The following is a 114,857-nucleotide window of genomic DNA, read 5'->3' as shown; positions in this document are numbered from 1 at the left end:
TGTGGGGCACCACGCTGGATAACCTGGTCTCCTGGCGCATGGTGACGCCGGATGCCAAATGGATGGAAGTGCAGCGGCTGAACTTCAACCTGGGCAAGATTCACGAGCAGGAGGAGGTGGCCTTTCGCATCAGTCGCCTGGAGAGCGACGGCGAGACGCCCTGTGGCGAGCCGGAGATCCTGCGCATTCCCGGCGCCCACCTGCGCAAGCTGGGCCTGGGCAAGGATGTGACCAACAAGTTTCTAAGCGGCCTGCCGGGCATTCAAAAAGAAGGCTGCGACGGTATTATCACCTCGGCCGTCTTTACCCTGCATCGCATGCCGTCGTTCATTCGCACCGTCTGCCTGGAGTTTTTCGGTAACGACCTGCGCAAGGCTGTGCCGGCGATTGTCGAGACCAAGGATTATCTCGACGGTCTGGACGATGTCGATCTGGCCGGGATGGAGCATCTGGACGAGCGCTATGTGCGCGCGGTCAAGTACACCACCAAGGCGCCGCGCCAGGACCTGCCGAAGATGGTATTGCTGATTGATGTCGCCGGCGATGATGAGGATACCGTGGCCCAGGCCGCGTCACACATCGTCTCGCTGGCCAATGCGCGCGAGGCGGAAGGGTTTGTTGCCGTCAGCGCCGAGGCGCGACGTCGCTTCTGGGCGGATCGGGCGCGCACCGCGGCCATCGCCTCGCACACCAATGCGTTCAAGATTAACGAGGACGTGGTGATCCCGCTGGCCAAACTGGCCGAGTACAATGACGGCATCGAGCGGATCAACATCGAGTTGTCGACGCGTAACAAGATCCGCATGATCGATGCGGTGCTCGACTATCTGGACGGCGAGATGCCCCAGCTGCATCCGATTCGTGCCGGGGAAGTACCCGATGCGGAGGAGAGCGAGGAGAGCGAGGCGATCATCGCGGCCAAGAAGCATGCCGCGCGCGAGCTGCTGCAGGCGGTCAAGGATCGCTGGCAGGCGATATTGACCCATCTGGATCGCCCCGCAGCGAAGCATCGTGAACTGTGGCAGACCCCCAACGACAGGATCGAAACCGAAGAGAAAGAGAGTCTGTTCAACCTGCTGCAACGCCGCCAGGTGCGAATCTCTTATCGCAAGCAGGTGGAGGCGCCGCTCAAGGATATCTTTGCCGGCCATGAACTCAAGGGCGTGCGGGACAAACTCGACGAGATCCATCAGCAAATCCGCTCCAGCCGACTGTTTGTCGCCACCCACATGCATGCCGGCGACGGCAACGTGCATACCAATATCCCGGTCAACTCCAATGATTATGTGATGCTGCGCGAGGCGGACGAAGTGGTCGAGCGGATCATGCAACTGGCCGGCGAGCTGGGCGGTGTCATCTCCGGTGAACACGGCATCGGGATCACCAAGATGCAGTTTCTGGATCGCGACACGATCGAAGCTTTCGCCGGTTACAAGCAGAAAGTCGACCCCGAACAGCTCTTCAATCCCGGCAAGTTGATGGCCGGCTCGGGCCTGTCCAATGCCTATACGCCGTCATTGCGCCTGGTGGAACAGGAAGCGTTGATCCTGGAAGCCAGCGACCTGGGCGATCTCAACCATATGGTCAAGGACTGCCTGCGTTGCGGCAAGTGCAAGCCGGTCTGCAACACCCATATCCCGCGCGCCAACATGCTCTATTCGCCGCGCAACAAGATCCTGGCCTCGGGGCTGATCATTGAAGCCTTTCTGTACGAGGAGCAGACCCGGCGCGGGATCTCGACCCGCCATTTTGCCGAGATGAATGATGTGGCCGATCACTGCACCGTGTGCCATAAATGCCTTAACCCCTGTCCGGTGGACATCGACTTCGGCGATGTGTCGGTGTCGATGCGCAACATTCTGCGCAAGCAGGGCGAGAAGCACTTCAATCCCGGCACCTGGTTCTCGATGATCTTTTTGAACATCACCGATCCCACGGCCATCAAGATCTTCCGCAAGCTGTTTATCCAGTGGGGTTACAGAGCCCAGTCGCTGGCCTCAAAGCTGGCGCGCAGGTTCAGTATCGACAGCAGTAAAAAACGTCCGGCATCGACCACCGGCCAGACCGGCGCCATCGAACAGGTGGTGCACTTTATGAAAAAACCCATGCCAGGCAACCTGCCGGCGCGCACCACCCGCGCGATGCTCGGGATCGAGGACGACAAGGTAGTGCCGATCCTGCGCGATCCGCAAAAAGTCGACGACAACAGCGAGGCGGTGTTCTACTTCCCCGGTTGCGGCTCCGAGCGGCTGTTCAGCCAGGTCGGGCTGGCAACGCTGGCGATGCTTTACGACACCGGCGTGCAGACCGTGCTGCCGCCCGGTTATCTGTGTTGCGGTTATCCGCAGACCTCCGGCGGCGACGAGGTGAAGGGGCACCAGATCTCCGTCGACAACCAGGTGCTGTTTCACCGCGTGGCCAACACGCTCAACTACCTGGATATCAAGACGGTGATCGTCTCCTGCGGCACCTGCATGGATCAGCTGCTCAAGTACCAGTTCGAGAAGATCTTCCCCGGCTGTCGCCTGCTGGATATTCACGAGTTTCTGATGGAACAGGGCGTGAAGCTGGAGAACCTGACCGGCAAGCAGTACATGTACCACGATCCCTGCCACACGCCGATGAAACGCTATAATCCGGTCAAGGTGGCCTCCAACCTGATGGGACAGGACGTCAGCCTGTCTGATCGCTGCTGCGGCGAGGCCGGCACCATGGCCATGGCGCGCCCCGACATCTCTACTCAGGTACGTTATCGCAAGCAGGAAGAGCTGCAAAATGGCCTGGAGCAGCTGATTGGCAAGCGTTACAACGATCAAAGCGAGGTCAAGATGCTCACCTCCTGCCCCGCCTGCCAGCAAGGCCTGTCCCGCTACACCGAGGATACCGGCATCCAGACTGATTATATCGTGGTCGAAATGGCCAACCACCTGCTCGGCGATGGCTGGCAGGACAAGTTCGTCAAGCGCGCCTCGGATCGGGGGATCGAGCGGGTTCTTCTTTAGTGCTGAGTGCTGACTGCCGAGTGGGCAGTTAGCAGTCGGCAGTGAAATAGTGAGGCAGGAGCGGCTTCGCCGCGACAGGCCTTGCCAGTCCGCAGTTCCGTCGCCGATGGAGCCGCCTCCCACAACAAGCAACAATCTGTTTAGTTTCTGTGGGAGGGGCTTTCAGCCGCGACGGCCTATCGGACCGCACGATCTGTCACGCCGAAGCCGCTCCTGCCGCATCATTTCCCGACTCCCGACTCCCGACTCCCGACTCCCGACTCCCGACTTAGTACTCAGAACTCAGAACTCAGAACTCAGCACTCAGCACTCAGCACTCAGCACTCGCCCCTATCGTCTATACTTTACTGATAAACCATCAAAGCAGGAGTCAGGACGTATGTATCTCAAAGATATGAGTAACGGCGATCTGGTAGAGATTACCGATCTGGGAGCCCTGTTTGATCCGTTCGAAGCCAGTGTCACTGGCCGTTACCACGCCGGTGAAGAGATGCAGGATGCGCAGTCCTTTGCCAAGCAGGGATTGCTCTTCCCTTCCGGCGAGGCGCTGCCCCGATGCTGGGTGGATGCCAACTATAAGCAGTGACGAGGGCCGAGTTACGAGGGACGAGGAAAAGCATCTCATCATCTGAAGTTGCAGGAGCGCCTTTGGCGCGACAAAAAAATCAATGGGCAGATAGATAGTAGTCGCAGTTGGCAGCGTTAGACCGCGTACAGCGTCTCCCGGCGTCCTGGGCACGCAGGCCGAGTCACGACGAACGAGAGTGGCGAAGGTTTGCAGGAGGGGCTTTCAGCCGCGATAGACTTGCCAGGTAGACAGGGTTATCGCGGCGCAGCCGCGTTCCTGTGGTCTGTCGGACAAGGTCTTCCTCGTTACTCGGCCCTCGTCACTCGGCCCTGTTTTTTAGATTCTGAGATAAGTCCACCCTTCCCGCTGACGCAACAGGGCTTCCTGCATGGCGGAGGGCACCACGTCGACGTTGGGCAGCAGTTCGAGGCTGATGCCGTTTTCTTCCCGGTACCGATTCAGTGCGATACGACAGGCCATGAAGCGGACGTTCTGGTAGCTGCTGCTCAGGGTCTGAACTTTTCTGGTGTAGGCGGTATTGCCCTGTTGCAGCAGCTTGAGGCCCTGGCCATTGGCCATGATCTCGATACGCAACGGGCGTTGTTTGCTGCGCGAAGTGCGCAGCAGGTATTCGGCTTCTTCCAGCACGGTTTTGAGGCGCGAAGGATCATCGGAGTTGACGTGCAGCATCAGCTTCAGTTCGTCATCCGGTTGCGGTTCGGCGGCCACCTGGGCGGACTGGGCCATTTCAAACAGGGAGGCAGGGCGCTTGAAGGTGTCGTGGCTGAACCAGCCGATACTCAGCCCCAGGCCCAGGATCAGCAGGGCCGAGGCGGCCTGGGCAAAGTAAAGCTGCCAGCGTCGACGACGGGGTTGACCGGTGTTCTGTTCGATGGCCGCATTGTGGTAGGCCAGCTGAACCATGTCCTGAACTTTTTGCAGCTTGCAGACCCGTTCGGCCAGGGCCTGATCACGACGCAGTTCCTCGAGCAGCATGCTCCGTTCCTCGGCATCGAGCTGGTTATCCAGATACGCATTCAGATGCTCATCGGAAAAATTCGAGTTCATACGACTCTCCTGATAGAAGCCACGTTATTGGCGCTTTCGGGCTGGAACTCAAGCAGTTTTCCCGCCAGGCATTTGCGTGCCCGACACAGCCGGCTCATGACGGTGCCAATGGGGATATCGAGGATATCGGCGACCTCGGCGTAGCTGCAGCCTTCCAGGTCGATCAGGGTCAGCACCTGGCGCTGGCCCTCTGGCAGTTCGGAAACCGCGCTGCGAACCTTGTCGACAATGTTTTGTTGTTCGTGATGTTTTTCCGGTGTCTGATTATCGGCCAGCACCTGGTTGTCCACGTCGTCCATGTCGCGGCTGCTGCGATAATGATCGCGCCAGCAGTTGCGTAGAATACCAAAAGACCAGCTTTTCAGTGCTTCGGGTTTCTTCAATTGCGCGACATTTTTCAGGGCCTTGGCCAGAGTCTCCTGGGTCAGGTCGTCGGCCAGCGCCGGGTTGTTGGTCCAGGAATAAGCCAGGCGATAAAGCTGCGGGCGCAGTTCTTCCAGCCGTTCCTTAATATGATGATGACGAGAGAACAAATTCAATGGATTCATAACTGCATAACTTCAGGTTAAGCAAAGTTCGGCGATTCTAGCATGACCGTCAGGAGCGGCAAATCATGTCAGGCAGGTATTCCTCATGCTATTAATAAATTAGAAAAAACTAATATGTTGATGTGAAATTTATATGAAAAATTTTTTCGAGTCGTGGGAATAAAAACGGATAAGGATCGTCTCCTGTATGTGCGTCAACCTGATCAAGTGGAGGAGGACGCCAAATCTCCCATGTGAAGCAGGAAGCACTAAAAACAACATGGATGACAATAAAAATAAATGGCAAGGCAGAGTAACGGGGTAGGCAAGGCCCCGTCACTCGAATTTTGGAGGCAACCACTGACAGCCTGAAGAATCTTCTCCGATTGATCAGGCTGTCAGTGTCCAATTTCCTGTCCCCTTTCCTATCCCCGGCGGTTTCTTCCGGACTAACGTCAAACTTTTTTCTGATATCTCGTGTACGCGCTATGGTTCCAGTGCCGAGTTACGAGGGACGAGTGACGAGGAAAACCTTCTCAAGACCAAAACACGTCGGCCGGACAAAGCGCAGCGGTGTCCGGCACCCCGAAAAATGCCCGATACCGCTTCGCTATATCGGGCCTACCTGATCGGCGTCCTTCGGGCGCAGGGACGAGGTGCCAGGAACGAGTGACGAGGAAAAATATCATTTGATCTGAAGTTGCAGAAGCGCCTTCGGCGCGATAGATCGTGCGGCTAGCCAGGCTGTCGCGGCTGAAAGCCCCTCCCACAGTGACAAAACAGGCCCTTGCTTGTTTGTGGGAGGCGATTTTATCGGCGATAGATCGTGCGGTTGGCAAGATCTATCGCGGCGAAGCCGCTCCTACGCACTATCTGATAACGCAGTTATACTTGCCACTTAGCACTCAGCACTCAGCACTCAGCACTCAGCACTCAGCACTATTTTTTAAAAAACCACAGAATCACACTGATCACGATGCTGATGATGATCGCGCTGGTGATGGGGAAATAGAAGTGGACGTTTTCCTTCTCGACATGAATATCCCCCGGCAACCGGAACAGGCCGAGCTTGCTCAGCCAGGGCCAGAGCAGGCCGGCCAGAATCAGGATAACGCCGAGGGTGATCAGGATTCGTGGCATGTATAGCTACCAGATTCTAGCGGCTAGTCGCTAGCTGCTAGTCACTGACGATGGAATTTATTCCATCGTCTTGACGCCGTCCTTGGTGCCGAGCAGCAGCACGTCGGCGGGACGCATGGCAAACAGGCCGTTGGTGACGACACCGGTGAGGTTGTTGAGAGTCTGCTCCAGTTTGACGGCTTCCATGATCTCGAGGTTGTGGACGTCAAGGATGATATTACCGTTGTCGGTGGTGAAGTCCTGGCGCAGCTCCGGCTCGCCGCCGAGTTTGACGATCTCGCGCGCGACCAGGCTGCGGGCCATGGGGATGACTTCCACCGGCAGCGGAAAGGCGCCGAGTACGCCGACCAGCTTGGATTCGTCGGCGATGCAGACGAATTTCTTGCTCGCGGCGGCGACGATTTTCTCGCGGGTCAGCGCGCCGCCACCGCCTTTGATTAGCTGCAGGTGCTCGTTGGCCTCGTCGGCGCCATCCACATAGACGGAGATTCCGTCCACGGCATTGAGATCGTAAACCGGGATACCATGTTCCTTCAGTCGTTCGGCGCTGGCCACGGAGCTGGCGACGGTGCCGTCGATTTTGCCCTTGATTTTAGCCAGCTCATCGATGAAGAAATTGGCGGTGGAGCCGGTTCCCACGCCGATGATGGTGCCTGGCACCACATGTTCGATGGCGGCCTGGGCAACCAGCTGCTTCAGTTCGTCCTGTGTCATCTCTTTTACTCCTGCCAGGCCGTGTTTTCGGGCCGGTATCATTGTTGATCGGGTCACAGGTCATTATATTAGGCATACCGGTCTGGTATCCACAAGTGACGGCCAGAAAGTCACCATTCCGGCAGGCCCCCATAAGCAGCAGACTATGACTCAGCAATATGTCGACATGATTAACGCCGCCCCGGTTTACGATGTGGCGATCCATTCCCCGCTGGATCCGGCACCGCGTCTGAGCGAGCGGCTGGACAATACTGTCCTGCTCAAGCGCGAGGATTTGCAGCAGGTCTTCTCCTTCAAGCTGCGTGGCGCCTACAATCGGATTATTCATCTCTCCGAAGAGCAACGCCAGCGTGGGGTGATTGCCTCCTCGGCCGGTAATCACGCCCAGGGCGTGGCGCTGGCGGCCAAACGCCTGCAGATCAATGCGACCATTGTGATGCCGCGAACCACTCCCGAGATCAAGCAGTCCGCGGTCAGGGCCCTGGGCGCGAATACCGTATTGCATGGCAATGCCTATGACGATGCTTATCGTCACGCCATGGAACGGGCCGAAGAACAGGATCTGATATTCATTCATCCCTATGATGACCCGCTGGTGATCGCCGGGCAGGGGACTATCGGCAAGGAGCTGCTGACCCAGTGCGAATCGATCGATGCGATCTTCGTGCCGGTTGGTGGCGGTGGCCTGATCGCCGGGATTGCCGCCTATGTGAAAACTCTGCGTCCGGAGATCAGGATCATCGGGGTCGAACCGGAAGAGGCGCCAGGTATGTATACCGCTTTGCGGGAGGGTGAACGGGTTCGCCTCGATCAGGTCGGGATATTTGCCGACGGCGTTGCCGTGCGTCAGGTGGGCGAGGAGCCGTTTCGCCTGGCACAGAAGTATGTGGACGAGGTTATCCTGGTCACCACCGATGAGATCTGTGCCGCTATCAAGGATATCTTTGATGATACCCGTTCGATCACCGAGCCGGCCGGGGCGCTGGCTGTCGCCGGCGTAAAAAAATACGCGACAGAGAAGGGCGTACGGGGCCAGACCCTGATTGCTATCGATAGCGGCGCAAATATGAACTTCGATCGCCTGCGCCACGTGGCCGAGCGGGCCGAACTGGGTGAGCGTCGCGAGTTGCTGTTCGCGGCAACCATTCCCGAACAACCCGGCAGTTTTCGCAAATTCTGCGAAGCCATTGGCTCGCGGGGCATTACCGAATTCAATTACCGCTACGCCGATCCCGCCCAGGCACATATTTTTGTCGGCGTGCAGATGCTCCATGGCGAGCAGGAAAAGCATGAACTGTTTGCTCAGCTGGAGGCGGGCGGCTATCCCTACAGGGACATGACCGACAATGAGATGGCCAAGTTGCATATTCGCTACATGGTCGGCGGTCGGGTCGACGGGGTGAAACACGAGTGCCTGTACCGTTTCGAATTCCCCGAACGTCCGGGTGCCCTGCTGCGTTTTCTCAACCACATGGGCGAACACTGGAACATCAGCCTGTTTCACTACCGCAATCACGGCGCCGACTACGGCCGTGTCCTGGTCGGCATGCAGGTCCCTCCCGACGAAGAGCCTATGCTGCAACGCTTCCTTGATGAAATCGGGTATCGCTACTGGGATGAGACCGACAATCCCGCGAACGCTCTGTTCCTGTCAGGAACGGAGCAGTGACGAGGAAAATCGGCACACAGGCTCGTTGATCGTAGGAGCGGCTACGCCGCGAGAGACTTTGCCGACCGCATGGCCTGTCGCGCCAAAGGCGCTCCTACAACCCCCCGGTCCAGCTGGATTTTGGTTCTCCTCGTCACTCGTCCCTCGTACCTCGGCCCTTTTTTGGCCTGCGGCCAAAAAAAAGGGGCTACCGTCGCCGGTAACCCCAATTTCGCGGGATTTCTCCCGTTTTACAGCCGGTATCGCCTATTTTTTCTTGCGACGGGCTGTTTTCTTCTTGGTTTTCTTTTTGGCTACTTTCTTTTTAGCCTTTTTCTTGGCGACCTTTTTCTTCGCCTTCTTCTTGGCTACTTTCTTTTTGGCCTTTTTCTTGGCGACCTTTTTCTTCGCCTTCTTTTTGGCTACTTTCTTTTTGGCCTTTTTCTTGGCCTTTTTCTTGGCGACTTTTTTCTTCGCCTTCTTCTTGGCTACTTTCTTCTTGGCTTTTTTCTTGGTTTTCTTTTTGGCAGCGGTCTTTTTCTTGGCTACCCGTTTCTTGGCGACTTTTTTCTTCGCTACTTTTTTGCGAGAAGCGGTTTTCTTCTTCGTGACTTTCTTTTTGGCTTTTTTCTTCGTTGCCATGGTTAATAACCCTCCGAGTTGAGCACTGAGTTTAGCAGAGTATAGCCAACTAGAATAAAAATGCTAGTAATGCAAATTAATTTTTTACTGTTAGCGCTTGTATTGTATAAATTTCGGCTTCGATACGCCAGATTTCCGGTTTTATAACGACCCCGGGGAAAAATTTTTTAATTTTTTTGAATTGAAGAAGAAAAATTTTGCCGATGAAGGGAAGTGGAAGCAAATATTCGGGTTTGGTTGCGCCTGATTGGTTCATCGCGGCAATGGTCGGCATGCGTCCCGACTTTTGATGTCTGTTGTATTGCCTTTTGAGTGCCATGATTGGCACTGTTGCGGGCGATTATGACTTCGATGTTGCAAGATCGCCAGAAGAGGACGTTGTAAACGTCTCTGAAAGGCTGTGCGAGATAGATTTTCAAAGAGCAACAGCCTATCGCATCGTTTTAACCACCCGTGAGTGAAGCCGACATGGCTTCTGAACAAGGAAATTGCGCTTCGTGAGTTTATTTTCTCGTTATGGAAAGAAATAGAAGACTCTTTCGCGGTAAACGAAGACAGTTCGCCCTCGTTATTGGCTGCTAATCGTTTCTTATGACATCAAAAGAGGGGGACTACTCGCGATAGGCAACCCGATAACGCATAAAATTATTGCATGATGCAATTTTTATCGCCTTGATCTGGTATATCGACCTGGATCGGTTCGAACACGGCTGATCGGGCCGGTCGCTCACGTTGTTTGGCTGCTCTATAACAAAAAAGCGGCCCGGGGACCGCTTGATTGTCGAATGACCCGGGTGAGGGATCAGCGTTTTTCCATTTTCAGGATATGTTGCCAGTGTTTTTTGTCGACCGGCATGACGGAGAGGCGGTTACCGCGCTGTAACAGTTTCATCCCTTCCAGGGCTTTCTCCTGTTTCATCTCCTGCAGGGTGACGGTACGCTGGAATTTGCGCACGAACTTGATGTTGACCATGTACCAGCGCGGATTTTCCGGGTCGCTCTTGGGGTCGTAGTACTTGGATTTGGGATCCCAGGCGGTGTGATCGGGGTAGCCTTCCTTGACGACCTCCGCGATACCGACGACTCCGGGTTCCTTGCAGTTGGAATGGTAAAAGAAGACCTGATCGCCCTTTTTCATCTCGTCGCGCATCATGTTGCGGGCCTGATAGTTGCGCACGCCGTCCCAGTGGTCGGTCTTGCGTGGCATCGCGGCCAGATCATCGATGCCGAAAACATCGGGTTCGGATTTCATCAGCCAGTAATTCATGCGCATCTCCTCTTGGAACGTGGCCGGGATTATTTCATAAATCTTGTCGCCGGGGTGCCCGCTGCAGTATTTGCCCCGGCAGATCAGTCGCTGTTATCGGACTGAAACCGGAGCAGGCCCTGTTCGGTGACGATGCCGTCCAGTGGCACGTCCCAGATGGCTGATTCGATCTGTGCGACCTGTTGAAATGCGTAAGCGGTTCCCACCAGCCTGGGTCGTTGCCAGTGACGCCGGTAACGGCGAAAACCGAACGTGCGATCGTAAAACCCGCCGCCCATACCGACGCGGTTGCCGTGATGATCGAACGCCACCAGCGGCATCAGGACCAGATCCAGCGACATCGGACTGAACAGCCGATCACGGCGGCTGTGTGCCGGTTCAGGAATACCAAAGCGGTTGGGAATCAGTCGGGTGTCGGGGCGATAGGGCAAAAACCACATGCGCCGGCCATTGCGCGGACCCAGTACCGGCAGATAGCACTGCTTGTTGTGTTGCCAGGCGTATTCCAGCAGCCAGGTGAGATCGATTTCCCCGTCGTTGGGCAGATAAAAGGCGATGCGCTGCGCCAGATGAAACATCCGATGTGCGGCCAGGTGTTCGGACAGTGTCAGTGATGCCGCATGCTGTTCCTCTATCGATAGCGCGCGGCGCCTGTCGCGCATGTTAAAGCGCAGGGATTTTCGGTCGGTCATGATGTGATAGTAATATTTTCAACGATTTATGTCATCCGAGGGTGGGGGGACCCGTGGATTGGGAAATTTAACCACCGAAGATATTGAAAGTTCTGAGTTCTGAGTTCTGAGTTCTGAGTTCTGAGTTCTGAGTTCTGAGTTCTGAGTTCTGAGTGCTGAGTGCTGAGTGCTGAGTGCTGAGTCGGAAGTCATGAAGATGCTTTGGAGCGGATCATTTGGACCGGGTTTTGATCTTCCTCGTCACTCGTACCTCGTAACTGCGTCCGAAGGACGCCGGGAGAGAGTTTGCTGACCGTATGACCTGTCGCGCCGAAGGCGCTCCTACAGATATTCGGATCAGGGTGCTTTTACTCGTCACTCGTCCCTGGTACCTCGTCCCTCGCTCCTGCGTCCTTCGGACGCAGGACGCGGTTTGTTGATAGGGTGGGCGCGCCCCCACCTGTACCGTGGTGATTTTCGTCTTGAACCAGGGGTTCAAGGTGGGAGCGTCTTCCGGTGTATCAGGCTTTCCGGTCGGGCCGGACTTGCACACAACACCGAATTTCGGCTCCCGGGGATGTGTTTATCGGCTCAAGAATATCCCAATCGACTCACGCATACCGCAGGGGGCGCCCATTGACTCGGTTACCGGCGTCAGATTTCCATCTGCCGGGTTTTGAACAGGGCATCCTCGATCTTGTCCTGAATGCCCTTGATGCGGCCACTGACATCACTGTCCATTTTGCTGTCGGGCCCGGACTGTGTCAGTAGCTCATGAGAGATATTCAACGCGGCCATTACGGCAATGCGATCGGTGCCAATGATCTTGCCGCTGTCGCGGATCTCGCGCATCTTCATATCCAGATAATCGGCCGAGCGCATCAGATCGTGCTTTTCCTCTTCGGGACAGGCGATCAGGTACTCCTTGTCCAGAATATGCACCGTTACCGTGTTGGCCGGCTTTTCACTCATTTTCCATTGCCTTGAGTTTTTCGATCATCGTTTCGACCCGGCTGCGCGCCAGCTCGGTTTTCTCCACCAGCTGGTTGCGCTCCGACATCAGGTTTGTCTGGCTGTCGCGCAGGGTTTTATTTTCCTGCTGCAACCGGTCTACAGCCTTGATAAGGTCATCGACGCGGGTTTCAAGCTTTTTCAGGTCCAGTTCGTCCATCAAATATCACTTATAAGTCGTTGTTATCGCTGATTCGGGACGCAAATTCAGTCTAGGACTCAATATAGAGCGGCGGCCGGGCAGGGTCAACGGGCCGTTCAGCCAAAAAGCGTCATTTGGCGCCTGTGACTGTTGCTCATGAAGCAAATGGCTTATCCTCTCAATTTCAGCTGCCATATACCTTATATAGATGACCGAATCCCTTCCCGATTTTGACCTGGTTGCCGATGCACTGCATATCCAGGGTGCCGACACCGAAGCGGCGGAAAGCCACGGCCTGTTGTGCGCCATGTTCTGCACCATCCAGGGACTGGATGTCGACAGCTGGCTGGCCATGGTACTCACCGGCCCGAGCCGGGATGCCCTGGCGCCGACGCCCGAACCGCTGTTGACCCTGTTCGAGGAGACTCGCAAACAGTTCGACAGTGAACAGTTCGAGTTCCATTTACTGTTACCCCACGACGAGGCTGCTCTGCCGGTACGAGTGGAAGCGCTGGGGCACTGGTGCCAGGGCTTTTTGACCGGCCTGGCCGCCGGCGGAATCCAGCAACCGGAAAACCTGCCCGGTGAACTGCCCGAAATCATCCAGGACATGCTGGAAATCTCCCGCGCCGAAGGCTATGAGCTCGAGGAGGACGGCGAGGATGAAGCCGCTTATGCCGAACTGGTCGAATATCTGCGCATGGGTGTTTTGCTGTTTCGCGAAGAGTTCCGTAGCCAGTATGCCAAGGCCGGCGAGGGGCCGATACATTAAAACACAGGGCCGAGGGACGAGGTACGAGTGACGAGGAAGGCGAACCCCAAAGGTTCGCAGGGGCGGCTGTGCCGCGATAGATATTGCTAACCGCACGATCTGTCGCGGCTAAAAGCCCCTCCTACAGCCTCCGACTGAGAAGTTTTTCCTCGTCACTCGTACCTCGGCCCTCGTCACTGAACCTGGATTCTGGTAACTGACAACTTGTAACTATTTTATGAATACACAGGAATTTACCAAACGCCGCAAGCACCTGATGGAGCTGATGGGGCCCGATTCGGTGGCGATTCTGCCGGCGGCGCCGCAGCGTATGCGCAATCGCGATACGGAGTTTCAGTATCGTCAGGACAGTGACTTCTATTATCTGACCGGTTTTCCCGAACCGGAGGCGGTAGTGGTGCTGGTGCCGGGGCGCGAGCACGGCGAGTATATTCTGTTCTGTCGCGAGAACGACCCCGATATGGAGGTCTGGAACGGGCCGCGCGCCGGTCAGGAAGGGGCGGTGGAACGTTACAAGGCGGATGATTCGTTTCCCATCGATGATATCGATGACATTCTGCCCGGGTTGCTGGAGAACAAAGAGCGGGTGTTTTATACCATGGGCGCGAGCCCGGATTTCGATCAGCGGTTGATCGGCTGGGTCAATCGTCTGCGCAAACAGTCCCGCGCCGGGATTCATACACCGGGTGAATTTGTCTCGCTGGAACATCACCTGCACGATATGCGCCTGTACAAGAGCAGCCAGGAGATCAAGGCGATGCGCAAGGCGGCCAGGATCTCCGCGCAGGCCCATATTCGTGCCATGCAAAACTGCAAGCCGGGGTTGTATGAATATCAGATCGAGGCCGAGCTGTTGCATACCTTCATGCAACAGGGGGCCCGGTTTCCGGCTTACCCGTCCATCGTCGGCGGGGGCGCCAACGGTTGTATCCTGCATTACATCGAAAATCAGTCGTCCCTGAATGACGGCGATTTATTGTTGATAGACGCCGGTGCCGAGTACGATTATTACGCTGCGGATATCTCGCGCACTTTTCCCGTTAACGGTAAATACAGCAAGGCGCAACGCACATTGTACGATATTGTCCTTGAGGCCCAGTACGCGGCCATCGAACAGGTCAAACCGGGCAATCACTGGAACGACCCGCATGAAGCGGCGCTCAAAGTGCTTACCCGGGGACTCAAGGATGTGGGAATTTTGAAGGGCAGCCTGAAAAAACTGCTTGAGGAGCAGGCCTACAAACCGTATTACATGCACCGGACCGGCCACTGGCTGGGTATGGATGTGCATGATGTGGGTGACTACAAGGTGGATACCGAATGGCGCGTGCTGGAACCGGGGATGACACTGACCATCGAACCGGGGTTGTATATCTCGGCGCGCCACAGTGAGGTTGCCCGAAAATGGCATAACATTGGCATTCGTATTGAGGATGATGTGCTGGTGACCCGGGAGGGTTGTGAAGTGTTGACCCGTGATGCGCCCAAGGATCCCGACGAGATCGAGGCATTGATGGCTGAATGAGCCCCGTTATTGACTTTGTCCATCAAGCAGGGGCTTGTCGGACCCGGAACACGGGCCCGGGAATATCAGGAGTGAATGTGGATGCGTAATAAAAGTCCGGTGAGGGTTTTCTCGTATTATTTCCCTTCGAAGAGGCAATAACGGGGTGAGCACGCCAAAACCGAATGAATTTGATCTGATCATTGTTGGCGGTGGGCTGGTCGGTGCCAGTCTGGCGTGTGCGCTGGCTGGCAGCAGCGACCTGCGGATTGCCGTGGTCGAGGCACATTCTTTTAATGTCGAACAGCATCCCGGTTTCGATGCGCGCACCGTGGCGCTGGCCGCCGGTTCGCAACAGATCTTCGCCGCTATGGGGTTGTGGGCCGCGATCGAAGCGCAGGGCGTGACCCCGATTCAGGAAATTCATGTATCCGATCGGGGTCATGCCGGCAGTGCACACCTGGATGCCGCCGAACAGGGACTGGCGGCGATGGGCTATGTGGCCGAGATTCGGATCCTGGGTGCGGCACTCTCCCGGCAACTCGAACAGCAGAGTAATGTGACGCTGCTCTGCCCGGCCAGTGTCAAGGCCGTCCAGTTTGCTCCGACGCATGCCAAAGTGGTGTTAAGACAGGACGGCGAGTTGCGCGAGATCACCTCGGCACTGGTGGTGGCCGCCGATGGCGGGGATTCGTTTATTCGTAACGACAGCGGGATTGCCACCTTCATGCTGGATTACCATCAGTCGGCGCTGATCAGCAATGTGGCCGTCGATCGTCCGCATCGTAATATTGCCTATGAACGATTCACCGACAGCGGGCCGATGGCCCTGTTGCCCATGCGCGATGAGCAGGGCAACGACAACGCCTTCGCCCTGGTCTGGACGCTCAAACCGGATCAGGTCGAGACGGTACAGGAGTGGGACGAGACCATCTTTTTGTCGCAACTGCAGGAACGCTTTGGCGAGCGGGCCGGGTATTTTACCCGCGCCAGTCAGCGGCATCTGTATCCGCTCAAGTTTTTGCAAACCCGCGAGCATGTGCGTCCGCGTCTGGCGGTGATCGGTAATGCTGCCCATACCCTGCACCCGGTGGCTGGACAGGGCTTCAACCTGGGCTTGCGTGATGTGGCGGTGTTATCCCAGGTATTGTCCGAGGCGCTGACACAAAACGAAGACATCGGCGAGCTGAATGTACTGCGGCGTTACGCGCAATGGCGCCGACGGGATCATCTGCAGACCTCGCTGGCAACGGATGGTCTGGTGCGTCTGTTTTCCAATAACTTCCTGCCACTGGCAGTGGCGCGCAATCTGGGGCTGACGCTGCTGGATATTCTGCCGCCGCTGAAAAAACAGCTGGTGCGTCATGCCATGGGGTATGTGGGCAAACTGCCGCGCCTGGGCCGGGGATTGAAACTGTGAGCCGCGATTATGATCTGATCATTGTCGGCGGCAGCATGGTCGGCGCCAGCCTGGCCTGTGCCCTGGCCGATACCCCGTTGCGTATCGCGCTGCTCGATGCGCAACGTGTCGAGGCCGACTGGCCGGCCGTGGGATTTGATCTGCGGGTCAGTGCTATCACTCGTGCCAGCGAAGCATTTTTACACCAGCTGAATGCCTGGCCCGGCGATTATGGCGAGCGGGTCAGTCCGTTTCGCGAGATGCATGTCTGGGATGCGACGGGCGACGGCGTGATTCACTTCGACAGCGCCGAACTGGGCGCGGCAACGCTCGGGCACATTGTCGAGAATCGGGTGCTGATCAAAACCCTGCATCGGCAAATCGCCGCAGCGAAGAATATCGACTATCTGGCCCCGCTGAGTCCGACGGCGATTGAGTTTGGGGACAAGCAGGTTCGCCTGCTGCTGGAGGAAGATGAAGCGTTGACGGCGAAACTGCTGGTCGGTGCCGATGGCGGCAATTCGTGGGTTCGTCGCCAGGCCGGAATCAGTGTGCGCGGCTGGGATTATGATCAGGCCGCGCTGGTGACGTATGTAAAGACCGAACAGTTTCATCGCGAAACGGCCTGGCAACGTTTTATGCCCGACGGGCCGCTGGCGTTTTTGCCGCTGAACGACGGTTACAGTTCGATTGTCTGGTCCACTTCACCGGAGCAGGCATTGCAACTGAAAGAGATGGACGAGCCCGCTTTTTGCAAAACCCTGGCGACCAGTTTCGATTATGCCCTCGGAGCCATCGACACCTGTGGTCCGCGCGCCGTGTTCCCCCTGCGCTTTTTTGAAACCGAACACTACATCCGGCCGCGTCTGGCGCTGGTGGGGGACGCAGCCCACACCATTCATCCTCTGGCCGGACAGGGGGTTAACCTCGGTTTTGGCGATGCCGAATCCCTCGCGCAGGTGATCCGGGAGGCACATGAGCAACACCGGGACTTCGGTGCCCGGACGGTACTGCGTCGTTACGAGCGCTGGCGTCGGGCCGATAACCGGGCCATGTTAATTAGTATGGACGGTTTCAATCGCCTGTTCGGCAGTCAGTGGCGGCCATTGCGCTGGTTACGCAATAGCGGACTGAATCTCACCAACCGCCTCGCACCCATCAAAAAGATAATCATGCAGCAGGCGATGGGAGAAAGAAAATTTTGAATTCTGAATGTTGAATGCGGGTTTGTCAGGTTTTAATACGATGATCTGACTTATTCATAATTCAACATTCAAAATTTATCATTGCAGTTATAGTGGCCGCTTATGGATCCCCTTGATATTGCCGCAGTGTTGCTGGTGCTGATGGCCGGATTTGCGTTTTTGAATGAACGCTATCTGCACCTGCCGCTCATGCTGGGACTGGTGCTGATGGCCCTGTTATGGTCATTGATTCTGGCGCTGGGGGTCTGGATTGAACCGGCCGGGCCTGCAGTGCAGGCGCAGGTCTGGTTGCAGGGACAGGCGATGTACGAACCTCTGGTGTCGGGGTTGCTGGGTCTGTTGTTGTTCGCCGGTGCGTTGCGTTTGAACCTGGCCGATCTGACCCGGCAGATTTGGATCGTTCTGGCGCTGGTCATCCCGGGAGTGGGGATAGCGGTATTATTGATCGGATCACTCAGCTGGATCATCCTCGCCGGTCTTGGCATCACTTTACCCTGGATATATGGATTGTTGTTCGGTGCCTTGATCGCGCCGACCGATCCGGTGATGGTGCGCGGCCTGCTGACACGGGCCCGGATTTCCTCTGAATTGCAGCATCGCATGGCGGGCGAGTCGGTGCTTGCAGGTGGCCTGGCGGTTGCGCTGGTTCTGGTGCTTATGACAATGGTGAACGCCCCCGGGGGAATTGCGATAACCGAACAGATAATCTGGCAGGTGGGAGGGAGTCTGTTATTCGGTCTGCTTATCGGGCTGGCCGCTTATCGCCTGTTACGACATGTGGATCATTATCAGGTGGAAGTTCTCATTCTGCTGGCGCTGGTGGTTGGCGCGCTGGTGCTGGCGGGACATGGGGCCTTGTCCGGGCCCCTGACATTGCTGGCAGCCGGGCTGGTGCTGGGTAACCATGGCACTCTACTGGCGATGAGTGAGAAGTCGCGCCGGCATCTGCACGACTTCTGGGAATTGATCGGCGGGCTGGTTAATGCGGTCCTGTTTGTGCTGCTGGCCCTGGAAGTCATGTTGCCCGGTTTTCGCATGGAATATCTGCTGGCCGCGCTAACGATATTGCCGCTGGTGTTGCTGGGCCGTTTTATCGCCATGGGATTGCCGGTGACCGTTTTACGCCGGTTTCGTGCCCAGACGCCGGGTTCGGTTCAGATCATGACCTGGGGCGGATTACGCGGCGGGATCAGTATCGCGCTGGTGTTGTCCCTGCCGGCCGGCGAAGCGCGTGAGGTGCTGGTGCTGGTCACCGCGGTGGTCGTGCTGTTTGCTGTTGTGGTGCAGGGTCTGACCTTTCGCTCCCTGGTTCGTCATATCGGGGACTAAAAGGGGGCCGGCCGCGCATCTCGTTATCGGTGTAAAACACAGGAGTTTTTGCTGTATGGAACGATCATTCTGGGAAACCCGTTATGCCGAAGAGGGTTTGCTTACGGCACGGAACCGAACGCGTTTCTGGTTTCCCGGCAGGCCCGTTTTCAACCGGGACAGACCGTCCTGCTGATCGGGGAGGGAGAAGGGCGTAATGGCGTCTGGCTGGCCCGCCAGGGGTTACAGGTGAGTGCAGGGGATCAGTCTGAAACCGGGCTGGCCAAGGCCCGTGCGATGGCGCGCGAGGCCGGTGTAACCCTGCACACGATTTCTGCCGATCTGACGCAATGGCAATGGCCGGTCGACGAATACGATTTTGTGGTGAGTATCTTTGTCCATTTTAAACCCGGGGGTCGGCGATTTATTCATCGAGCCTGTCTGGCGGCGTTGAAACCCGGTGGCACGATCCTTCTCGAAGGATTTAATCCCGAACAGATCGAGTACCCGTCCGGCGGTCCGCCCTTCCCGGAGATGCTGTTTACCCGGGCGATGTTGCGGGCTGACTTCGCCGGGGCAAAGATCGAGCGGCTCGAGTCGCTCGAAACCCGGCTGGCCGAGGGAAAATACCACCAGGGATCCGCGGCCGTGATACGCCTGATTGCCACCCGGCCCTGAGATAGGCTGGAGCGGAAGGAGAAATTTTTCTCAATTACAGAGTCAATGCCTGTTGCTTTTGCTAATGATAATAATTATCATTCAATAAAACAGGCATTCTATATATATGTAGGTAGGCGACTTATGAAATCACGTATTTTACTTGTATTTTTAGCAGGGCTTTTCTCCCTGCAAGCACTGGCTGCCGATCCGCTGGTGATCTACTCCGGCCGATCGGACAAATTCGTCAAACCGGTTGTCGAGGCGTTTGAGAAAGAGACCGGCATCAAGGTTCTGCTGCATGCCGGAGGTTCCACCGCCTTGCTGAACAAGCTCAATCTGGAAGGCAAGCGAACCGATGCCGATCTGTATATCAGTAATGATGCCGGCAATCTGCACAAAGGGAGCGAGATGGGGCTGTTTCGCCCGGTTTCTGCCGAGATTGCCGGGGTGATTCCGGCCAATTATCGGGCACCGGATAATACCTGGCTGGGGCTCTCGGCCCGGGCCCGCATGCTGGTGGCCAACAGCGAACAGTCGGCAACCGATTTCGTCAAATCGGTATTTGATCTGGCCGATCCGCGCCTGGAAGGCAAACTGGCCATCACCCATAGCGGTAACGAAAGCTTTATTGCCGGGGTGACCGTCTATATGCTGACTGCCGGCGAGACGGCGACCGGTGACTGGCTGCAGGGCATGAAAGAAAATGTAGGCGGCAGCGTGTTTAATAAACACAGCAAGATTGTTAAGGCGGTTGCGGATGGCAAAAAAGCGATTGGACTGGTCAATCACTATTACATCTATCGCCATCTGGAACAGCATCCTGATGCGCCTTTGAAGGTGATTATTCCGGATCAGGGGGAGAACGGCATGGGTGTGGCCTGGAACGTGGCCGGCGTTGCAATCAGTCGCCATAGCCAGAAAGTTGAAGCGGCGGAAAAATTCCTGGCCTTTGCCGTATCCGAACAGGGCCAGAAGCTGTTTGCCGAGGTGAACCGGGAATATCCGACGCGCCCGGGTGTCCCGGCCGCCGATCAAGTGCCGCCGCTCGACTCCTACAAGGTAGCCGATGTACCGATGGTTCGTTTGGGTGACATGCGCGACGCCACGCTGGATCTGATCGAAGAAGTGGGTATGCCGTAACCCCCGTAGCTTATGCCGGTAACGGTGCGCCGTTACCGGTTCAAAAGATTTTACCTGACCGCCCGGGTACCGGGCGGTCACGCGTTTAACCCGCAAGTATGTGTTGAAGATTGCCGATTTGAGTGTCACACAAACCGTTACTCTGCCGCTGTTCAATAGTCGCATGACCCTGCGTGGCGCCCTGTCGCTCCTGGTGGTATTACTGGCGGCGATTCCCCTGGTGTTTGTGATTTACAGCAGCCTGCAACTGGACAGCGAAGGCTGGGCCGGTCTGTGGAGCAGTCGGCTGCCGGGACTCTTATGGAATACCTTGTCCCTGTCAGTACTGGTGGGGCTTGGCAGCATGGTACTCGGCGTGTCCGCCGCCTGGTGGATTACCCGGCGGGAGTTTCCGGGCCGGCGGCTGGCCATCTGGTTGATGGTCTTGCCATTGACCATTCCCACCTATGTGTTTGCGCATATCTATACCACGATGTTCGATGATAGTGGCTGGATCGGCCAGGCCTGGCAATGGTTGTTTGGCCAGGCGCTGGCAATACCGGATCTCTTTAACGTGGTGGGGGTCAGTTTTATTCTGACGCTGGCCGGTTTTTCCTATGTCTTTTTGCTGGTGCAGGATTCCCTGTCCCGTTCCCAGCAAAACCTGGAAGAGGCGGCCCGCATTCAGGGGGCGCGTCCGGCCCAGGTCTTCTGGCGGGTCAATCTGCCGCTGATGCGTCCGGCGATTGCAGCAGGGCTGGCGCTGGTCGTGCTGCATGTCTTGTCGGATTTTGGCGCAGTCAGCATGCTGCGCTACCAGACCTTCACTTTGAGTATTTATTTGCAGATGACCGGTCGCTTTGACTATAACGCGGCGGCCGGGTTATCGCTGGTGCTGGTTTCCCTGAGCCTGACCTTTTTAATTCTGGAGCGCTTTTTTCGGAATCGCCAGCGTTATTACGGTACGGCACAGGCCAAAAGGTATACCGCCCGTCGCGCCACGCGCATGGAGATTGTTGCCATCTGGTTCTGGCTTGGTCTGATTGCCCTGTTTGCCTTTATTCTGCCCATTCTCTGGATGTTGATCTGGAGCTGGGAAGCGTGGATGCAGGATCTCATCAGCGATCGGTTCTGGGGTTACGTGGGGAATTCCCTGCTGGTCAGCGTGCTGGCCGCGAGCCTGACCGTGGTTGTGGCGTTGCCTGTGGCGCTCTACCACGCACGGGAACGTAGCTGGCTGAGCCAGGCCTATCTGCATGTCTCCAGCGTTGGCTTTGTACTGCCCGGACCGGTGATCGCGCTGGGGATTCTGGCCTTTGTGTTAAGCCAGGTGGATATTCTCTATGGCAGTCTGGCAGTGCTGGTGATCGCCATGCTGATCCGCTTCTTACCGCTGGCTATCCAGGCCCAGGAGGCGGCGGCACAACAACTCACGCCCTCGATGGAAGAGGCCGCCCGCAGCCTCGGCGCCAGCACCTGGGAAAACCTGCGCCGCATCATCCTGCCGATGATCCGCGGCGGTATGATCAGTGCCTGGGTGCTGGTATTCATTGACACCCTCAAGGAACTGCCGGCCACCCTGATCCTGCGTCCCACCGGCTTCGATACCCTGCCGGTACGCATCTGGATCGAAGCCAGCGAAGAGATGCTCGAACTGGCTGCCCCCGCCGCCCTGATGCTGGTTATAGGCACCCTGCCGGTCCTCTGGTTCCTCATGCGCCCGGTCAAACATCGCTGACCATTGGAGAAAATTTTTAATGCAGAGGCGCAAAGGCGCAGAGGAGCGCAAAGAAAATAATTTTATCTGTCGAGAACAACGAACACGCCTCTGACTACGACATTCGGGATTGTCCAAATATCTCAACAATGATCAGCATGATGAACAGCAGCACAAACAAATATAACTTTGCGTTCTCTGCGCCTCTGCGTTGGGTTTTAATCTCTGATTTCTGGCAAAGACCCAATAAATATCACCAGTATTTCCCCAGATTCACCTTGGAATCTCTTTCCCAACCCGTTAAGATGATCCTATAAGCCACTACCCTGTGGGAGAGTGCAGGCTTGACCTGCCGCCGAAGGCGCAACCGCCCGGAATCGCTCAGGCACCAGGACCGCAGGGAACAAGGCTGACTCTGGAGAGACCTCGATAATGCGAGGCACCGAAGGGGCTGAAGCTCTCAGGTGAAAGGACAGAGGGGCGAAACAAGGCAGCTAAACTGCTCTGTTTCGCCCTTTTTTATTTTCACCACTTAAAGGTTGACCGGGCACCATGAGCGATAAAGTCATTCCAGTTTTCGATTTCTCCCACGAGCCAAATGCCGGGCGCATGCCCCGGTGGATTCGCCAGCCGCTCGGGAATCACGTCAATTATTCTCACACTGCGCGTAACGTACATAGCAATACGCTGCACACCGTATGCGAGGAAGCCCGTTGTCCCAATCGCGGCGAGTGCTGGAGCCAGGGCACGGCCACCTTTATGCTGCTGGGCGACACCTGTACCCGGGCCTGCGGTTTTTGCGCGGTCAAGACCGGCCGTCCCGGCTGGTTCGATGATCAGGAGCCGGAACGCATTGCCACGGCGGTGCGTGATATGGGACTCGCTTATGTGGTTCTGACCTCGGTCAATCGCGACGACATGGCCGACGGCGGGGCCACCATCTATGCTGAGACCGTCAAGGCCCTGCGCCGCGACAAGCCGGAAATTGGGGTCGAGCTGCTGACTCCCGATTTTCATCGTTGTCAGGCGCAGTCCATCGAGATTATGAACGCCGCGCTGCGCCAGGCAGTGCATCCGACCAGCGAACTGCAGATGGTCTGGGGGCATAATGTGGAGACGGTGCCGTCACTCTATAAACAGGTGCGCAAGGGGTCCAGCTATGAGCGCTCGCTGGAGATGTTACGCCTGGCCGCTCTGCAACCGGGCGTCGAAGCCAAATCTGCCGTCATGCTGGGCCTGGGCGAAAGCCGCGAAGAAGTGCTCCAGGTCTTGCGCGATCTGCGCGAGGTTGGCGTCAGCCGCATCGCTATCGGCCAGTATCTGCGCCCCAGTCGCTATCATTTGGCGGTCAAACGCTATCTGTCACCGGCCGAGTTTGATGATTATGGCAAGCAGGCCAGGGCGCTGGGCTTTGGCTGGGTCAAGTCCGGCCCGATGGTGCGTTCTTCCTATCATGCTGAAGAACAGCAAAACTGATTGTCTGTTCCGTCTTTCCACCTGATTTTAGAGTAACCAGGCTTATGGGTAATCGCACACCACTGTATGAGGAACACCTTCGCGCCAGCGCCAAAATGGTCGATTTTGGCGGCTGGGACATGCCGATCAATTACGGTTCGCAGATCGAGGAACACCATCAGGTGCGCCAGGATGCGGGCATGTTCGATGTCTCGCACATGACCATCGTCGATTTGAGCGGTGAGAAGGTCAAACCGTTTTTGCAATATCTGCTGGCCAACAATGTCGACAAGCTCAAGACTGCCGGCAAGGCCCTGTATACCTGCATGCTCAACGAGCAGGGCGGGGTGATTGATGATCTGATCGTCTATTATCTGGATGATACGTTTTACCGGATGGTGGTTAATGCCGCGACCCGCGACAAGGATCTGGCCTGGATCGAAAAACAGGCCGCTCCCTTCGATGTCGACGTCAAGGTGCGCGACGACATGGCGATGATTGCGGTTCAGGGCCCCAATGCGCGAGACAAGGCGCATCAGGTACTGGGCAGCGGCGCCGCTGACAAACTGGCGGACATGAAACCGTTTTTCATGCGCGAGCTGGGGGAGTTCAAGGTGGCGCGTACCGGTTATACCGGTGAGGACGGTTATGAGATTTTACTGCCGGCGGATGAGGCCGCGGGTTTCTGGCAACAACTGGTCGAGGCCGGTGTCAAACCAACGGGCCTGGGCGCGCGCGATACGCTGCGCCTGGAAGCCGGGATGAATCTGTACGGCCATGACATGGATGAGAACACCACGCCGCTGGAATCCGGCCTGAGCTGGACCGTAGCCTGGGAACCCGAAGATCGGAACTTTATCGGCCGTACCGCCATCGCCAGACAGAAGGCCGACGGCGTCAAACAGAAACTGGTCGGGCTGGTGCTCGAAGATCGCGGCGTATTGCGCGATCATCAGAAGGTGATGGTCGACGGCCAGGAGGCCGGCGAGATCACCAGCGGCAGTTTTTCTCCGACCCTGGGCAAGTCGATTGCCTTTGCCCGGGTTCCGGCCTCGGTCGACACGCATTGCCAGGTGGATGTGCGCGGCAAGCCGTTGACCGCCCGGGTTGTCAAACCGCCGTTTGTGCGCAACGGCAAAGCCTGTATCGACGTTTAAGTATTCAGAACATTTCAGAGGATAAAAATCATGAGCAATATTCCCCAGGAACTGCGGTTCACCAAGTCCCACGAATGGGTCAAACGCGAAGAAGACGGAACGCTGGTCGTCGGTATTACCGATCATGCCCAGCAACTGCTGGGTGATCTGGTGTTTGTCGAAGTTCCCGAAGTCGGCAGTAGCTTTAAAGACAGTGATGACTGCGCGGTGATCGAATCGGTCAAGGCCGCTTCCGATGTTTATTGCCCGATCGCCGGCGAAGTGGTCGAAAGCAACGAATCCCTGGCCGATGCGCCGGAAACCATCAACAACGATCCCTATGGCGACGGCTGGATCTTCAAGCTCAAGCCTGAAGATGAAGGCGCCTATGATGCGCTGATGGATGCCGACGCGTATGCCGAGGTCGTCGCGGAAGACGAACACTGAAACGCCGTCTTCAAACTGAACTTTGACGTAACCAGGTAAACAGAATGCCGTTTATACCCCATACCGAAGAAGATATTGCTGAAATGCTCAAGGCCATCGGGGCCGACAGTATCGACCAGCTGTTTGACGAAATCCCGGATAACCTGCGCAGTGCCGGTCTGCAAGAGGTGCCGACCAGTACCAATGAAATGGAAGTCACCCGGGTGATGCACGAGCGCGCCGATCAGGATGCTCGGACACTGTGTTTTCTGGGCGCCGGTGCCTATGAGCATCATATTCCGGCGGCGGTATGGGAGCTGACCACCCGTGGCGAGTTCTATTCGGCCTATACGCCATATCAGGCGGAAGCCAGCCAGGGAACGTTGCAGTTGCTGTACGAGTATCAGACCATGATGGCCAGTCTGACCGGCATGGATGTCTCCAATGCTTCGCTGTACGACGGTGCCTCATCGCTGGCCGAAGCCGTACTGATGGCCGTTCGCGCCAATCGCAAATCGAAAGCCAAACGCATCCTGATGCCGCGTACTGTGCACCCGTCCTATCGCAAGGTGGCACACACCATCGTACACAATCAGGGCATGGTCCTCGAAGACCTCGACTATGATCGCAACAGCGGTATTATCGACCCCGAGTCACTACCCGGAGATCCCGGCGACTTCACTGCGCTGGTGATTCCTCAGCCTAACTTCTTCGGCAACCTGGAAGAGGTCAACACGTTGACCGACTGGGCACATCAGCACAATGCCCTGGTGATTGCGGTGGTTAACCCGACCTCGCTGGCATTGATCGCACCGCCCGGTGAATGGGGCGAGATCGGCGCTGATATTGCCTGCGGCGATGGCCAGCCGCTGGGCGCGCCGCTCTCTTCCGGCGGCCCCTATTTCGGTTTCATGTGTTGTCGCCAGACCTATGTGCGCCAGATGCCGGGCCGGATTATCGGCCGCACCGTAGATCTGGACGGCAAGGAAGGGTTTGCCCTGACCTTGCAGGCCCGCGAGCAACATATTCGTCGCTCCAAGGCCACTTCCAATATCTGTACCAACCAGGGCCTGCTGGTGACTGCGGCCACCATTTATATGTCATTGCTCGGTCCCCAGGGGTTACAACGGGTCGCCAGCCACAGCCATGTCAACACGGTGACACTGGCGGACAAGCTGGTCGATAAACTCGACGGGGCCGAAAAAGTGTTCGACCGCCCGGTGTTTCATGAGGTCGTCGTACGACTGAAGCAGCCGGTGCAGGAAGTCCTGCACGGCCTGTCAGAAGAGGGCATCGTGGGCGGTTACCCGCTGGCAGAAGAGTATCCCGAACTGGATAACTGTTTGCTGTTGTGTGCGACCGAAACCAAGACCGAGGCTGATCTCGATGCCTTTGTCGAAGCGCTTGAGCGTATCGCCAGCCACCTTTAACCGGGGGACTGGTCGCGAAACCAAAAACGGCACAAGCCAAACCCATCCTGTAAGGAGGAGCGTCATGGCACAGATTACATTACAAGGTGACACTATCAATACCAACGGCGACCTGCCAGCTGTCGGCAGCACTGCCCCGGCGTTTCAACTGACCACTGCTGAGCTGGAAGATGTCGGTCTGGAAAACTACCAGGGCAAGAAAAAGCTGTTAAACATCGTGCCCAGTCTGGATACCCCGGTCTGCGCGACCTCGACCCATAAATTTAACGAAGCCGCCAGGGGGCGGGATGACGTGGTGATGTTAATCATCGCCGCCGATCTGCCGTTTGCCATGGGCCGTTTCTGTACCGGCGAGAAGCTGGATAACGTGATTCCGCTGTCCATGATGCGCGACAAGAACTTTGCCAAGGACTACGGTGTACTGATCCAGGACGGGCCGCTGGCCGGTATCACCGCCCGCGCCGTGGTTGTACTGGATGAAAACGATAAGGTGGTCTATACCGAAATGGTCCCGGAAATTGCCCAGGAGCCGGATTACGACAAGGCCCTGGCGGCACTGTAAAGAAAACCCAACGCAGAGGCGCAAAGGCTTTGATAAATGTTGAGTTTTGAATGTTAAATTTTGAATTACAGCCGTTACCAAAATTCAAAATTCAAAACTTAAAATTCAACATTACATGGCGCCTCTGCGTTGAAACGCTTTTGCTGTATTGATCGTCGATGAGACGTTGTTTGATGAACCTGAGATGAGATTATGTTGATTTTTGAACAATCGAGAAGTGGCCGGACCAATCCGCCGCAGGCCCCGTTGCAGGATGTCGCGATCGATGACATTCCGGATCAGTTTCGACGCCAGTCGAAGCCGAGCCTCCCGGAGGTGTCCGAGATGCAGGCGGTGCGTCATTACACCCGGCTGTCGCAGAAGAACTTCTCCATTGATACGCACTTTTATCCGCTGGGTTCCTGCACTATGAAATATAACCCGCGTGGTTGTAATACCCTGGCGATGTTGCCTGGTTTCCTGCGTCGTCATCCCATGAGCCCGGACAGTATGAGCCAGGGTTTCATGGCCTGCATGTACGAGCTGCAGGAGATGCTCAAGGATGTCACTGGTATGAAAGCTGTCTCGCTGGCGCCGATGGCCGGCGCCCAGGGTGAGTTCACCGGCGTGGCGATGATTCGCAAGTATCATGAATCCCGTAATGACGATGGCCGCACCGAGATACTGGTCCCTGATGCGGCGCACGGGACCAACCCGGCGACCGCAGTGATGTGTAATTACAAGGTGCGCGAGATCCCGACCAATGATGAGGGCGATGTGGATCTGGACGCCTTGAAAGCCGCAGTCGGCCCGCAGACCGCCGGCATCATGCTGACCAATCCATCAACTCTGGGCGTGTTCGAACGCAAGATCAAGGAGATCGCCGACATCGTGCACGAGGCTGGCGGCCTGCTGTATTACGATGGCGCCAACCTTAACGCGATCCTGGGCAAGGTCAAGCCGGGCGATATGGGCTTTGACGTGATTCACATGAATCTGCACAAGACCTTTTCCACCCCGCATGGCGGCGGCGGTCCCGGTGCCGGTCCGGTGGGTGTCAGCCAGCGGCTGGAGCCGTATCTGCCGGTACCGTTACTGAGCAGGGAAGGCGACCAGTATCACTGGCTGACTGATAACGAGCGGCCCGAATCGATCGGCAAGCTGTCCACCTTTATGGGTAATGCCGGGGTACTGTTACGTGCCTATATCTATGCCCGCCTGCTGGGCAAGGAAGGTATGCACCGGGTCAGTGAGTTTGCCACATTGAATGCCAACTATATGCAGGCCCGCTTGCGTGAGGCCGGTTTCGAGCTGGCCTATCCGCAACGTCGCGCCACACATGAATTCATCGTTACCATGCGCAAGCAGGCCAAAGAGCTGGGCGTTAATGCCATGGACTTTGCCAAACGGCTGCTCGATTACGGCTTTCATGCACCGACCACCTATTTTCCGTTGCTGGTGCCCGAGTGTCTGTTAATCGAACCGACGGAAACGGAATCGAAAGAAGAGATCGATGCCTTTATCGAGGCAATGATCGCTATTCAGGATGAGGCGCAGAATTCACCTGAGACGGTGAAGCAGGCGCCACATACCATGCCGGTGCGACGTCTGGATGATGTCAAGGCGGCCAAGGAGCTGGATCTTGCCTGGAAACCCGAATGAATTCGGGTAAACTGGCCGAATGATTAAGGAAATCAAGCGTATCTGGCGAGCCGGTGGTTATAGCTGGTTGGGTTTGCGCGCCGCTGTTACCACGGAGCCGGCAGTGCGTACCGAACTGGTTCTGTTTGTCATTCTGGCGCCCTGTGTATTCTGGCTCGGTCGTAATGCCATCGAATACGCGTTGTTGTTCAGTACCCTGTTTCTGGTACTGCTGGCCGAGCTGCTCAATTCCGCGATTGAAGTTATCGTGGATCGTATCAGCAGCGAATGGCATGAACTTTCCGGTCGTGCCAAGGATATCGGATCGGCGGCGGTGTTTATCGCGCTGATCAATTTTCTGGTTGTCTGGGGCCTGCTGCTCTTTGACCGGATCACTAATTAAATGAAAAATCAGGAGTAATCTATGTCTGCATTGATCTGTGGCTCATTTGCCTACGATACCATCATGGTCTTCCCCGACCAGTTCAAAAATCACATTCTTCCCGACAAGGTTCATATTCTGAACGTTTCTTTTCTGGTGCCCGAAATGCGTCGTGAATTCGGTGGTTGTGCCGGAAATATAGCTTATAACCTGAAACTCCTGGGGGGAGACCCCTTGCCCATGGGGACTGTAGGTAGTGATTTTTCTCCTTACGCCGAGTGGATGGACAAAAACGGCATCAGTCGCAAGCATATCAAGGAAGTTAACAGTTATACCGGTCAGGCTTTTATTACGACCGACAAGGATGATAACCAGATTACCGCTTTTCATCCCGGGGCCATGGGCTTCTCCCATGAAAACCGGGTCCAGGATGCCGATGGCGTCAAAGTGGGACTGGTTGCCCCGGATGGCCGCGACGGCATGATTCAGCATGCCGAGCAGTTTGCCGAGCAGGGGATTCCGTTTATTTTCGATCCCGGTCAGGGCTTGCCGATGTTCGGTGGCGATGAACTGATGGATTTCGCTGAAAAAGCCAGCTATATCGCGCTGAATGACTATGAGGCGCAACTGTTCGAGGAACGTACCGGAAAGTCCCCGCATGAACTGGCGGAAATGGTCGATGCGCTGATCATTACCCGTGGTGGCGAAGGTTCGCACATCTATACCCGGAAGCACCGTCACGAAATTCCGACTGCCAGGGTCCGGGGTATTAATGATCCGACCGGGTGCGGCGATGCATATCGGGCCGGGATTCTGTATGGTCTGCTCAATGATATGGACTGGGAAACCACTGGCCGCGTTGCCTCGTTAATGGGAGCCATCAAAGTCGAATCAACCGGTCCGCAGAATCACAGCTTTACTATGGACGAGTTCAAAAAACGATATAAAGAAAGCTTTGATATGAGTTTCTGAAAGTAAAAAAGCCCGCTCTTGCGGGCTTTTTTATGTGAACATGAGCGGCTATGATTAGCAGACCAAGTTACGGACAAATCAACCTGCCATGAAGACTTCCATTTGCCAATGTGGCAACACTCTGTATTTTGAAAACAGCCAATGCATTGTTTGTGGCCGTAAACTGGGCTTCATTCGCGAGGACATGCAACTCAGCGCGCTGGAACCCGGCGGCGAAGGCGTGTGGCAGTCCCTGGCCAATGGTCGCAACTACCGGTTATGTGCCAACTACGCTCAGTACGATATCTGTAACTGGCTGGTCCCTGAGGACGAGGGGAAAAAATATTGTTCATCCTGCCGCCTGAACCGGATCATTCCCAACCTGTCACAGGATCAGAATCTCAAACTCTGGCACCGGATTGAAGTAGCCAAACGGCGTTTGCTGTATACCCTGTACAGCCTGGGACTACCGGTTGTTGGACGTCAGGGAGACCCGCAACAGGGGCTCGCCTTCAAGTTTATGCAGGACCAGAATCGACGTGACGAGTTCAGCAATACCCTGACCGGGGTGAATCAGGTTATGACCGGTCATCATAAGGGAATCATCACCATTAATATCCGGGAGGCGGAGGATAGCGCCCGTGAGCAGATGCGCGAGCAGATGAACGAAGGTTATCGCACCTTGCTCGGCCATTTTCGTCACGAGATCGGTCATTATTACTGGGAGCGATTGATTCGCAATGGCGGGCGTCTGGAGGCCTTCCGGGAATTGTTCGGCGACGAACGCGAAAATTATCAGTCGGCACTGGACAACTACTATGCCCAGGAACCCACATCAAGCTGGCAGGACGGGTTTATCAGCGGCTATGCCAGTGCGCATCCCTGGGAAGACTGGGCTGAAACCTGGGCACATTATCTGCACATGGTGGATACGCTGGAAACCGCTAACGATATCGGTTTTCGTATCCAGAACGATCCCCGCGCTGCCTGGGATAACTGCGGCGAAAGCGATCTCTCCTCGGTTAAAGGCGCCAACTTCGATGCCCTGATGGATGACTGGACCAGTCTCACCATCGGCCTTAACGCCCTCAACCGCAGCATGGGCCTGCCGGACGCCTACCCCTTCGTCCTGTCAGCCCCGGTACTGAAAAAACTCCGCTTCGTCCATCATCTCATCACGGGAAGAAGCAATTTTGAATTTTAAATTTTGAATTCTAAGCCGTGGGCGATCTGCAGGGTATAGAACTTCTCCCTGATTACCTCAGTCCGCCAATTCAGCCTTCAACATTAAAAATTCAAAATTGTTTTTACTTCTCGTCCTCCCAGTCGAAGCGGGGCAGGCGGTTGAAGGAGCGTTTGAGGCCTTCGTTCCAGCGTTTTTGCAGGGATTTGTAGATCGGGGAGTTGAGGGTCAGGGTAATGTGACGGGGCGCTTCGAGGCTGTTTTTTTCGTAGACTGCCAGTTCCAGCGGCGGACCGACGGAAATGTTGCTGCGCATAGTGGAGTCGAGGGAGACCAGGGCACAGCGGGCAGCATCTTCCAGTGAGGTGGAGGGGCTGATGATACGATCCAGAATAGGTTTGCCGTATTTGTTTTCCCCGATCTGTAAAAACGGGGTTTCCGGGGAAGCGCTGATGTAATTGCCCTGGGGATAGATCAGGTAAATTTCCGGCTCCTTGCCGGTAATTTGCCCGCCGAGGATAAAACTTGCCTCGGCAGTGCTTTTCGAGCTTTCCATGGCAGGGGCGTGCTGTTGTTGCTCGCGTTGACTGAGCTTGCCGACGTAATGGGCCACCTCGTAAAGATGGCCGGTTCTGGCGATGTTCATCCCGGCTTCCGGGTCTTCCAGATCCTTGTGAATATGATTGATGACCGCCTGGGAGGTGGCCAGATTACCGGCGGTGAGGATAACAACGGTCCGCTCACCAGGCCAGCTGAAACGGTGCATCTTGCTGTAGGTGGTGACGTAATCCACCCCTGCATTGGTTCGGGAGTCAGAGGCGAAGATCACGCCCTTGTTGACTCGAATAGCGAGACAATAAGTCATGTTATTTATCGGATACCCGTCGAAAAGAAACGTACAAAGTGATGGTAACTGCCTGACTTATAGTCGTATATTTGCCTGAGTTTGTCCATCACGTTATGCTGGAAGTTACATAATCAGGGGGCTATCAACACCATGGCAATACGCTGGGGCAGTTACAGGGTCAAGGGAATTTATGACGAATTGATACGGGTCAGCGGGCGACCGCGTCCTGCGGCACAGGAGCTGTGTGACTATCTGCGTGCCCTCAAGGACCGGGATATCGATGAATATAAGGCAGCGGCCGAGACCGCTATTCATGTCATGGGTATAACCTTCACGGTCTATACCGAAGAGGAGGGAACCATCGACCGGGCCTGGCCGTTCGATATTATCCCCCGCATTATTGATCGAAGTGAATGGCAGCAAGTGGAGACCGGGCTCAAGCAGCGAGTCAAGGCGCTGAACCTGTTCATTGATGATCTCTATCACAAGCAGCAAATCGTCAAGGACGGAGTCTTCCCCGAGGAGTTGCTGAAAGATTCAAAAAACTTTCGCCCCCAGTGTATCGGTATCGACCCCCCGCATGGCATCTGGGCGCATATCTGCGGCTCGGATCTCGTGCGTGACAGTGATGGGACGATCTATGTTCTGGAAGATAATCTGCGTGTGCCGTCAGGGGTTTCCTATATGCTGGAAAACCGCCAGATTATGAAACGGGTCTTCCCCGAGTTGTTCGAGAATTACAATATCCTGCCGGTGGATGACTATTCCTCGCAGCTTTATGACATGCTGGCTTCACTGGCGCCGCGCGGCGTTGAGCAGCCGGAAATCGTGGTACTCACGCCTGGCATCTATAACTCGGCCTACTTTGAGCATGCCTACCTGGCACAGCAGATGGGCGCAGAACTGGTCGAAGGTACGGATCTGGTCGTCGGTAAGGATAATATGGTTTACATGCGCACCATCGAGGGGTTGTCGCAGGTGGATGTTATCTACCGACGCATCGATGACATGTTCCTGGATCCGGAAGCCTTTGATCCAGAATCGATGTTGGGTGTTCCGGGTTTAATGCGGGCCTGGAAAGCAGGTAATGTAGCGCTGGCGAATGCGCCGGGTGCCGGGGTGGCAGATGACAAGGTTGTCTACTCCTATGTACCCGAGATAATTCAGTATTATCTGGATGAAGATCCCTTGATCGGTAATGTTCCCACCTACCGTTGTTTTAACAAGAGCGAAAGGGATTTCGTTATCGAAAATATCGGTAAACTGGTGGTCAAGCCGGCGAATGAGTCGGGGGGTTATGGAATGCTGATTGGACCTCAGGCTACCCAGGAAGAACGTGACAAGTTCGTTAATCTTATCAGACGTGATCCGCGTAACTATATCGCCCAACCCATGCTGACGCTGTCTACCGCGCCGACATTGGTCGGGAATCGGGTCGAGCCCCGACATATGGATTTACGTCCGTTTATTCTCAGCGGCGAGAAAACCTATGTCACCACCGGTGGTCTGACCCGGGTGGCATTGCGCAAGGGTTCTACAGTGGTGAACTCTTCGCAGGGCGGTGGCAGCAAAGATACCTGGATCGTCGACATGGAGTCAGGGACATGATGCTTTCACGTGTCGCTAACAACATTTACTGGGCTGCCCGTTATATTGAACGAGCTGAAGATATTGCGCGGCTGATCAATGTAAATAGCCACCTTTTACTGGATTTGCCCAAACGGGTGCGTCTCGGCTGGGAACCGATCATCGATATTCTGGGTAATCATGAACTCTTCTATCAGCGCCACGATGCGGCGGATGAGCGCCAGGTAGTCCGCTTTATGGTCAGCGAACAGGCTAACCCCGGTTCGATTATCAATTCCCTGCGTCAGGCGCGTGAAAATGCCAGAACTATCCGCGATATCATCCCTCGCGAAGCCTGGGAACAAATCAACCACAACTATATTCAGGCCCGTGAACTGGCCAGTAGTAGCCTGGGAAGGCGCAAGCGCGATGATTTTCTGCGGCAAATTATACTCGGTGCCCAGACCGTGACCGGCATGCTGGCCGGGACTATGACCCATGATGAAGGTTATGATTTTCTGCGCATGGGCCGCAATCTGGAACGAGCCGACATGACTACGCGTATCGTTGATGTGCGTTCTGCCTCTCTGTTGCCGGAAATGAGCGAGGACCTCAGCCCGTTCGAGAATATTCAGTGGGTGAGCGTACTCAAATCCCTGACCGCCTATCAGATGTACCGGCGTGAAATGCGCATCCGGGTACGTCGGCCGGATGTGTTGCGCTTTTTATTACAGGAACGTCGTTTCCCGCGGGCGTTTTATCATACGCTCTGCGAGGTAGAAAGCTGTCTGCAGCATCTGCCACATAACGACAAGCCACTCAAGACCCTGAACGGCCTGCAGAAAAAAGTCCTTTCCGTCAAGCCTGAAAAGCTGTTACAGCAAGAGTTGCATGGTTTTGTCGATACTCTTCAGCTGGGGCTGGCAAAGCTGCATCAGGACATCAGTGCCAGTTATTTCTAAGTTATCTGATCCGGCTCAATGTCTGACAGAGCTTATTCTGTTATTATAAATTATTATTTATGGTTGTATATATTATGCTGTCGGCTATCCCTGTTGCGAATAACTCTCGATCCGGGCCGGCCTGTTCATCACTATTTTATAAAGGAGAATCCTATGCTGGGTGAAAAACATGATTTAATCCATGAGTTTCCTGAACATAAGGAGCGTATTCACGAACTGAAGATGAATGACCGCCATTTTGCAAAATTGTTCGATGAGTATCATGAAATCGAACATGAGGTCCGTCGGATTGAAGAGGGTAATGAAACGCCGTCCGATGAATATACCGAAGAACTGAAGATGCGTCGTCTCCAGCTTAAAGACGAGCTCTTTAAAATGATCAAGGGCTGAGCCTGGGCTTTTCGCCGGATGTATTGCTGAAAAGCAGGCATTCTGGATACCCGGGAATTTGCTGTTTATCGGTCTTGTCGCCCTTCCGGGGTAGTCGTGAATACGTTATCGGTTCGGTGGAGATGGATGGGGCGGCAACACCTCATGCTTCCCTGAGTGCTTGAAATATTGTTTGCTCAGGCGGCCTATTGTCTGGCATAAACAATCCGCATCGGAATGCCGTAGCGATCTAGCGGTGCTGACTGTGGCAGGTAGCTGTGATCGGTTTCCCTGCAGCTGGCCATTACCGCCAGGACCATCGCATCAAGAATATCATCCGTCTGCAACTGTGTTCGAGGATACTGGTGAACTGCCTGATCGTACAGCCGGGGCGCGTTGCCCATGGCTTGTGTGAGTAATGTCAGGCGTTGCTCCCGCCCTTCGGGAGATTTTTTGCGCGTTTCCAGCGGACGCGCCCTGTTCAGGGCATAAAACGCCACTTCCGGGTGGGATTCATAAACGCGGGACTGTGCTTCAGGGGTTTGGTGCAACCAGCTATCCACCTCGCGGATTTTGGGACAGATATTCCAGGTCTGGCGCGTGATCCTGCGAGCCGTCTGTTGCGCGTTGATCTGGCAGGCCTGGGCGTAATTCCCGGCATAGACTGCCTCGCGAACCGGCGTGGAAAACACGCTGCTATGGCGATAGGGGCTGAGCAGACGCCGGGCCAGCTGGTCGCACTCGCGCGTCTGATCATCGGCCAGGCCGAGGGGAATATCGATGAAAATCCGTTCGGCTTCAGCGTGATCGCCCAGCAGGATGTCGATTGACGGGGCAAGGGTATACGACCAGTGTCCGTCCTGATTGACGATGGCGAACCAGCCGGCGCGGCAGCCATCGATGCCCAGTACCTGTGTCACTATCCTGATTCTTGAAGTGTAACAACGCGCCGCTTGTGGCAGGCCGGCTTCAAAGCAACTTACACGGCCTGTGACGGGTGAATGTGACCATTGACTTTTTTCTGCCACTGGTAAATCCGCGTCGGTGGAATATTGAAGAATTCCATTTCAGCCTGCTCCGAGCCCATGATCGGTCGGCATAATGTCGCCACCCTGTCGCGGGTCTGATACGCCACGAAGCGTCCCCGGGGAGCCAGCACGGACGAGACCGACTCGATAATCCGGGTACCCATATCGCGACTCATAGTGGAAAAGGGAATACCTGAGATGACCGCATCGGGTGCACCAAGATCGTATTCGGCCAGGATGGCATGGATATCACAGGCGCTGCCCAGGTGGGGAATAAGTCGATCATCATTAATCTGGCTGATCACATTGTGAAAGAAGTTATTCAGTTCGATGCTGAGCAGACGGGCATCGGAGGGCATGGCATTCAACAAGGCATGTGTCGTACCCCCGGTGCCGGGCCCCAGTTCAACGATGACCCTGGCCGAATCGGCTCCGGCGGCCTCGATAATGCGGCGCTCCAGAAAACGGGAGCTGGGAATGATGGAACCCACCTGCAGGGGATGCTTGAGAAATTGCTGCAGAAAAATCTGTCGGCCATTGGCCCGGACATGGTTTTTTGTGTTGTTAGCCATATCGCTCCTTCCCATCCATATCATGTCGTTAGTATCACTATCGACTTTATCATTCCGGCAAAATAGAGGGAATCTATTTACCGGAATTTACACACAACAGGAGCAGGCATTTACTGTTCTGGTGGGTTATACCGGCCCGGAAAGCGCCTGTTCTTGCAGTAATGGCGTCAGCTCGTCCAGGCGGGTAACCGGCGACTGGCAACGCATACCGGAGCAGGGGTAGGCGATGACACCGGTCTTCCCGACGGGACGTTCGGCCAGCAGGCCCGGCAGTTCGCGGGCATCGGCGGGGATGGCGTAGCAGAGCCGTGCCGGGCTATAGGTCTGGTTACAGCGTTCAATCCAGGGTTGCATCGATGTGGGATTGCCGCGCAGAACAATCTGCTGCGGCGGGTTGAGATACTCCTCCAGCGCCAGTAGCAGCGCGCAATGGGCATAGGGGATCTGATTGATGCCGGACCAGCTCATCCTGAGTGTGCGTTCAGCCGCCTCGAGATAACGGGGCTCGCCAATCAGGTGCCCCAGACGCTGCAACGCTCTGGCGGCGACACCGTTGCCGGCGGGTGTCGACTCATCCAGGGTCGGCTTGGGTCGGTGGAATAGTGGCTCATGATCGTCGGCGGTGAAATAGAAGCCGCCCTGTTCCCGGTCTTCAAAATGGTCGAGCAGGGTATCGGCCAGCTGGCGGGCGAAGGCCAGATCCTGATCGCGCCAGCTGGCCTGCAGCAGTTCCAGCAAACCATCGATCATAAAGGCATAGTCATCCAGATACGCCATCAGGCGGGCCTTGCCATCCTTGTAGGTCGCCAGCAAGTGCTGATCGCGATACAGCGTGGTATGGATAAAATCGACGGCGCGTTGCGCCGATTCGATAAAGTCCTGACGAGCCAGATGCCGGCCGGCACTGGCCATGCCCTTGATCATCAGGCCGTTCCAGCCACCAAGGATCTTTTTATCGCGAGCGGGTCGCACACGCTGTTCCCGCGCGGCGAACAGTTTGAGGCGGGCTGATTGCAAATGCTGTTGTGCCGCCTCGATGGAAATGGACAAACGTTCGGCGATGGTTTCCAGATCGCTGAATACATGCAGATGCCAGTGGCCTTCGAAATTGGCGCTGCGATCCAGACCATAATGGGGGGCGGCAACCGCGTATTCGTCTTCACTGAGCAAGGCCTGGAGCTGTGCCGGCGTCCAGACATAAAACCTGCCTTCCTGGCCCTCGCTGTCGGCATCCAGGGTTGAATAGTAGCCGCCTTCGGGCGACTGCATTTCACGCATGACCCACTCGCCGGTTTCCAGCGCAATGCGTCGGAAGGCGGAATCGCCCAGCGTCCGCCAGGCCTCGCTATACAGTTGTAGCAACGGGCCGTTGTCATAAAGCATTTTCTCGAAGTGGGGAATCATCCATTTCTCGTCCACCGAATAACGGTAGAAGCCGCCCCCGAGTTGATCGTACAGTCCGCCGCTGCCCATGCCGTGCAGGGTCAGGCGTAACATGTCGCGCGCCGGTTGATCGGGCCTGCCGTTGCACCTGGTGGAGAACCAGTGATGCAGCAGTCGCTCCAGATTGGAGGGGTGCGGAAACTTGGGTGCCTGACCAAAACCGCCACAGATACTGTCGTAGTTTTGCGCCAGCTGATGACGGGCGGCATCCAGCGGAGCGCTGTCGAGTTGCCCGCTGCCGGTGCCGCCACTTGTCTGCAGCTGTTGCATTGCATCCTGCAGGGCCTGGTTTTGCTGGCGGATCTCGGTTTCATGTTCGCGAAAAAACGCTTCGACTTTCTGCAGCACCTCGGTGAACGGTGGCAGACCGTGTCTGGCCTGTTTGGGGAAATAGGTGCCGGCAAAAAAAGGTGTGTGATCGTCGGGTGTCAGCACCACGTTCAATGGCCAGCCGCCGCCGCGCTGATTGAGCAGCTGGAAAGCCATCTGGTAGATCTTGTCCAGGTCCGGGCGTTCCTCGCGATCCACCTTGATGTTCACATACAGCTCATTCATCACCCGGGCGACCTCCGGATCTTCGAACGATTCATGTGCCATGACATGGCACCAGTGACAGGCGGAGTAGCCGATGGACAGCAGGATCGGCTTGTTCTGTTTGCGCGCAATGTCCAGGGCTTCGGGGCCCCACGGATACCATTCAACCGGATTATGGGCATGTTGCTGTAGATAGGGGCTGGTTGCGTCGGCCAGTCGATTGGTGCGACTCATGAAACTCCTCGCGGCGCGGTTAATTCCTGACCACAAAACTCGACTATACCGTAAAGCGATGGCATTGTCGCTCTTGCGCAAAGCACCACATATTCTGTAGGTTAGGCACCTGTTTCCCGAGGATATGAGCCAATCGTGACAGAAGCCACCCCCCGTCAACTTCGCCTGAAAAAACGCGAAGAACGGCGCCTCAAGACCGGTCACCTGTGGGTCTATAGTAACGAAGTCGATGTCAAAACGACCCCGCTGACAGAGCTGGCACCGGGCGAGCAACTGCAGATCGCAGACTATCGCGGTAACGTGCTTGGCTGCGCCTATGTCAATCCCAACAGCCTGATCTGTGCCCGCCTGTTCAGCCATCAGGACGCTGTCGCCCTGGACGCGGAGCTGATTCGGCGTCGACTCGAGCGCGCTCTGAAGTTTCGCCATGAGCTGTTTGCCGCGCCCCATTACCGGCTGGTTTATGGCGAAAGCGATGGACTGCCTGGTCTGGTGGTGGATCGCTTCGATACGATCCTGGTGGTACAGATCACCACGGTCGGAATGGAGGTGCTGCGCGATACGATTCTCGACGTGCTCGACACGTTGCTTGAACCGACGGTGATCTATTTACGCAACGACAGTAGCAGCCGCGAACTGGAAGGCCTGGAACGTTATACTGAAGTGGTCAAGGGCGAGCTGCCGGGCCAGATCGAACTGGTTGAAAACAAGGTTCGCTTTCAGGTGCCGCTGGCACAAAGCCAGAAGACCGGCTGGTACTTTGATCACCGCCTTAACCGGTTACGCTGCCAGGCCTATGCGCCGGGGAAACGGGTACTGGACGTCTTCTCGTATGTGGGAGCCTGGGGTGTACAGGCGCTGCACGCCGGTGCCCGTGAAGTTGTTTGTGTGGACAGCTCCGCAGAGTATCTGCAAGTGGCGCAGGCCAATGGACGTGCCGTCAAGGAGCAGGGACTGACAACCCTGGCCGGCGATGCATTTGAAGTTTTGCGCCAGTTGCATGAAGAGGGTGAACACTTTGATATCGTGGTGCTCGATCCCCCCGCCTTTATCAAGCGACGCAAGGATATGAAAGAAGGTGAGCTGGCTTATCGACGAATCAACCGGCTGGCCATGCGCCTGTTAAATGAAGACGGGCTCTTGATCTCGGCCTCCTGTTCCTATCACCTGAGCCGTCTGAAGTTGCAGGATAATATTCGCCGCGCGGCCCACAAGCTGGAACAGGAAGTCCAGGTGCTCGAGCAGGGCCATCAGGGCCCCGATCATCCGGTCCATGCTGCCATGCCCGAAACTGATTACCTCAAGGCCTATTTTTGTCGATTACTCGCCATGTAATCGCCAGATCCTAGTCACTAGCCGCTAGTCACTAGAAACTGCTTAAAAAGAGATGTCATCAATGCGTGTAGACTTCGATCCGGTTGCTTTCGAACTGTTCGGTTTGACCGTCCACTGGTATGGCCTGATGTATCTGATCGGATTTGTCGGCGCCTGGTGGCTGGGTCGCCTGCGTGCCCGGCAACCGACCTCGAACTGGACCGCGGCACAGGTCGATGATCTGCTGTTCTACGGGGGGCTCGGTGTCATCCTCGGCGGACGGATCGGTTATGTGTTGTTTTATAATTTCGGCGCGTTTGTGGACGATCCGTTGTTGCTGTTTCAGATCCAGGAAGGCGGGATGTCCTTCCACGGCGGCCTGCTGGGCGTGATGCTGGCCCTCTGGCTGTTCTGCCGAAAATATGACAAGGCCTATTTTGCGGTGCTGGATTTTGTCGCCCCCCTGGTGCCGCTGGGGCTGGGAGCCGGGCGGATTGGTAACTTTATTAATGGGGAGCTCTGGGGACGGCCAACCGATTTGCCCTGGGGGATGGTTTTCCCGCTGGCCGGGCCCCAGGCGCGCCATCCCAATCCGCTGTACGAAGCCTTCCTGGAAGGTCTGGTCCTGTTCGTGATCCTGTGGTGGTTCTCCGCCCGATCCCGGCCGCGACGGGCCGTGTCCGGCATGTTCGCCCTGGGCTATGGTGTATTCCGGTTTGCCGTCGAGTTTGTGCGTACCCCCGATGCCCATATTGGCTATCTGGCGTGGGGCTGGCTGACCATGGGACAGTTATTGACCCTGCCACTGATTCTCGCCGGACTGTACCTGCTATGGTGGGCCTATCGACAGCCTTCCCGCACAGCTGCGGAATAAAGGAAAATTTAAGTAAAATCGGGGCTTAGCCGATAACGGATTTTGCCCCTTCAACTGTACCAGGGAGATTGACCATGTCTGCACTTATTCAACGTGCGCTGCTGATCGGGCTGATGCTGAGTCTCAGTCTCACAGCCGGCGCAGCTGCGCTCAAGCCCTTTTCGTTGGCCGGGATCGCCGATAGCGAAATGTCACGTGTGGTGAGTGATGTCCAGAGTCGTCTCGAGCGCGGTGGTTTTGAGATACTCGGTACTTACCGTCCTTACGACGGGGCGCACATTTTTGCCGTGACCAGCGAAAGATTGAAAAATGCGGCCCGCCAGAGCGATTACGGTGGTTTTGGCGCAGTTATCAAAGTGGCGGTCACCGAGGTCGCCAATCAGCAGGGCGGCCGGCAGATTCAGGTCAGTTACAACAATCCCGAGTATATCGCTCTGGCCTACAATATGGGCTCCCGTCTGACGCAGGTGAAGCGCAGTCTCGGCCAGGCGATCGGCTTTGAACGGGACTTTGGCGGTGACGGAATCGATGAAGATAAACTGCCGAGCTATAATTATACCTTTGGTCTGGAAGATTTTTACGGCTTTTTTGAGTTTGTCGATTACGGCAGCCATGCCCGGGCGGTGCGCGAGGTCGAGCGAGGCCTGGCCAACAACGATTTCGGTATTGGCCAGGCCTATAAACTCAAAGTGCCGGGCAAACAGCAGGTTGTATACGGACTTAGTCTGCAGGCCGATGTGGAGAAACAGAAATTCCTCAATGACAAATATGTCATGGAAGTGATCGATCACCAGTCATTACGGCGCACGGCCCATCTGCCATATGAGATTATGGTCAATGGCAGCAAGGTCATTTCCCTGCATCCCCATTTTCGCCTGGCGGTGATGTTCCCCGATCTGAAAATGTTCGGCAAGCACAGTTTTGGACAGCTGATGGATCTGCCCTATGTGTATGAGGAATTCTTCACCCAGGCTGTTGGCGGGCAGTGGCCGCCCGGTGGCGACAGCTGGTAAACTCCGGGCTGATTTATTTAAACTTGCGATTGATTCCCTGGTTTTTCAGGGAGGATCTGCGTGTTTGGTCTTCCGGTGGTGATGCCTGTTTGATCTGACGTGCAGTAGAAGGAAAAAGCTTATCTCTCGCAGAGACGCCGTGGCGCAAAGAAACCTGATATTGTTCATTCTCAGCGTGCTTGGCGTCTCTGCGAGAGTATTATTAGCCGGGCAGAGTACGTCCTACTGTGTGCCCTCTCCCTGACTTGCCTCTTCCTGGGCTTTTATCTCCCTGTTACTGATAATGGGTTTGGGAGTATATGTGTTTTTGTTATCCACGTGGCAATAGAGCCGGACTCGCAGGCGTGTTAAAATCAACATTTGAGCAGCTACCCGTGAATGAGGCGTCGACGTGAAACAGTATCTTGAGCTGATGCGGCATGTCCGGGACAACGGTACACGCAAGGATGATCGGACCGGCACCGGCACTCTCAGTGTGTTTGGCTACCAGATGCGGTTTGACCTGGCGCAGGGTTTCCCGCTGGTGACGACCAAGCGGCTGCATTTGCGCTCTATCATTCATGAGCTGCTGTGGTTTTTGCGCGGTGATACCAGTACAGGTTATCTGCACGATAACAAGGTAACTATCTGGGACGAGTGGGCCGATGAAAATGGCAACCTCGGGCCTATCTACGGCCACCAGTGGCGCTCCTGGCCTACTGCCGATGGGCGACATATCGATCAGATCAGCCAGGTGCTCGAGCAGCTCAGGAACAAGCCTGATTCGCGCCGTATCATCGTTAGTGCCTGGAACGTGGCGGAACTACCCGATGAGTCCATTTCGCCGCAGGAAAATGCCCGTAACAATAAAATGGCCCTGGCGCCCTGTCATGCGTTTTTCCAGTTCTATGTGGCCGATGGCAAGCTTTCCTGTCAGCTGTATCAACGCAGTGCCGATATTTTTCTTGGCGTGCCGTTCAATATTGCTTCCTATGCCTTGTTGACCATGATGGTGGCCCAGGTCTGCGACCTGCAACCGGGTGACTTTGTCCATACCCTGGGCGATGCCCATCTCTATCTCAATCATCTCGAGCAGGCCGACGAGCAGCTGAGCCGTCAGCCCTATCCGTTGCCGAGCATGAAGATCAATCCGGCTATCGACAACCTGTTCGATTTTCGGTTCGATGATTTTGAGCTGGTCGACTACCAGTATCATCCACATATCAAAGCGCCGGTGGCGATTTGAATAAAAGTTGGCAGTTAGCAGTCGGCAGTCATAAATCGTAAGTCGTAGGTCAGGTTGCGCGTAGTGCTACCTGACACCTCGGGATGGGATTGACGGTCGTTAGGAAATGTCACACAGGCTGTCGCCAGTGCGACCTACGTGAAGGGCGGTCAAGGTGAAGGAGGCAGCTTGTCTCTCGCCAAGACGCAAAGACGCAAAGAAAACTATCAATTTCATTCTCAGCGAGCTTTGCGGCTCTGCGAGAGTTAAATATTTTGATTGCTGCGCCGATAGAAAGAACAGGCCCGGGGGCTGAACTATGTCACAGGATACATCACCACGCATTTCGCTGATCGCGGCGTTGACGCCGCAGCGGGTGATCGGGATTGAAAACCGTCTGCCCTGGCGGCTGCCGGCGGATATGCAGTGGTTTCGAAAACATACCCTGGACAAGCCGATTGTGATGGGGCGAAAAACCTTCGAGTCCTTCGGTGGCAAGCCGCTGCCCAAACGTACCAATATCGTGATCAGCCGGGATACAAACTATCAGGCTGAAGGTGCCGTGGTAGTCCATTCGATCGATGAAGCCATCAAGGCGGCCGGCGCCGTGGGCGAGATCATGATCATCGGCGGTGCCTCTTTCTATGAGCAAACCCTGCCACAGGCCGATCGCCTGTACCTGACTTATGTCGATGCCGATATCGAAGGCGATGCCTGGTTTCCGGAACTCGATTCGAACCAATGGCAGGAAACCGAACGCCACCACCATCCCGCCGATGACAAAAACCCCTATCCCCACGACTATGTCATTCTGGAACGTCGTCGGGATTAGCAGGTAAGAGAAGAACGCAAAGGCGCAGAGAGCACAGAGTTATTTTATTGAGGTTTTATTTGACCCGCTTACTGTTGGTCATTCCCATGATTGTTAGGGAGGATTTCAGGGTTGGCATTTGAACTGGTAATGACATTGTTATTACCGTGCGAGAAATATTATTTGATGAACAAAGATCTAAAAACCATTAATTATTCTTTTCTTTGCGTTCTCTGCGCCTTTGCGCTTCTGCGTTAATATCTTTATATTAAAAATCACGGCGTGCCGGGTTGGCAGTTTCGGGGGCAGTGGCAGGTGATATGACGGTTGGCGGGCTGGCCGAGCTGGTAGGCGCTGAGCTGGCCGCCCCAGACGCAGCCGCTGTCGAGTGAGTGGATGTTGCCCTCGATGTGCAGACCCAGGGCGGCCCAGTGGCCGAACAGAATCGTGGTGTCGATTTCGACCCGTTGCGGCAGGTTATACCAGGGAAGGCAACCGGCTGGCGGATCGCCGGGTTTGCCCTTGGCATTCAACTCCAGCGAACCGTCACTATGGCAAAAGCGCATTCGGGTAAAAGCATTGCAGATAAAGCGTAACCGGTCCCAGCTTTCGAGTTGTTCCGACCAGGACGCCGGTTGATCACCGTACATATTGTGAAAAAATGCGGGATAGTTTTCACCACGCAAGACTGTCTCGAGCTCACTTGCATATTGTTGTGCCTGGGCCAGAGTCCAGCCCGGATAGATGCCGGCATGCGTCATGCAGTAATTGAGACCGGCATCGTAGTGCAGTAACGGCCGTTGTCGTAACCAGTCGAGCAGTTCTGAAGCATCCGGTGCATCCAGTATGGCCTGCATGCTGGCATCCCTGGTACTCCCCACGCCTTCGGCCAGGGCCAGCAGATGGAGATCGTGATTGCCGAGGACGGCAGTGACGGCGGGGTCAATCGATTTGACGTAACGCAGGCATTCCAGCGATTTGGGACCGCGATTGACCAGGTCGCCGACCAGCCAGAGTTGGTCGCGTTCGGGTTCGAAGTGGAGTTTGTCGAGCAGGGTACGAAACTCGTCATGGCAACCCTGCAGGTCGCCGATTGCATAGATAGCCATGGATTACTCTGTTTTTCTCAGTTCGATCTGATGAAACCAGCCGCCGGGTGCGAGACGGATTTCCTCGATCAGTTGTAATTGCGGACATTGTGCCAGTAAGGGTTCCAGTACAACATCGGTGCGGGTAGCGATATGGCGGATCACGTTGTTCAATACCCGTCGCACCGGAGCCCGCTCCCCATGGCGCAGAAACTTGTCCAGCACAAGGATGCGCCCGCCGGGACGTACCACCCGGGCGGCTTCGCGCAGGGCGCGTTCCGGCTCGGGAACAACGGCCAGAATCAGGTGCATCAAAATGACATCAAATTGCTCATCGGCATAGGGCAGATACATGACATCGCCGCAGTGCAACTGGATATCATTGCGTTGTCTGAGGCGCCGTTGCGCGCGGCGTAACATCGCCGTGGTCAGATCCACACCGATATAGGCGGGACCGGCAGGCAGATCAGGGATATCCAGGCCAGTACCGATGCCACTGACCAGAATGGTTTGATCCGTTGCTCCGGTGAGACGTCTCAGGCTATTGCGCCGCATGCCGGCAGTCGGGCCATTAACGATTAAATCATAGAGAGGAGCGAGCAGTGTATAACTGTGCTTGAGCGACATGCCATTAATGCAGAGTGCGAGGTATTGCCAGGGTGAAGGGAGGAATCCGGGCGTCGAATTCAAAACCATCGTCCGCAATCATGTGGTAAGTGCCCTGCATACTGCCGACCGGGGTTTCCAGTACCGTACCGCTGGTATAACGAAACCGCTCACCCGGTTCAAGATGAGGTTGTTCTCCCACCACGCCTTCGCCTTCCACTTCCTGCACTTTGCCTTCCGCATCGGTGATAATCCAGTGACGGGTCAGTAATTTGGCGGCGACTGAACCGCCATTATGAATGGTAATGGTATACGAGAAGACGTACCGGTTCTGCTCCGGGTCGGACTGCTCTTCGATATAGGCGGTTTCCACCTCGACCTGCGTATTATATTCGGGACTGGTTTGATCCATTGTGATAATTGCCGTTGGCTGTGATTAATTTATTACGGCTGATGATCATCGCGGTGTTTGTTGACATAGTCAATCGCCTTTTTTACGGCCTTATTGACCTCATGGTCTATCACCTGACGTTCTTCCTGGGTCATAAAAAAGGCCGTATCAACATTGTGGCGAACATACCGTGCCGGCAACTGGTTGAGTGCAACACAGGCAATGTCGGAGAGAAAATCGTCACTTTCAACTTGTAACTCGGTGTTGCGCAGTGTCAGTAGCTGGTCCAGAACCAGTTGCTCGTAATAGTTGTGAATCGATTCAAACGCCATGTCGTCTCCGGTGATAACGAGGGTATGCCTATTGTATCGGTGTGTTGTGCTTTATCTTGACCGGTTTACGCACTCTGGCGCAGCTGGCCGGTGGGTTGTTGTCGGGCGTCAATGAGATTCTGCTGTTCAAGCCACTGACGGACTTCCCCGGCATCGTCCTCAAACCAGCGTCGGGCACTGCCGAGGCGAAAGCTGTAGCCCCAGCTATCCATATCCGCCCACATGCGCTCCCGGCCAACGTGTGGCAGCTGCTCCGCCAGCAGAACCTGGAGATAGCAGACCGCATTTTCCTCGTCATAGCCGCCACCGGCATCGGTGTGCAGTCGGGCCCGGCGTCGGGGATCCATGCAGATATAGTGACAGGCTTCATGCAGGGCGGACTGGAGTGGCGTCTGTGGGCGAATGAACAGTCGATCGCCGATCAGGCCGGCCTCGGGATCGCCCCAGAAACTGCCCGGCAAGGTGGCCTGATCGGCGATCATCACAACCTTCAGGGCGTAGGGCTGCAGTAACTGGCGCAGAGCCGGCAGACCCGCTGCGGCACAGCTCATCACCTGATTGAGTAAAGACGTGGACATGCGGCAATTTTATCACGGTCGCTGGCCACGATAGATAATGATGCGGACCCTGTCGCCGGGGTAGATCAGATCCGGGTTATGAATATCACTGTTTTCGGCCAGTTCGGGATAGCGCCAGGGGTTATCGACATATTTTTTCGCGATGTCCCACAGGGTATCCCCGCGGGCGACTACGTGGACGATGTCTTCCCGGTCGGGCGGGGTGTTTGAGGCGGGGGCGTCGGTCTGTTCGTCAGCGGATTGTTTTAGCGTGGCGCCCTGCGGTCCCGCTTCATCTGCCGGCTCGCCGGGCGGTATGGTTACGGCGGGAATGGCGGGGGCCGGTGCCTCGAAAATCAGGGTAATCCCTTCACTGCTTTGTTCAATGCTGGCCCGATAGGGGGGAGCTGTACGGATCAGACCACCGAGGACGTGCGGGGGGGACTCCGCGATGGCCGGCAGTTGCGGCGCCGCTTTTGTATCCGGTTCCGGAACCGGTTTCGGTTTGGGAGCCGGTTCGGCATAGGGTCGCTCTGTCGGGGGCGCGGGGGCGAACGGCTCACGAGCCGATGATGAGTGGGAGGGGCGCTCACTCATGGGTTCCGGTGCTGATGCCGACAGGACAGGAGGCGAAGCCGAGGGATCGCTGAACGTCTCCGGGATCGGATCCGGGATCGGATCCGGGACCAGATCCGCGACCGGGTCCGGGATATCGCCAGTCGGATACCATAGATAAATACCGACGGCGCCACCGCCCAGCAGAAGTAACAGAACAAGCAGCACCCCCAGTCCCCCGCCGGTGTCCTCTGCAAGGGGGGCGGAAGGGGATTTCGAGATTGAGGGTCCTGGCGGGGGACTGACGGCCTTCGCAACGGGCGGCGTCGGGGAGGCTGGTCGCGGCACCGGTTGCCGGCCTGCAGAGTGAGTCCCCGGCTTCGTGGAAGCTGGCGAGTGGGTTGACGGTTTACCCGCTCCGCCAGCGGCGATCGGCTGTGCCGGGGGGCGCGTGCGGGCTGGCGTCGATGGTTCGGTGACCGGGAAGGTTTGCGGCGACGGCGCGGGGGTATCGGGCTGGCGGGGTTCGCAGGATGTCGCCGTCTGCGGTGGTACCGGGCCGGCGGAGTCGGTATTCGGTCGGGTTTCGGTGGGCTTGTTGGCAGGCGATGGCACGGCGGGGGCCGGGACGGGTTCGGGCTCCGACCTGGTATCGGCGGCGGGCAGTGAGGTTGTCTCAGATGCCGGCCGGACACCGGTCTGTGACCCATGAAGTTGGTGCTCACTGGCAGGCGGAGCCTTTGGATTCGGGTTTTGCGCTGCCGGTTCCAGGTGGGCCAGGTACTGGCGCAAAAAGCCCGCCGGGTGCAGATGGGGCAGTTGCTCGAACTCGGTATACAGGTGAATCTGTTCCCGGTAGAGCAGCGTACGACTGAAAGTGTCGCGTGGCAGGTGGGGCGGCAGCCCGCCCCAGCCCTCGGCGGGATAGCGGATCACATCCACGATCCGATCCACCCAGAAGCCGGTATAGCCCCGCGCCAGTTGCGTGATGACCAGGCGCCCGGGTAGCCAGTTGGCCGGATCGATACCAAAGCGCTGGCGCAGATCGATCACACTGACAAGGTGCTGGCCATGGCGGAAAATCCCCGGCCGCGCGGCGTCACTGCCCGGCGGATGGGTCAGCTCAGGCGGCAGTACAATCTGCTCAATAGGTCCGGTCGGCGCGCAACAGCGCACCGGCCCCACCTCGTAGATCAGCAGGGCATCGGCGTCGTGCAAAGAAGCCATAATCCGTGTCAGCTCGGGATGGTTGTTCTTCTATAGCGGCCCGCCGAGGCGGTTATTAATAGCGTCGTGGGGGAACCGGGAAGGCGGTCACGCTTTTCTTAAAAAAGATTCAACGCAGAGGCGCAAAGGCGCAGAGAACGCAAAGTCCTCTTTTTCAAGATGAGAATGGATTGCAGTAAGCCATTGCTACAGGCTTATTTACAGTGAATAAGAGGGGGAAGACAAATTCACTCTGCGTCCTTTGCGCCTCTGCGTTAATTATCTTGTGACCAGGGCGTTGGCGAGGGTGGCGAAGGCGGCCAGGTCGAGTTGTTCGGGGCGTTCGGTGGGGGCGATACCCAGTTCCTGCAGGCGGGCTTCGCTGAGATAGCCTTTGAGGGAGTGGCGCAGCATCTTGCGGCGCTGGCTGAACAGGCGATTGACCAGCCAGGCGAGCTGCTGGACGTCGTTGACCGCCACCGGCGGTTCGGGATGCGGGATCAGGCGGACGATGGCCGACTCGACTTTAGGCGCCGGGTGGAAAGCGCCCGGTGGGACAATGAACAGTCGTTCGGCCCGGCAGTAATAGTGCAGCATCACGCCGAGCCGGCCATAGGCCTTGGTGCCCGGGACGGCGGTCAGGCGATCCACCACTTCTTTTTGCAGCATGAAGTGCATATCCGCGATACACGCCAGCTGTTCCATCAGGTGGAACAGCAGCGGGGTGGAGATGTTATAGGGCAGGTTGCCGATCAGGCGCAGTTTTGCCTCGCCCGCGCGCAGCTGGCAAAAATCAAAGCGCAGGGCATCGGCGTTATGCACGTTGAGTTTGCTGTCGACATCGAGCTGATGTAGCTGGGGGAGCAGATCCCGATCCAGCTCGACTACCTCCAGATGTTTGACTCGCTCCAGCAGCGGCCGGGTCAGGGCGCCCTGACCGGGGCCGATCTCCACCAGCGGATCGTCCGGTTGCGGGGCAATAGCGTCGAGGATGCGCCGGATGACGCCCGGGTCGTGCAGAAAATTCTGGCCGAAGCGTTTGCGCGGACGGTGCGAGGAGTGAGTCATGGTGCTCAGGTGGTTTCGGTGGCGCGAAGCATTTTGCCGGCCACCTCGATGGCATAGGTGAGGCTGCCCGGATCGGCGCGGCCGCTGCCGGCCAGCTCCAGCGCCGTGCCGTGGTCTACCGAGGTGCGCACGAACGGCAAGCCCAGGGTGATGTTCACCGCCTTTCCGAAGCCCAGATGTTTGAGCACGGGCAGACCCTGGTCGTGATACATCGCCAGCACCGCATCGATCCCTCCCAGTCCGGCCGGGGTGAACAGGGTATCGGCCGGCAGCGGCCCGATCAGATCCAGGCCCTCGCGGCGCAGGGCCGCCAGCGCCGGTTCAATCACTTCAATCTCCTCGTATCCCAGGTGGCCGCCTTCACCGGCATGGGGATTGAGGCCGCACACCTTGATCCGTGGCCTGACGCAGGCAAAGTGGTGACGCAATTCACGTTCCAGGATACGAATGACTGTGGTCAGGTTCTCGCGGGTGATGGCGTCGGGCACCTCGCGCAGGGCCAGGTGGGTGGTGGCCAGCGCAACCCGCAGGCCGGGGGTAGCCAGCATCATCACCACGCGAGGGGTGGCGGTGGCATCGGCCAGGTACTCGGTATGGCCGGTGAAGACGATGCCAGCGTCGTTGATGACGCCCTTGTGAACCGGGCCGGTGACCAGCGCCTCGAAATGGCCCGCCTGGCAATCGGCCACGGCCCCATCCAGGCAGGCCAGAACATAACTGGCGTTGGCCGGATCGAGCTGGCCGGCTGTCACGGGGACGTTGGTCGGGGTAGCCTGGCAGGCCAGTTGCCCGGCGCCGGTGACCGGCGCGTCCCCGGGGTTCCAGGGCTGCAGGCTCAGCGGCAGCTTCAGCTGGCGAGCCCGTTGTTCGAGCAGGTCGGGATCGGCCAGTGCGACCAGATTGATTTCGCGGGGCTGCTGGGCGGTCTGAATGAGTAAATCAGGACCGATGCCGGCCGGTTCGCCAGGGGTGATGGCAAGAGTGGGCGGCCGCGGCGTCACTGGTTCAACCGGATTTCCACATAGGCTTCGGCGCGCAGCTGACGCAGCCATTGTTCGATGGCCTCATCGCTTTTGCGCTTGTGGATGGACTGGCGGGCCTGGATCCGCTGGTACTCTTCGGTGTCGTCGTGCTTGCGCCGCGAGAGGACCTCGACAATGTGCCAGCCGAAACGGCTCTGGAAGGGCTCGCTGATCTGGCCCGGTTCGAGCTGTTTCGCGACTTCTTCGAAGCGGGGCACCATGCTGCCGGGACTGAACCAGCCCAGACTGCCGCCCTCGGCGGCGGAGGCGGTGTCATCCGAGTGAGCGCGGGCCAGATCGGCGAAGCTTTCGCCCCGTTGAATCCGCTCGCGCAGGCGTGCCAGGCGTTGGCGGGCGTCGGCATTGGAAACCAGCTGGTTCGGCCGGATAAGGATGTGCCGGGCCAGGGTCTGTTCAACGATGCGCTGCTGTTCGTCGGAGCGCCGGTCGAGCAACTTGAGAATATGAAAGCCGCTGGCGCTGCGCTGGGGTTCGCTGATGTCGCCCGGTTCCATATCGACAATAATATCCGCCAGTGCGCTGGGCAGTTGCCCCCCCTTGCGCCAGCCCAGATCGCCGCCCTGCAGGGCGTTCTCGCCGCTGGATTCGGCCACGGCGGTCTGATGGAAGTCAGCCCCGAGGCGCAGGCGGTTATAGACCTGCCGGGCTTTGGCTTCCGCCTGCTGGATTTGTTGCGGCGTGGCGCCGTCGGGTACGCCGATCAGGATGTGGCCGAGGCGGAATTCGTCATTCAGTCCCTGACGGTTTTCCATGTTGCTCAGGTAATTGTTCACTTCCTGCTCGGTGACGTTGACGCTGTCCTCGACCCGGCGCTTGCGCAGCTGGTTGACGATGATCTCGTTGCGAATATTGTCGCGAAAGGCCGCGAAGCTCATGCCGTCACGGCGCAGGACCTCCTGAAACCGGGACAGGGTCAGGTTGTTCTCGCGGGCGATGTTGTTAATCACCTGGTTGACTGTCTCGTCATCCACCCGGATGCCGGCTTTTTCGGCCAGTTGCAGCTGTAACTCCTCGACGATCAGGTTTTCCAGCACCTGGCGCTCCAGAGTCTGCTCATCGGGCAGGCGCTGCTGCTGTTGCCGGGCCTGGCTTTTGATGCGCTCCAGTCGTTGATCCAGCTCGATCCGGGTGATGACATCGTCGTTGACGATGGCGACCACCTGATCGAGCTCCTGAATCGGAGCGGCAAAGAGGGGGGCGGTGCCCGGCGCGACAAGGCCGAACAGCAGGCCAAAAATAAGGTGTTTCATGATACGGGACAAGCGGTTAACAACAGGCCGACAAGCATAACACAGGCGGGCCCATCCGATGCCAGGATTCCGCTATCCGGCGTGACGGTTACTCGCCGAAGCTGGCCAGTCCCTTGAGCTCCAGAACGAGCAACAGGGTGTTCTCCTCGGGGCGGTTGCTGCTGATAAAACGCTGGCCGGCCTCGAGGCTCAACCCCCAGCAGCAGCTGTCGTAACGCAGGCCCAGAAGCGATTCGAGTTCCCGCTGGTTTTGCAGGTCATACAGTTGCCGGCCATGAAACCTCCAGCGGGGATTGAGCCGCCAGTTAAAGCCCGCCTCGCGGGTCTCCAGCCGGTCCTGCTGAAAGCGGTAGGCCGCGGCCAGCGACAGGCTGTCCCACGGCGAGTAACGCAGCCGGGCATTACCGACGGTAATCTCGTCATCCTGCGGCGACCAGGTGACATCGCTGTCGAAAGCCCAGCGGTTATTGGGCCGCAGGTCAAATTCACCAATGATATCCGAGCGTTGCCGGGTGTTGGTCACATCGTCGTCCAGCGTGACCTGGCGATCCTCGAAATAGAAAACCTGTGCCAGCCGGGCCATCAGCATTTCCTGTCCCGTTTGCTGATTCAACAGGCGGGTGGTGAGCGCCGCGGTCAGGTGGTTGGTATCGCCGATGCGATCGGCCCCGTCGAAACGGTCGGCGCGAAACGGGTCGTTAATATTGAAACTGCGAAAGGCGCTGTCGAATACCGGAATATCGCTTTGATTCCGATAGGGGATGTAGGCATAAAACAGTTGCGGTTCGAGCGTGTGCAGCAGATCGGTGCCGCCGATGCGGGTATCGCGCTCAAAAAACAGCCCGCTGTTGAGGCTGAAAATCGGCACCGTGCGGGTCAGCTCGGGTTCAGTGCTGATGGTCTGCGGTTCCAGATCGTAGTGGGTGTAATGCAGAGATAACTTCGGTTCGGCGAAACCGTAGACCGTGCGCAGCGGCAGGCTGACCGATGGCTCTACGGCCAGCCGGCTGCCTTCGGGCACCGTCGGTGCATCGCGATGGGCAAACTCGACCCACCGGGCATTGAACTGGTAATTGAGTGTATTGTTCCGTTGCGGCAGGCGGGAGCTCAGCCCCAGTTGCGGCAGGCGTTGATAGGTTTCGTTGCCTTTGATGACCTGATGACTCTGGGCCAGGGAGGTGAACTGCCAGCGGGCGGCGTTGTAGACCAGCTGACCCCGACGTTGCAGGTGGGTGGTGCTGGTGGCATTGAGATCGTCACCAAAATCGAACAGGTGATCGGTGTCGGCAACCGAGTTGTAATCGACCTGCCCGTTCCAGCCGGCATCGGCCCGTCCCTCGTGTTGCCAGCGGATGCGTTCGCGATCCTCTCCGTACAGCTCGTCGTCGGGCAGATAATGCCAGTCCAGCTGGCCTTCGTTGTTCTGCGTCATATAACGGAACTCGGTTTGCAACATGGTCCCGCGGCGACTCATGTGATCGAGCGTGAGTGTCGCATCCATTTGCGGGGCGATGTTCCAGTAATACGGAACAATCACCCGCGTACCGTGTTGATCCGAATCGCCAATCGAGGGATAGAGCAGACCGCTTAACCGTTCGTCGCCAATGGGAAACCGCATGTAGGGCAGATACAGAAACGGGACGTCCTTGAAGCGAACCACCACGTGGCTCGCCGAACCCTGGCGGGTTTCGTTATCGAGCATGATGTGACCGGCGCTTAACAGCCAGTCGGGATCACCGATATCACAGGTAGTATAGGTGGCGTTATCCAGTTCGGTACGGTACTTGTCCAGAATCCGGAGGGTGTCGGCCTGCCCCTGCTTGTTGCCGGCGGTACGATAGGTGGCTTCGCTGATTTCGCCGGTGCCGGCGGCCATATCCATGTCCGCCTCGGCCCCGGTAATCAGCAGATCGTCCTGTAGCAGCCGCACATTGCCTTCGGCGTGGGCGGTATCCCGCTGGCGATCATACTCGACCCGATCCGCCATTAACTGGCGAAGCCCCCGGCGCACCACGACCGCGCCGCGAAACACGCTGACCGATTCGAGACTGATGTCGGCGTTATCGGCTTCGATGTGAGTGCGAGGGTCACCCGGATCGCCTTCCACCCGGGGCAGGGGGGCGTGACTGGCGGGTGGGCAGAGTCCGCCGGTTGTTTCGCTCCCCGTTCCGCCCGTTACCTCAGCCGGGGGCACCACGGTCTGCGCCCCGGCCGACGCACTGGCACAGAGTATGACCGCCAGTAACCCGGGGCGCAGGCGCCGCGGATGACAGAAGCAGGAGTGACAAACGGATTGACGCAAGATGGCCTCGGGATTGCGAGTCGGTTGTAATGCCGCGCCGGGCGGTCGGGTTATGATATGTTGACATTATACATGCTCATCCGTTGAACACCCCAGGCCCGGTTAACGCTAAATGCGCTTGCAGTGCGGCCCGGCTCGTCGACAACCGGTATACTTCGCCCTGGCAGAGGCAAAAGGCAAACTGTTTTGGATACACGCTTGCAGCAACTCGAACAGTGGCTGGCCACGCAGGGCTATCACCACTACCGCCTGGAACCGGCTTCCGCCGACGCCAGTTTCCGGCGCTATTTTCGCATTCAGCATGACGGGCAGAGTTTCATCGTCATGGATGCGCCACCGGAAAAGGAAGACACCGCTCCCTTTATCCGGGTCGCCGGTTTGATGAGCGCGGCGGGACTGCATGTCCCGCGGATAATGGCGCAGGACATCGAACAGGGTTTTTTGCAACTGAGCGATCTGGGTACGCGCCTGTACCTGCCGGCATTGAACGAGAACAACGTCGATGCCCTGTATGGGGCTGCCCTGGAGGCCCTGCTACAGCTGCAACAACATCCGGCCCCTGGCTGGTTGCCCGACTACGATCGGGACCTCTTGTTGCAGGAAATGCAGCTGTTTTCGGACTGGTATTTGCAACGGCATCTGGGATTGGAACTGGACGCGCAACAGCAGGCGATTCTGAAGGAGAGCTTTGAGTATCTGGCCGATGTGGCACTGGAACAGCCCCGGGTGATCGTGCATCGCGATTATCATTCGCGTAATCTTTTGCTGAGTGAGCCCAACCCCGGGGTGATCGATTTCCAGGACACGGTCCACGGTCCGGTCAGCTACGATCTCGTTTCCCTGTTGCGCGATTGTTATATCGCCTGGCCTCGTCCGCGCATCGAACAGTGGGTGCGGGACTATTTGCAGCGTGCGCAACAGATCGGGATTGTTGAATCAGGGGTGAGCCCCGATCAGTTTTTGCGCTGGTTCGATCTGATGGGGCTACAGCGCCATCTCAAAGCCAGCGGCATCTTTGCGCGATTGAACTATCGTGACGCCAAGCCCGGTTATCTGGCCGATATTCCGCGCACGCTCGGCTATGTTCTGCAGATCATGGACGACTATGCCGAGCTGTCCGGGTTTGCCGAACTGTTGCAAAGCCTGGATGTGCCCCGGCGACTGGATCAGATTACGCCGCGGAGTGTGTTGGCATGAAAGCGATGATCCTGGCCGCCGGTCGTGGCGAGCGTATGCGGCCATTGACCGATACCTGTCCCAAACCTTTATTACAGGCCGGTGGCAAGGCGTTGATCGAATATCATATCGAGGCACTGGCCGCCGCGGGAATCGAGGAGATCGTGATCAATCATGCCTGGCTGGGCGCGCAGATCGAGACCACCCTGGGCAAGGGAGAACATTATGGTGTGGCATTGCATTATTCGCACGAAGCCACCGCGCTGGAGACCGCCGGCGGCATCATCCAGGCCCTGCCATGGCTGGACGAGGTGTTTATCGCGCTCAACGCCGATATCTGGACCGACTATCCCATGACACAGTTGCCCGTCGATCCCGAAGGGCTGGCCCATCTGGTGATGGTGGATAATCCGCCCCATCATCCGCAAGGGGATTTTGGTCTGCGGGATCATCATCTGGATGAACAACACGAACCGCGTCTGACCTTCAGCGGCATCGGGGTTTATCGGGCCGGGCTGTTTGCCGATCTGGCGCCGGGGGTGCGACCACTGGGGCCGTTATTGCGCGAGGCCATGCGAGAGGGCAAGGTGAGCGGGGAGTATTATTCAGGGCAATGGCGGGATATCGGTACGCCGCAAAGACTGGCCGAACTGGATGCACAACTGGGTAGTGGATAAGGACAATGGGTGAAGAGATACACAGCAGCCAGTTCGATGCACAGGATTACGCCCGCTTCGAACAACGCCTGCAACAGGAAACCGCTCTGCTCCGAAACTGGTTGCAGGAAGGGAGGCTGGCAACGACCGAAGCGCAGGGCGGCTTCGAGCTCGAAGCCTGGCTGGTGGATGAACAATTGCAGCCGGCGCCGATTAACGAAGCGTTTCTCAAACGCCTGGATACCCCGCTGGCCTCGCCGGAGCTGGCCAGTTTTAATTTCGAGGTCAACAGTACCCCGCGTTATCTGGCCGGTGAAGTCTTCACCGCCATGCATACCGAGTTGACCGAAACCTGGCGCCATTGCTGGGATACTGCTGCGGCACTGGATGCGCGTGCCGTCATGATCGGGATTCTGCCGACGGTGGAGAATGAGTCCCTGACCCTGGCCAATATGTCCCGTATGCAACGTTACCGGGCTCTGAACCGGGAAGTGGTGCGCATGCGCCATGGCAAGCCTCTGGTCCTGGATATCAATGGCGAGGAGCATTTGCGAGTCACGCATCGTGATGTGATGCTCGAATCGGCCGCAACCTCCTTCCAGATACATCTGAAGCTGACACCGCAAAACGCGGTACCGTTATTTAACGCCAGTATCATTCTCGCCGGGCCAATGGTTGCCTTGAGTGCCAACTCGCCGTTCCTGTTCGGTAAAAGCCTGTGGGATGAAAGCCGCATTCCGGTCTTCGAGCAGGCGGTCGCTGTGGGGGGCTATGATGCAGCCCGCTTCGGTCCGATTCGCCGGGTGACCTTCGGCGACGGCTATGTCAAACAATCGCTGATGGAGTGTTTCGAAGATAATCTGGCCCATTATCCGGTCATGCTGCCGGTGGACCTGGGCGAGGCGCCCGAACAACTGGCTCATCTGCGCATGCACAACGGCACGATCTGGCGCTGGAATCGTCCGCTGATCGGTTTTGAGGAAGACGGGACGCCGCACCTGCGGGTGGAGCACCGGGTAGTGCCGGCGGGCCCGACCCTGGTCGATACCATCGCCAATGCCGCTTTTTATTATGGCGCGGTCACCGCGCTGGCGAATATGCCGATTCCTCCGCGCAGGCAACTGGCTTTCGATCGGGCACGGGACAATTTCTATGCCGCGGCCCGCCTCGGTCTGCGTGCCCGCCAACAATGGTTTGAGGACAAACAGCTGTCTGCCAGTGAACTGATTCAAAAAGTATTATTGCCCCTGGCCCGGGAGGGGCTCGCGCAGCTGGGGGTGTCCGAATCGGACAGTCGCCGGTATCTGGATGTTATCGCCCAACGGGTGGCGAGCGGCAAGAACGGCGCCCGCTGGCAACGCGATTATGTCAAACAACATGGCAAGGATATGCGTGCCCTCACCGCCGCCTATCTCGAACGTCAGCAACAGGGAGAACCGGTTCATGAATGGTCCCTCTGAACCCCACCTGACATATCTCGAGGCGATACCGCCGGGCCTGCTGGATTTACCCGCGCGACGACTGCATGAACAGTTAATCGGGCCGACACTGATCAGGTTATCGGGTGAGGATCCCCGCGCATTGTTTGTATCGGTGCTGTTACATGGTAACGAGACCACCAGCTGGGATGCCATGCGCGCCATCCTGAAAAAATATACTCGCCTGCCGCGCAGTGTGTATCTGTTCATTGGGAATGTTTCAGCCGCGGCGCAGGGACAGCGCCATCTCCCGCAACAAGTGGACTATAACCGGATCTGGCAAGCTGACGGCGAGAGCGCCGAGTATGCCATGGCGCGTGAGCTACTGGCCTGGTTACAACAGCAACCCTTGTTTGCCGCTCTCGACATACACAACAACACCGGGACCAACCCGCATTACGCCTGCGTTAATCGTCTGCAGGACGAATATCTGCATCTGGCAACACTGTTCAGTCGTACCGTCGTCTATTTTCTCAAGCCGGATACGGTACTTTCGATGGCAATGTCCTCGCTGTGTCCGGCGGTCACGATCGAATGTGGCAAACCCGATGATGCACGAGGCGTGGCGCATGTGATTGAGTTTGTCGAAGCGGTCCTGCATCTGTCAGCGTTTCCCGATCATGCGATAGCGCCGCAGGATGTGGATCTGTTTCATACGGTGGCAGTGGTCAAAGTACCGGAACAGTGTTCGGTCGCGGTGGGCGATGAGCGGGCTGATATCGATCTCAGTCCGGCTATCGATCACTATAACTTCAGCGAATTGCCGCCGGGCACCTGTTTCGGCCGCTTCCGGACGGATTGCGAGCGGGCCCTGCATGCCCGCGACGAACAGGGCAATGAAGTCAGCAGCCGTTATTTCGAACTGCGCGATGGTGGGATTTATACCCGGGTGCCGGTTATGCCCTCGATGCTGACCCTGGATGCCGAGATTATCCGCCAGGATTGTCTCTGTTATCTGATGGAGCGCCTGCCGTTACCCGGTGCTGACTGAAACCATGCCGCCGCTTTGGCTTGCCGCGGCACAGTAAATTGTTATAATCATTAAAGTTTTTATGCAAGGTTATTGATGACGATGAATTTCAGAGTGGCGACCGGTGCGCTGTTGTGGTTCCTTTCGGCGGGCCTGTCGGCCAGTACGCTGGACGAGGCGCAGTTGCTGTTGCAGACGGGACAGCCCGAACAGGCATTGATCCTGATTGACAAGCAGCTCAAAGACGCTCCCGACAACGGCGACGGGCTGTTTCTTCGGGCCCGCGCGCTGACCGCCCTGGCCCAGAAGGAGCGGGCGGAACGCGCCTACCGGCAATTGATCGAACACCATCCGCAACGCATCGAGGCCTACAACAATCTGGCCGCGTTACTGGTGGAGCAGGAACGCCTGACACAGGCCAGTCAGGTGCTGGAGCAGGCTTTGACTGACATCGATCCGGCCTATGCCGCGGTTTACCGTAATCTGCAGGCAGTGAATGTGGAAATTGCCCGGGCTTCCTATGGCAAGGCGTTGCGGGTGGATGTGCCCGAGCAGAATATTAGCCTGGCCACCCTGAGCCTGTCCGAGGTGCCGCGCCCGGCCCGGGCCCCCGCAGCGCCAGAGGCCGAAGTGGCTGAAACGGCCGCAGTTGTCGAGCCTTCGCCGGCCATCCCGTTGCCACCGAGCGAACCGGCTATCGAGCAGACCGTGCGCGACTGGGCCCGGGCCTGGTCTGCGCAGAACGTGGGGGACTACTTGTCATTTTATGCCAGGGATTTTCGCCCGGACGACGGCCTCACTCGTCAGGGCTGGGAACAACAGCGCCAGGTAAGATTGAGTCGCCCTGAATGGATTCGGGTTGAACTGGACAAACTGCGTATTGCCGAGCAATCCGGGCAACAGGCAGTGGTGAAATTTATCCAGAAATACCGTTCCGATACTTACGGTGACGTTACACATAAACAATTGATCCTCAGCCGGGAGAGTAATGGCTGGCGAATCAGCCGGGAAACTACACTTTGACAATATTTCGCCATGGCTTTTTAACCGGATTACTGCTCGGCGGTAGTCTGCTGCTAGCCGCCGCCGCGCAGGCGGAGCCGACACTGCTGGCGCATCTGGCCATGCGGGAAAACCCGGGCGCCCCTCTGAGCCTGGAGCGGCAGGTGGGCAAGGCCCTGTCTCATCTTGATGAACGACTGGCCGTTCATCCCGCCGATCATGAAGCCAGTCTGTTAAAAGGCTTGATCTATTTCCGCAGCGGTAACCTGGAGGCGGCACTACGGGAGCTTGATGCGTTGCGCCAACGGGCCCCCAATTTCCAGCTGGCGCATATGATCTATGCCGATTTGCGCATGATGAAATGGCATCCGGTCAGCGACATCGGCGATGCCAGTCTGTTTGCCAGTCTCAGCCCTGAGGCCCGTGATGTGCTGCAGGGTCTGCAGCAGGAAGCCGATTATCGCCTGGGCGTGCATCTCGACAAGGAGCGGCACGCCCGCATCCCGCGCCAGATCCTGACTCTGAGTGACAACGTCGGGCATGCCATCGTGGTGGACAAGTCACGCCACCGCTTGTTTCTGTTCGAACAACAGGGGAAAGCACAACCGCCCCGCCTGGTCCGGGATTACTATGTCAGTACCGGGCGCGAGCAGGGGAACAAGGTGGTGCGGGGCGATCTGCGTACCCCCGAAGGGGTTTACTTTGTTACCAACTGGATCCCGGATGAAGAGCTGCCCGAACGTTATGGCATCGGGGCGTTCCCGGTCAACTATCCCAACGAACTGGATCGCAAACAGGGCAAGACCGGTTACGGTATCTGGCTGCACGGCACCGAACGCGAATTCTACAGCCGTCCGCCGCTGGACAGTGAAGGCTGCGTGGTACTCTCCAACTACGATCTGGATGCAATCAAACACGAGATCAAACCCGGCGTCACCCCGGTGATTATTACCTCACGCATCGACTGGATTGACGAGCAGGCCTGGCGGAACGAACGTCGCGAAATTCTGCGGGCGCTGCAACAGTGGGAACAGGACTGGGAAAGCCTGGATACCGAACGTTATCTGTCACACTATGACGACAGTTTCTGGACCCGCTCACACGACATTCAAAGCTGGAAACGCCACAAACGCCAGGTCGCACAGTCCAAGACCTTCCAGGAGGTCAAACTCGATGACGTCTCCCTGTTCAGCTATCCCCGCGTGGAAAACCAGCAGGGCGACCTGGTTGTCGCACGATTGCATCAGACCTACCGCTCCAACAACTTCAACAGCGAAATGCAAAAACGCCTCTACCTCACCCGCCGCGACGGCCAGTGGCGCATCGTCTACGAAGGCCGCTGAAACTTTTCTACAATGGTTTTATATCAAGAAGTTTTTTAACGCAGAGGCGCAAAGGCGCAGAGAACGCAGAGGAAAAGAATTATTGGATGCATCTCTCTCCATTCGTCTCCCTGACCGATGATCGAAATACTGAAGACACCGAACGCGCTGAATCAATAGATTCAGTGAGTTCGGTGTCGTCGGTGGTCTTCTCTAATCAGTTCTTGAAATAACGAAGAGGCGCAGGGGCTGAAGAGACCTCATCATAAAATCTTTGCGTCCTCTGCGCCTCTGCGTTGATCTTTTCCGTATCTAATACCGCACGGTATACCAAAGCCGGCCGAGGAGTTCGTGCAGGGCTTTGCGGCTGTTTTCGAGGGCGCCGGCATCGGGGACGAACTGCAGCAGCAGAGGCCGGGCGCGGGTGCTATAGGCGGTGGGGGCGGGGGTGACGTCGAAGCCCTGTTCCTCGAAGGCGCTGACCGAGCGCGGCATGTGCCAGGCATGAGTAACCAGGGCAATGCGGTTGATGCCGGCGCGTTTGAGGTGAACCTGGCTGTAGCGGGCGTTTTCCCAGGTATTGCTCGAGGCACTTTCGACCCACTTCACCGGCGTATTGAATGCCTGTTCCAGGGTCTGGCGCATCAGTTCGGCTTCGGCGACCGGGCGAGCATAGGGATTGCCGCCGGTAACCAGGAGCGGCAGGTTGCTTTCGCGCTGCAGCCGGGCGCCATAGCGCAAGCGTTCCAGAGTATGTTTTGATACGGTATCCCGACCGTTGAATTCCGGGGCGTCGGCATAACGTCCGCCACCCAGGATCACAATGGCCTGGACACGTTGTTGCTTGAGTTTTGCCATGCTCAGTGGCGGGGTCTGTTCCAGCAGCGCCAGCAGGTTGCTGGAGACAATCGGCAAACTGGCGGCGATCAGAAGAACAAAGCCGCCGACGATCAGTATTTTGCCCGTGACAAACAAGCGCCCGATTACGAAAGAGCCGAGCAGCATCATCAGGATCATCAATCCCGGTGGCATCAGCAGGGATTCAATGAGTCGTATAAGCAGAATTTCCAAAACCGTGCCCCGTCGTTGTTATGTGGATTAGGGGAATACAACCGTTATTCTATTAAATCAGGTAATCGCTTCTCCGGCCGCCTGTTTATCCGCATGGTAGGATGAGCGCACCATGGGGCCACTGGCAACATTACTGAATCCCATTGCATAGCCAATGGATTCCAGTTGCTTGAATTCCTCCGGAGTGACATAGCGACTGACCGGCAAATGATATGGTCCCGGTTGCAGATATTGTCCCAGGGTCAGCATATCGCAGTCATGCTCACGCAGGTCCTGCATCACCTGTTGCACTTCCTCCAGGTCTTCTCCCAGCCCCAGCATCAACCCGGATTTGGTCGGCAGCCCCGGATGTTGCTGTTTGAATTGCTGCAGCAGTTTCAGGGACCAGGCGTAATCAGCACCGGGACGGGCCTGTTTGTACAGGCGGGGCACGGTCTCCAGGTTATGATTGAAAACATCGGGCAGCGCCCTGGCCAGCTCGTGCAGCGCTTTTTCCATGCGACCGCGAAAATCGGGCACCAGGACCTCGATGCGGGTACCAGGACTCTGTTGACGCACTGCGGCAATGCAGCGTGCGAAATGGGCGCTGCCGCCGTCGCGCAGATCGTCGCGATCCACGGAGGTGATCACCACATAGCGTAATTGCATGGCGCCAATGGTGACGGCCAGGTTATGCGGTTCCTGTTCGTCGAGCGGATCGGGACGACCATGGGCGACATCACAAAACGGACAACGCCGGGTACAGACATCGCCCATGATCATGAAGGTTGCCGTTCCGTGGGCAAAACATTCGCCCAGATTGGGGCAGGCCGCCTCTTCGCAAACCGTATACAGGTTGTGTTCGCGCAGCAGTTGTTTCAGTCGACCCACTTCCGGCGAGTTGGGCGAGCGGGCGCGAATCCAGTGCGGCTTGGGTAACGGTTTGTCCGCGGGTACCACCTTGATCGGAATGCGGTCAGTTTTGGATTTACCCTTGAGAGGGTTAGCAGGGCTGGGGGGGGTGTCCTGCGAATTGGTATCGGACGGGTGACTCATGGGGTTATTCCGGCGGCTGTTCCCGGTCATTGTAGCCCAGATTGGCCAGTAAATGGACAACGAATCGAGCGCGGATCGAAGCCAGACTGTCGCTGATACCCAGATCGCGCATCCGGGTCACGGCCATGCCCGCGTATCCGCAGGGGTTGATGCGAGCAAACGGCGAGAGATCCATGTCGATATTCAGGGCCAGACCGTGATACGTACAGCCCTGCTTGACGCGCAGGCCCAGCGCCGCGATCTTGGCGTCTTCGACATACACGCCGGGCGCATCGCGGCGGCCATGTGCCTCGATTTGATATTCGGCAAGCAGATCGATGACGGTCTGTTCCAGTGCGGTAACAAACTCGCGTATTCCCATTTCCAGCCGTTTCAGATCCGCCAGGGTATACACCATCAGCTGACCCGGTCCGTGGTAAGTGACCTGACCGCCCCGATCGATGGGGATGACCCGAATATCACCCGGATCGAGCAGGTGTTCAGGTTTCGCGTTGCGCCCCAGAGTAAAGACCGGCGGGTGTTGCAGCAGCCACAGTTCATCCGGAGTATCAGGCCGGCGCTGCTGCGTGAACGCCTGCATCTCGTGCCAGATCGGCTCATATTCGCACAGGCCCCGCTGGCGAATCCGCAGGCGCTTATTGAATGACGGTTGATTCACGGCTAGAGGGTCATCAGAACCGCATCGCTGGCGTTAAGTTCCAGATATATACGATCCAGTTGCGCCTTGCTGGTGGCGGTTACCGTGACGGTCAGGGAGACATAATTACCCTGACGGCTATCGCGGCGAGTGATGTCCTGCTCGCGCAGTTCCGGCGCATGTTTGCTCACCAGTTCCATAACCAGTGACTGCAGATCCACATCACTTCGCCCCATGACCTTGATGGGGAACTTGCAGGGAAATTCCAGAAACGTTTCTTCCTGACTCATGGTCTTACCCGCTTGCTTGTGTGCGATGACTTCACTAAAAATACTGAAGAGAAGAACGTCCGGTGCATATTCAGTGACTTTTATGTATCCGGTGGTTTAGCCAAACCTCAATATGAAACGCGGTTCGGCGAGATAACAGCAGGATAATTTCAGGCAGACCGGCGCAGTTCATCCTTGTAGTCCTGGTAGATGGTATACAGTGTTTGCCATACCGGGCCGGGCAGGCCGTCGCCGACCGGATGGCCGTCGAGGCGGGTGACCGGCAGAATCTCCCGGGTGGAACTGGTGACCCATATCTCCCCGGCCCGCGACAGTTCTTCACGGCTGATATCCCGTTGCTGGCAGGGGACGCCGTGCTGGTCCGCCAGTTCCACCACCAGATCGCGGGTGATGCCTGGCAGCAGGCATTCGCCCTTGGGCGGGGTCAGCAAGATACCATCAAGCACGATAAATACGTTACTGGCGGCGCCCTCTGTTACCTTGTTGTCCTTGATCAGAATTGCCTCGGCGGCGTCGGCATCCAGGGCTTGCTGGCGCAACAGAATATTGGGAAGCAGGGCAATGCTCTTGATATGGCAGTATTGCCAGCGGATATCTTCCAGGGTGATGGCGGCGACGCCCTCTTCCAGTAGTCTGGTATCCACCGGTTTGAACGGATTACTCATGACAAACACGGTGGGCTCGGTAGTGGCGGGAAAACCGTGATCGCGTTTGGCTACCCCGCGGGTGACCTGCAGGTACAGGGACTGATCGCCGTCACCGTTATGCTCAATGATCTGTTGCAGGATCTGCGTCCAGTTCGCCTCATCGAGGGGATTGGACAGATACACACCGTTGAGGCTGTTATTAAGCCGCTGCAGGTGATGATCCAGGCGAAACGGTTTGCCGGCATAGACGGGGATAACTTCATAAACCCCATCCCCGAAAATGAAACCGCGATCCAGTACCGGAACACAGGCTTTATCCAGGGGCAGATAATTGCCGTTCAGATAACAGATGGATTCTGGCATGCTCATCTGGCGCCCGCTTATTTGAACATCAGCTTGATGTTATCCACCAGCTTGCGCCATAGGCTGCCTTCATTGACATCGCGCAATGCAACCAGTGGTTTGCTCGCCAGTTCTTCCTCACCAAGCATGATATTGACGGTGCCGTATTCCTGCCCCTCTTTCGCCGGCGCCATGATCATAGGGTCCACTTTCATGTGTGCCTTGACATTGCGACGTTGACCTCGCGGAATGGTCACATGCAGAGGAGCTTCCAGCCCAAGCGGAACTACCTCTTGCTCGCCTTTCCAGATACGCATTTCGGTTAACGGTTCATTGGCGTCATGTAACTGGAACGTTTCGTAAAAACGAAAACCGTAGTTGAGCAGTTTGCGACTTGCGTTATCACGCTGACTTTCGCTGTCGGTACCCATCACCACGGCAATCAGGCGCATTTCATCATGGATGGCCGAGGAGACCAGGCAATATCCGGCTGATTCAGTATGACCGGTTTTGATTCCGTCGACGCGGTCGTCCAGCCATAACAACCGGTTGCGGTTTGACTGTTTGATCCCGTTATGCGTAAAACGCCGTTCGGCGAACATGGCATATTCCTTCGGGAAGTCATCTATCATTGCGCGCGAAAGCCTGACCAGATCCCTGGCGGTCGTATAATGATTTTCGTCCGGCCAGCCGGTGCTGTTGGTAAAATGCGTATTGTCCATACCCAGTGCCTGTGCATGGCGGTTCATCAGGGTCACAAAGCTCTCTTCACTGCCAGCGATATGTTCCGCCAGGGCGATACTGGCATCGTTGCCGGACTGCACGATAATCCCGCGCAGCAGGTCTTCCACGCTGACCTGGGAGTTGTATTCGACAAACATGCGTGAACCGTCGGTATGCTTGTAGCGGGCGTTTTTACTGATGCGAACCTTGTCATCCAGGTTAATACTGCTATTGCGCAGGGCGTGAAACGCCACGTAGCTGGTCATGATTTTGGTGATACTGGCTGGCTCAACCCGGGCGTCGGGTTCATGCTCGACCAGCACCCGCCCGCTGTCGTGATCAATCAGCAACCAGGAGGACCCGGGCAATTGCGGCGGCGCGGGAACCAGGTCCGGGGCGGCGTTCAGAGCGGGGCTGAGCAAAGCAGCCAGCAGGGCGATGACGGGGATCACAAAGCGCATGTTGTTCCTCTATGGCAGGGATTGATTCCGGGCCATTTTACCGGCTGGCGCGCGCGAAACCCAGCCATCTGTCGCAAAATGGCCGGTTTATCCGGGCAGGGGGATGGTGTCAGTCGATGATCAGGCGGGGCTCGCCCAGACCGTTGAGAATGATTCGCTCGATTAACCGGTCAGCCTCTTCGCGGCTGGCCAGGGGCCCGATACGCACCCGGTAGAGACGGGTATCATCATGAAAGGCGGCAGCCACATTCAGATTATTGAATTGCCGACCAAGTCGGCTACGCAGTTGCTCGGCGTTATTGCGGCTGGAAAACGCGCCGACCTGGATAAAGATTGCGCTGTTCAGGGACGTGCTGGCTGAGTCGTGCTGGTTTGTGATGGCGGGTTTATCCGGCACCTGGTGCCCCATGCGGGCGGCGATATAACGCGAGGAAGCGCCCTGACGTTTGACCTGCACCGGGCGTGCCGGCTGGCGGGGTTCGAGCGCTTTTACCTGTACCGGGGCAGTGCCCTTGCCGGACATCCCCAGTTTTTTAGCCGCCGCATAGGATAGATCGATGATGCGTCCGGGGTGAAACGGGCCGCGATCATTCACTTTCACAATAATCTTTTTGCCGTTTTCCAGGTTGGTGACCTCGGCGTAGGTCGGCAGCGGCAGGGATTTGTGGGCCGCGGTCATGGCATACATGTCGTAGGTTTCGCCACTGGAGGTGCGATGGCCGTGGAATTTTTTGCCATACCAGGAGGCATGCCCGCGCTCCACATAACCCTGACTGCTGGTCTTGACGTAATAACGTTTGCCGTTGACTACGTAGGAGTCGGGATTGCCGTAACGGCTGCGGGGTTCCGCGCGCGGGACGGCATCAGGTATGCGCGAGGCATCAAAATCATCGTCCGGCGCACTGTCATGCTGCATGGCGTAACGCGAATTGCTGCCACCGGCACAGGCCGCCAGCAGGCCGGCGGTGCAGAGGATGAGAACGGCGTGCTTCACAGACGCTCCCCTGAGTCAGGCTAGTTATTACGGGCGGCGGCGATCAATTCGCTCAGCTGGTACACCGCCATGGAATACAGCGCACTATGATTATAGCGGCTGATCACATAAAAGTTATGCCAGGTGACCCAGTATTCCGGGCCGTTTCCGGTTTCCAGTTCAAGCAGGTTGCCTTTCAGATCGCGCGGAATATCCCGCGGCAGAATTACCCCGTTGTCCAGCAGTTCCTGCTGGGTATAGCGCGCTCGCAAGTCGTTATCCAGCAACTGGCGATATTTTTTGCCATGTACCTTGACCTTGTGGGCCACCGGCTGACCGGGCTTCCAGCGGTGTCTGTGAAAATAATTGGCGACACTGCCGATGACATCGTCGGGGTTGCTCCACAGGTCCCGCTTGCCGTCGCCGTCAAAGTCGATGGCATAGCTGCGGAAGCTGCTGGAGATAAATTGCGGCATGCCCATGGCTCCGGCGTAGGAACCTTTTTGCTTCAGCGGGTCCAGATCTTCCTCGCGCGTCATCAACAGGTATTGTTCAAGCTCCTTGCGAAAGAAGCTGCTACGCGGCGGATAGGCAAAGGCCAGGGTGGCCAGTGCATCAAGCACGAGATAACGTCCGGCATGTTGGCCGTAGCGGGTTTCGACGCCGATGATGGCGGTGATGATTTGCGGCGGGACGCCGAATTTTTCATCTGCCCGTTGCAGAGCTTCATGATGTTCGCGCCAGAAGCGTACCCCGCCGCTGGTGCGATCCCGGGTGACGAATATGGGACGGTAATCATGCCAGGGTTTGCTTTCCGCCGGACGGGAAATGGCATCGAGAATACTTTGATGCAGGCGAGTGCTATCAAACATCCGGCGCAGCCGGTCGGTCTCGAAATTGTGCTTCTGATTCATCTCCTGGATGAATGTCTGCAACTGCTCATTGTTGGAAAACTCCTGCGCGGGAGACGTGACACTCAGGAAAAAGCCCAGTAATAACACGGTAAAACGAACGGTTTTCATTACAGCCTACTGCACTCTGTCAGGTTGATATAAGACGCCGATGCGTCTGGATAGACATAAGAATACCGAAACCGGCCATCAGGGTCACTATTGATGTGCCTCCATAGCTAATTAATGGCAGCGGCACCCCGACAACCGGCATCAGCCCGGAAACCATGCCAATATTGACCAGGACATAAATAAAGAATGTCAGGGTAATACTCCCGGCCAGCAGACGACTGTAGATGTCCTGCGCCTGGGCGGCGATCATAAGGCCGCGGGCAATCAGCACACCATAGAAGAACAGCAGCAGCAGAAAGCCCAGCAGGCCGAATTCCTCGCTGTAGACCGCGAAAATAAAGTCGGTAGAGCGCTCCGGCAGAAAATCCAGGTGCGCCTGCGTGCCATTGAGCCAGCCCTTGCCATGGATGCCACCCGAGCCGATAGCAATGGTGGATTGGATGATATGGTAGCCTGAGCCCAGCGGTTCTAGTTCCGGGTTCAGGAAGGTCAATACCCTTTGACGTTGATAATCGTGCAGCAGGTAATTCCAGATCAGCGGCGTGCTGGCGGTCAGGGCGATCAGGGCGCCGACAATGAAACGCCAGCGCAGACCGGCAAGAAACAGTACAAAAAAACCGGCACTGGCCATCAGCAGGGCTGTGCCCAGATCGGGCTGGCGGGCGACCAACAGCGTGGGCACCATTAATAACAGTATAGCTACCAGCAAACGTTTTGGTGATGGTGGAATTGCCGCAATACACAGATACCAGGCGAGCATCATCGGCACGGCAAGTTTCATGATCTCCGAAGGCTGGAAGCGGAACAGGCCAAAATCCAGCCAGCGCTGGGCACCGCCACCGCTCTGCCCAAAGGCGAGTACAGCCAGCAGCAGTATCAGACCGAGCCCGTATAACCAGGGCGACCAGTGGCGAATAGTATCCGGCTGCAGCTGCGCAATGCCTATCATGATGATGAAGCCGATCAGCAGCCGCAGGGCATGGCGTATCAGCAGATCAGTTCCGCGATCCGAAGCGCTGTAAAGAACAAAGCCACCGATCACCGCCAGGACCAGCAGGGCAAGTAATAACGGCAGGTCCAGATGCAGACGTTGCAATAACTGACGGCCGGCACTGAGCCGGGTTTCGTTGGCGAACTGATGGCTGTCAGTCAGGCTCATGTGGTTGATCCTGGTTGAGTAGATAGTGATCCATAATCCGGCGGGCAATCGGGGCGGCCGAAGAGCTGCCACTGCCACCATTCTCCACGATCACCGCGACCACGATACGCGGGTCTCTCACTGGCGCAAAGCTGATAAACAGTCCATGGTCACGCAGGTGTTTAACGATATCTTCCTCGACATACTCTTCATCCTGGGCGATACCGAAGACCTGAGAGGTACCGGTCTTGCCGGCGGCCTCATATTGCATGCCGTAGCCGATAAGTCGAGCGGTACCGCTGCGCCCGTGGATGACTTCGCGCATGGCCTTGATTACGGTTTGCCAATGATCTTGTTCAATATCCTGGATCGGTTCCCGCGGCTGGCTGTCCTGAACGTTGAATTCATTGGTAGAGGCATCCTGAATTGCGTACAGCATGCGGGGTGTCTGGCGCTGGCCGCGCTGACTCAGGGTAGCGGTAATACTGGCCAGTTGCAGAGGGGTGGTCAGCATAAAACCCTGCCCGATACCGGTAATCAGGGTTTCGCCATGGAACCAGGGCTGATTACGGGTGCGGCGCTTCCATTCCCGGGAAGGCAACAGCCCGGGCATCTCGCCACGAATATCGATTCCGGTTCGTTTACCCAGGCCAAAACGCGCCAGGTACTTGTGGATGTTATCGATGCCCAGTTCAAAAGACAATTCGTAAAAGTAGACATCACAGGATTCGGTAATGGCCTTGGACAGGTCGGTTTTGCCGTGACCTTCTTCTTTCCAATCACGGTAACGCCGTTCATCGTTTTTCAGCTTGTACCAGCCCCGGCAATTCATCTCATGCTCGGGTCTCAGTGCCTCCGTTTCCAGACTGGCCAGACCGAGAAACGGCTTGAGTGTCGAGCCGGGAGGATACTGGCCACGTAACGCGCGGTTGAACAGCGGGCGATCTATGGAGGAAGTCAGGACTCGATAGCTGGCCGAATCGATACCGTTCACAAACAGGTTGGGATCATAGGTGGGCAGGCTGGCGAGGGCCAGTACCGCGCCGTTGTTGGGATCCATCGCAATCAGTGCGCCGTTTTCCTCTTTGAAGCTTTGCTCGGCGATTTCCTGCAAGCGGGCGTCCAGGTTCAGGTAAAGATTCTTGCCTGGTTTGGGCAGGGTACGTTCCAGTACACGCAGAATACGTCCCTGGGCGTTGGTTTCCACGCGCTGATAACCCACCTCGCCATGTAACTGCTCTTCATAAAAACGCTCTACACCTACTTTGCCAATGTGCGTGGTGGCGCTGTAATTGGCTGTATTGATATCGTCCAGCTCATTGATACGTCCGACGTAACCAATGGCGTGTGAGGCCAGCTTGCCCAGCGGGTAATGGCGTGCCAGCTCGGCCTTGATCTCGATCCCAGGCAGACGATACTGATCGACCGAGATGCGCGCGACCTCTTCATCCGTCAGGCGAAAACGTAACGGGATTCCCTCGAAACGACGTTTTTGCCGTCGGTAACGATGAAAGCGCTCGATGTCGGCATCGGTTAACTGAATCAGGTTCTGCAAGCGCGCCAGGGTCGCATCCAGATCGGGAATATGTTCCGGTACCAGCGTCAGAGTGAAGCTGGGCTGGTTCTGGGCCAGCACGATCCCGTTGCGATCGTAGATCAGACCCCGCGTCGGGGGAATGGGCAGCAGATTGACCCGGTTGTTTTCCGAGAGTGTGGAAAAATGAATCTGGTTGATGACCTGAAGGTGAAACATCCGACTAATCAGAATCACCGTTAATATCACGACTGCGACACTGGCAACCAGCAAGCGCCGATTAAACAGAGTAGTTTCAGTCAGGTTATCCTTCAGAGCGGGACGGGCGTTACGCGGCATCGGTTCGTTCAGCTGATTTGATAATGGCGTCGAATCTGTCGCATAAGCAGAAAGACCGGCGGCCAGAAGATCCCGGTGCTGATGGCAGGCAACAGCATTTTCCAGAATGAGGGAAGCTCGCCGGTCAGTCCCTTGATCCAGAACACCAGAATATATTGCAGAATAACCAGCATACTGATTACCAGGGCCTGCTGCCATACCGGGAAGACCCGCAGACGTTGATGCATGTAGATGACGATAAAGGCGATCAGCGCCAGGGTAATAGCGTACTGGCCCAGCAGTGCGTCACGCACGACGTCGAGCAACAGACCCATGATCCAGGCAATACCGACGCCGATGCGTTCGGGCAGAGCCATAACCCAGTACACCACCACCAGAATCACCCACTCCGGCCGGGCCAGTTCCAGGGTGTCAGGCAATGGCATAATCGTTAGCGCCAGGGCTGCGATAAAGCTGACCAGGATCATACCGCCACCACCCTGTCTGTCCCGTCTCATTGTTCATCTCTCCGTTTATGGACTTCGCAGGGGTTTTCCATTGGTGGCAGGTTAGCCAGCGCCGGCCAGACCAGCAATACCTCGCGACTGCGTTGCAGGCGGGCAACCGGTTCAGCAACGATTTCGGCAAACGGCAGGCGGGGGTTAGTTGTCACTTCAGTGACTGTGGCAACCGGGTAACCGGCCGGATAGACACAACCCAGACCGGAACTGACCAGTAGATCGCCCTCTTGTATATCGGCGTTGTTGGGCAGGTGTAACAATTCCACGGTTCCTTCACCACTGCCGACGGCCACGGCACGCAGCCCGTTGCGATTGACCTGCACCGGCACCGCGTGGTTGGGGTCGGTGATCAGCAATGCGGTACTGGAGAAGGGGGTCACATGTGTCAGTTTCCCCATCACCCCGTGGGCATCGACGACCGGCTGGCCAATATACAGTTCGTCGTGAGTACTGCCCTTGTTGATGACCACCTGTTTTCTATAGGGATCGAGATCCACCGCCAGCAGTTCGGCAATGAGGATACGTTCACCGGCACGTTTGGAGGATTGCAACAGTTCGCGCAGATGGACATTCTCCGACTCGATAAAGGTGAGTTTCTGCAATTGGGACTTGAGCAGCCGATTCTGGGTGCGCAGCTCTTCGTTTTCCGTAAGCAGGGTATTGCGGGTGACAAAAGTTTGTGATGCCCAGTCCACAAAATCGGCGGGCAGATTAACCGCGTATTGCAAGGGATAGACCACCACGGACAGCCCGGAGCGCAAGGTGTTAATATAACTGGTGCGATGATCCACCGTCATCAGGGTCACTGAGATCAGGATCAGCAATAGCAACCGGATCGTGGTTGACGGACCTTGTACGAATAAAAGTTTAACGGTCAGGCTCCCCGACGGACTACAGGATACAGGAACAGGTTACCGGATTTTGCCCGGCAGAATGAATCGACCGGGCGGCCTGACCGGGAATGACCGGTCGCAGGCCGGAATAGTTATTCGACAGTAAACAGATCGCCACCGTGCTCGTCGATCATCTCCAGTGCCCGGCCACCACCGCGTGCTACGCAGGTCAGCGGATCCTCGGCAATGATTACCGGCAGGCCGGTTTCTTCCATCAGCAGTCGATCCAGATCGTTCAGCAGGGCGCCGCCACCGGTAAGCACCATACCGCGTTCGGCGATGTCCGAGGCCAGTTCCGGTGGCGTCTGCTCCAGTGCGGTCTTGACCGCACTGACAATTCCCGACAGGGGTTCCTGCAGGGATTCGAGAATTTCATTACTGTTGAGCGTAAAGCTGCGCGGGACCCCTTCGGCCAGGTTGCGGCCGCGTACTTCCAGTTCCCGGACTTCGTGGCCGGGATAAGCCGTGCCGATATCCTGTTTGATGCGCTCAGCAGTGGACTCACCGATCAGACTGCCGTAGTTGCGGCGTACGTAGTTAATGATCGCCTCGTCGAAACGATCGCCACCGATGCGGACCGACGCGGAATAGACGATCCCGCTCAGGGAAATCACGGCCACTTCAGTGGTGCCGCCGCCGATATCCACGACCATCGAGCCGCTGGCATCGGAGATGGGCATACCGGCCCCGATGGCAGCGGCCATCGGTTCTTCAATCAGATAGACATCGCGGGCGCCGGCACCGGCAGCCGATTCGCGAATCGCCCGGCGTTCCACCTGGGTGGAACCGCAGGGCACACAGATCAGCACTCGTGGACTGGGGCGGAAAAAGCGCGCCTCGTGCACCTTGCGGATAAAATGCTGGAGCATTTTCTCGGTGACGGTAAAATCGGCGATGACGCCGTCTTTCATCGGACGTACCGCAACGATATTGCCCGGCGTTCGGCCCAGCATCCGCTTGGCTTCGGTCCCGACAGCGGCAATCGACTTGGGGCCGCCCGGTCCACGCTCCTGACGAATCGCCACAACCGAGGGCTCATTGAGTACAATACCCTGACCGCGGACATAAATAAGGGTGTTGGCAGTACCCAGATCGATGGAAATATCGTTGGAGAAAAGTCCCCGTAAACTGTCAAACATGTTTGTAATCTTTATAGGTGATGAGATACGTCAGTATAAACGGGTAATGTAATCAAATAGAAGGGCTTTGGGCAAGGAATCATCTGTGGTAACGTTGCCAATTTGCCTAGCCCATCACAACCGGCCCCGGTGCCGGGATAGTCTTGTATTTTCTGGACAATTGCTGGATTACCGAGGAAACCATGTCACTGGATAAATCTGATGTCGAGAAGATTGCGCATCTGGCCCGGCTGGCCATCGACGAGGCCGATAGTCCCGGCTACGCTGACAACCTCTCAAACATTCTGGAGATGGTCGAACAGATGAATGCGGCGGACACCGCCGGGGTTACGCCTATGGCGCATCCCCTGGATGCCGTCCAGCCCCTGCGCGAGGATCGGGTGACTGAAGCAGATCAGCGGGAACGGTTTCAATCCCAGGCACCCGGGGTTGAGGATGGCCTGTACCTGGTCCCCCGGGTGGTCGAGTAACCGGTCTCCCTGCGGCCTATTCCTGAACTATCAAAGACTGACTCACACGAGAAGACAGCATGCACGACAAAACGCTTGCGCAACAGGTCCGCGATCTGGAACAGGGTACCTGTTCGAGTGAAGAACTGACCCGCCACTATCTGGATCGCATCAGCGCGCTGGATCCGCAACTCAACAGTTACATTACTGTTGCGGCGGATTCGGCACTGGCCCGGGCCCGCGCAGCGGATGCGCTGCGCGCTGCCGGCGAGGCCGGTCCATTGACCGGTATCCCACTGGCGCATAAGGATATTTTCTGCACGGACGGCATCAAAACCAGCTGCGGTTCGAAAATGCTGGATAACTTTATCGCCCCTTACGATGCCACTGTGGTGACCCGCCTGAACGAGGCGGGGATGATCACTCTGGGCAAGACCAATATGGATGAATTCGCCATGGGGTCGTCCAACGAAACCAGTTTTTACGGACCGGTCAAAAACCCCTGGGATATCGCTACTGTGCCCGGTGGCTCATCCGGCGGATCGGCGGCAGCCGTGGCGGCCCGCCTGGCCCCGGCGGCCACCGGCACCGATACCGGCGGCTCGATTCGCCAGCCGGCGGCGCTATGCGGGATCACCGGGCTCAAACCCACCTACGGGCGGGTTTCCCGTTACGGCATGATTGCCTTCGCCTCCAGTCTGGATCAGGCCGGGCCGCTGACCCAAACGGCCGAGGATGCCGCGCTGTTGCTCAATGCGATGGCGGGGCATGATCCGCGCGACTCCACCAGCCTGGAGCGGCCGGTGCCCGACTACCGTGCAGAACTGAACGCGGATCTGAAGGGACTGAAAATTGGCCTGATCAGGGAACATTTCGATCCCGGCCTGGATGCGGGCATCGCCGACGCGGTAGACGCGGCGCTGGCAGAATACAAAAAACTGGGCGCCGAGGTGGTGGAGATCAGCCTGCCCAACACCCACCTGTCGGTACCGGCCTATTACGTGGTGGCCCCGGCCGAATGTTCCTCCAACCTGTCGCGTTTCGACGGGGTACGTTTCGGCTATCGCTGTGAGAATCCGAAGGATCTGGAAGATCACTACAAGCGCAGCCGCGGCGAGGCCTTCGGCCCCGAGGTCAAGCGGCGCATCATGGTCGGCACCTACGCCCTCTCGGCCGGCTACTACGACGCTTATTATATTAAGGCGCAGCAGGCGCGGCGGCTGATCCGCGATGATTTTGTGCGGGCCTTCGAATCGGTGGATGTGATCATGGGTCCCACTGCCCCGGGTCCGGCCTTCAAACTGGGCGAGAAAGCCGGTGATCCGATCACTATGTACCTGTCGGACATCTATACCATCGCTGCTAACCTGGCCGGCCTGCCCGCCATGTCGGTGCCGGCCGGATTTGTTAACAATCTGCCGGTTGGATTGCAGATCATCGGCAACTACTTCGACGAAGCGCGCCTGCTCAACGTCGCGCACCGTTACCAGCAGGTTACCGACTGGCACCAGCGAATCCCGGAGGGATTCGAGTGACGAGTTACGAGGGACGAGTGACGAGGGTTGGTCCCGTTCCCGGACTCGTGAATTCGTTATTAGTGATGATTATGTTGAAATATGTGGACAGTGACAGGTATGGCTTTATTTCCTCGTCCCTCGTCCCTCGTACCTCGGAACTGACATGATGGAATGGGAAACAGTCATCGGGCTTGAGATTCATACCCAGCTGGCGACGCAGAGCAAGATATTCTCCGGCGCCCCGACCGCCTATGGCGCGCCGCCCAACAGCCAGGCCTGCGCGGTGGATCTGGGGCTGCCTGGTGTGTTGCCGGTATTGAATAAAGAAGTGGTCAACATGGCCATCAAGTTCGGCCTGGCTGTCGAGGCCCGGATTGCGTCACGCTCGGTGTTCGAGCGCAAGAACTACTTCTATCCGGATCTGCCCAAGGGTTATCAGATCAGTCAGAACCAACTGCCGATTGTCGGGCAAGGCAAACTCACGATTCGTCTGGAGGATGGCAGTGAAAAGATCATTGGTGTCACCCGCGCGCATCTGGAAGAAGATGCCGGCAAGTCCCTGCATGAGGACTACCACGGCATGACCGGGATTGATCTTAATCGCGCCGGGACCCCGTTGCTGGAGATCGTCTCCGAGCCGGATATGCGCTCCGCCGAAGAAGCGGTCGCCTACATGAAGAAGATCCATGCCCTGGTGCGCTACCTGGGCATCAGTGACGGTAACATGCAGGAAGGCTCCTTCCGCTGCGATGCCAATGTCTCCGTGCGACCCCGGGGCCAGGAAGAGTTCGGTACCCGCACGGAACTGAAGAACATCAACTCATTCCGGTTTGTGGAGCGCGCGATCAAATTTGAAGTCGAACGGCAGATCGATGTGCTGGAAGCCGGCGGGGTGATCGTCCAGGAAACCCGCCTGTACGATGCCGATAAAGACGAAACCCGGTCCATGCGCTCCAAGGAAGAGGCGATGGACTATCGTTATTTCCCTGATCCCGATCTGCTGCCGGTGGAAATTACCCGGGAACACATCGAGACGATTCGCGCCGATATGCCGGAACTGCCTGAGGCGAAAAAGAATCGCTTTATCAGCGACTATGGTCTCAAGATCGACGATGCGGTGATCCTGACTGCAAGCCGTGAGTTGGCCGATTTTTATGAAAGCGTAGTCAGCGCCTGTGGTGAAGCCAAATTGTCCGCCAACTGGGTAATCGGTGAGCTGTCCGGCTATCTGAATAGGGAAGATATGAGCATCACCGACAGCCCGATCAGTGCCGGGATGTTGGCCGGGATGATCAAACGCATCAAGGACAACACCATCTCGGGCAAGCTCGCCAAGGATGTGTTTGACGCCATGTGGAACGGCGAGGGCGACGCCGATTCCATTATCGATAAGAAAGGTCTCAAACAGATCACCGACACGGGCGAACTGGAGGCGATTGTTGAGAAAGTGATCGCCGACAATCCCGGGCAGGTGGAACAGTACCGTGCCGGTAAGGAAAAAGTGCTGGGCTTCTTCGTCGGCCAATGCATGAAGGCGACCGGTGGCAAGGGTAATCCGGCGCAGTTGAACCAGATGTTGAAAGACAAGCTCAGTCAATGAGCAGTCTTAATCTGTCACCGGTCAAGATAACGGCCGGAGTCTGATCATGAGCGATATTCTGCAACGTTTCCTGTTCGAAAATCTGGCGATTCGCGGCGATCTGGTGCAGCTGGACGCCACCTGGAAAGCGCTGCAGGAAAAACATACCTATCCCGATCCGGTACTGCATCTTCTGGGCGAAGTAATGACCGCGTCAGTGTTACTTTCCGCTACGCTCAAACATGAAAGTCGTCTGACCATGCAGATCCAGGGCAATGGACCGGTTCCTTTCATGGTGGTGGAATGTACGCACGATCGTAATGTGCGCGGCATGGCCCATTATGCCGGGGATATCCAGCCTGGTTCTTTGCCGGAACTGGTCGGCGATGGCCGTCTGGCCATTACCCTCGAGCCGGCCAATAGCGCGGAACGCTATCAGAGTATCGTGGAACTTACGGGCAACAACCTGGCCGAGGCGATCGATGACTATCTGTCCCGCTCCGAGCAACTCGATACTCGTATCTGGCTTGCGGTCAGTAATCAACGTACCGCCGGCCTGTTGATCCAGAAGCTACCAGCCAACCGGACTAGCGCAGAGCAGGAAGGGTGGAACCGCGTCGAACATCTCTCCGCGACTATTACCGATAAGGAACTGCTGGCTCTTACGGCGCCGCAGATTATTCATCGCCTCTATCACGAGGAAGATATACGGGTATTTGAATCAGAGCCGATCTGTTTCCGCTGTCCCTGCAGCAAGGATCGGGTGGCCAATATGTTGCGTCAGCTGGGACTCAATGAAGTCAGGGCGATACTCGATGAAGAGGAACACATTGATGTGACTTGCGAGTTTTGCAATCAGCAATACTATTTCGATGCCGTAGATGCTGAACACCTGTTCGCGACCGAAGTGACTTACCGGACACCCGATACCCGCCACTGAACCGGCGAAGCGGCTATTGCGCTGCGTTACGAAAAGAAAGTAAGGCGGGATTTCTCTTTAAACGGTTGCGCCGCACACCGGGCATTCGCTGTCCTGTTTCAGGGTGAGGGTGCGCCACTCCATATGCAGGGCATCCAGCAATAACAGCTTGCCATCCAGTGTAGAGCCGATGTTAAGCAGGATCTTGATGACCTCAAGCGCCTGCACACTGCCGATAATCCCGACCACCGGTGCAAGAACCCCGTTTTCACTGCAGGAGGTATCCGGCTCACCTTCGTCACGATACAAACAGCGATAACAGGGACTGCCGGGTTTGTTCAAAAAGACACTCACCTGGCCTTCCATGCGAATTGCCGCGCCGGAAACCAGGGGCGTACCGGTCTCGACACAGATCCGGTTGAGCGCAAAGCGAATCTCGAAATTATCTGTCGCATCCACGACAATATCCATGTTGCGGGCGGTTTCGCGCAGTTCATGATCAGAGAGTTTGTGATCCAGTGTGGTAATTTGCAGTTGCGGATTAAGCTGCATCAGGGTTTCGGCTGCCGAGGCAATCTTGGGGCGGCCGATATCTTTGTGGCGATGTAGAATCTGACGCTGCAGATTGGAGAGATCCACCCGGTCGTGGTCCACCAGCACCAGCTGTCCGATACCGGCAGCGGCCAGATACATCGCTACCGGCGAACCCAGCCCGCCCAGGCCAATAATCAAGACTCTCGAAGACAGCAGTTTTTCCTGCCCGGCGACATCGACCTGGGGCAGCATGATCTGGCGGCTGTAACGCAGCAGTTGTTCGTCGTTCATAATCGGTCAGGTCTATGCGTTGTCGAATAGCGAAAGAATACGCCAAACAATCATAGTTGAACAGGCAAATGAAAGTTGGCAGTCGGCAGTCAGAAATCGGGAGTTTGAAGTTTTTCTAGCCCCCGGTAACTAAATAAGTGTTCCGAATTCCAGATCATTTTGTTCAAAAGATTGCTTCGCTTAGCTCGCAATGACCAAAAATAGAGAGGTCATTGCGAGGAACAACGTGACGAAGCAATCTCTCTGTACTGGTATTCGGAACACCTATTTAGCAGCTAGCCCCTAGATCTTATAGATAGTTACGCCAGTGCGAAGGGCGCGGATCGCGACAGCCATGCGTGCGATTGCGATAGTGCTTGATGAATATCTCGCGAGTGGTTTTATCCTGACAGATCGGGCAGCCCAGATTGGCCCGCTCGGTCTCTTCGGTATAGTAATGCAGTGCCCGTTTGAGTTTGATCAGCAAGGCGTTGTCCAGATGAAAACCGGTCAGGGAGAGTGTGGTCTCGATTTCTGCCAGGGTAATCTGGCGCAGGTCGTAACGGACCCTCAGACGGTTATCGGTCGGGGCCTCGACATGCTGGATACCATCCACGTCATTGAGCAACAGGGCCGCCGAACGCGCCGGATTGGGCTCGGGGTGCAGAGAATGAAAAATAATATCGCGTTGCTTGATCACAGCAGGCCTGCTGGTCTGTTCACACGTCTTTTATCCTAAACCGATTGCAGGAGGGGTCAATAGCTTCCGTGCAGATAAGCATTTACTGATTTAGCCGGTGGTTCGGTGGCCGACAGCCACTCGCGGATTCCCGCCGTAGTCAATGAAATCAGTCACTTCGTCATAACCGGCTTCCCGTAACAGGCGTTGCACTGCTTGACCCTGATCATAGCCGTGTTCCAGTATTAACCAGCCGCCCGGTATCAGACGGGTACTTGCCTGATGGATTATCTGACGAATGGCCTCCAGGCCATCAGTACCGGCGGTCAGGGCACTGCGCGGCTCAAAGCGGACATCACCCCGTGACAGGTGAGGATTGGCCTGGCAGATGTAGGGCGGGTTGGAGACGATCATTTCGAAGCGTTGCGAGGACGCAATAGCGCTTAGCCAGTCGGACTGAGCAAACTGTACATTGTTCAACTGGTGACGTGCCGCATTGGCCCGGGCCACCTCGAGGGCTTCGGTAGATTGTTCCGTCGCAATCACCTGGCAATCGGGACGTTCGGCAGCCAGTGCCAGGGCAATGGCACCGCTGCCGGTGCCCAGATCGGCAATCCACCAGGCGGCATCCACTGGGATGCGTTCCAGTGCCAGTTCCACCAGTCGCTCGGTATCGGGCCGGGGAATTAATGTTGCAGGCGATACCGTTAGTCGCAATGACCAGAAGTCCTGTTCCCCCAGAATATGCGCGATAGGTTCACCGGCAAGCCGGCGTTGCAACAGGGTTTCAAAGGTTTGTTGTTGTGTTGCCTCGACCGTTTTCTCCGGCCAGGTATGCAACCAGGTACGGGACTGTTGCAGCACATGGCCCAGCAACAGCTCGCTGTCCAGACGCGCCGAATCAGACACTGCCCGCAGGCGTCGTCGGGCTGTACCCAGCAGTTCGCTGACGCTTACCGGCATGATGGGAAAGTCAGTTGATACATGAACGGGATTATACCTGAATCGGATTTGTGGATATTCATGAACCACGGGGTCTTGTCTTTTGCTTACTGAAAGGCAAAAGGCAAGGCCCTGATTTCCGAGCAGTTTGGCAACATCCGGTTGATGGAACGCATCGATGACGACTATCACCGATGTTCGTCGCAAAGATCCCGGGTACCGGCCTGCTCACTGGTATCCAGTGCCTGTTGCAAACAGGCCTGGCAAACCCGTTCGGCAAGTACCGTTTGGTCATCCCTGGTTCTGAATCACGCTGATGAGTTCGGTTAATTGTTCGATACTGGCCGTGGGCCGGCTCTCCCAGGGATCGAATGCTATGTGGGGGTCGCGTCGCACCCAGACGGTCGGCATGTTGATAGCCGTGGCACCGAGAATATCAAACGGGTTGGCCGAGACCAGCCAGCAATTTTCGGCACATGTTCCCACGCGGGACAGGCAATGTTGATAGACCGCCGGGTCCGGCTTGTAGCTGTGGATTTCATCCACGCTGATTATATCGGTAAAAAAATCCCGAATGCCGGCCTGCTGCAGTAAGCCATCTACATCCCTGGTTATTCCGTTGGAAAAGGCGACCATTTGTATGTCATTCCTGCGCAGTGACTTGAGTCCGGGCTCGACATCGGCAAAGGCTGGCAAGCGGGCATAGTGTTGTAGCAGATGCTGTTTGTCCGCCTCACTCAGTTGTGTGCCAAACAGGGTGTCGCAGTAATCCAGCGCCTGTCGGGTACAGACTGAAAAATCGACATACTGACGCATCAATCCGCGGCGAAAGGTGTATTCCAGTTGTTTGTCACGCCAGCGACGGGAAAATTCGCTGGCCTGTTCGCCGATCAGCTTTTCCAGCTCCAGCGCGATGCCGTGGGGGGCGATCAGGGTACCGTAAATATCAAAGGCGAGTACGTGGCTCATGGTATTGGTATCGATCAAAATGAACTACAAGCATAGCACCCGCAAAACGACTCCTCACGCATCAGCGTTGCTGAAGATCTCATCCCGCACACGGTGGATGGCGTTGATATGATAATCGACAATCCGCTGCCGGCCTTCCTCGCTCATCAGGATGTTGCGACATTCATCCTCATTATCCATAAAAAAGTTTTCCGTCAGTACCGCCGGCATACGCGTACGGGTCAGTACGTAAAAGCGTCGCTCCTTGTCCAGATCGCCATCGCGGTAATCGGTGCGCAGAGGGCGCTCGGGAAAGACTTGCTGATATTCCTCGCCCACGATTGTTGCGATGGGATCACTGAGCGTGTCCCCGGGGGAGGTGAAGACTTCGAAACCGCGACCGCCACCCGCGTTGGCGTGGATACTCAGAAAAAAACAGGGTTCGTCGCCGAAATAACGATTGGCGCGTTTGACCCGGGTTTCCAGCGTGACATCCCGGTATTCCGGCGTGATGACGACATAGGGAATCGTCTCCCGGGTCAGTTGTTGCACGATGCCGCTGACAATCGCCCGGTTGAACTCGCCCTCGAACAGTTGCGAGCCATCTTCCCAGACAGGCGAGCGTTTGCCCGGTGTCTGGTACTCACCGGCAATCAGCCCGCCGTGGCCGTTATCCAGTAAAACGATCATGGGTCATCCCTGTGGTTGGGCAGGTTTTTATCAGGGTTATACATAGCAGAGACGAATGCCGATTGTCATCTCCGTTGCCGGTGTTCGCGGCCGCTTATTTTGCTAGACTGACAGACAGCAAGCTGTTTTGCTGGCCAACCCGTTTCAAAGCGAAACCATGATCTGTTACCCGTACATTAATACCGGTAATTACGCCGACAACACGTCACACAGGAGCGATTTCTGATGACCGGCCAGCTCACCCTTAATCGGCTGTTCTCGTTGTTGTTACGGGTGGGACTGTTCGGCGTGCTGTGGTGGCTGTTCACCGAGGGTCAGCCCGGCGCCTGGTGGGTGGGGATACCGGCGGTGTTGCTGGCGACGCTGGTCAGCCTGTTCATGGTCCCGCATATGGCGATCCGAATTTCGGCATTGCTGCGCTTTATTCCTTTTTTTCTGCGTTATTCGTTTGCCGGGGGGCTGGATGTCGCCTGCCGGGCCCTGCATCCCCGGCTGCCGATCACGCCCGAGCTGGTGGATTATTCCCTCAAACTGTCCCGGGGTTTGCCCCGGGTGTTAATGATGAATATGGTCTCCTTGTTGCCCGGTACTCTGAGTGCGCAAATCGATAACGATGTTTTGCGGGTGCATGTGTTGGATGGCAACAGTGACATCACGCACAGTCTGGAAACCCTCGAACACCGGGTGATGGAACTGTTTTCACTTGCACTGACTCCAATAAGCAGTGAACACGGATAAGTGTCAGTAAAGACGGTAGCTCGGAACGTGATGACTCAATAACAAAGAGACAGGTTTGTGGCGCTGTTTTACGGGTTCTTGTTGATATTTCTGTTACTCAATCTGCTTGCCGGACTGTGGCGTATCATGCGTGGTCCCACCGGGGCCGATCGCATGCTTGCGGCGCAACTGTTTGGTACCACCACGGTCGCCATGCTGGTGGTGATGGCGCAATTACAGGAACAGGCAAGTTTGCGCAATGTCGCGCTGGTCATTGCCCTGCTGGCTGCGGTGACAGCGGTGGCCTTTGTGCGCCGTGCCTGGCCGGAGAAGGAAACTTCCGCTGATGCTGACTGATTATCTGGCGTTGTTGTTATTGATTGTCGGCGGATTCTTCTTTTTGGCCGGAACGGTCGGATTGTTGCGCTTTCCTGATGTTTATACCCGGCTGCATGCCCTGACCAAGGCCGATAACCTGGGACTGGGGTTCATCATGGCCGGGCTGGCAATCCAGTCCGGCTCCTGGCTGGTGGCGGGCAAGCTGCTCGTGATCTGGTTACTGGTCATGCTGGCCGGGGCCAGTGTGGCCCATCTGATCGCCCGCCGGGCCCTGCAACGGGACATCACACCATGGCAACGCTGATGCCGGTGTTGTTCGATGGCCTGCTCGGGCTGGGTCTCATCTGGTTTGCCTGGCAGGCGTTGTCCAGCGACAACCTGTTCCGGGCCATTGTGTTGTTCGTGGCGTTTGGTCTGATGCTGGCCCTGGTCTGGGTGCGACTGGCGGCACCGGATATCGCCCTGGCCGAAGCGGCGATCGGTGCCGGGGTGACCGGTGCCCTGTTGCTGGCGGCGATGGCCCGGCTGGATGTGGTGATTCATGAACAGGCCACGGGTAACAGTGAACCATCGCGACCTCCGCGGCGTCGTCCCGCCTCGGGGCTGATGATCCTGTTGGCCGCGGGACTGTTCATGGCGCTGGCCTATACCCTGTATCACCTGCCTGTCGATACACCGGGTTTGCGTCAGGCAGTCAACACGCAACTGGCTAACAGCGGCGTCAGCCATCCGGTGACGGCAGTGCTGCTCAATTTTCGCGGTTACGATACGTTGCTGGAGCTACTGGTTTTGCTGCTGGCCCTGCTCGGGGTCTGGTCGCTGGGCCGGTGCCATAGTCATGCCGAAGCGGCCACCGGGGCGGTGCTGGATGTGCTGTCTCGCCTGCTGGCCCCGGTGCTGGTGCTGGTGGCTGCGTACCTGTTATGGCTGGGCGCGAGCGCGCCCGGCGGGGCGTTCCAGGCCGGCGCGGTGCTGGCAGCGGGCGGGATTCTTTTGTTGTTGTCGGGCTGGCGCCTGCCGGTCCGGTTTACCCGCTGGCCGTTGCGGCTGTTACTGGTTGTGGGGCCGCTGTTGTTTCTTTGTCTTGCGCTAATCACTTTGTTACTGGAAGGTCGACTGTTGCAATACCCGCTGGCACAGGCCGGGGGATGGATTTTGCTGATCGAGGCGACCGCCACCCTGTCGATCGGCGCGATACTCGTTGCCCTGTTTATGGGCAGGAACCCCGAACCGGGGCAGCCTGATGAATAGCTTTTTCATCTATTCCCTCACCGGCGCGGGCCTGTTTGTCCTCGGACTGTATGCGCTGATCGTGCATGCCCATCTGCTGCGCAAGATCCTGGCCATCAATGTGATGAGCAGTGGCGTGTTTTTGCTGCTGGTTGCCCTCGCTCGCCACAGCGGCGAACCTGCAGCGGCGGACCCGGTTCTGCAGGCGATGGTCATCACCGGTATTGTGGTCGCGGTCTCCGCCACGGCGCTGGCACTGGTTCTGATGCTCAAACTCCACAGTGCGACAGGCCAGACGCAGTTGTACGATGATAGCGGGGAGAATAGGGGCATCGCATGGAGGCGGCGCTGAACAGCAACTGGATCCTTTTGCCGGTGATCGTGCCGTTGTTCGGGGCCCTGCTCGGGTTTCTCGTCCCCGGTTGGGTCCGTTTCATCGGCCTGATCAGTGTCGTTATTTCCGCTGCTGCGGTTTTGCTGCTGGGGAATCAGCTGTTGGGCGAGGCGTCCGTGCAACATGCCGTGGGCGGCTGGGGCGCGCCACTGGGTATCGTATTGCAGGCAGATGGCCTGAGCCTGTTAATGCTGGGAGTCACCGCGGCGGTGTTTGTGGCTGTCAGTGTACATGCGAGCGACTATTTCGCTTTGCCGCAGGTACGTCATTTCTGGCCTTTATGGCTGATGCTGCTTGGCGCCCTGAATGCGCTGTTTGTATCGGGCGATATTTTCAATCTGTATGTCACGCTGGAGTTGATGACCCTGGCGGCCGTGGCACTGACCGCCCTGGGGGATGAGCCCGACGCGCTGGCCGGTGCCATGCGCTATCTGCTGGCCAGTCTGCTCGGATCGGTGGTCTACCTGCTTGGCGTGGCGTTTCTTTATCACCAGTTTGGTACGCTGGATATCACGCTGCTGGGTGAGCGGGCAGAACCTGTCCCGGCCCTGTGGCTTGCCGCTGGTCTGATGTTCGCCGGACTGATGCTCAAAACCGCGTTGTTCCCGCTGCATTTCTGGTTGCCATCGGCGCATGCCAGCGCGCCGGCACCGGTCAGCGCGATTCTCTCGGCGCTGGTGATCAAGGCGACCTTTTATATGTTGTTGCGTTTGTGGTTTGAGATCTTCGCACCGTTTACTGATGGCGCGTTGGTGGCGATCGCCGGCGCGCTGGGGGCGCTGGCTATCCTGTGGGGGTCGGTCCAGGCCCTGCGACAACAACGTCTGAAACTGTTGATCGCCTATTCAACCGTGGCGCAGGTCGGTTATCTGTTTGTCGGGTTTGCGCTGGCGGTAGTCAGCAATTCAACGGTAGTGTGGGGCGCGGTGTTGATGCTGGTGTTATCCCATGCACTGGCCAAAGCCGCTATGTTCCTCGCCGCCGGTAACCTGCTGTACTTTGCTCGCCACGATCGCATTGCCGATCTGGATTGTCTGGCACAACGCCTGCCGCTGTCGGTGGCGGCCTTCGGCCTGGCGGGGGTTAGCATTATGGGTCTGCCACCCAGTGGCGGGTTTACGGCCAAGTGGTTGTTACTGCAGGCGGCCTTCGAGCAGGGCCGCTGGGAGATGCTCGCGGTGCTGATTATCGGCGGTTTGCTGGCGGCGGTCTATATCTTTCGAGTGCTCGGACATGCCTTTACGCCCGGCAGCGAACTGTCCCATACGCCACCGATCATCGCCCTGCGCCGGGGCTGGCCGGCATTGCTGCTGGCCCTTGCTGCCGTGTTGCTCGGCTTGCTGACGACAGTTGTTCTGGACGTGCTGGCGATTGGTAATCCCGTGCAACTTGTCGGAGGTCCGGGATGAACCTGCCGGCCGTCCTGCCTGTACTGATTGTTGCCACCTCGATGCTGGTGGGGTTGATCATTTTTGCCCTGCCCGAACAGCGGACGGGGCTGCGCAGCACGCTCAATCTGACCGGCGCCGTGGTCAAACTGGTACTGGTAATTGTCATGTTGCTGGGCGTGTTACGGGGGCAGCATTATCAGAGCGACCTGCCGCTGGTCCCCGGTATCGATCTGGTATTGCGGGTCGACCCGATATCATTGTTGTTCGTTACCCTGTCGAGCGTATTGTGGTTACTGACAACGATCTACGCCATCGGTTACCTGGAAGGCTCGCCCCATCGCAGTCGCTTTTTCGGCTTTTTCAGTCTCTGCGTGGCGGCGACGGCCGGCGTGGCGTTATCCGGTAACCTGCTGACCTTTTTGCTGTTTTATGAACTGTTAACACTCGCTACCTATCCGCTGGTGGTCCATCGGGGGAGCGAAACCGCGCGCCGGGCCGGTCAGGTTTATCTGGCCTATACCCTCGGTGGCGGCGTCTTGCTGTTGATCGGGACCGTCTGGCTCTACAGTCTGACCGGCGATGTGACTTTCACCCTCGGCGGGCTGGGCGATAGCCTGCAGGGGCAGTCGAGTCCGGCCCTGATCATGATATTTGTGTTATTGATTGCCGGGCTGGGGGTCAAGGCCGCCCTGGTACCGTTTCACAGCTGGTTACCGCAGGCGATGGTGGCCCCGGCGCCGGTCAGTGCCCTGCTGCATGCCGTCGCCGTGGTCAAGGCCGGCGCGTTTGGTATCGTGCTGGTGCTGTATGAAATCTTCGGTATTGAGTTCGCCGCCGAGCTGGGTGTCACTACACCGCTGATGGTGCTGGCGGCGATCACCATACTCTATGGGTCCCTGCGTGCCCTGTCACAGGATGATCTGAAACGTCGGCTGGCGTTCTCCACGGTCAGCCAGGTCTCCTATATCGCGCTGGGGGTCACGATTCTCGGGCCACTGGCAATCGTCGGCGGGCTGGTGCACCTGGTCCATCAGGGGTTGATGAAAGTCACGCTGTTCTTTTGCGCCGGCAACCTGGCCGAGACACTGGGGATCCACAAGATCAGCGATATGGACGGGGTCGGGCGGCGCATGCCCTGGACCATGAGCGCCTTTACCCTGAGCGCGCTGGGAATGATCGGGGTACCACCGCTGGCCGGCTTTATCACTAAATGGTATCTGGGACTCGGCGCACTGCAGGCGGAGCAGGGCTGGGTGTTACTGGTGTTGATTGGCAGTAGCCTGCTCAATGCGGCGTATTTTCTGCCGGTGCTGCAGCGTGCCTGGTTTCGTGAGCCTGTGGGCGATTGGCCGCGGGAACGGCATTTCGGTCGTAAGGAGACCGCCTGGTTGTTGCTGTTACCGCCGCTGGTGACGACGGCGATGGCTGTCGGAGCCGGCCTGTTTGCCGCCATGCCGATCAGTCCCCTGCAATGGGTGCAGTTCATCGTCCAGGGGCGGGGCTTTATACCGTGACACAACTCCTGTTATTGATGAGCGTGCTGGTGCCGTTCCTGCTGGGCCTGGGGCTTTTGTTCTGGCGCGGCGGCTTCAGGTTGCTGCCGTTGGGGGCGCTGCCGGCCTTGTTCGCCGCGGTGCTCTTGCCGGTGGACAGCGCGATGGAACTGCCGTTGCTCTTGCTGGGCAGTGTCTGGGGACTGGATGGCCCCGGGCGGATCTTTTTACTGCTCAGCGGACTGTTGTGGCTGGGCAGCGCACTGTATGCACTCGGTTATCTGCACAAGCGGCGGCGTCGCTTTGGAGTGTTCTTTTTACTGGCGATGAGCGGCAACTTCGGATTGATTATTGCCCAGGAGCTGTTGAGTTTTTATCTTTTCTTCGCGTTGATGAGTCTCGCCTCTTATGGACTGGTCGTGCACGAACGCAGTCAGGCCGCGCTGCGGGCCGGGCGGATTTACATTATTCTGGTGTTGCTCGGCGAAGTGTTGCTGTTTACGGCCCTGGTGATGCTGGTTAATGCCAGTGCCGGTAAACTTGATTTTGCCTCGGTGCGTTCGGCGGCGGCGCAACTGGCGCACGCGGACTTGCTTTACCTGTTGCTGCTGGGCGGGCTGGGGATCAAGGCGGGATTGATCGGTTTGCATGTCTGGTTACCGCTGGCCCATCCGGTTGCCCCGATCCCGGCCAGTGCGGTGTTATCCGGGGCGATGATCAAGGCCGGCCTGCTTGGCTGGTTACGCCTGTTACCGATGGGCGAGGTGACCCTGGCCGGCTGGGGCGAGACGATCATGTTACTGGGGATGCTGACTGCTTTTTATGCCGCGCTCATCGGTGTACTGCAACGGGATCCCAAGGTGGTCCTGGCCTATTCGAGTATCAGCCAGATGGGCGTGATGATCCTGGGCGTGGGAGCGGGTTTATTGTCGCCGGCGGCCTGGCCCCTGTTATTCATGGCGGTCACGTTGTATGCGCTGCATCATGGCCTGGTGAAGGGGGCACTGTTCCTTGGCGTGGGTATGAGTGTCGCCGCCAGTCATCGTCAACGCTATTGGGTCGGCGCCGGCCTGTTGTTGGCGGCGCTGGCCATGGCCGGCGCGCCGTGGAGTGGCGGTATGCTGGTCAAGGATCTGCTCAAGAGCGGATTGCAATCGATAGAGAGTGCCGGGGTCTATACCGATCTGTTGCCATGGAGTGCCCTGGCCACCAGCCTGTTAATGTTACGCTTCCTGTACCTGGTCTGGTCTCGTCAACCGAATACGGGCGCGAGCGGGATCAATGATGCCATGCTGACAGGCTGGTTGCTGGTGCTGATGGGCGCGCTTTTCCTGTCCTGGGGAATCTGGCTGACAGGCGCCGATCTCGTCGGTGAGTTCAAATTTGCTCCGCTGGCCAGTCTGTGGCCACTGGGTGGGGCATTGCTGATCGGCGGGGTGTTCTGGCGCTGGCGAGGAAACTGGCCTGCGGTACCGGCCGGCGACATCGTCGTACCGTTGGAAAAACTGGTGATTCGTCTGCTGGCCGTTATCAGCATCGTATCGAATGCACTGAACCGATGGTCGGGACCGCCACGCTGGGTACGTTCCTATCGGTTGACGGCATTGGGATCGGCCGAGGTGTGGTTAACCCGCTGGAAAAGCGCAACCGGCCTGTTCGTGTTGCTGGTAATCCTGTTGATCGTCGCCGGCAGTGTTACAGGCGGATAGTATCGATCATCGCAAGAATAATCATTGCCCAGAGCGCCAGGGAAGCGACTGAGTAGGAATAGAAACGGTGCAATACCCGGTTATAGGTACAGTGAATTACGCTGTGCAATAGTCTGAATACAAAAAAGGCATAACCCAGAACCAGATAAGGTCGGATCAACCTGTCCGGTGACATACAGACAGAGACAAACTGCATAAAACAGGACCGGCAGTTCGAAAAGATTGGTGAGATTCTCGGAAGGCAGATTGATCCGGGTCGGGAGAATCGCGAGCAACTTCTAGCGGGTGGAAGCCTGCTGCGGATGCACCCCGGCACGGGTGAGGTAGCTCAGGCGCAGATAACATATATACAACCACACCAGCATAGTCAGCAACAGTATGCCCGAAAACGGAATAAAAAATGTCGCCTGATTCATTACCTGTCACCCGTCCCGTTAAAGATCCTCTGATATACGCTCTTTCAGGGGTTAAACCGGATTGAGTCCAACACCGCATCAACCCTGGCATGGCTTTCTTCATCCATGTGGGTCTGGATAAAGGATATGGCATATCCGTCGATTATCATGGCGTGATAGCGCTGAGTGACATCAAGCGTGCCAAATTTCAATAAAGCATTTTGATAGCTGGCCTGTTTGCCGCCGATCATGGTGGACTGACATTTTCCGTTAAATTCATAGTTTAACTGCCTCTGCTGGAGGATTTGTTTGACTGCCTCAACGTAATCACAGGGCTCCTTGATGTCGGGGTACATCTTGATGTTCTCGGCCACCGACAGAACATTCGGGTTCATCTTGCCGGGCGTGCCGGGAGGGTATTCGAAAAATCCGAACAGCGGCAGCGAGCTTTCCATCGCCGCATCAATCATCTTCTGCATATTCTTATCTTCGGCGGCGATCACCTTGTTGCCCTGCTATTGCAGCATGATGGTTTCCTCGGCGCTCTGCGCGTACCAGTCGACAGGCTTTTCCACCTGCAGGCCAAAGAAGCCGTTAACATAGGTATTGCCGCTGGTGTTCTCCGTCACCGGCGAGTCTGAACCTGACTCGGTACAGGAAGCCGACAGCAGCGCGGCGAAAAAATGACAAAAACAGGTTTTTTCAATATCACGTCCTCTGGACAGGGTTAACAGACAGGTCGAAAATGGGGCAGTCGACCCTGGATTTTTACCGCAAGTGTTCAGGCTTTTTAAACAAATTCGGATTTCAATTGTATGGCGCCGATACGGTCGATCCGACAATCAATATTATGCTGAACCTCGTCCAGGCGAATATTTATTACCCGGGTCCCCACCTGCAGTACAGTCGAAGTGCCCTTGATCTTCATTCCTGTTGTGTCTTTAATAAAGAGTAATCGGGTTTTTTTTTATCAGAATGACCGAGATCTTTATCTGGCGCCACGCGATCGCGCACCAACTGTTTCAGTTCCTTGATCTCGGGAAATCGTCCGGCCTCCTGCCGCGACCAGGCAAGCTCATCGTTGATCCAGATTTGAAAAATCCCACCCTTGCCCGGTTTGAGGGTTAGATCGGTGATTTCTTTGTCAAAGGTGGTCAAAAGCTCCTGCGCCATCCAGGCGGAACGAAGTAACCAGCGGCACTGGGTGCAGTAGAGGATGGTGATGTGATTTTCCATAGTGAACGGGGTACAGGGTAATCTTGCTCGTAAATCAGTATTAGCTCAATGAATTGATATGTTCAATGACCTTATCCTGAACCTGAATGAGCTGGTCAATCATTTGATTCTCTTCACGCAGATCGCCGACAGTCTCAATCAAGCCGGCCTGTATGGTCTGAAACAGTTTGATAACATCCGGTTTTTCTATCTCACCGTCACCCAGCTTGCACATCCAGATGTCGGCGCCGGTGGCAGAGATTTCCATCATGCGTTCCAGGCTTAAACTTTCATCCTGAAAATATTTTCTGATTAACCGATCACCGCCCTGGAGCATGAACGCCACTGTCTCAAGTGCGGCATTGATCTCACCTTGAGTTTCCCCGGCTGCCGAGGCATAGGTCAGGCCAATGGACTCCAGCAAGTCAGACCATTCGCTCTTTGGCTTGCCGCTCACCATGATAGCCGCCATGGGGGTTGTTACTAGCAGCTTGTAGCTGGGCGCGCTCATCATTTCCGAGTTTATCGGGCTGTGTTGTTCTTCCATCTTATCCTTCTTCTATCAGCTGACGCTTGTAACAGGGTACAAAAAGGGGCGTTTTCATCTGTTAGTACCGGGTTGAATTGGCGTGTATAGTAGCAGGATGGGGTGGAGATGAAAATGTTCGCCCTGCGGGCGGCTAACTATTGAAAGCGGGCTCTTGCGCCCGCGCACATCGTCATTCCGGCGTAGGCCGGAATCCAGTATTTATAAAAGGGTCGCCCTCCGAGCGCTCAGTATCTTGAAAGCGGCTCTCGTGGGAGGCGACTCCGTCGGCGACTCTTGCCGGATTCACCTGACTTATCAAAATGATCGCCCTTCGGGCGCCCTGAATATTGAAAGCGGGATCTTGCGACATTAGTACATATATGGACCCACTCCGTTTGCAAGACATTTGATCACTGATGTAAGAGAAAATCATTGCTCTCATATATCCGGCCTGTTTGTGGAAGATTTTTGCTTCCTGGCCCCGATGGTTATCTGCGCTCATCCTCCTCATCATCCCTACGGCCTTCGCGGTGGCCAGTGCACTAAAAAGGTTTTGAATGAGCCGGTCTGACCTATCTCACCATCTGATCAACTTGTCTTTTGCAACTGAAGTAAAGGGTCTTTCTCTTGATCAATAGGCGGACGCTAAAGTGCGCTTATGCCCGGTGTGCCTTTCACGCTCAGGCCACCGTGGCCGGGCGATAGCACTCACCCTTGGCCATCACTACCCAGTCGATCCGAGCCATCTTGTTGGCGACGGGACACAAGCTCGATTGTGCCCCCGGCGTGCCAGAACCGCTTGAGCCCATCGGCTGAAGCGGGCCTCTTTCTGCGCTGAATGCCGTAAGACCGCTCGGGCGCCATGAATAAACAGCGTTCCCAGGTAGGCATTGCCGCGTTTACTAATGCCGAGCAATACCGGTTTGCCGACACTTGAATGCTGCCCTGGCACCAACCCCAGCCAGGCTGAGAAGTGACGACCATTCACGAAATCCTTGCCATTTCCCGCTGCCGCATAGGTGGCGCTGGCGGTGATGGCGCCAATCCCCAGGATCTCATCCAGGCGTTGACACACCTCATTGTCCCGATTAACCGCCTGTATACGCTGTTCACAGCGCTTAAAGCGCTCATCCAGTGCCCGCAGCTCTTCAAGGAGTTCGGCAAACAGCTCTCTCGATAGCGGTGTCAGGCCATTCTCCGCGTCTTCCAGTATACCCGGTAACGCGGTCCGTACCGCCGGAACGCCTTTGTTGATCACGAGCCCATATTCCGCTAAAAGCCCCCGAATCTGGTTTACCAGGGCGGTACGCTCCCCTTTAAGACGCTCGCGCTGACGGTGGAAGTTCTGTATATCCTGCTGCTCCACCCCCTTAATGGGCACGAACCGCATGTTGGGCCGCTGGGCGGCTTCGGCGATCGCCTCGGCATCGTTGTAGTCATTCTTATTGCCTTTGAGGTAAGGCTTCACATATTGCGGGGCAATTAACTTGACCTGATGCCCCTGCGCGATAAATTCTCTTGCCCAGTAGTTGGCGACCTCACAGGCCTCCATAACGATGGTGCACGCCTCAAGCCTTGCCGTATGCGCCAGAACCGCCTTCCGCTTTAGTTGCTTCTTTTTGATAAACCGCTCGTGTGGTTCACGGCGACAAGATGAAAAACAGCTTTTGCGATATCCAGGCCAATTGTTGTAATCTTCATGTCGATCCACTCCGCTTCTGTTAAATGGTTGGTAGAAATTCCATTTTGGCCCGCTTGAGGCCGGTTTGGAAGTGGAGTGGGTCCATACCATTATCCCTGTACGTCATCCCTGTGCCGACTGGCGGCATCCCTGCCGCCGCCCATCGGGCTAATCCTCCCTCCACTGTGATGCTCGGTGGCGTCTAACGGGATTAAAAATAGACTAAAGTAGGTGTTACGAATACCAGTACAGAGAGATTGCTTCGTCACGTTGTTCCTCGCAATGACCTCTCTATTTTTGGTCATTGCGAGCTAAGTGAAGCAATCTTTTGAACAAAATGATCTGGAATTCGGAACACTTATTTAGCGAGTGAAAGGATTATTAAAGAGTTTTAATCCGCATTAATGCGGGCCCTCTTTCTTAGTGCTCCCTTTAATACGCTATGGCGGCTACTTTTCCTCATCACGAGTCAACCTCTGATATACACCAAGACCGACGACTACCAGAATAGCTGCGATTAACAAGAAAGTGGGATAGACCAGCATAGTCATATCTTTTGTCCCGGCATCAAAAATGAACACCAGGGCTTCCAGACTTACGGCAATGGCAATGATGACGAGAAATTTTAATAAAGTCTCCCTCTGTTTTGCGGGAGACTTCGTGCTACTGCTGCTGAAAACTTCTTCCTCCAACAGGAATTTAGAGACATCAAAGACAGCCATACCAATCACGATCAAGCCGATGGCATTAAGAAGCGCTTTGACCAGCAAGGTTTTTTCATGTACCGAGAGCCATATATCCCACAAGGCAACACCCATCATTGCGAGGCTGATAACAACCAGGCTCAAACTGATTAGTCCATAAATAGCGCGCCTTATCCAGTTAGAAATATTTTTTGTCTTATTCACTATTTATCCTATGTGTCAGTTGATATTACGGTTCATATATTATTCCCTCCCCTGGAAGGGGGCTGGATCTATTTCGTTTTCCCGACCTTCGTCGCCTCCGATACTTCCTTCAACTTGCCGCTTTTCACATCATAAATATACCCGTAGATCGGAATATCCCCCGGCACCAGCGGATGGTGGCGGATGCGCTGGACGTCTTCAACGACGCTCTGTTCGTTGTCAGCGATGGTCAGCCAGTCGATGTAGTTGCCTTCGGTGGAGCCGGGGCCTTCGCCGGAGTCGTGCCAGCCGGATTTATCGATAGTGGCGGCTTTCAGGCTGCTGGCGAGCAGGCCGCGCATGATGTCGTCGGTGAAGGTTTCCATGCCGCAGTCGGTGTGGTGGATGACGAACCATTCGCGAGTGCCGAGCAGTTTGTAGGAGATCACCAGCGAGCGGATGGCGTCGTCGCTGGCGCGGCCACCGGCGTTGCGGATGACGTGAGCGTCGCCTTCGGCCAGGCCGGCGTATTTGGCCGGGTCCAGGCGGGCGTCCATGCAGGTGAGGATGGCGAAGTGCCGTCCGGGCGGCATGGGCAGGTTGGCCTTGTCACCGAAATCGGCGGCGTATTGTTCGTTGGCGGCGAGAACTTCATCGTGGATTTGTGACATGGCGGCATCCTCCGGGTGTTTTGTTTTTTCGGGGAAGGGACTAATAAAATTAGCAGGTCAGGCGGTTTTTGCGAGCAACGCGCCGCGCCCGCGCGGCGCGAGGGTCGAGGGACGAGTTACGAGGGACGAGGAAAAGCGGTTATTGACCGGCTGTAACAGGGAGCAGAAACAATGGCGGATGGATGACGAATCTGTCGCGGCGGAGCCGCTCTGGGGGGGCTGGCATTACGGGTTTTGATCTTCCTCGTTACTCGTCCCTCGGCCCTTTATCTATCGCTGATTGATATCAACCTTTCCTTATTCTCCCACTGCCAGGTAGAGGAACAGGCGGTGGATTATTCTTCCGCCATGGCCGCCAGCAGGTCAGCCTGGTGTTCGTCGCTGAGAGGATTGATGACTTCATCCAGGTTGCCCTGCATGACTTCGTCGAGTTTGTAGAGGGTGAGGTTGATGCGGTGGTCGGTGATGCGGCCCTGGGGATAGTTGTAGGTACGGATGCGCTCGGATCGATCGCCGCTGCCGACCAGGGATTTGCGGGTCCGGGCCTGTTCGGTTTGTTGTTTGTCGACTTCGACCTGTTGCAGTTTGGCCTGCAGCAGCGACATGGCTTTGGCACGGTTTTTATGTTGCGAGCGTTCTTCCTGACATTCGACCACGATGCCGCTGGGCAGGTGGGTGAGGCGAATCGCCGAGTCGGTCTTGTTGACGTGCTGGCCACCGGCGCCGGAGGCGCGGAAGGTGTCGACCTTGAGATCGGCCGGGTTAATGTCGACCTCTTCGATGTCATCGGCTTCGGGCATGACTGCGACGGTACAGGCCGAGGTATGGATGCGGCCCTGGGATTCGGTTTCGGGGACGCGTTGTACGCGATGCACGCCGGATTCGAACTTTAATCGCGAATAGGCGCCATTGCCGGCGATGCGTGCGATGATCTCCTTGTAGCCGCCGTGTTCGCCTTCGCTTTCGTTCAGGATCTCCAGCTTCCAGCCCTGTCGTTCGGCGTAGCGTGAATACATGCGAAACAGATCGCCGGCGAAGATCGCCGCTTCGTCACCGCCGGTGCCGGCACGGACTTCCAGAAAAATGTTCTTGTCGTCGTTGGGGTCACGCGGCAACATCAGGCGCTGCAGTTCGTCTTCCAGTTCGGCCTGCTGTTGTTTGGCACGCTGCAGCTCTTCCTCGGCCATTTCACGCATGTCGCCGTCGGCGTCTTCGAGCAGGGCGCGGGCTTCGTCGATCTCGGTAAGGATGTCCTGGTATTGCCTGAAGGTGGCGACCACCGGGTTGATCTGGGCGTATTCGCGCGACAGGTTGCGGAACTGGTTCTGATCGCCAATGACCCCGGGGTCGGCCAGCAGCGCGTTGATTTCGTCGAGGCGATCAACCAGGGTTTCCAGCTTGGCCTGGATGGAGGTTTTCATCGGACTACAGACTCAGGCTTCGTCGTCTTTGATGCCAAGCAAATGGCGCGCGGTATCGAGCAGATCCTTGCGGCCTTCGAAAGCGGCCTGGTTCATCTGGACTGAGGGGTTATGGATCAGTTTGTTAGTCAGGGTGCGGGCCAGTTCCTGCATCACTTCCTGCGGATCCTTGCCGGCGGCCAGCTGGCGTTCGGCATTTTGCATGGCTTCATCGCGAATCGTATCGGCCTTGTTGCGAAAGGCGCGGATAGTATCGACCGCTTCGAGCGAGCGCAGCCAGCCCATAAAGTGTTCGACCTGGTTATCGATGATGTCCTCGGCCTGGCGGGCGGCTTCTTCGCGGGACTGGCGGCCTTCCTCGATCACATCGTGCAGATCGTCCACGGTATATAAATAGACATCAGCCAGTTCGCCCACTTCCGGTTCGATGTCGCGCGGCACGGCGATGTCGACCATGAACATGGGCCGGTGCTTGCGTTTTTTCAGAGCCCGTTCCACCGCGCCCTTGCCCAGGATCGGTAACTGGCTGGCGGTGGAGGAGATGATGATATCGGCCTCGATCAATCGGGCCGGCATGTCGGAGAGAGTGATTGCCTCGCCGTCGAAGCCTTCGGCCAGCGATTGGGCGCGTTCCACGGTGCGATTGGCTACAATGATCTTGCTGATACCCTGTTCCTTGAGATGCCGGGCCACCAGTTCGATGGTGTCGCCGGCACCGACCAGCATGGCGGTGTGCTTGCCCAGTTCGGAGAAGATCCGCTTGCCCAGGTTGACCGCGGCAAAGGCGACCGAGACCGGGCTGGCGCCGATGGCGGTGTCGGTGCGTACCTGCTTGGCGACCGAGAAGGTGTGCTGGAACAGGCGGTTGAGCTGGCGGCCAATAGCCCCGGCATGGCTGGCGGTATTGTAGGCGTCCTTGATCTGGCCCAGGATCTGCGGCTCGCCCAGCACCAGCGAATCAAGTCCACTGGCCACCCGCAGCAGATGTTGCACGGCCAGGTTGTCCAGATGGGTGTAGAGATAGGGCTCGACCTCGTCGGTGTCGAGATGATGGTATTCGCGGAACCAGTGCAGGATGTTCTCGACGTTGCTCTGGCTCTCGTCGAATCCGCAATACAATTCGGTGCGGTTGCAGGTGGAGACGATAGCGCATTCATTCACCGCGCCACGGGCTTGCAGATCGCGCAGCGCCGCCTCGAGCTTTTCGGGGGCGAACGAGACCTTCTCCCGGATGCCCACCGGGGCGGTCTTGTGGTTAATGCCAAATGCCAGTAATGCCACGTTATCTGCCTGACTGCCTCTCGAATGTTCGCATTCGGGTTGTTATGCCGGTTATGCTGCCCAATATTCTATATTATATCAGCGTCAAACCGGTGAAAGTTGGTTATAGTTGCTGCTCGGCTTACTCTACAATGATTGGAATCAAGTCCTGTTTGTCACGGTAATTTGATGAAAAATTCTATATTTGTCATATGTTTGGCGCTGCTTTTGCCAGCCTGCCAGTCCTCTCCTTCCCCTGTCGCGCCGGATAATACGCCCGAATCGGCCCCGTTGACCAGTGAATCGGCAACGCCGGGTGAGACACCGGCGCCGGTAGCCGAGTTGCCTGACACGCTTTCCGGTGAAGTCCTCTATTATCTGCTGGCCGCGGAAATTGCCCTGCAGCGTAACCGCATGGATGTGGCGGTAGAAGGCTATAGCAAGGCCGCCGAAGCCACCAATGATGTGCGGGTCGCCGAACGGGCGGCCCGTATTGCCGTGTATGCCCGGGATAATGAACGAGCCCTGCAGTCAGCGCAAAAATGGGTTCAGCTGGCACCTGATAACGCGGAAGCGCGCCAGGTGCTGGCGGCACTGCTGGTGCGTACCGGTAACGGCGAGGCCGCCTTGCCGCATTTCGAAGCTCTGTTGAATCTGGGGAACAGTGATAAGGAGCGTCAGCGTTACATGCTGATCACCTCGTTGCTCGGCAAGGAGAAAGATAAACAGGCCGCGCTGGAAGTGATGCAGGAGCTGGTGGACGGGCGCCAGGATAATCCTGATGCCCAGTATGCCCTGGCCCATCTGGCCCTGGTGGTAGACAATCTGGATGTGGCCGAGCAGGCCATCGAACGGGCCCTGACTCTGAGCCCGGACTGGTCCGATGCGCATCTGCTGCGGGCCAATGTCCTGCACCGTCAGGGTGAGACCGGCCGATTATTCACATTGCTGCGCGAGCGACTGGATGCTGCGCCGGACGACGTGCCGTTGCGCCTGTTTCTGGCGCGCAAGCTGGTGGACGAACAGCAGTTCGAGGCCGCGAGAGAACAATTTGATGAAGTGCTCAAACGCGAGCCCGGGCATACCGATGCGCTCTACGCCCGCGGGCTGCTGGCTCTGCAGATGGGCGATTATGCCCAGGCGGAAGCCAGTCTCAAGCAGCTGATCGCACAAAAGCGACGGGTGAACGAGGCCCGTTACTATCTGGGACAGGCCGCCGAGCTGCAGGACAAGTTCGATCTGGCGCTCGATTATTACGCCATGATCGAACGCGGCGAGCACTATGTGGATGCGCGAATTCGCGCTGCCGGCATCCTGGCCAAACAGGACAGCCTGGCCGCCGCACGGGAACATTTGCAAAACACCCGGGCCGATAATCTGGATACCGAACTGCGCCTCTATCTGGCCGAGGGTGAGCTGTTGCTCAACGCCCGGGAGTACGAGGAGGCCTACCGGCTCTACAACGTGGCCCTGGAGCAGATGCCCGATAACAGCAAGCTGCTCTATGCCCGCGCGCTGGTTGCTGAAAAACTCGATCGGCTGGACGAAACCCTCGCCGATCTGCAGCGTATCGTGGAAAACGAACCCAACAACGTCGAGGCCCTCAACGCCCTGGGTTATACCCTGGTGGATGCCACCGATCGGATCGATGAAGGTTTTGATTACATTCGCCGCGCCTACAAGCTCCAGCCCGATGAGCCGGCCATTATCGACAGCATGGGCTGGGCCTATTACCGCAAGGGCGAACACGACAAGGCGCTGGAATATCTGCAGCGCGCCTTCGACAAACTCCAGGACGGCGAGATCGCCGCGCATCTGGGCGAGGTGTTATGGATAACCGGTCGCCGCGATGCCGCCCGCGAGGTCTGGGACGAGGCGCTGCGCGAAGCGCCGGAACATCGCCTGTTACAGGATGTCATCGAGCGGTTCACCCGATGATGAGATGGTGGCCTGTCTTGATCGCCGGGGCCTGGCTGGCCGGCTGCGCCGCACCGCCGGAATCCGGGACCGTTCCCGCCCAGAGCCGTGAACAACGCCAGCAGGCCCTGGAACAGATCGACACCTGGCGGCTGAAAGGGCGCGTGGCCATTATCAATGGCTCCGAGGCCTGGCATCTGAACGTGGAATGGCAACAGCGGCAGGAGGATTACCGCATTGAGCTGTGGGGCCCGTTTGGCAGCGGCCGGGTGCAACTCGAGGGTGACGGGCAGGGCGTGCGCCTGATCGATTCGGACCAGGGAGTCTATTACGCCGACGATCCCGAAAGCCTGTTATATGCCCATACCGGCGTCAACATGCCGGTCAGCGGTTTACGTTACTGGATTCTGGGCACGACCGATCCCCGCTATGCCAGCCAGCAGTCGCGCCGCGATCAGGCTGGCCGGCTGACGGCCGTGCAGCAGGCCGACTGGCAGGTCGCCTTCAGCCGTTATACCCGGGTCGATGGCCTGGACCTGCCGGATCGGTTGTCGGTCGAGCGACAGGATCTGCGGGTCAAGATGGTCGTGGATTACTGGCAGGTCAGTGCTTCCGGTTCATGAACAGTTCCGCGCGTCGGCTTTATCTCTCGTTGGCGGTGAAGCTGCTGTTTCTGATCGCCCTGGCCGCCCTGGCAACGGTGCTGCTGGCCAGTCTCAGCAGCGGGGACGGGCAACCGGAGGGACAGGAGACGACCGATCCCTGGCGACTGGAAGCAGACTGGTCGCAAATCCCGACAGGGGAGCTGCGCCAGTTGCAGTGGCCCGACGGGCGGGCGATCTGGATCTACCGACGCCCGGCCGGCGAAGCGCAGCGGCTAAAGTTGCGCCCGGCGGCCGAGCTGCAGGATCCCGACTCGCGCGAGAGTCACCAGCCCGAGGGAATGTCCGCCGTCTGGCGCTCGCGCCACCCGGAAATATTTGTATTCCATCCCTATGAAACCCGACGCGGTTGCCGGGTTCGGCTGGCGGCGGACAAACCTGAATTCGTCGATGTCTGTCATGGTGGCCGGTTCGATACCGCCGGGCGACTGCTCAAGGGCAGCGGAGTGGCACAACAACAGAACCTGAGCGTGCCCGACTATATGTTGATCGGCGAGCAACGATTGCGGCTGCAGCCGCCGGGGAATTGAACATGGCACGGGATAAGCCCCCTCTTCGCTGGTGGCCGGCCCCGGCCAAACTGAATCTGTTCCTGCATATCACCGGTCGCCGTGAGGATGGTTACCATCTGTTGCAGACGGTTTTCCAGTTGCTCGATTACGGCGACCGGCTGGCTTTTTCCCTGCGCGATGACGGCGCCGTTCATCGGGTGACGGATCTCGCCGGCGTGCCGGCTGACCAGGATCTGGTAGTGCGCGCGGCGCGCCTGTTGCAGGAGGCCTCGGGTCTCAAAGGCGGGGTGGATATCCACGTCGAAAAACGCCTGCCGATGGGCGGCGGCCTGGGGGGCGGTAGCTCCAACGCTGCCACCACCCTGGTGGCACTCGATCACCTCTGGGGAACCCGTCTGGGCGTCGAGGCGCTGGCGGAACTCGGCACGCAGCTGGGTGCTGATGTGCCGGTCTTTGTGCGCGGCCACAGTGCCTGGGCGGAGGGTACAGGCGAGCAATTGCAGCCCCTGGAGCTACCCCATCACTGGTATCTGGTGCTGATCCCCCCGGTAACTGTCTCAACTGCGGTGATTTTCTCCGATTCGCATTTGCGGCGGGATTGCCCACCCATTACAATACGCGACTTTCTGGCCGCGCCCGAAAGTCCGCAGTGGGGCAATGTTTGTGAAGCGCCGGTCCGCGCCCGCTACCCCGAGGTAGCCGCGGCCCTGGACGCACTCGATGCCCTGGCTTCGGCCCGCCTGACCGGCACCGGCGCCTGCGTCTTCGCGGCGTTCGACACCGAGTCAGCCGCCAACGCGGCCTGGCAGCAACTGGCCGAAAACTGGCAGGGATTCGTCGCCCGGGGCGTCAACGAATCACCTTTAAATACAGTACTTAGTACTTAGTACTTAGTACTCAGAACTATTTTTTGGGGTGTCGCCAAGCGGTAAGGCACTGGATTTTGATTCCAGCATACGCAGGTTCGAATCCTGCCACCCCAGCCATAAATGAAAGCAAGGCTGATCGACAGCGTCCGGTTTTGAATTACGGCGCTGCGTTGAGGCAGGATGAGAACCGTAAAAGGTTCGACAAATTTGTCCGGATGACGTACAGGGACGTACTAATGTCGCGGGAGACAGGATGTCGGGAGTGACGCAAATTTGAACCGGGGAGCGTAGCGACACGGGCCCCGAAGGGGTGAGGCGCAGGGATGCGCCGAGTAATCCTGCCACCCCAGCCATAAATTGACCGGCGGAGCCATCCAGCTGATCCAAAGAGAATGATGCTAACCAATCGACCAGAACTGGATCTTCCCGGGAATCGGGCCACCGATCGCAGCATGATGATCTTTGCGGGCAATGCCAACCCGCAACTGGCGCAGGATATCACCGCGCGCCTGAATATGCCGTTGGGCAAGGCCCTGGTTGGCAAGTTCAGCGATGACGAGGTCATGGTTGAGATCATGGAAAATGTTCGCGGCAAGGACATTTTTATTGTGCAGCCGACCTGCCGCCCATCGAATGATAATCTCATGGAGCTATGCGTCATGGTCGACGCCCTGCGCCGTTCCTCGGCCGCGCGCATTACCGCGGTGATTCCGTACTTTGGTTACGCACGCCAGGATCGCCGGCCGCGTTCGGCGCGGGTGCCGATCACCGCCAAAGTCGTGGCCGACATGATCAGCGCGGCCGGGACCGACCGGGTGCTGACCGTGGATTTACATGCCGATCAGATCCAGGGATTTTTCAACATTCCGGTAGACAACGTCTATGCCTCCCCGATTTTGCTGGGTGATATATGGCGACAGAAGTATCCTAACCTGATGGTGGTCTCGCCCGATGTGGGCGGCGTGGTTCGAGCCCGGGCACTGGCCAAGCGACTGGATGATGCGGATCTGGCGATCATTGATAAGCGCCGGCCGCGCGCCAACGAGGCGCGGGTGATGAATATTATTGGCGATGTTCAGGATCGCACCTGCATTATCGTCGACGATCTGGTCGATACCGCCGGCACCCTGTGCAAGGCGGCCAACGCGCTCAAGGAACACGGAGCGCGCAAGGTGGTAGCGTATTGTACTCATCCGGTATTGTCCGGGCCGGCGGTGGATAACATTACCCACTCGTCGCTGGATGAGCTGGTAGTGACCGACACCGTTCCGTTGTCACCCGCTGCCAGCGAGTGTGCGAATATCCGGCAGTTGAGTATCGCCGAGTTGCTGGCGGAGACCATCCGTCGCATCAGCAGTGAAGAATCAGTCAGCAGTCTGTTTGTCGACTGACTACTGACGATCCCGTCTTTGTACAGGCGGGCAACGCCGTCCCTGGTCGCGGGGATGGCATCGCGCATTTTGCGCACCATGTAACAGGAGATTCACCATGAGTGATTTTGTATTGCAAGCAGAACCCCGCAGCGATCAGGGCAAAGGTGCGAGCCGCCGCCTGCGTCGCACGGGCAGAGTACCGGCCGTGATGTACGGCGCGGGCAAGGATCCGGTCATGTTGACACTGGATCACGACGATCTGGTTAACCAGCTGAAAAGCGAAGCGTTCTTCTCCTCAATCCTGACTGTTAAAATGGATCAGGGCGAAGATCAGGCGATCATCAAGGATCTGCAACGTCATCCCGGCAAGCCCTACATCCTGCATATGGATCTGCTGCGAGTGAGTGCTACCGAGGCAATCCGTGTGAATGTTCCGCTGCACTTTATGAATGAAGAGAAGTGCCCGGGCGTCAAGGAAGGTGGTGTTATAACCCATAACCTGACAGAAGTCGAAGTATCCTGTCTGCCTAAAAACCTGCCCGAATACATCGAACTGGATCTTGGTGACCTGGCGCTCGACCAGACGGTACACATGAGCGAGTTGAAGCTGCCGGCCGGTGTCGAACTGGTGGAACTGACGCATGGCGAAGAACATGATCAACCGGTTGTCGCTATCCATCTGCCGCGCGGTGCCAAGGAAGAAGAAACGGAAGAAGAGGAAGGCGGCGAGTCGGCCGAAGCGGCCGGTGAAGGAAGCTAATCGGCTTCTTACCGTTTTTACGGCCTCAGGTAACCGGCGTTGTCTGCACGTGTGAAACTGATTGCGGGTCTGGGAAATCCCGGTCCTGAATATGAAGGCACACCGCACAACGCCGGTTTCTGGTTTGTGGATGAGGTCGCTCGCCAGTATCACGCTGTATTCAAGTCCGAGAAAAAATTTCACGGTGAGGTCGCCAAATTCAGTGTTGGCGGTCAGGATGTCTGGTTGCTCAAACCAGATACTTATATGAATCTCAGTGGTCAGGCCGTGCAGGCCCTGGCCAACTTTTTCAAGATTGGTATGCAAAATATCCTGGTCGCGCATGATGACCTGGATTTGCCGCCTGGTACGGCCCGCCTGAAAGACGGTGGCGGGCATGGCGGACACAATGGCCTGCGTGACATCATCAGCAAGATGGGTGGCAATGGCTTTCAGCGTCTGCGTCTTGGTATCGGCCATCCGGGTGACAAAAACCGGGTCACCAGCCATGTACTGAAAAAAGCGGCTAAAGAGGATCGCATCGCCATCGATAACGCTATCGATGCAGCCCTCAAAGTCTTGCCGGAAGTTATCGAAGGCGAACTGTCGAAAGCCATGAACGAACTTCATACAAAAAGCAACTAGCTGCTAGCCGCTAGTAACCAGGAACTGATTATCATGGGATTCAAGTGCGGTATTGTCGGTCTGCCCAATGTTGGCAAGTCGACGTTGTTCAATGCGCTGACCAAGGCGGGCATTCAGGCGGAGAATTATCCGTTTTGCACCATTGAGCCCAACGTGGGTGTAGTACCGGTGCCGGATCCGCGCCTTTACAGGCTGGCAGAGATCGTCAAGCCGCAAAAAGTCCTGCCGGCGACCATGGAGTTTGTTGATATCGCCGGTCTGGTGGAAGGCGCGTCCAGGGGTGAGGGACTGGGCAACCAGTTTCTGGCCAATATTCGCGAAACCGAGGCCATTGCCCATGTGGTGCGTTGCTTCGAGAACGACGATGTGGTGCATGTGGCCGGCAAGGTGGATCCGATCAGCGATATCGAGATCATCAACACTGAACTGGCGCTGGCCGACATGGACTCGGTGGAAAAGGCCATGAACCGGCTGGCCAAGGTCGCCAAGTCCGGCGACAAGGAAGCCAAAGCCAAGATGACTGTGCTCGAGAAGGTCAAGGCCGCCCTGGATGAAGGCCAGCCGGTGCGGGCGCTGGATCTGGATGTCGAGGAAAAGAAACTGATTCGCGATCTGTTCCTGCTGACCATCAAGCCGGCCATGTATATCGCCAACGTCAACGACGACGGTTTCGAAAACAACCCGCTGCTGGATGAGCTGAAAGAATATGCCAGTGCCGAAGGCGCCCCGGTGGTCCCGGTCTGTGCCGCTATCGAGGCGGAGATCGCCGAACTGGATGAGGCGGAGATGGCGGATTTTCTCGGCGAGATGGGCCTCGAGGAGCCTGGCCTGAATCGCGTCATCCGCGCCGGTTTTGACCTGCTGGGGTTACAGACCTATTTCACGGCGGGCGAGAAGGAAGTGCGCGCCTGGACCGTCCCGATCGGTGCCACCGCTCCGCAGGCCGCCGGCGTGATCCATACCGATTTCCAGAAAGGCTTCATCCGTGCCGAGGTCACCAGCTACGAGGACTTCGTCAAATACAACGGCGAAGCCGGCGCCAAGGAGGCAGGGCGCCTGCGCCTGGAAGGTAAGGAATATATCGTCCAGGACGGGGACGTGATGCATTTCCGTTTCAATGTCTAGATAACCGGAATCCGCAAATAAACGCTAATCAACGCGAATATGAATTTTGTATTTGCGTGCATTGGCGTTCATTTGCGGACGGTGTTGAAACAGAGAGTACAGACGCCTTCCAGGTTAATTAAGCCGTTGATTTGTTTAGGGAGATAGAATTTTCTGGAAATTAACAGGGGCGTATCTGGCTTGACAACCCGGCCCGAAATGCCGACAATGCGCGGCTCCTGTGGGGCCCGTCCGGGCCAGCAAGATATATGGCTACGTAGCTCAGCTGGTTAGAGCACATCACTCATAATGATGGGGTCCCCTGTTCGAATCAGGGCGTAGCCACCACTTACTCAGGTGCTAGGAGCTAGGTTCTAGTGACTAGGAACTTCCTGGCTCGCCCAATCTGCAATCACCTGCAACATTATAATCTGTATACGTTCCGGATCCCCGTCCAATATTAACGTGTCTCCAGGGTACGGTACGCAACAACAGATCCAGGTATTACGGGTTCCTGGTCCCTCTACTTAAGAACTAAGAACTTAGAACTCAGAACTCAGAACTAAGCACTCACAGCAGTGGAGCGCCCCACAAGCGCGATTCTGTCAGAGAGCCAGGTCTTGGTCGTAGTCCGCTCCCACAGGGAGAATGCCGCACCCGGCATTTTTTGGTGAGAGTTTGTCCGTGTTCGATTTGTTTTATTCTGAAATGTTAGATTCACCGTAGTAAACGGTCTGCCCGACTTGTGCCGTGCAGGGGATTACGGTAACAATATACCTGCGCTGTAAAGTTTGAAGAATTATTTGAATGAGTCTAAAAAACAATAGTGTTTTTTTCACGCAGATAAGCGCATATACCGTTCTCAATATCTGCCAACCGATTTGATATAAAAAAGTTTGATAATCCGGGTTTGTCCATACGAATAGTAATCTAATAACTTATCTCATTATCCTTGCTTTCAGAGGGTAATATTAAAATGTGGGGTTATGGTGTTGAAGTACATAACGATGTCCCTCGTGGTGGTTGGTGTGGTATTGCTGCTCTTTTCATTACGTCCGGTTAGAAAAATTTGTCAGGAAAAAGAAGGTGCCGACCTGACATGGAATCTCATTTTTATCCTGTTGCTGTTGTTTATTGCCGGTTATATAGTCCAGCTGGCAATGCTAAGCCGGCAGGCCGCCCCTGGCATCGCGGAGATTCTGATGGCGATAATGTTTCTGGGTAGCAGCCTGTTTGTACTTTTAACTACCCGCAGCAGTCTTTCCAGTATTGAATATATCCGGCGTATTTCCGCGCTTGAACTGCATTACGCCTATCATGATCATTTGACCGGTTTGCCCAATCGCAACTTCCTGTATGAGAAGGTGGAAGAGCTGATCAAGGAAGATACTTCGTCTCACTTCGAGTTTGTGGTGCTGATGATGGATCTGAACCAGTTCAAGGAGGTGAACGATTCAATGGGTCATCAGGCCGGGGACCGGTTGATCCAGAATGTGGCGACCCGGATAAAAAAAGTATTGCGAGTAACGGATACTTTTGTGCGCCTCGGTGGAGATGAGTTCGCGGTGTTATTGCCGGATGCAAACCAGAAGACAGCTGAGGTCGTGGCGCAAAATATCGTCCGCTTTATGCAAGAGCCATTTCGGATAGACCATCGCCAGATACCGATTGGTATCAGCATTGGTTTGGCCTGTTATCCCGAGGACGGTCCTACCGCGGATATACTGATCCAGCATGCCGACGTGGCTATGTACATGGCCAAGGAAGCCGGTGCCGGTTATGTCTTCTACGATGCGAACGAGGATCAGTACACCATACAGCGTTTGAGTATGCTGTGTAATCTGCGTGATGCCATGGATAAACGGCAGATTACATTGCATTATCAGCCGATTGTCGACATGCAGCACGGCAAGGTCTCGGGGGTGGAAGCATTGGCTCGCTGGTATCATCCGGAGCTGGGGCTGGTGATGCCGGATGAATTTATTCCTCTGGCGGTACAGTCGAACCTGATGCGCCCGTTATCCCGATACATTTTACAGGCAGCACTTCAGCAAATGGCGGAATGGAAGAAACAAGGACTGGATTTGCGAATGAGCGTAAATCTTTCAATTCATGATATCCAGGATGCCCAGCTGCCTGAAAAAATACGCGAACTGATCGAGTGCTACCGGATTAATCCGGCGCGGTTGACGCTGGAGATTACCGAAAACAGTGTAATGACCGATTCACATGGTGTACGCGCAGTGATCGAACAATTACATGAAATGGGCGTCAGTCTGGCGATCGATGATTTTGGTACCGGCTATTCGTCACTGGCCTATCTCAAGCAGATTCCGGCCGATGTGATCAAAATCGATAAATCCTTTGTCCGGGATATGAGCCGGGATGATAATGATGCCGTGATCGTCCGTACCACGATCGAGCTGGCGCATAACATGGGGCGTCGGGTGATTGCTGAAGGCGTCGAGGCACAGGACGCTTATGACCTGCTCGAGATATTGCGTTGTGATATGGCCCAGGGATATCACATTTGCCGACCTGTCAGCGAAGTGGAATTTCGACGCTGGCTGGCGCAAGAGCCGGTTACTGGCCTGCTGGCGGCGCGTGCCGACAGTCCGGCCTGAGCGGGACGGTACTCACTAACACAGGCGTTGCTCCCCGGTGTTCACCGCTGGAATAAAGAATGACAGGGCGGTTTTGGCTTCCCTGCGGCTGTCGTTGTAATCCTTGTCCAGCTCTTCCCGTTCCTGGTGATGGCTACCGTTTTTAATCTGTAGACCGCCAACGGCGGGCTCGTCAACTTCACTCGAAAACCTTCCGATCTTTGGATGCCGGCTCAGCCGGCGATTAACAGACGTACGGCATCCAGCGTGGGTTCAATCTGCAGAATGTGTCGGGATAAGGCATCACGCTGTTCCTGAAGTTGCCGGATTTCTTCTTCACGAACATTGGGATTGATGGTGGCCAGATGTTGCAGGCGAGTGATATCGGTCTCCAGCAAAGTCAGCATGTGGTGGTTGGCCTGCTCGAGGATATTGCGGGCCGGAGCCTGCACGAGGACTTCGCTTCGTTCAAACATGTCGCGCAATGTGTCCTGGCGGGCACGGAGAATCTGGTTGCGCGTGGTTTTATCCAGCTCGACGGGGAGGATGCGCAGTTTGTCGACCGGGAACCTATCGGTAAGATCCCGTCCATCAGAATCAACTAACCGTCGAACCGGAGTCGGGGGTAAGAAGCGCGGCAATTGCAGTCGTCTGGGCGCCGTGCCTGAGAGAATAAAATGACACTCCAGCAGCAGGCTACCCGCAGGCAGACCACTGCCACGCAGAATCGCCAGGGCGGCGTTACCCTGACGCTCTTCCAGGACCTGATCCATGATGCCGCGAATCATCGGATGTTCCCAACTCATGAATTCCCAGTCTTCGCGGGCCAGAGCGGCAGAGCGAGAGAAGGTCAGTGTCAGACCGTCATCCGGCAGGCCAGGGAAGTGATCTACCAGCATGTGCGTCCCGGGATGCATGACATGACTGTCACTGCCATGCACTTCCATATCGACCCCGAACTGGGCGCAGGCCGCTTCCAGAAATTCTGGCAGCCGCGGATCGTTATCCAGGTGACGAATTTTCTCCTGCAGATAATCGGCTTCGTCCGATCGATAGGAGTTGAGTTCCAGCAGCCGGTCGCGGCCGGCCTCCAGTTGCTGTGCAAGTTGCTGGTGATGGTCAGCAATTTCGTCCAGCAGCGTCTCAAACGGTGTTGGCATTTTTGCTGGCTGATGCAGCGCGACGTCGATAGATTTCCGAAACCGGGTAAATACCGCATCGCCAGTGGCACAGGGATGTAAAAAGGCATCAAGCGCGTTGTGATACAGACGATAGAGAACGCTCTGCGGACTGTCTGCCAGATAACCGACATGGATTTGCACGGTTTGTGTCTGACCGATACGATCCAGACGGCCAATGCGTTGTTCCAGCAGATCCGGATGCGCGGGCAGATCGAACATCAGCAGGTGATGGGCAAACTGGAAATTACGCCCCTCGCTGCCGATTTCCGAGCAGATCAGCAGTCGGGCGCCGTCTTCCGGACCGGCAAAATAGGCGGCGGCCCGATCCCGTTCGATAATTGTCATCTCTTCATGAAAAACGGCACAACGCAGACCGACCCGATCAGCCAGGTATTGATGCAGTGTGCGGGCGGTTTCGGCATGCGCACAGATGACAAGAAACTTTTCGCCCCGGTACTGGCGTACAGTGTCGATTAACCATGGCACCCGCGGATCAAAGTCGCGCCAGTCGGCCGCGGCATCATTGTGATGCGACCACAGTTGTTCCGGCGTTAACTGCAAGGATGCCGGTTCGTCGCGCAGATTGGCAAATGCCTGCGCATAGGCTTCGGGGAGGGGCAGAGCGGTGGCATGCAGCTGGCGTTGCGGGAACCCGCTGATTGCCGCGCGGGTATTGCGAAACAGCACCCGGCCAGTGCCATGCCGATCCACCAGCAGATGAATCAATTGTTGACGGGCGTTACGACGTTCCGAGTGATGCCATTCGTCGGTTGCCGCATGATTGGCGAGCGACATCAGGCGCTCGAAAGCAGGGTGTTCCCTCAGCGCCAGCTGCAGTGCTTTTCGGGAGTCCTCTCCCAACGGCTGGTCATCGAGTAATTCATTCACCGCCAGCAGAATCGGCTGATACAGGGCTTCTTCTTCCAGAAATTCCTCGAGATCAAAAAAGCGTTGCGGATCCAGCAATCGCAGTCGGGCAAAATGGCCGGCGATTCCCAGCTGTTCGGGAGTGGCGGTCAGTAACAGTACGGCCGGGATGCAAGTTGCCAGCTGTTCGACGAAACGGTATTCAGGACTGACCTGATCGGGCTGCCATTCAAGATGGTGGGCTTCATCGACGACCAGCAGATCCCAGGGTGCCGCCAGCGCCTGTTCCTGGCGCAAACTGTCGCGCATGAACATTTCCAGCGGACACAGCACCAGCTGTTCGGTCTCAAAGGGGTTGTCGTCCTGTTCGCTCAGCGCCTGGCAGCGTGGCTCATCCAGCAGGCTGAAGCGCAGATTAAAACGGCGCAACATTTCCACCAGCCATTGATGCAGGAGATTTTCCGGCACCAGAATCAGCACCCGGGCAATGCGCTCATCCAGCAATTGCTTGTGCATGATCAGGCCCGCCTCGATGGTCTTGCCCAGCCCCACCTCGTCGGCCAGAAGGACCCGTGGTGCGGCGCGATTGGCGACCTCATGGGCGATATACAGTTGATGAGGCACCAGGTCGACGCGACAGCCGCACAGACCATGAACCGGCGCGGGTAATAACTCGTGCTGCCGCTCGCGGGTCACCTGGCGCAAGTGATACAGGCGGGCAGGGTCGATATGTCCACCGAGTAACCGATCCTGTGGCCGGCTCAGTTGCAGCCGGGGAGCGAGTGCGGTTTCAACGATTTCGCCGCCATGCCCCTGCTCATCGTGACCATAATAGGTGAGCAGACCCTCATGGTCTTCCACATGCGTGATATGCCACTTTGTGCCCTGATCATCATTGACGGTGTCATGGGGCAGAAAACGCATACGCGTCAGCGGGGTATTATCGATTCGATAGATCCGATCTTCGTCGATGGCCGGAAAGTACAGCTGAACCTGTCGTGGCTCGACAGTCCGCACAATACCCAGACCGAGTTCCGGTTCATTATCGCTGTACCAGCGCTGACCTGAGGTGAAACTTTCCATGGCGAAATTGTGTCAAATAACAAAACCCACAGACAGTCTTGTCCTTGCACGTAAATTGTGCAAGTGCTAATGGTGCGCACAAAAAGGCGGCAGGAAAACAGACCAATGTCATATCTGTCAAATTGCGATCATCCTGGAAGTGTATAAGTAATTACCCGAATGGTTATGGCGCAATGTTTGCTTTAACATTTCTGATGAGTATTTCGAATGTTGATCTGGAGAGATTGCTTCGTCATATTATTCCTCTCAATGACATTATTATTCTCCGTCATTGTGAGTGAGGCGAAGTCATCTTCCTGAATAATGTAAGCGGCGTTCGGAATTCTGTTGAGTGAAAAATATGTTGTTTATGAAGGAGAGGGCAATGTCCGCTCATCTGTTTACTTATGGCACCCTCGAATTAGCCGAGGTGTTCTCGGCCGTGACCGGTCAGAGCGTGGTCGGTATACCGGGCACATTGAATGGCTATGCCCGTTATCGCCTGGAGGGTGAAGTCTATCCCGGCATTATCGCGACGCCGGGGGATGGCGTACAGGGAACGCTCTACTGTGATCTTGACCCCGCGACCCATAGAAAGATCGACCATTACGAGGACACCTGTTATGAAAAACGCCAGGTCAGAGTGACGACAAAAGACGGGCGAGAGTTATTCGCTATGGCCTACGTGATCCCCGATGAAAAAAGCCGGCTGCTCTCTACCCGGCGCTGGGACCAGCGGCAGTTTGTCGAACAGCATCTGGAAAATTTCCTGCGTTATATTCGCTAGGGAAAGTTGGCAAAAAAGCGAAGTTGACAGACGTCAGATGGCAGTTGACAGAAAAATGCCCTGAATCAGAGCTTTGCCAACTGCCAACTGCCAACTGCCAACTGCCAACTGCCAACTGCCAACTGCCAACTGCCAACGGCGCTCTATGCCTGCTTGCCGTACAGCCGCTGGTAGAGGCCGCCCGCATCAATTAATTCTTCATGCGAACCGTGTTCGATAATGTGTCCGTCCTCGAACACATACACCCGATTGGCCTGACGCACAGCGCTGAGCCGGTGGGCAATGATCAATGTGGTACGTTCCTGCAAGAAATCATGCAGGGCGCGGTGTAATCGCGCTTCGGTGTCGGTATCCAGTGCCGAGGTGGCTTCATCCAGAATAACGATTTTCGGGTTGGCCAGAATCATGCGGGCAATGGCCAGGCGTTGTTGCTGGCCGCCGGAGAGGCGCACGCCCTGGCGGCCGATCAGCGTGTCCAGCTGGTGCGGCATCTGTAAGACAATCTCTTCAAGCTGGGCAATGCGCAGGGCCTGCCAGAGTTGTGCGTCATCCTGTTCATCCCCCAGGGTCAGGTTGTGGCGGACCGTGTCGTTGAACATGGCCGGCTGCTGCAACACGGTCACGACGTGCTCGCGCACCACATCCAGACCAATCCGGGTAATCGGCACATCATCAAAATAGAGCATGCCGCTGTCAAAAGGATAGATACCGAGCAGTACCTGCACCAGCGTGGATTTGCCCCCGCCGCTGGCCCCGACCAGCGCGACCTTTTCCCCTGGTTTGACGTTGAGTGAGACATGACGCAACACTGGTTCGTTATTGCCATAGGCAAAACTGATATCATCCAGTCGAATGCCGGTGGTGACTTTATCGGAAAACGGATTTTCATGATGGGGATAGCGGGGTTCCAGGCGCAGATCGAGCATGGTATTGATTCGCTGCAGTGCCGCCTTGGCCGAGTAAAACGCATACTGCAGGTTCAACAGTTCCTGTACCGGCGTCATCATGAACCACAGATAACCGAAGACTGCCATCATCTGACCGATAGTCAGATCCGAAAACACCACCATTAACATACCGATGGCGCGAAAGCTGTCAAAGCCAAGCAGGAATACGCCGAACGAGAGTCGACTGGCGGCATCGGATTTCCAGGAATAGTCGGCCGAGTGGCTTTTCACCCGCCGCGCGGCGTCGATCACCCGGCCCAGGTAATGGCGTTCGCGATTACTGGCGCGAATCTGGCGCACCGCGTCGAGGGTTTCCACCAGGGATTGCTGAAACAGCTCAAAGGCCTTGTTCTCCCGTTTTTTGAGTGTCTTGACCTTCTTGCCCAGGGTGACGGTGAAATAGATCACCAGCGGATTGAGAAACAGAATAAACAACGCCAGTTGCCAGTGCAGCCAGAGCAGGACGGCCGTGACCCCGACGAGAGACAAACCGGCAATCAGGGTCTTGCTCACCGACTGGCCGATAAACTCGTCGATGGCATTGAGATCGGTGACAAAGTAGGAAGCGACCGTGCCGCTACCGAGGGTTTCATACTCGGCCATGGAAATGCGTTGCAGGCGATTTAACAGCGCACGGCGAATGCGATACACCACATCCTTGGCCACCAGGGTGAACTGGCGGGTCTGCCAGACCGTGAACATGATCGAACTCAGGCGCAGCAACACAGTTACCAGCAAAATGAACAGAATATACAGCACCGGCCCGTGCCAGCCCGCGGGAAACAATTCCTGCATAAACCCGACCAGCGGCCCCGGTTGCTCCAGTAACACCTCGTCCACCAGCAGCGGCATCATCAGCGGGATGGGAACGCTGGCAACCACTGCAATCACGGCAATGATGTTGGCCTTGATCAACTCACGCTTGTGGCGCAGCGTCTCATTCAGAATGTAGGACCAGCCGTAACCGTGCGCCGGCGCGGACCCGGTGTGGTCGTCAACCGGAACCGGTTGGAGTTGGGCGGAGGTGGTCATATAACAAAATCGTGGGGATTACTACTGGGGCGATATCTGGTTGAGCTCATCGAGAATGTTCAGCACCAGTTGCTCACCGCTCGGGCCCATGCCCTTGCATAACACCTCGGGATCCCGCTCACCCTGTAACAGACGATTGATAATGCCGCCCAGCTGGCGCATGTCGCCGGGAACCTGAATCATGTATTCGGCCATGTTGCCCAGCGCCTGTAACGCCTCGCTGTTACCGTGGTTGGCGGCGTGGATCATCTGCGCCAGACCGGGGGCGGCGATGGTCGGATCGGCCTGCACCTCGGGATCGGGCAGGGTCTCGGGGTTTTGCAGGCCCTGCAGAATGGACTGGACAATCACCCGATCCTCCTCATCCAGGTTGAGCAGCAGCGATTCGTCACGTTGACCCTTCAAAATGGATTCGATGCGGTCAACCAGCGCATGCCAGTTCTGTTCCCGGGCCATTTGTAACATCGGCTCCAGCCGGTCTCGCTCCTCGGCGTTGAGGCAGGCCTTGACCACCTGCTGAATGAGCGGGGCGTGGGTTTGTCGAATCTGTTGATCGCGTTCTGATATACTCATTACTCATACTCCGGAAATGCGAACCGCTATTGTTTCCAATATCCGGTTCAGGATCAAATCGTCTGCCGGGCAGGGCGGAAACAATAATTAAAAAGGGGCTTCAATGGCGAGCAGGGAAATTACCTGGGTCGGGATCGGCTGGCGCTTTCTCGCGGCACTGGTGCTGGTCTTCTGTACCTACAACCCGGAAGGCTATTCCTTCGTCCACTGGGCAGCGAACACCGCGCAGGGGCCGCTGGCGCTGAAGATCTTTGTCGGCATTTTACTGGTCATCGGCTGGACGATATTTATTCGCGCCACGCTCGGCTCGCTGGGCGGCTTCGGCATGTTGCTGGTGGTGGCGCTGTTTGCCGCCCTGCTGTGGCTACTGAGGGAATGG

Annotated in this window: 111 protein-coding genes, 2 tRNA genes, 1 other RNA gene, 2 pseudogenes and 1 riboswitch (2 of these 117 running past the window's edge); of the genes and pseudogenes, 59 read left to right on the top strand and 57 right to left on the bottom strand. The window is 56.8% G+C overall.

Annotation, left to right across the window (positions count from 1 at the left end; all coding sequences use genetic code 11):
- Together R6U90_RS01660 and R6U90_RS01655 are read left to right on the top strand one after the other, a co-directional pair.
- Positions 1-3,002: the 3' portion of a DUF3683 domain-containing protein gene (locus tag R6U90_RS01660; protein WP_410350915.1), read on the top strand. 871 nt of this gene lie to the left of the window's left edge; only the last 3,002 of its 3,873 coding nucleotides appear in the window; the start codon falls outside the window, past its left edge; the stop codon is at positions 3,000-3,002.
- Positions 3,003-3,381: 379 nt separating this feature from the next.
- Positions 3,382-3,588 (top strand): acetyltransferase, encoded by a 207-nt coding sequence (locus R6U90_RS01655; RefSeq protein ID WP_410350914.1) that lies wholly within the window; start codon positions 3,382-3,384, stop codon positions 3,586-3,588.
- Positions 3,589-3,906: 318 nt separating this feature from the next.
- Here the strand turns inward: R6U90_RS01655 and R6U90_RS01650 are convergent, their stop codons facing one another.
- The 4 genes from R6U90_RS01650 to rpiA form a co-directional block, all read right to left on the bottom strand.
- Positions 3,907-4,638, bottom strand: coding sequence for a hypothetical protein (locus R6U90_RS01650; protein WP_410350913.1), 732 nt, complete (start codon positions 4,636-4,638; stop codon positions 3,907-3,909).
- Positions 4,635-5,186 (bottom strand): RNA polymerase sigma factor, encoded by a 552-nt coding sequence (locus R6U90_RS01645; RefSeq protein WP_410350912.1) that lies wholly within the window; start codon positions 5,184-5,186, stop codon positions 4,635-4,637. Before R6U90_RS01645 ends, R6U90_RS01650 begins: the two co-directional genes overlap by 4 nt.
- A 918-nt stretch (positions 5,187-6,104) precedes the next feature.
- Complete coding sequence (locus tag R6U90_RS01640) at positions 6,105-6,305, bottom strand: DUF2905 domain-containing protein (protein WP_410350911.1); 201 nt, start codon at positions 6,303-6,305, stop codon at positions 6,105-6,107.
- A gap of 57 nt (positions 6,306-6,362) precedes the next feature.
- Positions 6,363-7,019 carry a ribose-5-phosphate isomerase RpiA gene (rpiA, locus tag R6U90_RS01635; protein WP_410350910.1) on the bottom strand — a complete coding sequence of 219 codons (657 nt, stop codon included), beginning with the start codon at positions 7,017-7,019 and terminating at the stop codon, positions 6,363-6,365.
- On the opposite strand from rpiA, the gene ilvA reads away from it, so the two are divergent.
- A complete protein-coding gene (gene ilvA, locus R6U90_RS01630; RefSeq protein ID WP_410350909.1) occupies positions 6,913-8,688 on the top strand; it encodes a threonine ammonia-lyase, biosynthetic in 1,776 nt (591 codons plus the stop codon). The two genes, rpiA and ilvA, sit on opposite strands and share 107 nt — an antisense overlap.
- Positions 8,689-8,934: 246 nt before the next feature.
- Here ilvA and R6U90_RS01625 read toward each other — a convergent pair whose 3' ends face one another.
- The 7 genes from R6U90_RS01625 to R6U90_RS01595 all read right to left on the bottom strand — a co-directional run bounded on the left by R6U90_RS01625 (position 8,935) and on the right by R6U90_RS01595 (position 12,418).
- Positions 8,935-9,309 (bottom strand): hypothetical protein, encoded by a 375-nt coding sequence (locus R6U90_RS01625; RefSeq protein WP_410350927.1) that lies wholly within the window; start codon positions 9,307-9,309, stop codon positions 8,935-8,937.
- 76 nt (positions 9,310-9,385) lie between these two features.
- A complete protein-coding gene (locus tag R6U90_RS01620; protein WP_410350908.1) occupies positions 9,386-9,628 on the bottom strand; it encodes a hypothetical protein in 243 nt (80 codons plus the stop codon).
- Between the two features lie 483 nt (positions 9,629-10,111).
- Positions 10,112-10,576 carry an EVE domain-containing protein gene (locus R6U90_RS01615; RefSeq protein ID WP_410350907.1) on the bottom strand — a complete coding sequence of 155 codons (465 nt, stop codon included), beginning with the start codon at positions 10,574-10,576 and terminating at the stop codon, positions 10,112-10,114.
- An 83-nt stretch (positions 10,577-10,659) separates the two neighbouring features.
- On the bottom strand, positions 10,660-11,268 hold the full coding sequence (locus tag R6U90_RS01610; protein WP_410350906.1) for a 5-formyltetrahydrofolate cyclo-ligase: 609 nt from the start codon (positions 11,266-11,268) through the stop codon (positions 10,660-10,662).
- Positions 11,269-11,697: 429 nt separating this feature from the next.
- Positions 11,698-11,879, bottom strand: a non-coding RNA gene (gene ssrS / locus R6U90_RS01605) — 6S RNA.
- 22 nt (positions 11,880-11,901) lie between these two features.
- Positions 11,902-12,219, bottom strand: a complete 318-nt coding sequence (locus R6U90_RS01600; protein WP_410350905.1) for a cell division protein ZapA — start codon at positions 12,217-12,219, stop codon at positions 11,902-11,904.
- The gene (locus R6U90_RS01595) at positions 12,212-12,418 is read right to left on the bottom strand and encodes a TIGR02449 family protein (RefSeq protein WP_410350904.1); all 207 of its coding nucleotides are present in this window, start codon (positions 12,416-12,418) and stop codon (positions 12,212-12,214) included. The genes R6U90_RS01600 and R6U90_RS01595 overlap by 8 nt, the downstream gene beginning before the upstream one ends.
- Before the next feature lie 190 nt (positions 12,419-12,608).
- On the opposite strand from R6U90_RS01595, the gene R6U90_RS01590 reads away from it, so the two are divergent.
- The 17 genes from R6U90_RS01590 to R6U90_RS01510 all read left to right on the top strand — a co-directional run bounded on the left by R6U90_RS01590 (position 12,609) and on the right by R6U90_RS01510 (position 31,250).
- Complete coding sequence (locus R6U90_RS01590; protein WP_410350903.1) at positions 12,609-13,172, top strand: UPF0149 family protein; 564 nt, start codon at positions 12,609-12,611, stop codon at positions 13,170-13,172.
- Positions 13,173-13,389: 217 nt separating this feature from the next.
- Positions 13,390-14,697, top strand: coding sequence for a Xaa-Pro aminopeptidase (gene pepP / locus R6U90_RS01585; protein WP_410350902.1), 1,308 nt, complete (start codon positions 13,390-13,392; stop codon positions 14,695-14,697).
- A 145-nt stretch (positions 14,698-14,842) separates the two neighbouring features.
- On the top strand, positions 14,843-16,096 hold the full coding sequence (gene ubiH, locus R6U90_RS01580; protein WP_410350901.1) for a 2-octaprenyl-6-methoxyphenyl hydroxylase: 1,254 nt from the start codon (positions 14,843-14,845) through the stop codon (positions 16,094-16,096).
- Positions 16,093-17,280 (top strand): UbiH/UbiF/VisC/COQ6 family ubiquinone biosynthesis hydroxylase, encoded by a 1,188-nt coding sequence (locus R6U90_RS01575; RefSeq protein ID WP_410350900.1) that lies wholly within the window; start codon positions 16,093-16,095, stop codon positions 17,278-17,280. Before ubiH ends, R6U90_RS01575 begins: the two co-directional genes overlap by 4 nt.
- A 102-nt stretch (positions 17,281-17,382) precedes the next feature.
- A complete protein-coding gene (locus tag R6U90_RS01570) occupies positions 17,383-18,609 on the top strand; it encodes a cation:proton antiporter (protein WP_410350899.1) in 1,227 nt (408 codons plus the stop codon).
- A 48-nt stretch (positions 18,610-18,657) separates the two neighbouring features.
- Entirely contained in the window at positions 18,658-19,266 is a 609-nt protein-coding gene (locus R6U90_RS01565) for an SAM-dependent methyltransferase (RefSeq protein WP_410350898.1), read from the top strand.
- A 123-nt stretch (positions 19,267-19,389) separates the two neighbouring features.
- Positions 19,390-20,388: an extracellular solute-binding protein gene (locus R6U90_RS01560; RefSeq protein ID WP_410350897.1), complete on the top strand. Its 999-nt coding sequence runs from the start codon at positions 19,390-19,392 to the stop codon at positions 20,386-20,388.
- A 118-nt stretch (positions 20,389-20,506) separates the two neighbouring features.
- A complete protein-coding gene (locus tag R6U90_RS01555) occupies positions 20,507-22,105 on the top strand; it encodes an ABC transporter permease (RefSeq protein ID WP_410350896.1) in 1,599 nt (532 codons plus the stop codon).
- Positions 22,106-22,403: 298 nt separating this feature from the next.
- Positions 22,404-22,491, top strand: a riboswitch (glycine riboswitch).
- Positions 22,492-22,636: 145 nt separating this feature from the next.
- Positions 22,637-23,560: a lipoyl synthase gene (lipA, locus tag R6U90_RS01550; RefSeq protein ID WP_410350895.1), complete on the top strand. Its 924-nt coding sequence runs from the start codon at positions 22,637-22,639 to the stop codon at positions 23,558-23,560.
- Positions 23,561-23,604: 44 nt separating this feature from the next.
- The gene (gene gcvT / locus R6U90_RS01545) at positions 23,605-24,696 is read left to right on the top strand and encodes a glycine cleavage system aminomethyltransferase GcvT (protein ID WP_410350894.1); all 1,092 of its coding nucleotides are present in this window, start codon (positions 23,605-23,607) and stop codon (positions 24,694-24,696) included.
- Between the two features lie 30 nt (positions 24,697-24,726).
- Positions 24,727-25,122 (top strand): glycine cleavage system protein GcvH, encoded by a 396-nt coding sequence (gene gcvH, locus R6U90_RS01540; protein ID WP_410350893.1) that lies wholly within the window; start codon positions 24,727-24,729, stop codon positions 25,120-25,122.
- A 44-nt stretch (positions 25,123-25,166) separates the two neighbouring features.
- Positions 25,167-26,531 (top strand): aminomethyl-transferring glycine dehydrogenase subunit GcvPA, encoded by a 1,365-nt coding sequence (gene gcvPA, locus R6U90_RS01535; protein ID WP_410350892.1) that lies wholly within the window; start codon positions 25,167-25,169, stop codon positions 26,529-26,531.
- A gap of 64 nt (positions 26,532-26,595) precedes the next feature.
- Positions 26,596-27,093, top strand: a complete 498-nt coding sequence (gene tpx, locus R6U90_RS01530) for a thiol peroxidase (RefSeq protein WP_410350891.1) — start codon at positions 26,596-26,598, stop codon at positions 27,091-27,093.
- A 192-nt stretch (positions 27,094-27,285) separates the two neighbouring features.
- On the top strand, positions 27,286-28,734 hold the full coding sequence (gene gcvPB, locus R6U90_RS01525; RefSeq protein ID WP_410350890.1) for an aminomethyl-transferring glycine dehydrogenase subunit GcvPB: 1,449 nt from the start codon (positions 27,286-27,288) through the stop codon (positions 28,732-28,734).
- Between the two features lie 19 nt (positions 28,735-28,753).
- Entirely contained in the window at positions 28,754-29,116 is a 363-nt protein-coding gene (locus R6U90_RS01520) for a diacylglycerol kinase (RefSeq protein WP_410350889.1), read from the top strand.
- A 21-nt stretch (positions 29,117-29,137) separates the two neighbouring features.
- A complete protein-coding gene (locus R6U90_RS01515) occupies positions 29,138-30,067 on the top strand; it encodes a carbohydrate kinase family protein (protein WP_410350888.1) in 930 nt (309 codons plus the stop codon).
- Between the two features lie 88 nt (positions 30,068-30,155).
- A complete protein-coding gene (locus tag R6U90_RS01510) occupies positions 30,156-31,250 on the top strand; it encodes a putative zinc-binding metallopeptidase (protein ID WP_410350887.1) in 1,095 nt (364 codons plus the stop codon).
- A 103-nt stretch (positions 31,251-31,353) separates the two neighbouring features.
- Here the strand turns inward: R6U90_RS01510 and R6U90_RS01505 are convergent, their stop codons facing one another.
- The gene (locus tag R6U90_RS01505) at positions 31,354-32,094 is read right to left on the bottom strand and encodes a peptidase (RefSeq protein WP_410350886.1); all 741 of its coding nucleotides are present in this window, start codon (positions 32,092-32,094) and stop codon (positions 31,354-31,356) included.
- A gap of 132 nt (positions 32,095-32,226) precedes the next feature.
- Between R6U90_RS01505 and R6U90_RS01500 the strand changes: the two genes are divergently transcribed.
- From R6U90_RS01500 to R6U90_RS01490, 3 genes are all read left to right on the top strand, one after another.
- Positions 32,227-33,684, top strand: coding sequence for a circularly permuted type 2 ATP-grasp protein (locus R6U90_RS01500; protein WP_410350885.1), 1,458 nt, complete (start codon positions 32,227-32,229; stop codon positions 33,682-33,684).
- Entirely contained in the window at positions 33,681-34,604 is a 924-nt protein-coding gene (locus R6U90_RS01495) for an alpha-E domain-containing protein (protein WP_410350884.1), read from the top strand. Before R6U90_RS01500 ends, R6U90_RS01495 begins: the two co-directional genes overlap by 4 nt.
- 153 nt (positions 34,605-34,757) lie before the next feature.
- Positions 34,758-34,994, top strand: coding sequence for a YdcH family protein (locus R6U90_RS01490; protein WP_410350883.1), 237 nt, complete (start codon positions 34,758-34,760; stop codon positions 34,992-34,994).
- A 185-nt stretch (positions 34,995-35,179) separates the two neighbouring features.
- On the opposite strand, the gene R6U90_RS01485 is transcribed toward R6U90_RS01490, so the two are convergent.
- From R6U90_RS01485 to R6U90_RS01475, 3 genes are all read right to left on the bottom strand, one after another.
- Positions 35,180-35,893, bottom strand: a complete 714-nt coding sequence (locus tag R6U90_RS01485) for a DUF429 domain-containing protein (protein ID WP_410350882.1) — start codon at positions 35,891-35,893, stop codon at positions 35,180-35,182.
- A gap of 59 nt (positions 35,894-35,952) precedes the next feature.
- Positions 35,953-36,573, bottom strand: a complete 621-nt coding sequence (locus R6U90_RS01480) for a class I SAM-dependent methyltransferase (protein WP_410350881.1) — start codon at positions 36,571-36,573, stop codon at positions 35,953-35,955.
- A gap of 126 nt (positions 36,574-36,699) precedes the next feature.
- Complete coding sequence (locus tag R6U90_RS01475; RefSeq protein ID WP_410350880.1) at positions 36,700-38,784, bottom strand: thioredoxin domain-containing protein; 2,085 nt, start codon at positions 38,782-38,784, stop codon at positions 36,700-36,702.
- 135 nt (positions 38,785-38,919) lie between these two features.
- On the opposite strand from R6U90_RS01475, the gene R6U90_RS01470 reads away from it, so the two are divergent.
- The 5 genes from R6U90_RS01470 (at position 38,920) to folA (ending at position 44,021) form a co-directional block, all read left to right on the top strand.
- Positions 38,920-40,119, top strand: coding sequence for a class I SAM-dependent rRNA methyltransferase (locus tag R6U90_RS01470; RefSeq protein WP_410350879.1), 1,200 nt, complete (start codon positions 38,920-38,922; stop codon positions 40,117-40,119).
- Positions 40,120-40,171: 52 nt separating this feature from the next.
- Entirely contained in the window at positions 40,172-40,972 is an 801-nt protein-coding gene (gene lgt / locus R6U90_RS01465) for a prolipoprotein diacylglyceryl transferase (protein WP_410350878.1), read from the top strand.
- Between the two features lie 74 nt (positions 40,973-41,046).
- The gene (locus tag R6U90_RS01460) at positions 41,047-41,985 is read left to right on the top strand and encodes a hypothetical protein (RefSeq protein ID WP_410350877.1); all 939 of its coding nucleotides are present in this window, start codon (positions 41,047-41,049) and stop codon (positions 41,983-41,985) included.
- A 391-nt stretch (positions 41,986-42,376) separates the two neighbouring features.
- Positions 42,377-43,210 carry a thymidylate synthase gene (locus R6U90_RS01455; RefSeq protein ID WP_410350876.1) on the top strand — a complete coding sequence of 278 codons (834 nt, stop codon included), beginning with the start codon at positions 42,377-42,379 and terminating at the stop codon, positions 43,208-43,210.
- A gap of 298 nt (positions 43,211-43,508) precedes the next feature.
- The gene (gene folA / locus R6U90_RS01450; protein WP_410350875.1) at positions 43,509-44,021 is read left to right on the top strand and encodes a type 3 dihydrofolate reductase; all 513 of its coding nucleotides are present in this window, start codon (positions 43,509-43,511) and stop codon (positions 44,019-44,021) included.
- Positions 44,022-44,275: 254 nt separating this feature from the next.
- Here the strand turns inward: folA and R6U90_RS01445 are convergent, their stop codons facing one another.
- The 10 genes from R6U90_RS01445 to R6U90_RS01400 all read right to left on the bottom strand — a co-directional run bounded on the left by R6U90_RS01445 (position 44,276) and on the right by R6U90_RS01400 (position 54,398).
- On the bottom strand, positions 44,276-45,109 hold the full coding sequence (locus tag R6U90_RS01445) for a symmetrical bis(5'-nucleosyl)-tetraphosphatase (protein ID WP_410350874.1): 834 nt from the start codon (positions 45,107-45,109) through the stop codon (positions 44,276-44,278).
- Between the two features lie 3 nt (positions 45,110-45,112).
- Positions 45,113-45,715 (bottom strand): class I SAM-dependent methyltransferase, encoded by a 603-nt coding sequence (locus R6U90_RS01440; RefSeq protein WP_410350873.1) that lies wholly within the window; start codon positions 45,713-45,715, stop codon positions 45,113-45,115.
- Positions 45,716-45,719: 4 nt separating this feature from the next.
- Positions 45,720-46,106, bottom strand: a complete 387-nt coding sequence (apaG, locus tag R6U90_RS01435; RefSeq protein WP_410350872.1) for a Co2+/Mg2+ efflux protein ApaG — start codon at positions 46,104-46,106, stop codon at positions 45,720-45,722.
- Between the two features lie 32 nt (positions 46,107-46,138).
- On the bottom strand, positions 46,139-46,417 hold the full coding sequence (locus R6U90_RS01430) for a late competence development ComFB family protein (protein ID WP_410350871.1): 279 nt from the start codon (positions 46,415-46,417) through the stop codon (positions 46,139-46,141).
- A gap of 65 nt (positions 46,418-46,482) precedes the next feature.
- Positions 46,483-46,995 (bottom strand): hypothetical protein, encoded by a 513-nt coding sequence (locus R6U90_RS01425; protein WP_410350870.1) that lies wholly within the window; start codon positions 46,993-46,995, stop codon positions 46,483-46,485.
- Positions 46,996-47,007: 12 nt separating this feature from the next.
- Positions 47,008-48,756, bottom strand: a complete 1,749-nt coding sequence (locus R6U90_RS01420) for a chemotaxis protein CheW (RefSeq protein WP_410350869.1) — start codon at positions 48,754-48,756, stop codon at positions 47,008-47,010.
- A 258-nt stretch (positions 48,757-49,014) separates the two neighbouring features.
- Positions 49,015-49,803 carry a 16S rRNA (adenine(1518)-N(6)/adenine(1519)-N(6))-dimethyltransferase RsmA gene (gene rsmA / locus R6U90_RS01415; protein WP_410350868.1) on the bottom strand — a complete coding sequence of 263 codons (789 nt, stop codon included), beginning with the start codon at positions 49,801-49,803 and terminating at the stop codon, positions 49,015-49,017.
- Positions 49,804-49,808: 5 nt separating this feature from the next.
- Complete coding sequence (gene pdxA / locus R6U90_RS01410; protein ID WP_410350867.1) at positions 49,809-50,804, bottom strand: 4-hydroxythreonine-4-phosphate dehydrogenase PdxA; 996 nt, start codon at positions 50,802-50,804, stop codon at positions 49,809-49,811.
- Positions 50,801-52,096, bottom strand: a complete 1,296-nt coding sequence (locus tag R6U90_RS01405) for a peptidylprolyl isomerase (protein WP_410350866.1) — start codon at positions 52,094-52,096, stop codon at positions 50,801-50,803. Before R6U90_RS01405 ends, pdxA begins: the two co-directional genes overlap by 4 nt.
- A gap of 88 nt (positions 52,097-52,184) precedes the next feature.
- Positions 52,185-54,398 (bottom strand): LPS-assembly protein LptD, encoded by a 2,214-nt coding sequence (locus tag R6U90_RS01400; protein WP_410350865.1) that lies wholly within the window; start codon positions 54,396-54,398, stop codon positions 52,185-52,187.
- 186 nt (positions 54,399-54,584) lie between these two features.
- Here R6U90_RS01400 and R6U90_RS01395 point away from each other — a divergent pair, with 186 nt between their 5' ends.
- From R6U90_RS01395 to R6U90_RS01370, 6 genes are all read left to right on the top strand, one after another.
- Positions 54,585-55,595 carry an aminoglycoside phosphotransferase family protein gene (locus R6U90_RS01395; RefSeq protein ID WP_410350864.1) on the top strand — a complete coding sequence of 337 codons (1,011 nt, stop codon included), beginning with the start codon at positions 54,585-54,587 and terminating at the stop codon, positions 55,593-55,595.
- Positions 55,592-56,251 (top strand): N-acetylmuramate alpha-1-phosphate uridylyltransferase MurU, encoded by a 660-nt coding sequence (murU, locus tag R6U90_RS01390; protein WP_410350863.1) that lies wholly within the window; start codon positions 55,592-55,594, stop codon positions 56,249-56,251. Before R6U90_RS01395 ends, murU begins: the two co-directional genes overlap by 4 nt.
- 5 nt (positions 56,252-56,256) lie before the next feature.
- Entirely contained in the window at positions 56,257-57,690 is a 1,434-nt protein-coding gene (locus tag R6U90_RS01385) for a glutamate-cysteine ligase family protein (RefSeq protein WP_410350862.1), read from the top strand.
- The gene (locus R6U90_RS01380) at positions 57,674-58,699 is read left to right on the top strand and encodes a M14 family metallopeptidase (protein WP_410350861.1); all 1,026 of its coding nucleotides are present in this window, start codon (positions 57,674-57,676) and stop codon (positions 58,697-58,699) included. The genes R6U90_RS01385 and R6U90_RS01380 overlap by 17 nt, the downstream gene beginning before the upstream one ends.
- Positions 58,700-58,774: 75 nt before the next feature.
- On the top strand, positions 58,775-59,701 hold the full coding sequence (locus R6U90_RS01375; RefSeq protein WP_410350860.1) for a tetratricopeptide repeat protein: 927 nt from the start codon (positions 58,775-58,777) through the stop codon (positions 59,699-59,701).
- Positions 59,698-61,023 (top strand): L,D-transpeptidase family protein, encoded by a 1,326-nt coding sequence (locus R6U90_RS01370; RefSeq protein ID WP_410350859.1) that lies wholly within the window; start codon positions 59,698-59,700, stop codon positions 61,021-61,023. Before R6U90_RS01375 ends, R6U90_RS01370 begins: the two co-directional genes overlap by 4 nt.
- Before the next feature lie 291 nt (positions 61,024-61,314).
- Here R6U90_RS01370 and R6U90_RS01365 read toward each other — a convergent pair whose 3' ends face one another.
- The 13 genes from R6U90_RS01365 to R6U90_RS01305 form a co-directional block, all read right to left on the bottom strand.
- The gene (locus R6U90_RS01365; RefSeq protein WP_410350858.1) at positions 61,315-62,073 is read right to left on the bottom strand and encodes a YdcF family protein; all 759 of its coding nucleotides are present in this window, start codon (positions 62,071-62,073) and stop codon (positions 61,315-61,317) included.
- Positions 62,074-62,130: 57 nt separating this feature from the next.
- Positions 62,131-63,108 (bottom strand): lipoyl synthase, encoded by a 978-nt coding sequence (gene lipA / locus R6U90_RS01360; protein ID WP_410350857.1) that lies wholly within the window; start codon positions 63,106-63,108, stop codon positions 62,131-62,133.
- Between the two features lie 4 nt (positions 63,109-63,112).
- Positions 63,113-63,766 carry a lipoyl(octanoyl) transferase LipB gene (gene lipB, locus R6U90_RS01355; protein WP_410350856.1) on the bottom strand — a complete coding sequence of 218 codons (654 nt, stop codon included), beginning with the start codon at positions 63,764-63,766 and terminating at the stop codon, positions 63,113-63,115.
- A 2-nt stretch (positions 63,767-63,768) separates the two neighbouring features.
- On the bottom strand, positions 63,769-64,035 hold the full coding sequence (locus R6U90_RS01350; RefSeq protein ID WP_410350855.1) for a YbeD family protein: 267 nt from the start codon (positions 64,033-64,035) through the stop codon (positions 63,769-63,771).
- Between the two features lie 149 nt (positions 64,036-64,184).
- Entirely contained in the window at positions 64,185-65,045 is an 861-nt protein-coding gene (locus tag R6U90_RS01345) for a D-amino acid aminotransferase (protein ID WP_410350854.1), read from the bottom strand.
- A 17-nt stretch (positions 65,046-65,062) separates the two neighbouring features.
- Positions 65,063-66,208 carry a D-alanyl-D-alanine carboxypeptidase family protein gene (locus R6U90_RS01340; RefSeq protein ID WP_410350853.1) on the bottom strand — a complete coding sequence of 382 codons (1,146 nt, stop codon included), beginning with the start codon at positions 66,206-66,208 and terminating at the stop codon, positions 65,063-65,065.
- A 109-nt stretch (positions 66,209-66,317) separates the two neighbouring features.
- Positions 66,318-67,202: a septal ring lytic transglycosylase RlpA family protein gene (locus tag R6U90_RS01335; protein ID WP_410350852.1), complete on the bottom strand. Its 885-nt coding sequence runs from the start codon at positions 67,200-67,202 to the stop codon at positions 66,318-66,320.
- A 20-nt stretch (positions 67,203-67,222) separates the two neighbouring features.
- Positions 67,223-68,203 (bottom strand): lytic murein transglycosylase B, encoded by a 981-nt coding sequence (gene mltB / locus R6U90_RS01330; protein WP_410350851.1) that lies wholly within the window; start codon positions 68,201-68,203, stop codon positions 67,223-67,225.
- Positions 68,204-68,222: 19 nt separating this feature from the next.
- Positions 68,223-69,362 carry a rod shape-determining protein RodA gene (rodA, locus tag R6U90_RS01325; RefSeq protein ID WP_410350850.1) on the bottom strand — a complete coding sequence of 380 codons (1,140 nt, stop codon included), beginning with the start codon at positions 69,360-69,362 and terminating at the stop codon, positions 68,223-68,225.
- The gene (mrdA, locus tag R6U90_RS01320) at positions 69,349-71,214 is read right to left on the bottom strand and encodes a penicillin-binding protein 2 (protein ID WP_410350849.1); all 1,866 of its coding nucleotides are present in this window, start codon (positions 71,212-71,214) and stop codon (positions 69,349-69,351) included. Before mrdA ends, rodA begins: the two co-directional genes overlap by 14 nt.
- A gap of 8 nt (positions 71,215-71,222) precedes the next feature.
- On the bottom strand, positions 71,223-71,711 hold the full coding sequence (mreD, locus tag R6U90_RS01315) for a rod shape-determining protein MreD (RefSeq protein ID WP_410350848.1): 489 nt from the start codon (positions 71,709-71,711) through the stop codon (positions 71,223-71,225).
- Entirely contained in the window at positions 71,708-72,592 is an 885-nt protein-coding gene (mreC, locus tag R6U90_RS01310) for a rod shape-determining protein MreC (RefSeq protein ID WP_410350926.1), read from the bottom strand. The genes mreD and mreC overlap by 4 nt, the downstream gene beginning before the upstream one ends.
- 107 nt (positions 72,593-72,699) lie before the next feature.
- Positions 72,700-73,746: a rod shape-determining protein gene (locus tag R6U90_RS01305; protein WP_410350847.1), complete on the bottom strand. Its 1,047-nt coding sequence runs from the start codon at positions 73,744-73,746 to the stop codon at positions 72,700-72,702.
- Positions 73,747-73,928: 182 nt separating this feature from the next.
- Between R6U90_RS01305 and gatC the strand changes: the two genes are divergently transcribed.
- From gatC to hslO, 4 genes are all read left to right on the top strand, one after another.
- Positions 73,929-74,216 carry an Asp-tRNA(Asn)/Glu-tRNA(Gln) amidotransferase subunit GatC gene (gene gatC, locus R6U90_RS01300; RefSeq protein WP_410350846.1) on the top strand — a complete coding sequence of 96 codons (288 nt, stop codon included), beginning with the start codon at positions 73,929-73,931 and terminating at the stop codon, positions 74,214-74,216.
- Between the two features lie 59 nt (positions 74,217-74,275).
- Positions 74,276-75,730 carry an Asp-tRNA(Asn)/Glu-tRNA(Gln) amidotransferase subunit GatA gene (gene gatA / locus R6U90_RS01295; protein ID WP_410350845.1) on the top strand — a complete coding sequence of 485 codons (1,455 nt, stop codon included), beginning with the start codon at positions 74,276-74,278 and terminating at the stop codon, positions 75,728-75,730.
- Positions 75,731-75,878: 148 nt separating this feature from the next.
- Entirely contained in the window at positions 75,879-77,312 is a 1,434-nt protein-coding gene (gene gatB, locus R6U90_RS01290; protein ID WP_410350925.1) for an Asp-tRNA(Asn)/Glu-tRNA(Gln) amidotransferase subunit GatB, read from the top strand.
- A gap of 46 nt (positions 77,313-77,358) precedes the next feature.
- The gene (hslO, locus tag R6U90_RS01285) at positions 77,359-78,231 is read left to right on the top strand and encodes an Hsp33 family molecular chaperone HslO (protein WP_410350844.1); all 873 of its coding nucleotides are present in this window, start codon (positions 77,359-77,361) and stop codon (positions 78,229-78,231) included.
- Between the two features lie 57 nt (positions 78,232-78,288).
- On the opposite strand, the gene R6U90_RS01280 is transcribed toward hslO, so the two are convergent.
- From R6U90_RS01280 to R6U90_RS01260, 5 genes are all read right to left on the bottom strand, one after another.
- Entirely contained in the window at positions 78,289-79,035 is a 747-nt protein-coding gene (locus R6U90_RS01280) for a HesA/MoeB/ThiF family protein (protein ID WP_410350843.1), read from the bottom strand.
- Between the two features lie 289 nt (positions 79,036-79,324).
- Positions 79,325-79,714, bottom strand: a complete 390-nt coding sequence (locus R6U90_RS01275; RefSeq protein WP_410350842.1) for a hypothetical protein — start codon at positions 79,712-79,714, stop codon at positions 79,325-79,327.
- 90 nt (positions 79,715-79,804) lie between these two features.
- The gene (gene prmC, locus R6U90_RS01270; RefSeq protein ID WP_410350841.1) at positions 79,805-80,656 is read right to left on the bottom strand and encodes a peptide chain release factor N(5)-glutamine methyltransferase; all 852 of its coding nucleotides are present in this window, start codon (positions 80,654-80,656) and stop codon (positions 79,805-79,807) included.
- Positions 80,657-80,926: 270 nt separating this feature from the next.
- Positions 80,927-81,604, bottom strand: a complete 678-nt coding sequence (locus tag R6U90_RS01265; protein ID WP_410350840.1) for a haloacid dehalogenase type II — start codon at positions 81,602-81,604, stop codon at positions 80,927-80,929.
- 54 nt (positions 81,605-81,658) lie between these two features.
- Entirely contained in the window at positions 81,659-82,273 is a 615-nt protein-coding gene (locus R6U90_RS01260; protein ID WP_410350839.1) for an N-acetylmuramoyl-L-alanine amidase, read from the bottom strand.
- A gap of 225 nt (positions 82,274-82,498) precedes the next feature.
- Between R6U90_RS01260 and R6U90_RS01255 the strand changes: the two genes are divergently transcribed.
- The 8 genes from R6U90_RS01255 to R6U90_RS01220 are packed head-to-tail and all read left to right on the top strand — an operon-like array spanning position 82,499 to position 89,546.
- Entirely contained in the window at positions 82,499-83,011 is a 513-nt protein-coding gene (locus R6U90_RS01255; protein WP_410350838.1) for a Na+/H+ antiporter subunit E, read from the top strand.
- Between the two features lie 57 nt (positions 83,012-83,068).
- Positions 83,069-83,347 (top strand): monovalent cation/H+ antiporter complex subunit F, encoded by a 279-nt coding sequence (locus tag R6U90_RS01250; protein ID WP_410350837.1) that lies wholly within the window; start codon positions 83,069-83,071, stop codon positions 83,345-83,347.
- Positions 83,337-83,633 (top strand): monovalent cation/H(+) antiporter subunit G, encoded by a 297-nt coding sequence (mnhG, locus tag R6U90_RS01245; protein WP_410350836.1) that lies wholly within the window; start codon positions 83,337-83,339, stop codon positions 83,631-83,633. The genes R6U90_RS01250 and mnhG overlap by 11 nt, the downstream gene beginning before the upstream one ends.
- Positions 83,621-84,580 carry a hydrogen gas-evolving membrane-bound hydrogenase subunit E gene (mbhE, locus tag R6U90_RS01240; RefSeq protein WP_410350835.1) on the top strand — a complete coding sequence of 320 codons (960 nt, stop codon included), beginning with the start codon at positions 83,621-83,623 and terminating at the stop codon, positions 84,578-84,580. The genes mnhG and mbhE overlap by 13 nt, the downstream gene beginning before the upstream one ends.
- Complete coding sequence (locus R6U90_RS01235; RefSeq protein WP_410350834.1) at positions 84,573-84,911, top strand: sodium:proton antiporter; 339 nt, start codon at positions 84,573-84,575, stop codon at positions 84,909-84,911. The genes mbhE and R6U90_RS01235 overlap by 8 nt, the downstream gene beginning before the upstream one ends.
- Positions 84,896-86,362, top strand: coding sequence for a complex I subunit 5 family protein (locus R6U90_RS01230; RefSeq protein ID WP_410350833.1), 1,467 nt, complete (start codon positions 84,896-84,898; stop codon positions 86,360-86,362). Before R6U90_RS01235 ends, R6U90_RS01230 begins: the two co-directional genes overlap by 16 nt.
- Positions 86,359-87,858, top strand: a complete 1,500-nt coding sequence (locus R6U90_RS01225; RefSeq protein WP_410350832.1) for a complex I subunit 5 family protein — start codon at positions 86,359-86,361, stop codon at positions 87,856-87,858. The genes R6U90_RS01230 and R6U90_RS01225 overlap by 4 nt, the downstream gene beginning before the upstream one ends.
- On the top strand, positions 87,855-89,546 hold the full coding sequence (locus R6U90_RS01220) for a complex I subunit 5 family protein (RefSeq protein WP_410350831.1): 1,692 nt from the start codon (positions 87,855-87,857) through the stop codon (positions 89,544-89,546). The genes R6U90_RS01225 and R6U90_RS01220 overlap by 4 nt, the downstream gene beginning before the upstream one ends.
- On the opposite strand, the gene R6U90_RS01215 is transcribed toward R6U90_RS01220, so the two are convergent.
- The 11 genes and pseudogenes from R6U90_RS01215 to hemA all read right to left on the bottom strand — a co-directional run bounded on the left by R6U90_RS01215 (position 89,533) and on the right by hemA (position 97,626).
- Complete coding sequence (locus R6U90_RS01215) at positions 89,533-89,742, bottom strand: MAPEG family protein (protein ID WP_410350830.1); 210 nt, start codon at positions 89,740-89,742, stop codon at positions 89,533-89,535. The genes R6U90_RS01220 and R6U90_RS01215 overlap by 14 nt on opposite strands.
- Before the next feature lie 82 nt (positions 89,743-89,824).
- On the bottom strand, positions 89,825-89,962 hold the full coding sequence (locus R6U90_RS01210; protein ID WP_410350829.1) for a hypothetical protein: 138 nt from the start codon (positions 89,960-89,962) through the stop codon (positions 89,825-89,827).
- 44 nt (positions 89,963-90,006) lie between these two features.
- Positions 90,007-90,444: a hypothetical protein gene (locus tag R6U90_RS01205; RefSeq protein WP_410350828.1), complete on the bottom strand. Its 438-nt coding sequence runs from the start codon at positions 90,442-90,444 to the stop codon at positions 90,007-90,009.
- 287 nt (positions 90,445-90,731) lie between these two features.
- A pseudogene (locus R6U90_RS01200) lies at positions 90,732-90,887 on the bottom strand (PhnA domain-containing protein); the annotation flags it as partial.
- Positions 90,866-91,177 (bottom strand): SelT/SelW/SelH family protein, encoded by a 312-nt coding sequence (locus tag R6U90_RS01195; RefSeq protein ID WP_410350827.1) that lies wholly within the window; start codon positions 91,175-91,177, stop codon positions 90,866-90,868. The pseudogene R6U90_RS01200 and the gene R6U90_RS01195, both read right to left, overlap by 22 nt.
- Before the next feature lie 40 nt (positions 91,178-91,217).
- The gene (locus tag R6U90_RS01190; RefSeq protein WP_410350826.1) at positions 91,218-91,703 is read right to left on the bottom strand and encodes a hypothetical protein; all 486 of its coding nucleotides are present in this window, start codon (positions 91,701-91,703) and stop codon (positions 91,218-91,220) included.
- Between the two features lie 662 nt (positions 91,704-92,365).
- Positions 92,366-93,386 (bottom strand): annotated as a pseudogene (locus R6U90_RS01185) (IS110 family transposase).
- A gap of 429 nt (positions 93,387-93,815) precedes the next feature.
- Complete coding sequence (locus R6U90_RS01180; protein WP_410350825.1) at positions 93,816-94,274, bottom strand: general glycosylation pathway protein; 459 nt, start codon at positions 94,272-94,274, stop codon at positions 93,816-93,818.
- 68 nt (positions 94,275-94,342) lie between these two features.
- The gene (locus tag R6U90_RS01175) at positions 94,343-94,924 is read right to left on the bottom strand and encodes a beta-class carbonic anhydrase (RefSeq protein ID WP_410350824.1); all 582 of its coding nucleotides are present in this window, start codon (positions 94,922-94,924) and stop codon (positions 94,343-94,345) included.
- 335 nt (positions 94,925-95,259) lie between these two features.
- Positions 95,260-96,345: a peptide chain release factor 1 gene (prfA, locus tag R6U90_RS01170; protein ID WP_410350823.1), complete on the bottom strand. Its 1,086-nt coding sequence runs from the start codon at positions 96,343-96,345 to the stop codon at positions 95,260-95,262.
- Between the two features lie 12 nt (positions 96,346-96,357).
- Positions 96,358-97,626 carry a glutamyl-tRNA reductase gene (hemA, locus tag R6U90_RS01165; RefSeq protein ID WP_410350822.1) on the bottom strand — a complete coding sequence of 423 codons (1,269 nt, stop codon included), beginning with the start codon at positions 97,624-97,626 and terminating at the stop codon, positions 96,358-96,360.
- 168 nt (positions 97,627-97,794) lie between these two features.
- Between hemA and R6U90_RS01160 the strand changes: the two genes are divergently transcribed.
- The 11 genes from R6U90_RS01160 to R6U90_RS01110 all read left to right on the top strand — a co-directional run bounded on the left by R6U90_RS01160 (position 97,795) and on the right by R6U90_RS01110 (position 108,050).
- Positions 97,795-99,543: a tetratricopeptide repeat protein gene (locus R6U90_RS01160; protein WP_410350821.1), complete on the top strand. Its 1,749-nt coding sequence runs from the start codon at positions 97,795-97,797 to the stop codon at positions 99,541-99,543.
- Positions 99,540-100,145 carry a lipoprotein insertase outer membrane protein LolB gene (lolB, locus tag R6U90_RS01155; protein WP_410350820.1) on the top strand — a complete coding sequence of 202 codons (606 nt, stop codon included), beginning with the start codon at positions 99,540-99,542 and terminating at the stop codon, positions 100,143-100,145. Before R6U90_RS01160 ends, lolB begins: the two co-directional genes overlap by 4 nt.
- On the top strand, positions 100,142-100,714 hold the full coding sequence (locus R6U90_RS01150; protein WP_410350819.1) for a hypothetical protein: 573 nt from the start codon (positions 100,142-100,144) through the stop codon (positions 100,712-100,714). Before lolB ends, R6U90_RS01150 begins: the two co-directional genes overlap by 4 nt.
- 2 nt (positions 100,715-100,716) lie before the next feature.
- Entirely contained in the window at positions 100,717-101,583 is an 867-nt protein-coding gene (gene ispE / locus R6U90_RS01145; RefSeq protein ID WP_410350818.1) for a 4-(cytidine 5'-diphospho)-2-C-methyl-D-erythritol kinase, read from the top strand.
- A 24-nt stretch (positions 101,584-101,607) separates the two neighbouring features.
- Positions 101,608-101,682: transfer RNA gene (locus R6U90_RS01140), tRNA-Gln, on the top strand.
- Between the two features lie 335 nt (positions 101,683-102,017).
- Positions 102,018-102,956 carry a ribose-phosphate diphosphokinase gene (locus R6U90_RS01135; RefSeq protein ID WP_410350924.1) on the top strand — a complete coding sequence of 313 codons (939 nt, stop codon included), beginning with the start codon at positions 102,018-102,020 and terminating at the stop codon, positions 102,954-102,956.
- A gap of 97 nt (positions 102,957-103,053) precedes the next feature.
- Entirely contained in the window at positions 103,054-103,698 is a 645-nt protein-coding gene (locus R6U90_RS01130) for a 50S ribosomal protein L25/general stress protein Ctc (protein WP_410350817.1), read from the top strand.
- 51 nt (positions 103,699-103,749) lie between these two features.
- Positions 103,750-104,322, top strand: a complete 573-nt coding sequence (gene pth / locus R6U90_RS01125; protein WP_410350816.1) for an aminoacyl-tRNA hydrolase — start codon at positions 103,750-103,752, stop codon at positions 104,320-104,322.
- 33 nt (positions 104,323-104,355) lie between these two features.
- Complete coding sequence (gene ychF, locus R6U90_RS01120; protein ID WP_410350815.1) at positions 104,356-105,447, top strand: redox-regulated ATPase YchF; 1,092 nt, start codon at positions 104,356-104,358, stop codon at positions 105,445-105,447.
- Between the two features lie 250 nt (positions 105,448-105,697).
- Positions 105,698-105,774 (top strand) — tRNA-Met (locus R6U90_RS01115).
- A 638-nt stretch (positions 105,775-106,412) separates the two neighbouring features.
- On the top strand, positions 106,413-108,050 hold the full coding sequence (locus tag R6U90_RS01110) for a putative bifunctional diguanylate cyclase/phosphodiesterase (protein WP_410350814.1): 1,638 nt from the start codon (positions 106,413-106,415) through the stop codon (positions 108,048-108,050).
- 212 nt (positions 108,051-108,262) lie between these two features.
- Here the strand turns inward: R6U90_RS01110 and rapA are convergent, their stop codons facing one another.
- Positions 108,263-111,160, bottom strand: a complete 2,898-nt coding sequence (rapA, locus tag R6U90_RS01105) for an RNA polymerase-associated protein RapA (RefSeq protein ID WP_410350813.1) — start codon at positions 111,158-111,160, stop codon at positions 108,263-108,265.
- 364 nt (positions 111,161-111,524) lie between these two features.
- Here rapA and R6U90_RS01100 point away from each other — a divergent pair, with 364 nt between their 5' ends.
- The gene (locus tag R6U90_RS01100; RefSeq protein ID WP_410350812.1) at positions 111,525-111,926 is read left to right on the top strand and encodes a gamma-glutamylcyclotransferase family protein; all 402 of its coding nucleotides are present in this window, start codon (positions 111,525-111,527) and stop codon (positions 111,924-111,926) included.
- A 143-nt stretch (positions 111,927-112,069) separates the two neighbouring features.
- Here the strand turns inward: R6U90_RS01100 and R6U90_RS01095 are convergent, their stop codons facing one another.
- Positions 112,070-113,905: an ABC transporter ATP-binding protein gene (locus R6U90_RS01095; protein ID WP_410350811.1), complete on the bottom strand. Its 1,836-nt coding sequence runs from the start codon at positions 113,903-113,905 to the stop codon at positions 112,070-112,072.
- A gap of 21 nt (positions 113,906-113,926) precedes the next feature.
- The gene (locus tag R6U90_RS01090; protein ID WP_410350810.1) at positions 113,927-114,478 is read right to left on the bottom strand and encodes a hypothetical protein; all 552 of its coding nucleotides are present in this window, start codon (positions 114,476-114,478) and stop codon (positions 113,927-113,929) included.
- 103 nt (positions 114,479-114,581) lie between these two features.
- Here R6U90_RS01090 and R6U90_RS01085 point away from each other — a divergent pair, with 103 nt between their 5' ends.
- A protein-coding gene (locus tag R6U90_RS01085) for a DUF6524 family protein (RefSeq protein ID WP_410350809.1) crosses the window boundary here: on the top strand, positions 114,582-114,857 show its 5' portion. The gene runs 144 nt beyond the window's last position; 276 of the gene's 420 nt are visible here — the first part of the coding sequence; the start codon lies at positions 114,582-114,584; its stop codon lies beyond the right edge, outside the window.

Source organism: Thiohalophilus sp., assembly GCF_046483665.1.
Taxonomy (GTDB): Bacteria; Pseudomonadota; Gammaproteobacteria; order UBA6429; family Thiohalophilaceae; genus Thiohalophilus.
The sequence above is the reverse complement of the archived record's forward strand: the minus strand, read 5'-3'. Positions and strand labels throughout refer to the sequence as shown.

What these genes read in the sequence shown, in the direction of transcription:
- R6U90_RS01655 (WP_410350914.1), top strand. Translation starts at nt 3,382, where the DNA reads ATGTATCTCAAAGATATGAGTAACGGCGATCTGGTAGAGATTACCGAT.
- R6U90_RS01650 (WP_410350913.1), bottom strand. Translation starts at nt 4,638, where the DNA reads ATGAACTCGAATTTTTCCGATGAGCATCTGAATGCGTATCTGGATAAC.
- R6U90_RS01645 (WP_410350912.1), bottom strand. Translation starts at nt 5,186, where the DNA reads ATGAATCCATTGAATTTGTTCTCTCGTCATCATCATATTAAGGAACGG.
- R6U90_RS01640 (WP_410350911.1), bottom strand. Translation starts at nt 6,305, where the DNA reads ATGCCACGAATCCTGATCACCCTCGGCGTTATCCTGATTCTGGCCGGC.
- ilvA (WP_410350909.1), top strand. Translation starts at nt 6,913, where the DNA reads ATGAAGAAATTGGCGGTGGAGCCGGTTCCCACGCCGATGATGGTGCCT.
- rpiA (WP_410350910.1), bottom strand. Translation starts at nt 7,019, where the DNA reads ATGACACAGGACGAACTGAAGCAGCTGGTTGCCCAGGCCGCCATCGAA.
- R6U90_RS01625 (WP_410350927.1), bottom strand. Translation starts at nt 9,309, where the DNA reads ATGGCAACGAAGAAAAAAGCCAAAAAGAAAGTCACGAAGAAGAAAACC.
- R6U90_RS01620 (WP_410350908.1), bottom strand. Translation starts at nt 9,628, where the DNA reads ATGGCACTCAAAAGGCAATACAACAGACATCAAAAGTCGGGACGCATG.
- R6U90_RS01615 (WP_410350907.1), bottom strand. Translation starts at nt 10,576, where the DNA reads ATGAATTACTGGCTGATGAAATCCGAACCCGATGTTTTCGGCATCGAT.
- R6U90_RS01610 (WP_410350906.1), bottom strand. Translation starts at nt 11,268, where the DNA reads ATGACCGACCGAAAATCCCTGCGCTTTAACATGCGCGACAGGCGCCGC.
- R6U90_RS01600 (WP_410350905.1), bottom strand. Translation starts at nt 12,219, where the DNA reads ATGAGTGAAAAGCCGGCCAACACGGTAACGGTGCATATTCTGGACAAG.
- R6U90_RS01595 (WP_410350904.1), bottom strand. Translation starts at nt 12,418, where the DNA reads ATGGACGAACTGGACCTGAAAAAGCTTGAAACCCGCGTCGATGACCTT.
- R6U90_RS01590 (WP_410350903.1), top strand. Translation starts at nt 12,609, where the DNA reads ATGACCGAATCCCTTCCCGATTTTGACCTGGTTGCCGATGCACTGCAT.
- pepP (WP_410350902.1), top strand. Translation starts at nt 13,390, where the DNA reads ATGAATACACAGGAATTTACCAAACGCCGCAAGCACCTGATGGAGCTG.
- R6U90_RS01570 (WP_410350899.1), top strand. Translation starts at nt 17,383, where the DNA reads ATGGATCCCCTTGATATTGCCGCAGTGTTGCTGGTGCTGATGGCCGGA.
- R6U90_RS01560 (WP_410350897.1), top strand. Translation starts at nt 19,390, where the DNA reads ATGAAATCACGTATTTTACTTGTATTTTTAGCAGGGCTTTTCTCCCTG.
- lipA (WP_410350895.1), top strand. Translation starts at nt 22,637, where the DNA reads ATGAGCGATAAAGTCATTCCAGTTTTCGATTTCTCCCACGAGCCAAAT.
- gcvT (WP_410350894.1), top strand. Translation starts at nt 23,605, where the DNA reads ATGGGTAATCGCACACCACTGTATGAGGAACACCTTCGCGCCAGCGCC.
- gcvH (WP_410350893.1), top strand. Translation starts at nt 24,727, where the DNA reads ATGAGCAATATTCCCCAGGAACTGCGGTTCACCAAGTCCCACGAATGG.
- gcvPA (WP_410350892.1), top strand. Translation starts at nt 25,167, where the DNA reads ATGCCGTTTATACCCCATACCGAAGAAGATATTGCTGAAATGCTCAAG.
- tpx (WP_410350891.1), top strand. Translation starts at nt 26,596, where the DNA reads ATGGCACAGATTACATTACAAGGTGACACTATCAATACCAACGGCGAC.
- gcvPB (WP_410350890.1), top strand. Translation starts at nt 27,286, where the DNA reads ATGTTGATTTTTGAACAATCGAGAAGTGGCCGGACCAATCCGCCGCAG.
- R6U90_RS01520 (WP_410350889.1), top strand. Translation starts at nt 28,754, where the DNA reads ATGATTAAGGAAATCAAGCGTATCTGGCGAGCCGGTGGTTATAGCTGG.
- R6U90_RS01515 (WP_410350888.1), top strand. Translation starts at nt 29,138, where the DNA reads ATGTCTGCATTGATCTGTGGCTCATTTGCCTACGATACCATCATGGTC.
- R6U90_RS01510 (WP_410350887.1), top strand. Translation starts at nt 30,156, where the DNA reads ATGAAGACTTCCATTTGCCAATGTGGCAACACTCTGTATTTTGAAAAC.
- R6U90_RS01505 (WP_410350886.1), bottom strand. Translation starts at nt 32,094, where the DNA reads ATGACTTATTGTCTCGCTATTCGAGTCAACAAGGGCGTGATCTTCGCC.
- R6U90_RS01500 (WP_410350885.1), top strand. Translation starts at nt 32,227, where the DNA reads ATGGCAATACGCTGGGGCAGTTACAGGGTCAAGGGAATTTATGACGAA.
- R6U90_RS01495 (WP_410350884.1), top strand. Translation starts at nt 33,681, where the DNA reads ATGATGCTTTCACGTGTCGCTAACAACATTTACTGGGCTGCCCGTTAT.
- R6U90_RS01490 (WP_410350883.1), top strand. Translation starts at nt 34,758, where the DNA reads ATGCTGGGTGAAAAACATGATTTAATCCATGAGTTTCCTGAACATAAG.
- R6U90_RS01480 (WP_410350881.1), bottom strand. Translation starts at nt 36,573, where the DNA reads ATGGCTAACAACACAAAAAACCATGTCCGGGCCAATGGCCGACAGATT.
- R6U90_RS01475 (WP_410350880.1), bottom strand. Translation starts at nt 38,784, where the DNA reads ATGAGTCGCACCAATCGACTGGCCGACGCAACCAGCCCCTATCTACAG.
- lgt (WP_410350878.1), top strand. Translation starts at nt 40,172, where the DNA reads ATGTCATCAATGCGTGTAGACTTCGATCCGGTTGCTTTCGAACTGTTC.
- R6U90_RS01460 (WP_410350877.1), top strand. Translation starts at nt 41,047, where the DNA reads ATGTCTGCACTTATTCAACGTGCGCTGCTGATCGGGCTGATGCTGAGT.
- folA (WP_410350875.1), top strand. Translation starts at nt 43,509, where the DNA reads ATGTCACAGGATACATCACCACGCATTTCGCTGATCGCGGCGTTGACG.
- R6U90_RS01445 (WP_410350874.1), bottom strand. Translation starts at nt 45,109, where the DNA reads ATGGCTATCTATGCAATCGGCGACCTGCAGGGTTGCCATGACGAGTTT.
- R6U90_RS01440 (WP_410350873.1), bottom strand. Translation starts at nt 45,715, where the DNA reads ATGTCGCTCAAGCACAGTTATACACTGCTCGCTCCTCTCTATGATTTA.
- apaG (WP_410350872.1), bottom strand. Translation starts at nt 46,106, where the DNA reads ATGGATCAAACCAGTCCCGAATATAATACGCAGGTCGAGGTGGAAACC.
- R6U90_RS01430 (WP_410350871.1), bottom strand. Translation starts at nt 46,417, where the DNA reads ATGGCGTTTGAATCGATTCACAACTATTACGAGCAACTGGTTCTGGAC.
- R6U90_RS01425 (WP_410350870.1), bottom strand. Translation starts at nt 46,995, where the DNA reads ATGTCCACGTCTTTACTCAATCAGGTGATGAGCTGTGCCGCAGCGGGT.
- R6U90_RS01420 (WP_410350869.1), bottom strand. Translation starts at nt 48,756, where the DNA reads ATGGCTTCTTTGCACGACGCCGATGCCCTGCTGATCTACGAGGTGGGG.
- rsmA (WP_410350868.1), bottom strand. Translation starts at nt 49,803, where the DNA reads ATGACTCACTCCTCGCACCGTCCGCGCAAACGCTTCGGCCAGAATTTT.
- R6U90_RS01405 (WP_410350866.1), bottom strand. Translation starts at nt 52,096, where the DNA reads ATGAAACACCTTATTTTTGGCCTGCTGTTCGGCCTTGTCGCGCCGGGC.
- murU (WP_410350863.1), top strand. Translation starts at nt 55,592, where the DNA reads ATGAAAGCGATGATCCTGGCCGCCGGTCGTGGCGAGCGTATGCGGCCA.
- R6U90_RS01385 (WP_410350862.1), top strand. Translation starts at nt 56,257, where the DNA reads ATGGGTGAAGAGATACACAGCAGCCAGTTCGATGCACAGGATTACGCC.
- R6U90_RS01380 (WP_410350861.1), top strand. Translation starts at nt 57,674, where the DNA reads ATGAATGGTCCCTCTGAACCCCACCTGACATATCTCGAGGCGATACCG.
- R6U90_RS01375 (WP_410350860.1), top strand. Translation starts at nt 58,775, where the DNA reads ATGACGATGAATTTCAGAGTGGCGACCGGTGCGCTGTTGTGGTTCCTT.
- lipA (WP_410350857.1), bottom strand. Translation starts at nt 63,108, where the DNA reads ATGAGTCACCCGTCCGATACCAATTCGCAGGACACCCCCCCCAGCCCT.
- R6U90_RS01350 (WP_410350855.1), bottom strand. Translation starts at nt 64,035, where the DNA reads ATGAGTCAGGAAGAAACGTTTCTGGAATTTCCCTGCAAGTTCCCCATC.
- R6U90_RS01345 (WP_410350854.1), bottom strand. Translation starts at nt 65,045, where the DNA reads ATGCCAGAATCCATCTGTTATCTGAACGGCAATTATCTGCCCCTGGAT.
- R6U90_RS01340 (WP_410350853.1), bottom strand. Translation starts at nt 66,208, where the DNA reads ATGCGCTTTGTGATCCCCGTCATCGCCCTGCTGGCTGCTTTGCTCAGC.
- mltB (WP_410350851.1), bottom strand. Translation starts at nt 68,203, where the DNA reads ATGAAAACCGTTCGTTTTACCGTGTTATTACTGGGCTTTTTCCTGAGT.
- rodA (WP_410350850.1), bottom strand. Translation starts at nt 69,362, where the DNA reads ATGAGCCTGACTGACAGCCATCAGTTCGCCAACGAAACCCGGCTCAGT.
- mrdA (WP_410350849.1), bottom strand. Translation starts at nt 71,214, where the DNA reads ATGCCGCGTAACGCCCGTCCCGCTCTGAAGGATAACCTGACTGAAACT.
- mreD (WP_410350848.1), bottom strand. Translation starts at nt 71,711, where the DNA reads ATGAGACGGGACAGACAGGGTGGTGGCGGTATGATCCTGGTCAGCTTT.
- R6U90_RS01305 (WP_410350847.1), bottom strand. Translation starts at nt 73,746, where the DNA reads ATGTTTGACAGTTTACGGGGACTTTTCTCCAACGATATTTCCATCGAT.
- gatC (WP_410350846.1), top strand. Translation starts at nt 73,929, where the DNA reads ATGTCACTGGATAAATCTGATGTCGAGAAGATTGCGCATCTGGCCCGG.
- gatA (WP_410350845.1), top strand. Translation starts at nt 74,276, where the DNA reads ATGCACGACAAAACGCTTGCGCAACAGGTCCGCGATCTGGAACAGGGT.
- gatB (WP_410350925.1), top strand. Translation starts at nt 75,879, where the DNA reads ATGGAATGGGAAACAGTCATCGGGCTTGAGATTCATACCCAGCTGGCG.
- hslO (WP_410350844.1), top strand. Translation starts at nt 77,359, where the DNA reads ATGAGCGATATTCTGCAACGTTTCCTGTTCGAAAATCTGGCGATTCGC.
- R6U90_RS01280 (WP_410350843.1), bottom strand. Translation starts at nt 79,035, where the DNA reads ATGAACGACGAACAACTGCTGCGTTACAGCCGCCAGATCATGCTGCCC.
- prmC (WP_410350841.1), bottom strand. Translation starts at nt 80,656, where the DNA reads ATGCCGGTAAGCGTCAGCGAACTGCTGGGTACAGCCCGACGACGCCTG.
- R6U90_RS01265 (WP_410350840.1), bottom strand. Translation starts at nt 81,604, where the DNA reads ATGAGCCACGTACTCGCCTTTGATATTTACGGTACCCTGATCGCCCCC.
- R6U90_RS01260 (WP_410350839.1), bottom strand. Translation starts at nt 82,273, where the DNA reads ATGATCGTTTTACTGGATAACGGCCACGGCGGGCTGATTGCCGGTGAG.
- R6U90_RS01255 (WP_410350838.1), top strand. Translation starts at nt 82,499, where the DNA reads ATGACCGGCCAGCTCACCCTTAATCGGCTGTTCTCGTTGTTGTTACGG.
- mnhG (WP_410350836.1), top strand. Translation starts at nt 83,337, where the DNA reads ATGCTGACTGATTATCTGGCGTTGTTGTTATTGATTGTCGGCGGATTC.
- mbhE (WP_410350835.1), top strand. Translation starts at nt 83,621, where the DNA reads ATGGCAACGCTGATGCCGGTGTTGTTCGATGGCCTGCTCGGGCTGGGT.
- R6U90_RS01235 (WP_410350834.1), top strand. Translation starts at nt 84,573, where the DNA reads ATGAATAGCTTTTTCATCTATTCCCTCACCGGCGCGGGCCTGTTTGTC.
- R6U90_RS01230 (WP_410350833.1), top strand. Translation starts at nt 84,896, where the DNA reads ATGGAGGCGGCGCTGAACAGCAACTGGATCCTTTTGCCGGTGATCGTG.
- R6U90_RS01225 (WP_410350832.1), top strand. Translation starts at nt 86,359, where the DNA reads ATGAACCTGCCGGCCGTCCTGCCTGTACTGATTGTTGCCACCTCGATG.
- R6U90_RS01215 (WP_410350830.1), bottom strand. Translation starts at nt 89,742, where the DNA reads ATGCAGTTTGTCTCTGTCTGTATGTCACCGGACAGGTTGATCCGACCT.
- R6U90_RS01210 (WP_410350829.1), bottom strand. Translation starts at nt 89,962, where the DNA reads ATGAATCAGGCGACATTTTTTATTCCGTTTTCGGGCATACTGTTGCTG.
- R6U90_RS01195 (WP_410350827.1), bottom strand. Translation starts at nt 91,177, where the DNA reads ATGGAAAATCACATCACCATCCTCTACTGCACCCAGTGCCGCTGGTTA.
- R6U90_RS01190 (WP_410350826.1), bottom strand. Translation starts at nt 91,703, where the DNA reads ATGGAAGAACAACACAGCCCGATAAACTCGGAAATGATGAGCGCGCCC.
- R6U90_RS01175 (WP_410350824.1), bottom strand. Translation starts at nt 94,924, where the DNA reads ATGTCACAAATCCACGATGAAGTTCTCGCCGCCAACGAACAATACGCC.
- prfA (WP_410350823.1), bottom strand. Translation starts at nt 96,345, where the DNA reads ATGAAAACCTCCATCCAGGCCAAGCTGGAAACCCTGGTTGATCGCCTC.
- R6U90_RS01160 (WP_410350821.1), top strand. Translation starts at nt 97,795, where the DNA reads ATGAAAAATTCTATATTTGTCATATGTTTGGCGCTGCTTTTGCCAGCC.
- lolB (WP_410350820.1), top strand. Translation starts at nt 99,540, where the DNA reads ATGATGAGATGGTGGCCTGTCTTGATCGCCGGGGCCTGGCTGGCCGGC.
- R6U90_RS01150 (WP_410350819.1), top strand. Translation starts at nt 100,142, where the DNA reads ATGAACAGTTCCGCGCGTCGGCTTTATCTCTCGTTGGCGGTGAAGCTG.
- ispE (WP_410350818.1), top strand. Translation starts at nt 100,717, where the DNA reads ATGGCACGGGATAAGCCCCCTCTTCGCTGGTGGCCGGCCCCGGCCAAA.
- R6U90_RS01135 (WP_410350924.1), top strand. Translation starts at nt 102,018, where the DNA reads ATGATGATCTTTGCGGGCAATGCCAACCCGCAACTGGCGCAGGATATC.
- R6U90_RS01130 (WP_410350817.1), top strand. Translation starts at nt 103,054, where the DNA reads ATGAGTGATTTTGTATTGCAAGCAGAACCCCGCAGCGATCAGGGCAAA.
- ychF (WP_410350815.1), top strand. Translation starts at nt 104,356, where the DNA reads ATGGGATTCAAGTGCGGTATTGTCGGTCTGCCCAATGTTGGCAAGTCG.
- R6U90_RS01110 (WP_410350814.1), top strand. Translation starts at nt 106,413, where the DNA reads ATGGTGTTGAAGTACATAACGATGTCCCTCGTGGTGGTTGGTGTGGTA.
- rapA (WP_410350813.1), bottom strand. Translation starts at nt 111,160, where the DNA reads ATGGAAAGTTTCACCTCAGGTCAGCGCTGGTACAGCGATAATGAACCG.
- R6U90_RS01100 (WP_410350812.1), top strand. Translation starts at nt 111,525, where the DNA reads ATGTCCGCTCATCTGTTTACTTATGGCACCCTCGAATTAGCCGAGGTG.
- R6U90_RS01095 (WP_410350811.1), bottom strand. Translation starts at nt 113,905, where the DNA reads ATGACCACCTCCGCCCAACTCCAACCGGTTCCGGTTGACGACCACACC.
- R6U90_RS01090 (WP_410350810.1), bottom strand. Translation starts at nt 114,478, where the DNA reads ATGAGTATATCAGAACGCGATCAACAGATTCGACAAACCCACGCCCCG.